We start from the raw sequence: 115,343 nt of genomic DNA on the forward strand, positions 1-115,343 counted from the left end.
TGCGGGCAGACACGGCCGCAGACGGCGGGCAGCGCACTGGACTGGGCAATCACGTTGTAGGCGGCCTCAAAGTCGCCCTCAGCGACGTGCTTGATGAAGCCGGGGATGTCAATTTCAACGGGGCAGCCGGAGCGGCAGGGGTGGTTTTTGCACTGCAGGCAGCGCTTAGCCTCGTTCACGGCCATCTCCTCGGTGTAGCCGAGGGCGACCTCTTTAAAGTTTTTGTTGCGGACGTTCGGCTCCTGGCTGGGCATGGGGCACTTTTTCGGATCCATGTTCGGCATAATTACTGCACCTCCTGCTTCAGCAAATTGCACTCGGCCTCGCGGGCGTGGGCCTCAAAGGGCTTGTACATCGTGCCGCGGTGCATAGCCTCGTCAAAATCGACCTCAAAGCCGTCAAAGTCGGGGCCGTCCACGCAGGCAAACTTCGTCTGGCCGCCCACGGTCAGGCGGCAGCCGCCACACATACCGGTGCCATCGACCATGATGGGGTTCATCGAGACGACAGTCTTGACGCCATGGGGCTTCGTCGTCTTGACGACGAATTTCATCATGATCAGGGGGCCGATGGTGATGACCTCGTCAAAGTTCGCACCCTCGACGATTTTCTTCTCCAGCGGGGCGGTGACAACGCCCTTCTCGCCGTAGGAGCCGTCATCGGTCATAATGATAAACTCATCGCAGCAGGCGCGGAACTCGTCCTCGAGAATGACAAGATCCTTGTTGCGGAAGCCGACAATGCCGGTGACCTTGGTGCCCTGCTCGTGCAGTGCCTGTGCAATGGGCAGCGCAATGGCGCAGCCCACGCCGCCGCCGACAACGCAGACGTTTTTCAGGCCCTCGATCTCGGTGGCCTTGCCCAAGGGACCCACAAAGTCATGCACAGCTTCGCCCTCTTTGAGGGAGTTGAGCTGCATGGTACCTGCGCCGACGACCTGGAAAATGATGGAAACGGTGCCGGCTTCGCGGTCAAAGCCTGCGATGGTCAGGGGGATACGCTCAGAATCTTCCTTCGCGCGGACGATGATGAACTGGCCGGCCTTTGCCTTCTTGGCAATGAGCGGCGCATGGATCCAGAGTTCGGTCACGGTGGGGTTCAGCTCCCGCCGTTTGATGATAGTAAACAAAGCGATCTCTCCTTCTCTTTGTTTTTATATTTATACATTTATATTGTAGCGTATTTCCGCGAAAATGTAAAGATGAAATATCTGTTAGAATGAGAAGAGAAAAAGCAGGAATGTGCAGGTGGGGAAAGGGGGCTTTCCGCTGTAAAAACAAAAAAACGAGACGGCCACTGCCCCGTCTCGTTTTTTTTAAAAAGAAGGAGAAAAACAGAACGTCTCGCCGGCGCCTGAATGCGAACGGAACCACCCCTCTACAAGTGATACCCTCCCTACGGATTCGGCAGGGCGCTCTGGTATTCTTCCTCTTCACTTTTCGCTCGGAAGCTCTCGCTTTCGATGCTCTTATAGTACACCTTTTTTGTCGAATTTGCAAGATGCGTACTTGTACAATGTGCTGTAAAGCGCGGTAGTTGTTTTGTGCATATTGCACAATCGTTCATAGAAATGTCATAGAAAAAGCGCTTGCGGCATCGTAAACCGCAAGCGCAAGAAAGTTTCTTTAATTTGTTTCTGAATATGGATTATTCGACCGGAACGATCCAGCCCTTGGTGTCAGGCAGCTTGCCCCACTGGATGCCGGTCAGGGTGTCGTACAGTTTCTGGGTCAGCTCGCCGATCTTGCCGCCGCTGATGTGGGCAACCTTGCCCTCCCAGTCCAGTTCCTTGACAGGGGAAACGACCGCGGCCGTGCCGGTGCCAAAGACCTCCTCCAGCTTGCCCTCGTCGGCAGCCTTCATGATGTCAGCGATGGCGACGCGCTCCTCATGGACTTTGTAGCCCCAGTCTTTCAGCAGCTCGATGATGGAGCGGCGGGTGACGCCGGGCAGAACGGTACCCACGCAGGGAGCGGTGTAAATCTCGCCGTCGATCTTGAACATGATGTTCATGGAGCCGACTTCCTCGACGTACTTCTTCTCGACACCGTCCAGCCACAGGACCTGGGAGAAGCCGCGCTCCTCAGCCAGCTCACCAGCCTTGATGGAAGCAGCGTAGTTGCCGCCGCACTTGGTAAAGCCGGTCAGGCCCGGGGCGGCGCGGATGTACTCATCCTCGACATAGATGCGGACAGGGTCCAGACCCTCGGCGTAGTACGCACCGGAAGGTGCGCAGATGATGGCAAAGCGGTAATGCTTGGCGGCGTGGACGCCCAGGCCCACATCGGTAGCGATGCAGAAGGGGCGGATGTAGAGGGATGCACCGTCAGAATGGGGCACCCAGTCGCGGTCAACATCGACCAGTGCCTTGACAGCCTGGACGAAATCCTCCGGCGGGATGGGGGGCATGCCCAGACGGTCCGCAGAATCATTGAAACGGTTCGCGTTGCACTCGGGGCGGAACAGCTGGATCTTGCCCTCGGCGGTACGGTAGGCCTTCATGCCTTCAAAAATTTCCTGGGCATAGTGGAACACGGTGGTAGCCGGGTCCATCTCCCACGGGCCATAGGGGACGATGCGGGCGTCATGCCAGCCTTCGCCTGCGGTATAGTCCATCAGGAACATATGGTCGCTGAACTTTTTGCCAAAGCCGAGCTTGGACTCGTCCTGCGGTTTTTCTTTCGGATGGGTTGTTTTGGTGATTTTGATATCCAACATTTTTCGCACTCTCCCTTTATATTCAAGCGCACCGCCGCACAGCAGTGCGGGTGATGATTAAGCCTATTATAGCGCTGTAAAGCGGCAAGTGCAACCCCCTTATTTACATTTTGTGAATTTTATGTTGCGAAAAATGCAAGGACAGTTTTCCCCGGCTTTCCACCGTTTTCCACAGTGTGATGGTTGAAACTGTGGAAAGTAAACGGTTGATTATCGTGGATTTTTTAGGTTTTCCGCTTTTTAACGGCTGCGAGTGGAGTGATTTTCCACAGTTTCCACGTAGTTTTCAACATTTCCACGGTGGATAACCCCTATACGCGGTGGATAAGTTGTGGCAAATATACGGATTGTGAATAGGATGTGAACAGCAAAAAAAGGCGGCCTGCCCCTTCCGGGAAAGCCGCCCGCTAAAAACTATACGCTATCTCAATCCCTGCGCCGCAGGGCGAACATGACCAGACTGAACACCAGCATAAACGCTGCCAGCCCGCCGACGATCAGCAAAATCATCTGGAAAATCTTCACGTCAAACTTCGTCTGGAAGGTCTCCCGCGCGGTGGAAATGGCGTCCGAACCCGACGACACCGTCGACTCGGCATTGTTCGCCATGCTGTCCGCTGCGCTCAAAGCTGCCTGGGCTGCGTCGGTGTCGCCCAGGGCAGACAGCGCATCGGAGAGCGCCTGCCCGCCCATGGCAACCAGGCGGTCGTTCGTGTCGCTCTTGATCTTTTCGCCGTTGACCGCGCCGGACAGATACTCGGCAAACAGGTCGGTGATGCCGCGCACAGCGGGGGCATACTCGTCCTTGATGGCCCAGCCCTGCACCGACCACATATCGTTCATATAGAACAGCAGCTGCATACCGGAATCGTCCATCAGGGCGCGGTATACGGCGTCGGCAAAGTCACTGCTGGAGGTATCCACCGTGCCAAAACTCAGCGAGATAAACTCCCTGGCGCGGTCGTAATCGGTCAGGTTGGCGTAGTAGCTGCGCAGCGCGTCGGCCAGGTCAGTGTCCTTCGTCACCTTGGAGCCGACTACCACCGAGTCCATGTCGGCCCGCAGGTCCTGGTTGCCGAAATAACTCGTCGAGCCGTCGTCGTCAATATTAAAGGTGGCGCGCATGGCGCTGGCATAGCCCGCTGCGTCGCTGGCCTGGCCAGCGTAGGCCTTGGCCATTTCCTGGCAGTCGCCGCCCCAGCTGCCGGTGATGGGGATGCCATTGTAGACAAGGTTCATCGAGGCCAGCAGGTGCCCGAAGTCGATCTTCTCGCCGTTGGGCAGCGTGACGGTGTTTACAGACTGTAAAGCCACCAGGTCAGGGTCATTGCTGCTGACATAGCTCTCAAACTCCGGGTCGCGGGTACCGGCAGTCAGCTGCCAGATGGTAGTATTGTAGCTGCCGGTGCGGGTGTAGGCCAGCGTCAGCTCAATGGGGTCGGGCGTGTCGCTCTGGGATGCTGAAAAATCCTTTGCCAGCGCCTGCAGGCGGGAAAGGCGGTCGATGGTGGTATCGTAGTCGTCGGCGTGGACGGTCAGCGCCCCCGCACAAAATACCCCCAGCAGCAAAAACAGCATAGCCAACAGGCGGGGCATACGGTTCGTGATAGAATGCGTAGTCAAGCACCTCCGGTAGTACACGGCAAAGCCGGGGCACACCGCACTTGCATCTGTGCCCCAGTAGGAAAATCTTGTTTTAACCGATTTGTAATCTTTAGTATACCACAGGGGGCGGTGGTTTGTCACCACTTTTTTTGTGAAAGCTGTATGCACAAAAATCGCCCCCATCCGATTGCGGCTTCGGATGGGGGCTTGGGGTATCGGTTTGTGTGAGGAGGAATCATGTTCCAGGATCATCGGTTGCGGCTCCGTGACCCTGTGCTTATAAGATACAGGATAACTGCTAAAAAACTATGATATGGGTATGAACAATTTGTAAATTGTCGACCGCTTAAATCACGTTGTATTCCTTCAGCAGCTTCTCCACCTCGGTGCCTTCGATCTTCTTCAGCGCTTCCTTCATGGCGAGCTTGCCGACCAGCGGCATCTCCATGTCGGTGATCTTGCGGCCGTCGCGCAGCTTGACCGTCGCGTCCAGCAGGCAGCGGATGTCATAGACGCTGCCCCAGACTTCGGGCACGCCGCGGTCTACATCCAGCAGGGTATAGACAGCTTCCATGCCGGTGCGGATGGAGTACTCGGTCGTGAAGATCGTGTCGCGGGCGGTCTCGGCAAATTGGCCGAGGAACGCAAAGTTCACAGCGCCCTCGGGTACGATGTCGGGGCGGTCGCCGGCAGCGCGCGGCATAAAGAACGCGTCAATATACGGCATCATGCAGGGCACGGTGTTGGCGCTGTTGGTCGCCATATCCTCGATCTGGTCCTCGGGCACACCGATGTGGTACAGCCACTCCATGCAGATCTCCTTGCCGGTGCAGTCGCGCATCGGCTTCTTGATATAGTCGCCCGGCTTGTCGGTAAACAGGCCGTAGACCCAGACGCAGAGCTGATCCTTGGGCTGGTCGCGGAACTGCTGCTGGCGGTTCAGCGTCCAGCTGAGCAGCCAGTTGGAATCGGTGACCGTGACGATGCCGCCGGTGACGACCTTGCCGCTGAACGGGTCGCGCTTGCAGATCTTCTTGATATAGGGCACGATGCGCTGATCCAGCGTCGTGATGGTGGCGCTCATCCAGTTGGACAGCTCGGGGTCATAGCAGAACTTGTCGGGATGGCCGAAGCTCGGGTCCTGCGCGGCGATCTTGCGCCACAGGTCCCAGCCGCCGCCCTCCTTCAGCTCAGGCTTGAACTCGGCGGGGGTATCCTGGCTGCCGAGGGTCGAGTTCTCGACACAGCCGCCGTTTGTGATAAAGACGAGGTCGTTCTCGGTCAGGTCGATGGACTCTTCCTGCCCGTTGTGGAGGATGTCGATGCGGGTGGCCTGCTTTTTGCCGCCGGCACAGTCGAAGGCGATGTTCGTGACCTTGGTGTCGTAGTGGAACTGAACGCCGAAGCCCTCCAGGTACTTGACCATCGGCAGAATCATCGACTCATACTGGTTGTAGCGGGTGAAGCGCAGCGCCGTAAAGTCGGGCAGACCGCCGATGTGGTGGATGTAGCGCTGCAGATAGCGCTTCATCTCCAGCGCGCTGTGCCAGTTCTCAAAGGCGAACATCGTGCGCCAGTACATCCAGAAGTTGGAGTTCAGCACCTCATCGTCAAAGAAGTCGGTGATCTTCTTGTCGTACAGCTTCTCATCGGGGGACATGAACAGGTTCATGATCTCCATGGCGGCCTTGTCGCTCAGACCGAACTTGCCGTCGGTGTGGGCATCCTCGCCGCGGTTGCAGGTGGCGCGGCAGAGGCTGTAGTTGGGGTCAGCCTTGTTCAGCCAGTAGTACTCATCCAGAACGGTGTGGTTTTCGTCCTCGATGGAGGGGATGGAGCGGAACAGATCCCACATACACTCAAAGTGGTTGTCCATCTCACGGCCGCCGCGCATGACGTAGCCGATATCCTGATATTTGTAGCCGTCGCAGGCACCGCCGGGGATGGGGTCCTTCTCCAGAATATGGACATGCTCGCCCTTCATCTGGGCATCGCGCACCAGGTAGCAGGCCGCGGACAGTGCTGCCAGACCGGAGCCGACCAGATACGCGGACTTGCCGTCCACGCCGTCCGGCTTTTTGGGCGTTGCAAAGGCTTCATAGTTACCGCTGGAATAATACATAAGAGTACCTCCTGTGATGATAAGGCCGCGTGCTTGTTGGGGAGCGGCCTGTGATTTACTTGGTATGTCTGTAGTATACCCGGCGGGTGTAACGGTTACAATCAGCAAAAAATCCCCTTTGATAAGAATTTTATCAAAGGGGAGGGATTGTATAGATTTTGAAAAAAATGTTAAAACGCGGCTTTGTAGGGGGCGGCGTCCTCGACGCCCCGCGGAGGGGTCAACGCTTGGCGGCGCACAACGAGCGCCGCCAGTTCGCTTCGCGAACCCGCTCGTGCGGTTGTTTGCCCCGCAGGGGCAAACATTGCTCGCTCCCCAGTTTCGCTTCGCTCAACCGTGGCCCCGCGCTCGCAACCCCGCAACCCTTCCCTGCAAATCCATTGAAAAATGGGGATGCGGCCATAAACTTGCGGGCCGGGCATACCCGACCCCTACAAGGCGGCGGGTTTGAGGTGGCAATGAAAACTATTTATCGATTCTGCACGTTTCCAGGCTCTTGGTGATATCCCCGTGGATCAGCACAGACACCCGCTCCACCAGGGCGGCGGGGTCGTCCTTCATGCCGGTGCGGACCCATTCCAGCGTCAGGCCGACGAAGGCGTACTTGTAAAAGTTCGCAATGAACTCCTTGTCCTCGGGGCGCACGGTCATCCCGGCGGCTTTTTCCTCGACGACGCCGAACATTAAATCGTAGGTCAGGCGGTACAGGTAGTTTTCGATGTGCTCGCGGCTGATGGAGTGGTAGACTTTCGTAACGAACACTTTGTCCTTCTGCACGGCCTGCAAGATCTGCAAAAAGCCCTGCTGCCAGGTGTCGTAGGTTTTCTGCCCGGCCAGCGCACGGGTGGCGCTCTCGATGCAGGCCCACTCGACCAGGTCGTAGATATCCTTAAAATGGTAGTAGAAGGTCATGCGGTTGACGCCGCAGTGCTCGGTCAGGTCGGTGACGGTGATCTTGTCCAGCGGCTTCTCGGCCAGCAGGTCTTTCAGCGACGCAACGAGCGCGCGTTTGGTCATTTGGGACATGGGAGTCTCCTTTTATATAATGCGGTACGGCGGACGCGGGGCGTCGGGGACGCCGCCCCCTACAAATTTATATTCCCAGTATACAAAAACTTTATGAATTTTTAAACCCCGTTTGCGGTGGGGGCGGGAATGTGGTATAACGGTACTATATTATATAAGGATGTGACTTCCATGCCTGAAATGTTAGATATAGTCGATGAAGACGGCGTGCCCACCGGCCGCAGCGTGCCGCGCACCGTCGCCCATGCCGATGGGCTGCGCCACCGCACCAGCCATGTCTGGATCGTGCGGCGCAAAGCGGGCCGCGTGCAGGTGCTTTTGCAGATGCGCTGCGCGGCCAAGGATTCCTACCCAGGGTGCTACGATATCTCCTCGGCCGGGCATATCCCGGCGGGGGATGAGTTTGTCGGCTCGGCCCTGCGGGAACTGCGGGAGGAACTGGGCGTTGATGCCCGCGCTGAAGATTTGCACGAGTGCGGCCTGCGGCGGTTCCGTTTTGAGGCGGAGTTCCACGGCAAGCCGTTTAAGGACAACCAGGTCAGCAAGGTGTTCTGTTTGTGGCTGGATAAAGAGGCCGAGGATTTCAACGTGCAGAAGTCGGAGATCGACTATGTGAAGTGGTTCGATTTGGACGAGGCCATCCGCGCCGTGGACGAGGGGACGATACCGAACTGCATCTTTCCGGAGGAGCTGGGGATGGTGAAAGCGTTTGTCCAAAAGGCTTCTCCCCTGGGAGAAGCTGGCCGCGAAGCGGACTGATGAGGGGCGGCCTTGCCTGACTGCGTCTTTGCGGGACGGTTGACCGAACGCGCCCCTCATCCGGCCTGCGGGCCGCCTTCAGTCTACGCGCTAAGAGCCGCCTACGGCGGTTGCGCTCCGCCTTCCCCTGCGGGCGCAGCCCCGCAGGGGAAGGCGGGGGGACTTTTCCGTTGGCACCACCCGTGTTGCAAAACGCGCAATTTTGTGTTGCTTACCCGGGAAAACCATGCTATAATACCCCTAGCGGCGCTGCGTATACATACACGCTTGTATATTTTTGCAAGCATCCCCCTGCATAAATGTATAACTATTCGGCAACCTGCCTAAAACAAAGCTAAAAATAGAAAATCCTTTGGCGGGTTTGCCCCTTGCAAAATGTATAAAAGAGTGTATAATATACAGCAATGAATGAATAAATATTCAAGACACACAGCAAGCAACAGCACCCTGCGGGTCTTGACAAATACGGAGAGGGGAATTTCATCATGAAAAAGGATAAGAAAGATATTAAAAAGGTAGTTCTGGCATACTCCGGCGGTTTGGACACCTCCATCATCATTCCCTGGCTGAAGGAAAACTACAACAACTGCGAAGTCGTCGCTGTCTCCGGTGACGTCGGCCAGGGCACCGAGCTGGACGGCCTGGAAGAGAAGGCCATCAAGACCGGCGCTTCCAAGCTGTACGTCCTGGATCTCAAGAAGGACTACGTCGAAAACTACATCTGGCCCTGCCTGAAGGCTGACGCCAAGTATGAGGATTACCTGCTGGGTACCTCCCATGCGCGTCCCTGCATCGCCGCCGCCCTGGCGGAGATCGCCAAGAAGGAGAACGCCGACGCCATCTGCCACGGCTGCACCGGCAAGGGCAACGACCAGGTCCGTTTTGAGCTGACCCTCAAGGCCCTGGCCCCCGATATGGCCATCATCGCCCCTTGGCGTGAGTGGAGCATCAAGAGCCGTGACGAGGAGATCGACTACGCCGAGGCCCATAACATTCCCCTGAAAATCAACCGTGAGACGAACTATTCCAAGGATAAGAACCTGTGGCACCTGAGCCATGAGGGTCTTGACCTTGAAAAGCCGTCCCTGGAGCCGCAGTACAATAAGCCCGGCTTCCTGGAGCTGGGCGTTTCCCCCGAGCAGGCCCCCGATAAGCCGACCTACGTCAAGATCCACTTCGAGAAGGGCATCCCCACCGCCGTGGACGGCAAGGAGATGGAGAGCGTTGAGCTGGTCGAGTACCTGAACAAGCTGGGCGGCGCCAACGGCATCGGCCTGCTGGATATTGTCGAGAATCGTCTCGTAGGCATGAAGAGCCGCGGCGTCTATGAGACCCCCGGTGGTGCTATCCTGTACAAGGCCCATGATGTCCTCGAGACCATCACCCTGGATAAGGAGTCCATGCACTTCAAGGCACAGCTGGCCCAGAAGATGGGCGAGTTGGTCTACAACGGCCAGTGGTTCACCCCGCTGCGCGAGGCTATCAGCGCCTTCACCGACGACCTGCAGAAGACCGTCACCGGTGATGTGACCCTGAAGCTGTACAAGGGCAACATGATCAACGCCGGCGTCACCAGCCCGTACACCCTGTACGATGAGCAGACGGCCTCCTTCGGTGAGGATGATGATTACAACCAGGCAGACGCCAACGGCTTTATCAACCTGTTTGGCCTGCCCATCGCCGAGCGCGCCAAGCTGGCCAAGAACTGGCCCACCGAGGAATAAAAGTAAGTAAACAAACGCCTAATATGCAACCGCCAAGGGGCGTAGACACCCTTTGGCGGTTTTGGCGTTACTATTAAAAGATAAAAGATAATAAAAAATGTGGAGTTTTGGCCTGAGGCCAAAACAAAAAAACGTAGGGGCGGATTCCATATCCGCCCGTCAACAGGCAGACGACCTGCGGGCGCATATAGAATGCGCCCCTACGGAGGCAGAAAATTTTTGAGCGGTGCGCCGGCACCGCGAACCACCAATTTTATTATCTATTATCTAAAAAAATGGAGGTTCTACTTATGCCCCAACTTTGGCAGGGCCGGGCCAGCAAGGCCGTTGACAGCCGCGTAAACGATTTTAACTCTTCCATCCGCTTTGACGCGCGGATGATCGAGCAGGATATTCAGGGCAGCCTTGTCCACTCGGCCATGCTGGGCAGACAGGGTATCATCTCCCAACAGGATGTGGACGATATCCACAAAGGTCTGCACTCTATTTTGGAGGATCTGCACAGCGGCGCACTGGAGATCGACCCCAACGCCGAGGATGTGCATACCTTCGTCGAGCAGACGCTGACCGCCCGCGTCGGCGATGCGGGTAAGCGGCTGCACACCGGCCGCAGCCGCAACGACCAGGTGGCGCTGGATATCCGGCTGAACCTGCGTGCCGCCAGCGAGCATATCCAGGGCCAGATCAAAGAGCTTATCAACGTGCTTTGTGACCAGGCCGAGAAGGGTGCGGGCTACGTTATGCCCGGCTACACCCATTTGCAGCGCGCCCAGCCTGTGACCTTCGGCCACCAGCTGATGGCCTACGCCTGGATGCTGCTGCGCGATCTGGGCCGTTTGCAGGACGCCACCAAGCGCATGGACGCCGAGTGCCCCCTGGGCAGCGGCGCACTGGCGGGTACGACCTACCCGCTGGACCGCTTCTACACGGCGGAGCAGTTGGGTTTTGCAGCCCCCTGCGGCAACTCCATCGACGGCGTGTCCGACCGCGATTTCTGCATTGAGCTGTGCAGCGCCATGGCCACCTGCATGATGCACCTCTCCCGCCTGAGCGAGGAGATCATCCTGTGGTGCAGCTGGGAGTTCAAGTTCATTGAGCTGGACGATGCGTTTACGACCGGCTCGTCCATCATGCCGCAGAAGAAAAACCCCGATGTCACGGAACTGATCCGCGGCAAGACCGGGCGCGTCTACGGCGATTTGAACACGCTGCTGGTCATGATGAAGGGCATCCCCCTGGCCTATGACAAGGATATGCAGGAGGACAAAGAGGCAATTTTTGATGCGGTGGATACGCTGGAACTTTGCCTGCGCACCGTCACGCCGATGCTGGCTACCATGACCCCGCTGCCCGCCAATATGCGCCGCGCCGCCGCCAAGGGCTTTATCAACGCCACCGACTGCGCCGACTACCTGACCAAGAAGGGTATGCCCTTCCGCGATGCCTATAAGTGTACCGGTACGATGGTGGCCGCCTGCATCCGCGAGGGCAAGACGCTGGAAGAACTGACGCTGGACGAGTTCAAGCAGTACAGCGACCTGTTTGCGGAGGATGTGTATACCGCCATCGACCTGACCACCTGCTGCGAGGGCCGTACCAGCTACGGCGGCCCGACCAAGGCGAGCGTGCTGCGGCAGGTGAGCGATGTGAAGGGGAAGCTGGCATAAGATAAAAGATAATAGATAAAAGATAATAAAAAATGTGGAGTTTTGACCAAGGCCAAAACAAAAAACATACCGTAGGGGCGGATTCCATATCCGCCCGCGGCACCTGCCGTAAGCTGCACGGGCGCATATAGAATGCGCCCCTACGGAGGCAGAAAATTTTGAGCGGTGCGCAGCGCCGCGAACCACCAATTTTATTATCTAGTATCTTTTATCTATTATCTAATAATCAGGGGTGTAACAATGGGAAAGTACAAAATCTTCGTGGATGGTTCCTCCGGTACCACCGGCCTGCGCATTGCGGATCGGCTGGCGGAGCGGGACGAATTTGAAATTCTGAAAATCTCCGCGGCAGACCGCAAGGACGTCCACGCCCGGGCAGCGGTCATCAATGAGAGCGACCTCTCGTTCCTCTGCCTGCCGGACGATGCGGCCCGCGAGGTCGTACCGCTGCTGCGCGAGGATGTGCGCATTCTCGATACCAGCACAGCGCACCGCACAGCCCCCGGCTGGCTCTACGGCCTGCCCGAGCTCCATGGCACCCGCGAGGCGCTGAAAACCGCCACCCGTGTGGCTGTGCCGGGCTGCCACGCCACCGGGTTTATCACGCCGGTGGCCCCGCTGGTGGAGTTGGGGATCCTCCCCAAGACCGCCCATCTGAGTGTGACGAGTTTGACCGGCTACTCCGGCGGCGGCAAAAAGATGATTGCTGAATATGAGGGTGAGCGCACGAACGAAGCGCTGAACGCCCCGCGTCCCTACGGCTTGGCGCTGCACCATAAGCACCTGCCCGAAATGGCGGCCATCACCGGGCTGGAAACGGCCCCCAACTTTGTGCCGGTCGTGGCTGATTACTATGCGGGCATGGAGACGATGATCCCGCTGGATCTGACGGCACTGGGCGTTTCGGCCCCGCAGGCCGCCGCCGCGCTGGCCGAGTATTATGCCGGGCAGCCGATGATCAAAGTGCACCCCCTGTGCGAGGGCACGGACGGCGGCTTTTTGGCGGCCAACAAGCTGGCGGGCAAAGACACGCTGGAAATCTTCTGCCTGGCCAACCCGGCCGGGACCCAGATGCAGCTCATCAGCCTGTTTGACAACCTGGGCAAAGGCAGCTCGGGCGCGGCCGTGCAGTGCATGAACCTGATGCTGGGAATAGAGGAAACGAAAGGGCTGGCGCGATAAAGGCTCCCCCCCAAGGGGGAAGGCTTAGATGTAAAGAGAGAGGTACATATTATGAGCAACTTTAAATCCATCCCCGGCGGCATCTGTGCGCCGCTGGGATTTTCTGCGGCGGGCGTGCATTGCGGCATCCGCCATAACCATTCCAAGCTCGACCTGGCGCTTATCAAGGCGGATGTCCGCTGCGCGGGCGCAGGCTGCTACACTACCAACAAGGTTTACGGCGCTCCCATCACGGTGGATCGCGAGCATCTGAAGGACGGCTATGCCCAGGCGATCGTCGTCAATAGCGGCAACGCCAACACCTGCGCCCCGGGCGGCGTGCAGCTGGCGAAAGACACCTGCGATATCGTCGCGAAAGAGCTGGGCATCAGCGCCGACGACGTGCTCCCCTCCTCCACGGGCGTTATCGGCCAGGCCATGAGCATTGAGCCGTTTGCCAAGGGCATCCCCGAAGCTGCCGCCAAGCTGGCCGCCAGCGAGGCAGGCAGCCACGCCGCCGCCACCGCCATCATGACTACTGATACCCACCCGAAAGAAATCGCTTTGGAGTTTGAGGTCGGCGGCAAGACCGTTCGCATCGGTGCCATCGCCAAGGGCAGCGGCATGATCCACCCGAACATGGCGACGATGCTGCTGTTCATGACCACCGACGCCAAGGTCGAGCCTGCCGCCCTGCAGAAGGCGCTGTCCACCGTCGTGCCCGCTACCTTTAACCAGATTTCCGTGGACGGCGATACCTCCACCAACGATACCGTGCTGCTGCTGGCCTCCGGCCTGTCCGGCGCGGAAATCGTTGACGGTACGCCCGACTATGATACGTTTGTTGCTGCGCTGACCGAGGCCGCCGAGCACCTGAGCCGCGAGCTGGCCGGGGATGGCGAGGGCGCGACCAAGCTGCTGGAATGCACCGTGACCGGCGCACCCGACCTGGCGACCGCCCGCGCGGTGTCCAAGAGCGTCATCCATTCCACTCTGTTCAAGGCCGCCATGTTCGGTGCAGATGCTAACTGGGGCCGCGTGCTCTGCGCCATTGGCTACACGCCAGGGGACTTCGATATCAGCAAGACGTCGGTGCGCCTCAAGAGCAAGGCCGGCGAGGTGTTCGTCTGCGAGAACGCCGCCTACCACCCGTACAGCGAGGATGAGGCCGCCGTGGTGCTGAAGGAGGATGAGATCGATATCCTCGTTGACCTTGGCAGCGGCGACGCCACCGCCAAGGCCTGGGGCTGCGATCTGACCTATGATTATGTGAAAATTAATGGGGATTACAGAACCTGATGAAAAAGGCTTCTCCCGCGGGACTGCGCCCGCAGGCGCGTGTTGGAGCGCAACCGCCGAAGGCGGCTCTTAGCGCGTAGACTGAAGCTGTCGGCGAAGCCGACTGATGAGGGGCGGGCTTTCGGCGGCAGACCGGTAGACGGATGCTGCGGCAGGTGTGCCCCTCATCCGGCCTCGCAAGCTCGGCCACCTTCCCCCTTGGGGGAAGGCTTTAGAGGTAGGGGATGGAGGAAACGATGAAGAATGAACAAATGGCCCTGCTGTTCAGCGAGGCTACACCTTATATCCAAAAATACCACGGCAAAACGCTGGTTATCAAGTACGGCGGCAATGCCATGGTCAACGATGAACTGAAACTGGCCGTCATGAACGACCTGGTCACGCTGACGCTGCTGGGTGTGCGGGTCGTGCTGGTACACGGCGGCGGGCCTGCCATCAACCAGATGCTCAAGCGCGTGGGGAAGGAATCCAAATTTGTGAACGGTCTGCGCTACACCGATGAAGAAACCATGGGCATTGTCCAGCAGGTGCTGGCCGGGCAGGTCAACAAAGACCTGGTCGCGCTGCTCAAAGGCCGCGGCGTCGGCCTGTGCGGCATGGACGGCCACATGATCATGTGCAAGCGCAAATCGGATGTGGATTTGGGCTATGTCGGCGAAATTGAAAAGGTCAACACGACGCTGATCGACCACCTGCTGGCCGACAGCTTCATCCCGGTCATTGCCACCGTCGGCATGGACGACAACGGCATCCCCTACAACATCAACGCAGACACGGCCGCGGCTGAAATTGCCATTGCCCTGCACGCAGAAAAACTCGTCATCATGACGGATATCGTTGGTCTGCTCTACGATAAGGACGATGAATCCACGCTGATCCCTGAGGTCGAAGTCTCCGAAATCGAGGGCTACAAGGCCGCAGGCGTCATTGCGGGCGGTATGCTGCCCAAGATCGAGGGCATGGCCGACGCCATCTACCAGGGCGTCCACGAGGCCGTCATCATCGATGGCCGCGTGCCCCACTCGATTCTGCTGGAAATGTTCAGTGACAGAGGCGCAGGTACAATGTTCTATCGGCGGGGGAACCGCTGATTGAAAAGGCTTCCCCCTCGGGGGAAACTGTCGGCAAAGCCGACGGATGAGGGGCGGCCTGCCCGCTGCAATCTCTTTCCGGGCAGCAGCGGCACACGCGCCCCGCATCCGGCCTCGTAAACCCAGCCACCTTCCCCCGATGGGGGAAGACTCTTGCACATGATAAAGGGGGTACCCTAGATGAATACCGAAAAAGTGATTTCCCGGGACAACGACTATATTCTCCACACCTACGGCCGCAGCCAGGTCGTGCTGGCAGAGGGCAAGGGGATGACCGCCAGGGATGCCGACGGCAAGGAATATCTCGATTTTACGTCGGGTATCGGCGTCAACTCCCTGGGCTACTGCCACCCCGCCTGGGTCAAGGCCGTGGCAGACCAGGCCGCGACCTTGCAGCACACCTCCAACCTGTATTACACTGCCCCGGACGGCAAGCTGGCAAAAAAAATCTGCCGCCGCACCGGGCTGGATGCTGTATTCTTCGGCAACTCGGGTGCCGAAGCCAACGAGGGTGCCATCAAGTGCGCCCGCAAATACAGCGTAGACACGTATGGCGAGAGCCGCAGCAAGGTCATCACCCTTGTCAATTCCTTCCATGGCCGCACGCTGGCAACCCTGACCGCCACCGGCCAGGATGTGTTCCACCACGACTTTGGACCCTTCCCCGGCAACTTTGCCTATGTCCCGGCGGGCGATTTTGCCGCGCTGGAAAAGGCAGCCGATGCCTCTGCCTGCGCCGTCATGATGGAACTGGTACAGGGCGAGGGCGGCGTTGTCGCCCTGGATGCCGACTATGTTGCCAAGGTCGCGGCGTTCTGCAAGGAAAAAGACATTCTGCTCATCGTCGATGAGGTGCAGACCGGCGTGGGCCGCACCGGCAAGTTCCTGGCCTGCGAGCATTTTGACCTGCACCCCGATATCGTCACCCTGGCCAAGGGTCTGGGCGGCGGCCTGCCCATCGGCGCGGTGGTCATGAACAAAAAGGTTGCCGAGCATATGAAGCCTGGCAGCCACGGTTCGACCTTCGGCGGCAACCCGGTCTGCTGCGCCGGTGCGCTGGCCGTGCTGGATACGATGGACGAGGAGTTCCTCGCCAATGTCAACGAGCGTGCGGCCCAGCTGCGCGCCGGGCTTGCCAAACTGCCCCATGTGCAGCAGGTCAGCGGCCTGGGCCTGATGGTGGGCATCGCCTTTGACGACGGCATCAAGGCCGCCGATGTCCGCGCCGCCTGCGAGAAGCAGGGCCTGCTGGTGCTGACCGCCAAGACTCGTTTGCGCCTGCTGCCGCCGCTGATTTTGACGGCGGAGGATGTGAACGCCGCGCTGGATACCCTGCGCACCGTGCTGGAGAAATGCGTATGAAACATCTGCTGAAATTGGGCGGCCTGACGCCCGAGGAGATCACCCACATCCTGGATGTGGCCGACGAATATAAGCGACTGCACAGGGACGGCATCGACCCGAAGGACTTGCAGGGCAAGGCCGTGGCGCTGATTTTCGCCAAAAACTCCACCCGCACCCGCGCAAGCCTGGAAGTGGGCATCTACCAGATGGGCGGCCTGGGCACCTACCTGAGCGCCAATGATCTGCAGACTGCCCGCGGCGAGCCTGTGCAGGACACCGCCCGCGTGCTGGGGCGGTATTATGACGCCATCGTCTGCCGCACCTACAAGCAGACGACCCTGGACGCGCTGGCAAAATACAGCGGCATACCGGTGATTTCCGGCATGACTGACTACGCCCACCCCTTGCAGGTGCTGACGGACTTAATGACCGTGCGTGAGCGCAAGGGCACGCTGGCCGGGCTAAAGGCCGGGTTCATCGGCGACGGCTACAACATGGCGAACAGCGTGATTGTGGGCTGCCTTGCCATGGGTATGGCGGTCACGGTCGCCTGCCCGAAGCACTACCGCCCGGCAGCCGATGTGCTGATGCTGGCGCAGCGGTACGGCGATAAATTCACACTGACGAACGACCCCGACGAGGCCGCCCGCGATGCGGACGTGCTGTTTACCGATGTCTGGGTCAGCATGGGCATGGAGCGCGAGGCCGAGCAGCGCCGCCGGGATTTCACTGGCTTTACGCTGGATGCGGCCCGCATGGCGCTGGCCAAGCCGGACTGCATAGTGCAGCACCCGCTGCCCGCCCACCGCGGCGAGGAGATCGCCCCCGATGTGCTGGAAGGGCACATGGAGGAGATTTTTGACGAGGCCGAGAACCGGATTTACGTGGAAAAGGCCGTGCTGGCAGTTTTGCTGGCGGGGAAATAAAGTACAGGAAGCAGGGCAGAGTGCGGCCCTGCTTTTTTGTTGGGGCGAGAGGGTCTTTCACCGCCTTCCCTTGACAGGCTGTGTTATACTGGATATATCACTGTCCAAGGAGTGCCGCCATGTCAAAACAAACGCTGCAACAAAAAATCCAACGTGCACTGGCCCGGTTCACGCCGCGGCGCATTGCCATTATCATGCTGGGCACGGCGATACTCTCCTTCGGCATCCACAACATCCACCAGCGCACCGCCATCACGGAGGGCGGCATCATCGGACTGGTGCTGCTCATCAACCATTGGCTCGGCGTTCCGGCGTCGGTGGCGTCGCCCCTGTTGGATGTCATAAGTTACGCGCTGGCGTTTAAATTTTTGGGGTGGGATTTCCTGCTCTCGGCGGGTATCGCCAGCATCAGCCTGGCCGGGTTCTACCGCCTGTGGGAGTGTTTTCCCCCGATGCTGCCTGATCTGACGCCCTGGCCGCTGGCGGCGGCGCTGCTGGGCGGTGTGTTCGTCGGCGTGGGCGTCGGGCTGATCGTGCGGCAGGGCGGATCCAGCGGCGGCGACGACGCGCTGGCCCTCGTCATCCACAAGCTGACCGGGTGGCGACTCTCCCGCGCGTACCTTTTTACCGATTTAACGGTGCTTTTTGCGTCGCTGTCCTACATTCCGTTCCGGCGCATCGCCTATTCGCTGGTCACGGTCACGGTGTCGTCGCTGCTCATCGACTACATCAAGGATTTCCGCACAAAAACAAATGTGTAAAAACCGCCGGAACGCTTGTACACACGGGAATTTTGCGGTATAATAATCTGTGTATTTTTGCAGACATCACCCATTGGAGGTTCACGATATGAAACTTACCCGCAAGCTCGCGGCGCTGGCTATGGCCGTGCTGCTGGCAGTCAGCCTGACGGCCTGCTCCCCCAAAGAGTGGGCACAGAATGTTGTCGTCAATCTGGTCCACAAGCTGGGCCTGGTCGAGGAATCCGACGAGGAGGACACCGACACCACCACGAAAGCCCCCGCAGGCGGCAGCGTGGAGTTCCCCGCCGAGATGGATACCGACTCCGCCCGTGTGGTGACTTACCCGGTGGATGATACGCTGTATGTCTCCTTCAACGGCATTGCCAACCGCTCCACTGAGTATTTCGTCGCGGGCGGCGACAGCATGACCGTGACCGGCTATGCGTCTACCGAGGCCAGCAGCGAGAACTATATGTACTTCAAGATCGCGTTCTGGGAGCTTTCCGACGATAAGACGATGACAAGCTATGTGCCGGACTCGACGATCTACTTCCGCGCCGACGAGGCTGACTACCAGTACACCATTACCGGCCTGACCGCAGGCAAGCAGTACAAAATCACCATCAGCTATGACAACGGCAACAAATACTACGTTACCGGCGGCCTGAAGGTGGAGGGCCTGGGCAGCACCGAGCTGAACACCTACGGCGACGAGGAAACCACCAACAGTTAAAAACAGGCAACAATGCCGCCCGCGCCGCAGATGGCCGGGCGGCATTTTTGATGATACATCGTAGGGGCCGGTGCTTGCCATCGGCCCGCAGGAAAGTACAACACAGAGGGAAAAGGGGAAAATTATGGACAAAAAACAGCTGCGCAACACCTTATTGCTGGTGTGCGGCGCATTCATCTGGGGCACAGCTTTCGTCGCGCAGAGCGTCGGCAGCGACTACATGGGGCCGTACACGTTTTTGGCGGGCCGCAGCTGGCTGGCCTGCGTGTTCCTGCTGGGGCTGATGGCTGTGCTGCGCAAGATGGGCAGGACGAATACCGCCGCCGAGCCGGGGTTCTGGCAGAACAAAAAGGTGCTGGTCAAGGGCGGTATTTTCTGCGGTGCGGCGCTGTTTGCGGCGTCGGCGGCGCAGCAGATGGGCATTGGCACCACCAGCACGGCCAAGGCTGGGTTTATGACGGCGCTCTATGTGGTGCTGGTGCCGGTCACGAGCATCTTTTTTGGCAGCCGCCCCGGCGTCAAGCTGTGGGGCTGCGTGGTGGTCAGTGTGGTGGGGCTGTATCTGCTCTGCCTGGCGGGCCGCGATACCCTGAGCCTGACCGGCGGCGAGTGGCAGCTGCTGCTCTGCGCGGCGCTGTTCACGCTGCAAATTATGCTGGTCAACCATTTCAGCCCCCAGCTGGACGGCATCCAGCTGAGTTTTATGCAGTTCTTAGTGGTGTCGGTGCTGTCCACTGTGTTTATGTTTGCGTTTGAAACGCCGACCGTCGAGCAGTTCCGCGGCGCGGCGGTGTCCATTGCCTACTGCGGCATCATGTCCAGCGGCGTGGCCTACACGCTGCAGATCGTCGGCCAGAAGGAGTTGGATCCGACGATTGCCAGCCTTGCCATGTGCCTGGAGAGTGTGTTCAGCGCCCTGGCCGGTTGGCTGATTTTGGGCGAGACGCTGTCCGCCACCGAGTTGTGCGGCTGCGTTTTGATGTTTGGGGCCATTGTGGCGAGCCAGCTGCCGGAGAAAAAGCGCAGCTAAAAAGGCCCCCTTGTCAAAAGGGACTGTCCGAGCCGGCGAGGTCCGGGGCTTTGCAGCCTTCCCATCGTTACCCATTCCCTTCCCGCATAACGTCCCAAAGGAGGTCTCCTATGCAGGACCTGCGCATGATTTTTGGTTACGGTAAACCCTACCGCAAAGACCTGTTTGCGGCGGTGGGGCTTATCTTTGTTGAATGTATCTTTGAAATGGTCATCCCCGTGCTGATGTCTACCCTGGTGGACGACGGCGTGCCGGACCACAATATGGCCGTCATCTTCCGGCAGGGCGGGCTGATGATTCTCTGCGCGGTGCTGGCGCTCATTACCGGTCTGCTCTATGCCCGGTACGCCGCGCGGTTTGCCAACGGCTTTGCGTCGGAGCTGCGCCTGGCGGAGTATGCCGCCGTGCAGAAATTCGACTTCGCGAACCTTGACCGTTTCTCCAATGCGTCCCTCGTCACCCGCATGACCACCGACGTTACCGTCATGCTCAACGCTGTCAATACCGGCCTGCGGCCGTTGGTGCGCAGCCCGGTCATGCTGGGCATGGGCCTTGCTATGGCCTGCGTGCTCAGCCCGCGGCTGACGCTGGTTTTCCTCATCACAACGCCGATCCTTGCTGCCGTGCTGGCTTGGATCGTCTCGAAAGTCGGCCCGCTCTATGGCCGCCAGCAGAGCGCTGTGGACCACCTCAATGGCCGCATCCAGGAATCCCTCACCGCCATCCGCGCCATCAAGGCGTTCGTGCGCGGCGACTATGAGAACGATCAGTTCAACACCGTCAACGCCGAACTCAGCGACGCTTCGACCGAGACGTTCCGCTATGCCGTGCTCAACCTGCCCGCATTCCAGGCCGTCATGTACACGGCCATCGTCTGCATTCTCTGGTTCGGCGGCGGCTTTGTGCTGCATGGCACCATGAGCGTCGGCCAGCTGACTGCCTTTTTGAGCTACGTTTTGCAGGTGCTCAACTCGGTCATGATGTTCTCCGGCGTGTTTCTCCAGATGTCTCGTTCGCTGGCCAGCGCCCGCCGCATCCGCGAGGTGCTGACAGAGCAGCCCGATTTGGCCAACGCCGCCGCGCCGGTGGAGACGATCCCCGACGGCCGGATCGATTTTGACCACGTTAGCTTCAAATACAACGCAAAGGCGGAGAAAAACGCCCTGTCCGACATCACGCTGCACATCCCCGCCGGTGCGACGGTGGGCATTATCGGCGGCACTGGCGCGGCCAAAACGACGCTGGTGCAGCTGATCCCCCGCCTCTACGATGCCACCGAGGGCACCGTCAAGGTCGGCGGGCATGACGTGCGTGACTACGACCTGGCCGCTCTGCGGGATGCTGTGGGAATTGTGCTGCAAAAGAACCTGCTGTTCTCCGGGTCGATCCGCGACAACCTCAAATGGGGCAGCCCCGATGCCACCGACGACGACCTGTGGGCCGCCTGCCGCGCCGCCCACGCCGATGAATTTCTGAACCGTATGCCCCAGGGCCTTGACACCGACCTGGGCCAGGGCGGGTGCAATGTCTCCGGCGGGCAGAAGCAGCGTCTTTGCATTGCCCGCACGCTGCTCAAACACCCCAAGGTGCTGATTTTTGACGACTCCACCAGCGCCGTGGATACGGCCACCGAGTCCGGCATCCGCCGCGCGCTGGCCGAGCTGGGCGACGTGACCAAGCTCATCATTGCCCAGCGCATCTCGTCGGTCCAGAGCGCGGACATCATCGTGATTCTGGACGACGGCCGTTTGCACGCCGTTGGCACCCATGACGAACTGCTGAAAAAGGATACGATCTATCAGGAAATTTACAATTCCCAGATGAAAGGGGGCGACGCAGATGGCGAAAGCATTCGGCGGTAAGCGCCCGCAAAACCTGCGCCACACCCTGCGCCGCTTCGGTGATTACCTCGGCCACCACAAGCGCAAACTGGCACTGATCGGCGTGCTGACGTCCATCAGCGCCCTGGCCGCCCTGATTGGCACCTACATGATACGCCCGGCCGTCAACGGCATTCTGGAAAACGGCAGTCTTGCCTACCTGGCCGGGGTCGTGGCGTTCACGGCGTTCGTCTACCTCATCGGCGCGCTGTCCACCCTGGGCTACACCCAGCTCATGGTCCGCACGGCGCAGCGTATCACCCAGGAAATCCGCAGCGACCTGTTTGCCCACCTGCAGACGATGCCCCTGAACTTCTTTGACACGAACCGCAAGGGCGATTTGATGAGCCTGTTCACCAACGATGTGGACACGATTTCCGACGCGCTGAACAACAGCTTTGCGGTGGTCATTCAGATGTTTATACAGATCGCAGGCACGCTGTTTTTGCTGTTCGTGCTCAACTGGCGGCTCTCGCTGCTGGTCGTGGTGGGCTACATTGCCATGTTCTGGTACATCAACTACTCCACCAGGCGCAGCCGCGCCTACTACGCCAGCCAGCAGGCCAGCTTGGGCGAGCTGGACGCCTACATGGAGGAAATGATCGCGGGCCAGAAGGTGGTCAAGGTCTTTAACCACCAGCAGGCCGACATGGCCGCCTTTGCCGCCCGCAACGAAAAACTGCGCCAAGCCGGCACCGGTGCCCAGAGCTACGCCGCCACGATGATCCCCGCCGTCGTCAGTATCGGTTACATCAACTACGCCATCATTGCGGTGGTGGGCGGCCTGATGGTTATGTGGGGCTGGTCCGATTTGGGCAGCCTGGCAAGCTACCTGGTGTTTGTGCGCCAGACAACCCTGCCCATCAACCAGTTTACCCAGCAGGGCAACTTTTTGTTGGCGGCGCTGGCGGGCGCGGAGCGTATCTTTACGGTCATGGAAGAGCGCCCCGAGATCGACGAGGGCACGGTGGAGCTGGTCCGCGTGCGGGAAAACGCCGACGGCACCCTGACCGAATGCGCCGAAAAGACCGGCCGTTGGGCCTGGTGTGACCGCAGCCGCCCCGATGTGCCGCCCGAGCCGTTGACCGGCGATGTGCGGTTCCACGACGTCAGCTTTGGCTACACGCCCGAGCGGATGATTTTGCAAAACCTCTCGCTTTACGCCAAACCGGGCCAGAAAATCGCCTTCGTTGGCTCCACCGGCGCGGGCAAAACGACCATCACCAATTTGATAAACCGCTTCTATGAGGTGTCCGGCGGCTCCATCACCTACGATGGGATGGATGTGCGGCTTATCAAGAAAAATGATCTGCGCCGTTCGCTGGGTGTCGTCCTGCAGGATACACATTTGTTCACCGGCACCGTGGCGGACAACATCCGTTTCGGCAAGCTGGATGCCACGCAGGAGGAAATTGAGCGGGCGGCCAGGATCGCCAACGCGGACTCCTTCATCCGCCGCCTGCCCAGGGGGTATGACACGATGGTCACGGCTGACGGTGCGAATCTGAGCCAGGGACAACGGCAGCTGCTGGCCATTGCCCGCGCGGCGGTGGCTGACCCGCCGGTACTTATATTGGACGAAGCAACGTCGAGTATTGACACCCGCACCGAGGCGCTCATCCAAAAAGGCATGGACGGCCTGATGGAGGGCCGCACGGTGTTTGTCATCGCGCACCGGCTGTCCACCGTGCGCAACGCCGACGCCATCATTGTGCTGGAACACGGGCATATCATTGAGCGCGGCACCCATGAGGAACTGCTGGCAAAGCAGGGTGAATACTACCAGCTCTACCACGGTATGTTCGAGCTGTCGTGAGTCATATGCAGTCTTGTGTCCCTGCGTTACGCACAAATTTACAAAAACGTCGTCGAAACGGCGGCGAAACTTAATTTAATAAAGCTGTAACTGCTTTTTGGTATTGACTTTTACCGACGGTGTGCTATAATTATAAGTACGATACAGCAGAAACTATCAAGGGCGATAGCAGCATGGTCCCATGGCGCTATTGCCCTTTTTTGGTTCCTGCATCGGCCCGCCGCGCGGCGGCGGAAAAATTTGTGGAGTGGAAAGGAAAGTATCTCATGAAAAAACTGCTTGCATTCGGTGTGGCCTCCGTCATGGCCCTGTCTCTCGCTGCCTGCGGCGGTGCATCCTCCACGGCTGCTTCCTCGGAAGCCGCCGACACTGCCTCCTCTGAGGCTGCCACCACCGAGGCCACCGGCAAAAAGTGGACCATCGCTACCGACACGGTGTTCAAGCCCTTTGAGTACACCGACGCCTCCGGCAATTTTGTCGGCATCGACGTAGACATCCTGGCGGCCATCGCCGAGGACCAGGGCTTTGAGTATGAGCTCAAGAGCCTGGGCTGGGATGCTTCCATCGCGGCCTGCCAGGCCGGCCAGGCTGACGGCATGATCGCCGGCGCCTCCATCACCGATGAGCGCAAGGCGAGCGGCTGGACCTTCTCCGACGGCTACTATGACAGCACCCAGACCCTGACCGTGGGCGCGGATTCCACCATCGCCGGCTTCGCCGACCTGAGCGGCCAGACCATTGCCGTCAAGACCGGCACCCAGGGTGCTTCTTATGCTGAGAGCCTGAAGGACGAGTACGGCTTCAACATCACCTACTTTGAGGATTCCCCCACGATGTACCAGGCTGTCCTGGGCGGCCAGTGCGTTGGCTGCTTTGAGGATACCCCCATCATGAAGGCCTCCATCAAGGACGGCGACCTGGCCCTGAAGGTTTTGGATGACACCGCCAGCGACCCCGCCCCCTACGGCTTCGCCATCTTCAACGCTGACAACCAGGAGCTGCTGGATGCCTTCAACGCCGGTCTGGCTGACATCAAGGCCAACGGCAAGTATGATGAGATCCTGGCAAAGTACCTGGGCTAACAAGCGATAAAGCACGCGGGGACGCCTGTTTTTGCGGGCGGCCCCGCTTTTGCGGCCTCTGCGAAAATCCCTTGCCCTCCCCCGCGAGGGGGAGGGTGGCGCCGCAGCGCCGGGTGAGGGCCGAGTCTGCCGGGCCGCCTCATACAGGGGCAGCTGCGGGCAGGCCGCCCCTCATCAGGCCGCTTTGCGGCCACCTTCCCCCGAGGGGGGAAGCCTTGTATCCAACTACCCCGAAAGGAGTCTTGACCCTTGGCTAAAATTCTTGCAAACTACGGCGGGCTGCTGGCGGCCGCTATGGGCCAGACGCTGCTGCTGGCGCTGTGCGGGCTGTTCTTTGCCTGCATCATCGGCCTGGTCGTCGGCCTGATGAGTGTCGTCAAAAACCGAGCCTGCAACATCATCGCTACGATTTTTGTTGACGTCATCCGCGGCGTGCCCATGATCGTGCTTGCGTTCTACGTGTTCTTTGCGGTGCCGATGCTGCTCAACAACATCATGCACCTGAATACCATGCTAGGCATCAACACGCAGCTCACGCTGACCGCCCTGCAGGCAGGCACCATCTGCCTGGCGCTGAACTGCGGTGCATACATGGCGGAAATTATCCGCGCCGGTATCGAGAGCGTGGACAAGGGCCAGATGGAGGCCGCCCGCAGCCTGGGCCTGTCGTACTGGAAGGCCATGGCCAAGGTCGTGCTGCCCCAGGCCATCCGCACGATGATCCCCTCCATCATCAACCAGTTCATCATCACGCTGAAAGACACGTCCATCCTGTCGGTCATCGGCTTCCCCGAGCTGGTCAACACTGCCAAGAACGTCGTGGCCAACACGATGAGCGCGTTCCAGGTGTGGAGCATTGTCGCGCTGATGTACCTGATCGTCATTACACTGCTGTCCCGCCTTGCCAAGCGGGTGGAGAGGAGGCTCAACCGTGGGCGTCAATAAGCAGAATGTCAAAATTCACGTTGAGCATTTGAAAAAAAACTTCGGCAACCTCGAGGTCCTGCGCGATGTATCGACGGATATCTATGAGGGCGAGGTCGTTGTCATCCTAGGCCCCTCCGGCAGCGGCAAGTCGACTTTTCTGCGCTGCCTGAACCGCCTGGAAGAAATCACCGGCGGCACAGTCATTGTGGATGGCCACGACCTGACCGACAAGAAAACCGATTTGAACAAAGTGCGCGAGAATGTCGGCATGGTGTTCCAGCACTTCAACCTGTTCAATAACCTCAACGTCATGGGCAACATGACGTTGGCCCCGGTGGAGCTGAAAAAGGCCACGAAGGGCGAAGCCAAGGAGAAGGCTCTGCACCTGCTGAACCGCGTGGGTCTGTCCGACAAGGCCGAAGCCTACCCGGCGCAGCTGTCCGGCGGCCAGAAGCAGCGCGTGGCTATTGCCCGCGCCCTGGCCATGGACCCGGATATCATGCTGTTTGACGAGCCGACCAGTGCGCTGGACCCGGAAATGGTCGGTGAAGTCCTGCAAGTCATGAAGCAGCTTGCCGCCGAGGGTATGACGATGGTCGTTGTCACCCACGAGATCGGCTTTGCCCGCGAGGTCGCCAGCCGTGTGATCTTCATGGAGGGTGGGTATATCGTCGAGGAAGGTACCCCCGACGAGGTCATCAACCACCCGAAACAGAAGCGGACGATCGATTTCTTGAGTAAGGTGCTGTAAGCGGAAAACAGATAAAGCCTTCCCCTTGGGGGGAAGGTGGCCGCAGGCCGGATGAGGGGCGCGTTTGCCGCTGCTGCCCGTGAACGGGTGGTAACGGCAAACGCGCCCCTCATCAGTCTGCTTCGCAGACAGCTTCTCCCTCAGGAGAAGCCTTTTTATATCCCCCTCTTGAACTTAAAGTTAAAGTTTGCTACAATGTTCCCGGAGGCAACAACTTGTGAAAGGAGCATTTACAAGTGGAAAAAATCAAGAAAAATTTCGGGTTCGGCTGTATGCGTCTGCCGATGCAGGGCGAGGACGTCGACATTGAACAGACCAAGCAGATGGTCGATACCTTTTTGGCGCAGGGGTTCAACTATTTTGACACGGCCCACGGCTACATCCAGGGCAAAAGCGAGTTGGCCCTGAAAGAGTGCCTGACCAGCCGCCATAATCGGGAAGACTACATCCTGACCAATAAGCTGAGCGAGGGCTACTTCAAGACGCAGGCGGATATCCGTCCCTTCTTCCAGAGCCAGCTCGAGGCCTGCGGTGTCGATTACTTTGACTTCTACCTCATGCACTCCCAGGGGTCGACCAACTACCAGCATTTCAAGGACTGCCGCGCCTATGAGACGGCGTTCGAGCTGAAAGCCGAGGGCAAGGTGCGCCATGTGGGCATCTCTTTCCACGACCGCGCCGAGGTGCTGGACCAGATCTTGACCGAGTACCCGCAGGTTGAGGTCGTGCAGATCCAGTTCAACTACCTGGACTACGATGACATTGCCGTCCAAAGCCGCAAATGCTATGAGGTCTGCCGTAAGCGCGACAAGCCGGTACTGGTCATGGAGCCGGTCAAGGGCGGCAGCCTGGTCAACCTGCCCGATGACGCGAAGAAGATTTTCGACGACCTGCACGGCGGCAGCCCTGCCAGCTATGCCATCCGCTTTGCGGCTGGCTTCCCCGGCATGATGATGGTGCTGTCCGGCATGAGCAGCCTGGAACAGATGAAGGATAACCTCTCCTACATGAAGGATTTCCAGCCGCTGAATGACGCAGAAATGGCCGCTGTGCATCAGGTGGTGGAAGTGTTCCGCAAGATGAACCTGATCCCCTGCACAGTCTGCCGCTACTGCGTCGAGGGCTGCCCCCGACACATCGCCATACCGGATTTGTTCGCCATCATGAACACAAAGAGCATCCACCACGATTGGAATGCGGACTACTATTATGAGGATGTCCACACCAAGCCCGGCTCCCGCGCGTCGGACTGCATCCGCTGCGGCAAGTGCGAGCGCATCTGCCCGCAGCATCTGCCGATCCGGACGCTGCTGCAGGATGTGGCGAAAGAGTTTGAGAAGAAATAAAAAAGCCTTCCCCCACGGCAGCCAATTTCCCCTGCAAGCGTTATTCCAATACGGAACATGGCACCCAGCAGCACGAGTATGGTGAAAACAGCGTTTGCATCTACTGTGGTAAGCCAAGTATTGTCTACACCGTGACCATCCCCGCCACGGTCTTGACCGCTGATAGCAGCGAAACCAGAAAGTATAACAGCACCAGCCGTCACGCCCCTGTGACGGCTGGTGCTGTTTTATAGGCGCAACGGCAGCAGCGCCCGGGCTGCAGCTTTCAAGGGCGCTGACAAAAGAATGGCAAACGGGCTTTTCGCGCTTGAACTAACAAAACCTGGTTGCCGCAGTTGTTGTTCCACCCGGAAATGATGCCGCTTGTGTGGAAAATCGCGTCCGGTTGGTTGAAAATTGGTGTGGAATATGCTATAATCCCAATATATGTCTGCCGTTTGGAGGGGGACTTTATGCACTACAACAAATCGCCCATGCTGCGTTTTTTCAACGCGCTGTTTGAATTTATACTGCTGGTCGTCGTTTTTATCATTGCGGGCGCGCTGCGCTCCGTCAGCCCGATCGGCAGCCGCTTCTTTATGTGGGACGTCTGGGCGTTTTTGCCCATCGCGGGGCTGTATGCGCTGGTGAACGTGGCCTGCTATGTGGTGGAAGGCTGCTACCGCTCGCTGCACAGCCAGAACAAAATGCGCCAGCTGTTCCAGATCGGCGTAACGAACCTGGTGGGCCTGGCGATGATGGCGACGGTGTTCTACATCTTCCGCGTCAGTCAGCTTTCGCGTTTGCTGCTGGCCTACTATTATGTCTTGTCGGTGGTGGGCATCCTGGCCAAGCGGATGCTGTTCAGCGCCCTGGCGACCGCCTATGTGCGGCGGCATGACATTGTGCCCCGCACGCTGATCATCGGCAGCGGCGAGCTGGCTCACCGGTTCTACAACGAAGTTTTCCGGGAAAAGAAAACGATGGCCATGCGGTACAGCGGCTACCTGGCGGCGGCCCCCTGCGCCGACCTGCCCGACTACCGCGGCACGGTGGCCGACCTGTTTGAGGTCGTGCGCACCCAGAAAATTGAAATGCTGGTGCTGGCCCAGGATGTGCAGGACGCCGAGGAAGTGCGCCGTATCATGCTGCTGGCCGATAACTTCCACCTGCGGGTGGCGGCGGTGCCGGTGTACAACGACTTTGTGACCGCCCGCAGCGAACTGGACAGCATCGGCGGTATGCGGTACATGGACCTGCGGTTGATGAACACCTGCGACATCATGGGCGTGAACATCGTCGTGACCGATATGGACAAGACCCTGCGCCTCATCGAGGAAAAACTGGAAGATTGGCGCGGGAAATACATCTGCGTGGCAAACGTCCACACCACCGTGACAGCCCACGAGGACCCCGACTACCAGAAGGTGCAGAACGGCGCAGTCATGGCTCTGCCGGACGGCGGCCCGCTCTCCAAATACAGCCGCCAGCAGGGGTATGTGGACGCGGCCCGCGTGACCGGCCCCGACCTGATGAAGGAGTTGCTGAAGGAGAGCAAAACCAAGCATTACCGCCATTATTTCTACGGCTCCACGCAGAAAACGCTGGATGTGCTGCGGGAAAAAGTCACGGAGAATTATCCCGGAGCCGTCATTGCGGGAATGTACTCCCCGCCATTCCGCCCGCTGACGCCCGAGGAGGACGAGGACGTGGTGCGGATGATCAATGAGGCCAAGCCCGATTTTGTCTGGGTGGGCCTGGGCGCGCCGAAGCAGGAGCGCTGGATGGCCGTACACGAGGACCGCGTGCAGGCGCTGATGGTGGGCGTGGGCGCCGCCTTCGACTACGAGGCGGGCAATATCCGCCGTGCCCCGCAGTGGATGCAGAAGCACAACCTGGAATGGCTCTACCGCCTGATGCAGGACCCCAAGCGGCTGTTCAAGCGGTATTTTGTCACGAACACCAAGTATTTGTGGTGGACGTGGCGGCAGTGAAAAGCCTTCTCCAGGGGACTGCGCCCGCAGGCGCGTGTCGGAGCGCAACCGCCGAAGGCGGCTCTTAGCGCGTAGACTGAAGGTGGCCCGAAGGGCCGGATGAGGGGCAAGTTTGCCGCGATTGCCCGGTAAACGGGTTGCATCGGCAAACCTGCCCCTCATCAGTCGCCTTTGGCGACAGCTTCCCCCAAGGGGGAAGCCTTTACACAAGAGCATCGCAGTCTTTTATGGGCTGCGGTGCTCTTTTTTGTTTGTTTATACGTTGTTTTCGGGTTTCTGCGCTCTGCGGCAAAATGCGGCGGCGGGGCGTGGTATAGTGCAAAGCGTCCGGACATACACTGTATATTTGCGGAGGGAAACAACGATGGCTGTTTTGAGTGGGGAACGCTTACATACCAATATGGACAAGCTGCTGCCCGGTGCGCGCAGCGCGGCGCTGCTGTGGCAGGGCGCGGCGCTGGCGGGTGGGCTGGCGCTGGGGGCCGGGCAGGTCTACGGCGGGGCGGCCCCCTTTGGGCTGGCGCTGGTCATCAGCTGCCCGCCGGCCTACTGCCTGGCGGCAGCGGTGGGCACGCTGGCGGCGGGGATAGCGTTCCAGCCCGCCTTGCTGGGCATCAAACTGGGCGCGGCGGCGGTGGCTGCGGCCACGGTGCGGCGGCTTATCGATGAGCGCCCCAAGGCCGGGCTGCTGGCGGGCTGCCTGACCCTGGCGGCGGCGCAGCTGGTGCAAATCATTCTGCTGGGGGGCCTTGTAAATTTTTCCCAGACGGTCACGGTGGGGTGCACGGCCCTGCTTGCGGCGGGGCTGGGCTGTGCGTTCGCGCATTTTCCCGCGCGGGAGCCGCGGGGCGTCTGCCTGTGGCTGGCAGCGGTCACGGCCTGCTTACAGCGCTGTGCCGTCGGGCCTTTGGCTCCGGGCCTGGCGCTGGCGGCCGGGGCGGGGCTGTGCGCAGCCATCGGCGGCACGCTGGAACAAACGGCAGTTTTAAGCATTGCGCTGGCGGCGGCCATCACGGCGTCAGGGCCGACACTGGCTTTTGCGGCGCTGGCCGTGGCAATGGGCAGCCTGGCCGCGGCCTGCCTCTGCCCGGGTGAGCGTTGGCGCTGTGCCGGGGTGTTCACGGCGGGCTGCACGGTGGGGGCATTGGCCGCACCGGATGCCGCCGGTGCGCTGCCGCTGGCCGTCAGTGCCGGGGTGGGCATAGCGGCGGCCATGGCCGTGCCGGGCGGGGTCATGCGCAAAATTTTCCCGCCGCCCGCACCGCCGGTGCAGGCCCAGGGGTTGAGCGGCGCGGCCCGCAAGCTGGCCAGCGTGGCCGACACCTTAAGCGATATTGCCGACACGGTCAACGCGGTCTGCCAGCGGCAGATGCCGCCCAAGGGCGAGAGCTTTGATTTTGTGGTGGAGCAGGTGGCCCGCACCACCTGCCAGAGCTGCACCCGGCGCAATCGCTGCTGGGTGCGGGGCTACGCCACGGCCATGGATGGGCTGTACCATCTAAAGCCGATCCTGGAGGGCCAGGGCCGCGTGGAGGTGCAGGACCTGCCGGGGCAGCTGTCGGTCTGCATCCACCCGGCGGACCTGTGTACGGCGGCCAACCACGGCTACCGGCTGTGGCGCAGCCGCCGCCAGACCCGGGCGCGGGCGTCGATGCTGCGCACCGCCCTGACCGAGCAGTACAGCGCCCTGGCCGGGGCGCTGGCCCAGCTGGCAGGCAAACTGGGCCAGGCCGGGCTGCCGGACCCCCGGCGGGAGGCAAAAGTGGCCCAGCTGTTTGCGGACCTGGGGCTGGACGCGCTGGAATGCAGCGTGACCGCCGACCTGGCCGGGCGGCTGACCGCCAGCGTAACGATCTGCCGCACTCACTTTACCCAGGACGAGGTGCGCGGCCTGACCGACGAGATGAGCCGCATCTGCCGCCGCGATATGGACACGCCGGAGATCACCCACTGCCGCACCGTCACGATGCTGACCTTTGGGGAGCGGCCCTTGTTCACGGTGGAATTCGGCGCGGCGGCCCACGCGGCCAGCGGCCAGCCGGTCAGCGGCGACGCGCTGGACCAGTTCTGCGATACCGGCGGCCGGGCGCAGATGCTTTTGTGTGACGGCATGGGCACAGGCCGCGCCGCCGCCGTGGACGGCCAGATGGCCGCCAAACTGACAGCCCAGCTGCTGCGGGCGGGCTTTGCCGCTGAGAGCGCCGCGCGGCTTGTGAATGTGGCGCTGGGGCTGAAAGGGGCCGAGCAGGAGGCCGGGGCGACGCTGGACCTGCTGACGGTGGACCTGTACACCGGACGGGCCGGGCTGTTCAAGGCCGGAGCTGCGCCGAGCTTTCTGGTGCGGGGCGGCGTGCCCCGGATGCTGGACGGTGCCAGCCTGCCCATGGGCGTGCTGGACAGTTTGGTGGGCCGCTCCACGACCTTTGCGCTGGATGCGGGGGACTGGGTGGTGCTGGTCAGCGACGGTGCCCTGACAGATGGCAGCGATTGGCTGATGCAGCAGTTACAGCTCTGCGTCAAGCTGGGCCACACCCCCAAGCAGGCCGCCGAGACGGTAGCGGATGCCGCCGCCTGCCGCGCCGGGGAAAAGCGGGATGATATTACCGTGGCGGTGCTGGCGATGGGGAAGAGAGCGTAGGGGCGGGCGTGGCCCCGCCCGCAGGAACAGACAAGGGGGAAAGGCGTATAACAAAACCGCGCCCCATGCGTTGCTGGCATGGGGCGCGGTGCGCCTTAAAATAATTTTTGTTTCCGGGTGGGCTGGGGGTCGAAGGGGGTGCCCTCGTGGTGGCGTTTGATAAAGACCTGGCGGGTCTTTTCGGCTACGCTGCGGCCGTTGTGCTTGGACACCGAGTAGAACGTCCGGGTGATGTTGTAATACCCCAGCAGGTGCTGCACCAGATACTGCGCCACGGCGGGGAGGCAGTCGGTGTCGTCGATGTTCTCGTAATTGTAGTCGCCGTAGAGGAACTTGACCTCGTCGCTGCCAGCATAGAGCACGATGCCGGTCTCGTCGAGCAATATTTCCCGGATAACGCTCTGCTGCAACCCGGCGGTGCCGCACTCGGCGGCGCGTTTGGAGGCCAAGGGGCGCTGATCCAGCGGGACGCTCTGCGGGTCGAGCTTTTCAGTGCCGCGCTGGCTGATCTCAAGCAGAATATCGCGCATCATGCGGCTTTCCAGCAGCGGGCGGATGCGTTCCTTCGCGCGGGCTTGTTCGGTTTTTGTCTGGATGGTGTTGATCAGGCCCATAGGGCGCCTCCTTGCGAAAATGGACGATACACATACAGTATACCATGCTTCGCGCCCCAATGGCAACAGGCTGGATTGTAAAAATTACACGAGGAAAGCGACCAGCCCCGGCGTGGGGTTGCGGTAGAGGGTATAGCCGTCCGGGCAGGGGATGCCGCTGTGCTCCAGCGCGGTGGTGTCCACGGGTACGCCATCGGCTACCAGCAGCCAGTCGGCGGCGGTCAGATCGGTGTAGGGGCGGCCCGGGTACTCGGGACCAACGGCCTCGGCAGTCAGGTCCAGCACGCCGTCTGCCAGCTGGCCGGAGGCTTGCAGCGTCTCGTATTCCACAATGTAGAAATCGCGGGAAATGTAGGTTTCGATGAGCTGACTGTCCCGCTGGCGGATGCCGTTGGGAAGAAACAGCACAGTGCCGTCCAGAGATTGCAGCGCGTCGTTCAGGGCTGAGGCCCGGGCGGCAGTCTCGGCGGGGATGGCGTAGGTCCAGCGGTTGATGCGCCACTCGCCCGCATAGCACAGCACGCAGAGCGCCAACGCGGCCACGGCAAGCGGGTGCCGGTATTTGCGGCGCACCAGCAGCACGCCCAGCACGGCCGCGCCTGCAGCAATGACGACGCGCCAGACGGCCAGCCAGCCGTTCAGCCCCAGGGCGGGCAGGCGGTCGAGACGATCGGCGATGAAGTCAAACCACTGCAAAAGGGTGTTGTCCCCCGCGCCCGCACCGATGGCCCGGCAGACCAGCACGAAGCCGACGCCCCAGAGGGCGGTCAGCGCGGCCAGCACGCGGCGGCGCATTTGGGTCAGGGGTTCGTCCAGCGTGTCCAGCATCACGGCCAGCAGCGGGATGAGCAGCGGCTCCAAGTACCGCATATGCTGCCGGGGCGAGGGGGAGTGCAGGTCCTCCCGCACGGTGATGGACCAGGCGATGACCGCCACACCGATGGCAAGGGACAGCAACAGAAACAGCGGCAGCTGGGTACGGCGGGCGTCGCTGCCCTTGCGGGGGCGGTGCAGCCCGCAGATCGGCAGCAGCACCGGGAACACCCAGAACGCCAGCGCCATGAACAGCGCGTCGCAGGCGAGGGCAAAGGGCAGAAAACGCCACTGCTCGGCGTTCAGCCAGCTTGTCTGGTTGTAGGAGTTGCCCAGCCCCCGGAACAACGTGGCCTTCGCCAGCAAAAAGCAGGCGAGGAAACTGCCCAGCAGCGCGGCGGTGGCGGCAAGCTCAGCTTTCCAGCTGGCTTTGTCGTGCCACCAGACCCAGGCGCGGACGAGCACCCAGGCAATCAGGTAGTAGAGTGCCACTTCCTTGTTTAAGTAGAGCAGGTAGCAGAATGCGCCCGCTGCCGCGCACCAGCCAATGCGCGCCCGGGGCGCAGCCAGCATGGCCCGCAGGAAGAAATACACCTGCCACAGCGAGAGCGGCAGAAAGACCGTCTCGCTCATGAAGGTGGAGGCCGCGGACATCGTGGGAAGCACCGCCGTGACGCCCACCAGGAACACCGTGCGGTGGGGGTTCATCCGCATGGTTTTTGCCAGCGCATAGGCCGGGAAAACCGCGCTGGCCATGTAGGCGGCGTTCAGCCAGCCGATGGCCGTGATCTGCGCGGCGGTGGATTTGAGCAGCAGCGCAGGCAGGATGCAGAGCGGATAGAGAATTTTCTGGTAGTCGCTGGGCATATTGCGCACGCGCAGCCCGCGCCCGGCCAGCAGGCTGCGGGCTACGTCCAGATAGCGCAGCTCGTCGCTGTACACGGCCAGCTGCCGCGGGTAGCTGCTGAGCAGGCCGTACACGATGGTGCAGGCAAAGAACAGCAGCGCTACCAGGGCGAGTGGGGAGAGTTTTTTACGTGATGGCATGGAAAAATCCTTTGGTGAATTATTTTAACTTGATATAATACACCGGGCATCGGGTGGTGTCGGTCAATAGCTCGGCGTGGGCAATGGGGAGAGCGGATTCAGCCAGGGTCAGCAGGTCGTCGGCATTATAAATGTAGCCGTACAGCACAAAGCCGCCGGTCAGGTCGTGGGTGGCAGCGGCGTTTTGCAGGCTGGCCGCGTCATCCCGGCCGCCGGCCTGGTAGACGGCCTCCCGCTGGGCAAACTCGGTAATAAAGAGGTCGGGCGCGACCTCGTACCCGGCTTTGTTCAGCACCACGGCGGGCAGGCTAGCGGTCTCGGCCAGGGCTGGGGTGCGCGGGGCGTACTGCTCAAACAAATAGCCGTTGGGGTCGAGGAAATGCGCGGCCAGAATCGGGACAAGCGCCAGCGCCAGCGGTGCGCCTTTGTTGGCGGCCAGCTTTGCCAGCACGACGGAGACAGCCAGCACGACGGCAGCGTAGACGATGACATAGTAGCGGTCAGCCTCAAACGGCGCGGCCTTGTCAATAAGAATGATGTAGCCGCAGGATGCCATCAGCAGCCCAGCGGCAAACAGGCCGCTACCGCGCAGGCGCAGCCCACGCCGCCACAGCACCAGGGCGGCCGCACCCAGCACAATGGCCCAAAGCAGCAGCCCGCCGAACTGGGCGGCCAGCAGGCGAAACACCCGGCCCAGGCTGGCGGCCCAATCGGCCAGAGCGGAAAGGTCGAACACGCTGGAAAACGCCGCCTTACCGCGGGAGCCGGAGAAGATATGGGTTTTCATGGTAGGAAAGGCCAGGAACGCGGCCCCCAGCGCGGCAAACTCGGCCGCCGCATAGCACCCGGCTGCTTTGAACCGCCGCGTGACAAGCAGCCAAAGGCCGAACAGCCCGCAGAGGAAAAAGCAGAACACCAGGAAGAAATACTGGGTCAGCGCCCCGGCCAGCGTGGCGGCAAAAAGCCCCAGCCAGACGGCGCGGGACGGTTTGCGACCCTGCTGCAAAGCCTGCCACAGCACGACATGGCAATAGAGAAGTGCGATGCCTTCCAGCATCATCAGGCTGTACATCCGGGTAAAGACCGCCATGCCCTGCACGCCCACGCTGAGCAGCCAGCAAGCTGCCGCGCACCAGGCGGGCCAGAACCGCCCAGTCAGCCGACGAGCCGCCAGGTACAGCAGCACGCCGCCCGCCAGCAGGCAGACATAGTTAGGCAGAAGCCCCACCCATGGCAGCCCCAGATGCGGGAAAATCAGCTCGGCTGTGTAGATCAAGCAGTAGTAGAGTGGCGGGTGGACGTCGGCTTTTTGGTTGTTCCAGGGGATGCGGTAGTCTGCGGGGCTGCCCGCAGAGAGAACCCCGGCGTAAAAACTGCCGTCGTGCCAGGTGTCCATATAGCCATCGCTCAACGCATAGAAACTGCCGGGATAGTTCGTCAGCTCGTAGGTGTAGAGTTCGTCAACATGGTAGCCCTGTTTTTGGGCGGTGTAGAACAGCATCATTGCCAGGGCGGCGGCCAGCAGTGCCGCGACCGCAAGGAGATGTTTGGATTTGGTGTTGGTCATGGATGGTGGTCTTTCTTGTATGAGTGGGTTTGTGTAGGAGCGAGCATTGCCCGCCCGAGGCTTTCCCGGAAAAGCATTGCCGGGTCAAGCTGGCGGGCGAACAATGTTCGCCCCTGCATTCGATATAAGGCAAAAGGCCGAGTTTTGATAGGGATGTTTTATAGGATAGCATACCAAAAAAGCCTGCCGGTGGGGCAGGCCTTTTTTAGGGTTTACAGTTCTGCGTTTTCTGCTTTGTCGCGGATGAAGCGCCACAGTTCACCGATGGTGGCTTCGTCGCTCAGTTCGCTTTCGTCGATCTCTTCGCCGATGGCCTCGCCCAGCGCCCAGGCAAGCTCTACCATGTCCTCGTGGTCAGCGCCCAGGTCGGCCAGCGTCACGCCGCGGCCCAGCTCACCGGTATCACAGCTGAACTGCTCGGCCAGCAGGTCCTGCAATTCTTCAAAGGTCACGCTTGTTTCCCCCTCTCACTGGGATGTTTTGTGTTCTTATCATACAAGCCCACGGCAGTTCCGTCAAGGGGCAAACGGACAACAACTGCACAAAATTATTCAGCTGCTTTTGTGGAATTTGCCAAGGGAGCCGCCGGTAACTGCGGCTGTGCGTTCAAAATGCGCATGAACTCCTCGCCGGAAATCGTTTCTTTCTCGTACAAATACTGCGCAATCTCGTCCAGTTTGCGCTTGTTGTCGCTCAAAAGCTGGTAGGCTTTGCGGTGCTCGGCCTGCACGATCTCCACGACTTTGGCGTCGACTTTGGCTGCGGTCTGTTCGCTGCAGGCAAGGCTTGCGTCGCCGCCGAGGTAGGCGTTGTTCACGGTCTCCAGGGCGACCATGTCGAAGTCCTCGGTCATGCCGTAGCGGGTGACGAGGGCGCGGGCCAGCTTGGTGGCCTGCTCAATATCATTGGATGCACCGGTGGTGATGGAGTGGAAAATCAGTTCCTCGGCTGCGCGGCCGCCGGTCAGGGTGGCGATTTTGTTGAGGATTTCCTCTTTCGTCATCAGGGTATGGTCGCCGTCCTCCACCTGCATGGTGAAGCCCAGCGCACCCGACGTGCGCGGTACGATGGTGATTTTCTGCACCGGGGCGCTGTTGGTCTGCAAGGCGGCCACAAGGGCGTGGCCGACCTCGTGGTAGGAGACGATGCACTTTTCTTTGTTGTTGAGGATCTTATTTTTCTTCTGCGCACCGGCCAGGATCGTGTCCACGGCCTCCTGCAAGTCAAACTGGGTCACAGCCTTGCGGCGGTGGCGCACAGCGCAGAGGGCGGCCTCGTTCACGATGTTGGCCAGCTCGGCACCGGAGGCACCGGGGGTCATGCGGGCGACGACGCCGAAATCGCAGTCGGGGCCGAGCTTGACTTTTTTCGCGTGCAGGCGCAGGATGCTCTCGCGGCCCTTTAAATCGGGCAGCTCGACGGGCACGCGGCGGTCAAAACGGCCGGGGCGGGTCAGCGCAGGGTCGAGGGACTCCGGGCGGTTGGTGGCGGCCAGGATGACGACGCCCTTGGCGGCGTCGAAGCCGTCCATCTCGGTCAGCAGCTGATTCAGCGTTTGCTCGCGCTCGTCGTTGCCGCCGAGGTTCGCCCCGCCGTCACGCTTTTTGCCTATGGTATCGATCTCGTCGATAAAGACGATGCAGGGCGCTTTTTCGCCTGCCTGCTTGAACAGGTCGCGGACTTTCGACGCACCCATGCCGACGAACATCTCGACGAACTCACTGCCCGCGATGGAGAAGAACGGCACACCGGCCTCGCCGGCGACGGCGCGGGCCAACAGCGTTTTGCCGGTGCCCGGAGGGCCTACGAGCAGCACGCCCTTGGGCATTTTGGCACCGATATCCTCGTATTTTTTAGGGTTGTGCAGGAAGTCTACAATCTCCTGCAGGCTCTCCTTGGCTTCGTCCTCGCCCGCTACATCGTTGAATTTGATGCCGGTCTCGTCGTCCACGACGTACTGTTTTGCGCCGGATTTGCCGCCGCCGAACAACATGGCGTTGCCGCCTGCGCCGCCCATCTCCTGCATCTTTTTGGATGCCCAGCGGTTGACGAACCAGAACAGCAAAATCATCGGCAGGAAGGAAATGACGAGGTTCAGCAGCGAATCCCAGATGGTGGGGCTTTGATAGACTGTACCGAACTCAACACCCGCATCCTCCAGCCGGGCGACAAGGTTGTTATCCTGCGCGATGGCATTGGTCTTGTAGGAGTTTTCGTTTTTGTCCACAAAGTAAATTTGCTGATCCTCGATCTGGACGGTGGAAAGCTCCTTATCCTCCAGCATTTGCAGGAAGGTACTGTAATTTACGCTCTTGACGCTGGCCTGCATCAGGGCAGGGAAGAGGAAGATATTGCTTAAAATGACGATGGAAAGAATGACCGCGTAGCCGATCCAAAGTTTCTTCTTTGGGTCTTTCGGCGGCTGTGTCGTCTCTTTCATGGGGGTAGCCTCCTTTTCTTTTGTGACAAGTATAGCATGGACTGAAAAAATGAACAGCGTATGAAGCAACTTTGAACGAAACGCAAAAAATCCGCATAACGGTGGGGCTGGGACGGGTTTTCCGCGTTTTGCACAGGTTTTCGACAGGATTCCACTGTGGAAATGTGGAAAACTGTGTTGAAATGGTGGAAAACCCAGGGGAAAGGTGCAAAATAGTACGATGAGAGGGAAGTGTTGAAATGTGGAAAATGGGAGCGCAGAGAAATAAAAACTTCTAAAATTTAAACAGAATCTTTAAATTTGCCTTAAATTTCGCAAATCTTGTAACAAGTTGGAAACATCTGTCGTTATAATAGATGTGAGGAATCGCAAAAAGCTGTCCTGTTCGGAAGGAGGATATTCGTTATGAAAACCGCACAAGATGTCTTTTATAAAGATTTGGAAGTGAACCTAGCGGCGCACCGGGTCAGCCGCGCGGGGCACGAACTGTGCCTGACGCCCCGGGAATTTGCACTGCTGGCTGTGCTGCTGACCCACTGCGACAAGGCGCTGAGCCGCAGCCAGCTGTTGGAGGCCGCCTGGGGGTACGCTTACATCGGCGAGAGCCGCACCGTGGATGTACATATCAACCGCCTGCGCCGCAAGCTGGGACTGGAAAATGACATCCAGACCGTATATAAAGTGGGATATCGGCTGAATAGTGCAAGCTGAACCCTTGCATTTCCCGCGGGATTTGGTACAATAGGAGTAATAAGAAATCCTGAAATTGCAGTGGTGCCGTAGGCTTGCAGAGGGCGATGCTTGCATCCGCCCCTGCAATGGCCCCGCTGTAAACGCTGTAAGGAGGAAACGACCATGAAGCGTATCATTACCATCGGGCGCGAGTTTGGTGCGGGCGGCGGCGAGCTGGGCCGACGCCTGGCGCGGGAGATGAATATTGCCTACTATGACCGCGATATCATTTTAAAGACCGCCAAGGCCAGCGCCCACCTGACACCCGAGCAGGTGCGCCGCTGGGACGAGCGCGTACCCCACGAGTTCGGCTTTACCCAGAGCCTGTTCAACTTCTACAACCGCCCCTTGAGCGAGGAACTGTGGGACGCCCAGGTGCGGGCCATCCGGGAAATTGCGGATAAGGAGAGCTGTGTTATCGTCGGCCGCAATGCAGACTATATCCTGCGGGAGTTTGACCACTGCCTGCGGGTGTTTGTACACGCTGACCGCAACTGGCGTCTGCTGCATATGCGTAAGCTGATGCCGGACACGCCGTTTGACCAGCTGGAAGCGGATATGGACAGCGCTGACCGCGCCCGCCGCAACTACTGCAAGCAGCATACCGGCCAGGTCTATGGCGACAGCCGCAACTATGATCTGACGCTCTGCACCAGCAAGCTAGGGCTGGATAAGGCCCTGGAAGTGCTGCTGTGTGCGGCGAAGGAAATGTAAAGGGAGAAAGGGGCAGCCCCCATAAGCGTGCGGGCCGGGAATGCCCGGCCCCTACAAGATACTGAAAGATAAAAATAACCCTGCACCGTATTTTTGCGGTGCAGGGCGTTTTTTGTGCTTTTTATTTTAGGGGTGCGGTGTAGGTCTGGCCGTAGGGGTCGTGGGCCAGGTTGTTCAGGGGGTACAGGCTGCCGTAGACCTCGGGCTCCAGCATGACGGTCAGGCTGAAATCCTGCTGGTGGATGTGGTGCGACGTCACCCGCAGCACGCCGGAATCATGGGCGTAAATGTAGCGCTGGTAAGTCGGGTCGTCCTCGGGGGTCGTGGTCTGCTGCCACTGGCCGGGAATCGTGGTGTTCAGCTGGGCAATGAAATTTTGCGTCACGGTGTCCAGATCCTCCCCGGCGGGGTAGTTTTCGTCGTGGATGGACAGGTCCACAATCGGGCCGTTGTCGGGCAGGTAGTCGATGACGAGGTAAGTTTCGGTGTCCATGACGCAGGCGGTGCCGCCGCTCTCGGTTTCGTGTACATCCCTGGGGATAAAGTAGTCAAAGTAGACCTGTGTCAGGTCACCGGTAAACTTTACCATGCCGTAGGTGACGTTGGGCTCGCCCTCGGTAAGGCTTTGCTGGAAAGGGTTGGTGTCCGCGCCCGCGTCCAGCTGGGCCAGCAGATAGGTAAGCTGGTCGTTGGTCAGCAGACTGCGGGCAGCGGCTTGCCGCAGCTTGCCGCGGAGGACCGTGAACACGTCCTTGGTGATATCGTAGCTCTGCGGAGTGCTGGAGCCGCCCTGCACGCCGTAGCGGTAGAGTGCCCCGGCCAGCGGGTCGAGCCGAACCTCGTCGCTCATGACGCCGGGCACCTGCGGGCGGGGCTGGGGCGCGGCGTAGTAAAGCGCCTGCCCCTGCACGGCCAGCGCGGGCACCGCCAGCAGTGCCAGACAGAACAGCGATGTGGTGATGAATTTTGCGTTAAGAGACAGCTTTTTCATGGCGGGGGCCTCCTTTCGGCAGGGTGAGGGAGACGGTCGTGCCTGCGCCGACCTCGCTGGCAAAGTTGAGCTTCGTGCCAAAGGCTGCGGCGATTTCGGCGCAGAGGGCCAGGCCGATGCCGCTGCCGCCGTCGGCCCGGGCGCGGGCTTTGTCAACGCGGTAAAACGGCTCCGTCAGGTGGGGGACGGCCTCGGCCGGGATGCCGCAGCCGGTGTCAATGACGGCCAGCCGCCAGCCGTTCCCGGCGTCGGTGCAGATCAGGCGCACGGTATTGCCGGGGGTGCTGGCGTGCAGGGCGTTCACGGCCAGGTTGCGCAACAGGTCCGCCAACAGAACCCGGTCGGCCTGTACCGTGGCCCCGGCGGGGGCATCAAGGGTGAGCGGTGCATTGGGCAGGCTGCGGGCAACGTCGTGGAACACGGCGGCGACGTCAACGGCTTGCAGCGCTATACCGTTCTTTTGCAGCCCTTGCAGGGCCAATAGCTGCTGGCTCAGGCTCTCGAGCCGGGTGGACTCGTGGTAGATAGCGTCGGCGGCTGTGCGTCGGCGGGCGTCATCTAACGTGCCGCTGCGCAAAAGGTCCGCATAGCCAATCATGCTGGTCAGCGGGGTTTTCAGCTCGTGGGTCAGGTCAGCCACAAAGCGGCTTTGGCGGGCGTTCAGCTCTTGCACTTTGCCGTAATGCCAGCCCGCTGCCAGGGCGGCCATCGTCACAAGCGCCTGCACGGCCAGCCAGCTGAGGAGCAGCTGGTCGCGGGCTGTGTAGGCTTCGGCGGCGTCGACAGCAGAGACAAGAATGATGTTCTGGTTCGTGTTCAGTACGCTGGCCAACAGCAGCTGGCGGTCGCGCAGCAGGATCGTGTCGGTGTCCGCAGCGGCCTGTTGGAGCGCGGCGCCGGACAGGCCGGTGTTGGAGTATTCGACTGTGCCGTCACGCAGAAGTGCAAAGGCGGGCGTGCTGGCGCCGAGGATGAGCTGCTGAGCGCGGGTGTAGCTGTCGCCGATGCGGGCAGGGGTGGTGAAGTTGTCGGTAGAGGCGGCTGCGCGGGCAGCGGCGCAGGCGGTGGTGAAGTCGCTTTCCACGCCACAGACGGTGCGCTGGTGTTGGAGCATGGCCTGGGTTTCCAGTGCGTCGAGCTGGTCGCGGAAGGTGCGGCAGGCCAGCGCACTGCCCGTGAGGGTGAGAGCAAGGGAGAAAAGGACAAGGGCGAGACGGATGGAGCGGGACATGGGGAACCTCCTTTCGGGGTGGGCGTGCAGGGGCCGGGCATGCCCGGCCCCTACGGAGAAACGTCATTTTATTAAGCGATACCCGATTTTGGGTACGGTGACGATCTTATCGGCCCAGTTTAGTTTTTTGCGCAGGCGGTGGATGTGCAGGTCGAGGGCGCGGGGCGTCGGCTCGGCGTCAAGGCCCCAGACCCGCTCGTAAAGCGTCTCGCGGTAAAGCGCCTGCCCCTGGGCGCGGACGAGGGCCAGCAGAAGGTCAAACTCCCGCGGGGTCAGCTCCACCGGCTGGCCGTGCTGGGTCACGGTGCGGTCGTCGGGGTCGATGACCGCGTCGAACACGTTCAGCGTGGCCGCGCGGCGGCCGGTATGGCGCAAAAGCCCCTCCACCCGGGCCAGCAGTTCCGGCGGAGCAAAGGGCTTGACGATGTAGTCATATGCGCCCAGTTTCAGCCCACGCACCCGGTCGGCCACGGCGTTTTTGGCTGTTAAAAATACGACCGGCGTGCCGGTGGGCGCGATGTAATCCATCAGCGCAAAACCGTCGACGCCCGGCAGCATGACATCGAGGATGATCAGGTCAAATTTTTGCGTTTCCAGCAGATCGGCGGCGCGTTCACCGTCGTGCGCAATGATGAGCGACTGGCCCAGCGGTTCCAGCGTCATGGCAATCAGCTGGGCAATGCTCGGCTCGTCGTCGACGATCAGAATTGGCAGCATGGGGAATACCTCCTTCCGGTGGGTGTGAGGACAGTATAGCAGGGGGAGTTTTCTGAAAGTTTTCCGTTTATGAAAAAGTAGGGGCCGGGCATGCCCGGCCCGCAGCCATCCCATCAACGCCATTTTGTGGGTACGCTGCGGGCGGAGGCATGCCTCGCCCCTACATTCTGCTGATTTATTCTTCCAAAAACTCTCGTATTTCTTTCTCCACCGCCCGGACTTCTTCCTCAAAGGCGCGGGCGGAGACGCGGAGGGCACCGTGGCCCATGACGATGATCTGCTCGGCACCGTCGCTGCTGACGACGCGGGTGCGGTGCTCCTTCGCCAGCTCGTGGGTGGCGCGTTCGATGTACATATCGGCGGTCTCGGCCTCGCGGGTGTAGACGACATACAGATTATGGTACTGCTCGACCTCCCGTGTGCCGCCCCGCACCTTGTAGGCGTCGAACACCAGAATCGGCACGCAGCGCTTGTAGCCCGCATAGTTGCACAAAATGTCCATCAGGCGGCGGCGGGCGGCGTCCAGATTGCCGTCGGCCAGCCTGCGCAGGTCGTCCCAGGCAAAAATCACGTTGTAGCCGTCCACCAGCAGGTAATCCGGGCCGGTGGGTACTGGTTTGGCGGGGACGCTGGCCGCAGCGGGGGCGGTGTGCAGGGCGGCGCAGGCTGCCTTTTTGGCGTCTCCGGTCTCGCCACGACGGCGTATCTTGCCGTAGGTGCGCTCAAAAATCGCCAGCAGCTCCTTGTCTTGTTCCAGCGTGCCCCGGTAGGCGGCGGCCCGGCGGCGACGATCGTTGGCGTCAGCCTGCCCGGCAGCGTCCTCGTCGGCGGCGGGGGTGCCGTTTAAGCGGCGTTCCAGCCCGCTGGACACATGGGCGCGGGCGGGGACCTCATCCCACTTGACGAGATACCCGGCCCCATGTGCGCAAAACACAGAGTCAGCTGGGTTCTCGGTGTCGGCGTCTGGGTCATAGCCCACGGCGGCAAGCACCTCGTCGGCGTTGTGGCAGGTGTCGTACCCGGCAGGCAGCACGGCCCAGCGGCCCAGGCCGTGGGTGTAGGCCGCGACCTCCCGCGCATAGCCCCGCGCGGTGGCCACCGGCAGGCGGCCTGTCAGCCGCACGGTGTTTTCGGATTTCGGCAGCGTCTCGGGCGCTTCAAAGCTGCCGCACATCCGCTGCACATCGGCCATGGCGCGGCCCAGCGCGTCGGCGGGCAGTTCCAGCGTGAAGTCATACCACGGTTCCAGCAGCGTTACGCCGTTCTTGGCTGCGGCCATCCGCAGGCCCTGGCGCACAGCGCGGTAGGTGGCCTGGCGGAAGTCGCCGCCCTCGGTGTGCTTCTGGTGGGCGCGGCCCGCCGCCAGCGTGATCTTTACGTCGGTCAGCGGCGCACCGATCAGCACGCCGGGGTGGGTGCGCTCGGCAAGGTGGGTCAAAATCAGCCGCTGCCAGTTTTCGGCCAGTGTGTCGGGCGGGCAGTCTGCCGCCAGCTGTACGCCGCTGCCCCGCGCACCGGGTTCCAGCAGCAGGTGGACCTCGGCATAATGGCGCAGCGGCTCATAGTGGCCGATGCCCTCCACAGCGGTGGTCAGGGTTTCTTTGTAGAGGATACCGCCCTCGCTGAAAGTGACGTCCAGCCCGAAGCGGTCCTGTAAAATATTCTGCAAAATTTCCAGCTGCACCTCGCCCATCAGCTGGACGTGTACCTCGCCCAGGTCGTCGCGCCAGTTGACGTGGAGCTGCGGGTCCTCGTCCTCGAGGGTCTGCAGGGCTTTTAAAACGGTGTGGGCGTCGGCGTCACAGTCGACGCGGTAGTTGAGCACGGGCTCCAAAAGCGGCGTCTCCGCGTCGGATTCTGCGCCAAGGCCCCGCCCGGGGCGGGTGGCTGCCGGGCCTGCCACTGCCACGACCATGCCGGGAAACGCCTCACTGACCAGGCGGAACTTGCCGCCATTGTACAGCCGCAGGGCGTCTGCCTTTTCGCCGCCGGGGAGCACGTCTTTTACGTGCAGCACGCCGCCGGTGACTTTCAGCCAGGTCAGGCGGGTGCCTGCGTCCTCACTGATTTTGAACACGCGTGCGCCAAATTCCGGCCACTGGGGTGGGGTGCGGGTCAGCGTTTGCAAGCCGCGCAGTAAGCTGTCCAGGCCGTCCAGACGCAGCGCCGCGCCGAAAAACACCGGAAAGACCTGCCGCCGCGCAATGGCCGTGATGACGGTTTCGGGCGCGGGGGTGCCGGTGTCGAGGACTTCGTTCATCAGCGGCTCACTGCACAGGGCCAGGGCCTCGGGGTCGGGCGCGGCGGAAAAATCCACACAGCCGTCGCCGAAGCGGCCCCGCAGCTCCCGCAGACGGACAGCAGCGTCCGCGCCGGGCAGATCCATTTTGTTGACAAAAACAAACGTAGGAACGCGGTAGCGGGCAAGCAGCTTCCACAGTGTCTCGGTGTGGGCCTGCACGCCGTCGGTGCCGGAGACGACGAGGACGGCGTAGTCCAGCACTTGTAAGGCGCGCTCGGCCTCGGCGGAGAAATCCACGTGGCCGGGGGTGTCCAGCAGGGTCAGCGCGGTCTCGCCGCAGCCGTCGGCGGTGGGCAGCGTCAGCACCGCCTGTTTGGCAAAAATCGTGATGCCCCGCGCCCGCTCCTGACTGTCCGTGTCCAGAAAGGCGTCACGGTGGTCGACGCGGCCCAGCTTGCGCAGCACGCCGGCGCGGTAGAGCAGCCCTTCGGCCAGTGTGGTTTTGCCGCTGTCAACATGGGCCAGCAGGCCGATGACGAGACGTTTCATAGATGTTTCCCCCGAGCTTTTCAAAGTTGCTTCTATTGTACAATTTTTCTTGCAATTTGGCAAACGGTGTGGTATAGTAAAGCCAAATTTACCGGGAAGGAGAGCACACGTATGCGTTGGCAGTTCGGTGTGGTGTTCCAGAAAAAAGGAAACCCCTGACGAGTTGACGCTGTAAGTGTGCCCTTTTTTAGGCATTGCCTAAGGCAATACCGCACAATTCCCGCCTGACGGCTTAAGCACCGCTCCGGCGGCTGCGGCACGGCATCTGCGTTGCCAAAATGCTCGATAATACACAAAGTATTATCTGCGCTTTTGGCTTAGCAGCTGCCGCACCTCGCTCGCCGTATCGGCACTTAGAATTATGCGGTATTGCCCTAAGTTCCGGTAAAGCTATAAGTGTGTGCATTTTTGCGCCCTGCGGCTTTGCTGCGGGGCGCTTTTTGTGTGCAAAAAAGGGCACGTTTTCGTGATTTTTGAGCGAAAGGGTGTTCCCGATGAATTTACAAAAACAACTGCGCTGCGTGTATCTGCACGCATTTTTCTCGACACTGCGGTTTACCGATGCCGTCTGGGTGGCGCTGCTGGCGGCGCGGGGCTTCTCGCTGGCGGAAATCGGCCTGGCCGAAGGGGTGTTCCATCTGACGAGCCTGCTGTGCGAGGTGCCCAGCGGCATGGCTGCGGATCTGCTGGGGCGGCGGCGCACGCTGATTTTCGGCGGTGTGTTGGGCGTTTTCTCGGCGCTGGCCATGGCGTCTGCACCGGGGCTGGGGCTGATCTGCACGGCCATGGCGCTGAAGGCGCTGGGCTACAATATGCTTTCCGGCACGGACGAAGCCCTGATCTACGACAGCCTGAAAATGGCCGGGCGGGAGAAAGACTATATAAAAGTGGACGCCAATGCGTCGATTTGCATGAAAATTGCAACGGCGTTCGGCTCGCTGGCAAGCCTGCTGGCAGGGGTGTTGCGCTACGCCGGGTACTACTTGGCGGACGCCGTGTCGGCGCTGCTCTCGGCACTGGCGGCGGCCCGGCTGGAAGAACCCATCGTCACCGATGAGCAGGCCGCCCGGGAGCGGCACACCCTGCTGGAACTGCCCGCCCGGCTGCGTGTGCATATTTTGGACAGCGCCGACTGCCTGCGCGGCAGTGCGCTGGCACGGCGGCTGATTGCGGCGGACGCGGTGATTTCGCTGCCAAGCTACTTGACGTCGATGTTTGTGCAGCAGCGGCTGACGGAACAGGGTGGGGCCATGGAATGGCTGTTCCTGCCGGGGTTGCTGGCCGGGGCTGCAGGTATGGCGGGCACGGCACTGGGGCGGCGGCTGCACCCTAAGACCCTGCGCGGCCTGTATTTAGCCTGTGCGCTGACCATTGGCGCGGGGGCACTGCTGGCCGGGGCGGCCCCGGCGTGGGCCTGTGCCGTCGGGCCGATGCTGGTGCAGGGGGCACTGGCTGCGTGGTTCTTGCACAGTATGCAGCGGATGAACGAGTCAATTTCCAGCGACCGCCGCGCGACGCTTATCAGCGTGGACAGCATGACGTACAGTTTGCTGATGATCCCGGCAAGCCCGATGCTGGGCTGGCTGGGGGATGCTGCCGGGTCCGCAGGGGTCGGGCTGTGTCTGCTGGGTGCAATGGTGGCAGCCAGCGGTCTTGCAGTCGCGGCCAAAACACGGTATAATAGGCGCGGAGCATAATTTCCTTGATTTTTTGTGGGGCTGATGGGATGCGTCGGCCTGCCAACGGAGGCAAAATTGCTATGACCTATACAGAAGTTTTGCAGGCGGCGAAGGGCCAGATGGGCTTTTGCCATGCCTGCCCGGTGTGCAATGGCCGCGCCTGCGGTGGCACCATCCCCGGCCCGGGGGCCAAGGGCAGCGGCACGGTGGCGATCCGCAACTTTGACGCGTGGCGGAATGTGCGGCTGAACATGGATACGATCCACGAGAATTTTGAGCCGGATACGAGCCTGGAGCTCTTTGGACGCAAGTTCAAATACCCGTTTTTTGCGGGGCCGGTGGGCGCAATGACGCTGCACTACGGCGATAAATACAACGACTTGCAGTACAATGAAATTTTGGTCGCTGCCTGCGCGGCGGCGGGCATTGCGGCGTTCACCGGAGACGGCACGAACCCCAAGGTCATGGAGGGGGCAACGGCGGCCATTGCGGCCAGCGGCGGCGCGGGCATCCCCACTGTGAAGCCGTGGGACAACGCCACAGTGGCGGAAAAAATGACGATGGCGCGGCAGTCCGGCTGCTTTGCCATGGCGATGGACATTGACGCAGCGGGCCTGCCGTTTTTGCAGCACCTGGATCCGCCCGCCGGCAGCAAGACCGTGGAGCAGCTGCAAGAAATCGCCCAGGCGGCGGGCGTGCCGTTTATCTTAAAGGGCATCATGACGGTGCGCGGCGCGGAAAAGGCCATCGAGGCCGGGGCCGCGGGCATCGTCGTCTCGAACCACGGCGGCCGCGTGCTGGACGACTGCCCCGCCACCGAGGAAGTGCTGGCGGACATTGTGGCGGCCGTGGATGGCCGCGCGAAAATTCTGGTGGACGGCGGCATCCGCAGCGGCAACGATGTGTTCAAGGCGCTGGCCCTGGGCGCGGACGGCGTGTTGGTTGCCCGCCCCTTTGTGACAGCTGTGTACGGCGGCGGTGCCGACGGCGTGGCTGCCTATGTGGAAAAGCTGGGTGCCGAGTTGGCCGATACGATGCGCCTGTGCGGCGCGGCGAGCCTGGCGGACATCAGCCGGGATATGGTCAGGGTCGTAAAGTAAAATAAAAAATACCATGTTCCGCAGCTGCAAAAACTGCCGAGACATGGTATTCTTTTTATGCCGCAGTATGCGGCGGGGCGGGCGTAAAACTGCATAAATATACTTCTTGCCTCTTTTTTTGCAAAAGGTCTTGCAGAAAAAGAGGTTTTGCATTACTATTAAAGAATGCTACCGCTTTAGAGCGGTGGTGTGAGGGTTTGTGTAAAGTGTATACAAGGAGGAAGTCATCATGAAAAAGCTGATCAGCACCGTTCTGGCATTGGGTATGGCGGCCAGCCTGGCAGCCTGCGGCAGCAGCGCATCCACGGCGGCGTCCACGGCCGAGAGCACTGTGGAATCTACCGCAGCAGCCGGGGACAGTGACCTGGACTACATCAAGGGCAAGGGCAAAATGACCATCGGCTACACGGTATATGAGCCGATGAACTACACCGACGCCGACGGCAATTTCACCGGTTTTGACACCGAGCTGGCGACCGCTGTGTGTGAGAAGCTGGGCGTGGAGCCGGAATTTGTGGAAATCAACTGGGACACCAAAATTGTTGAGCTGGATGCCAAGAGCATTGACTGCATCTGGAACGGCATGACGCTGACGGATGATATCCAGGCCAACACCGCCTGCACCAAGGCCTACGCCAAGAACGCGCAGGTCGTCGTGATGAAGGCTGACGCCGACTATTCCTCCACTGCGGACCTCGTCGGTAAGACCGTGGTCGCAGAGGCCAGTTCCGCCGGTGAGAGCGCCATCAACGACGACGAGAGCCTGTCCCAGGCCGATTACGTCAGCAAATCCGTCCAGACCGATTGTCTGATGGAAGTGGCCGCCGGTACGGCGGACGCCGCTGTGCTGGACCTGACGCTGGCCTCCGCCATGATCGGCGACGGCACCGACTACGCGGATTTGGCTATTAAAGACGAGCTGAACGCCGAGGAGTACGGCGTGGCCTTCCGCAAGGGCAGCGATGCCGCCGACGCCGTGAACGCTGCCTTTGACGAACTGAAGGCCGACGGCACGATGCAGGCTTTGGCCGACAAGTACAGCCTGACGCTGGCCGACTGATGGGCGAGGCGGCTGTCATCTGGGGCCGCCTGACCGAGGCATTCTGGCTCAACTGCCAGCTGTTCGGTCTGACGCTGTTGTTCGCACTGCCGCTGGGGCTGGTGGTGTCGTTTGGCTCCATGAGCAAGTTTGCCCCGCTGCGCGGCGTGGTCAAGACCTTTGTCTGGATCATCCGCGGCACGCCGCTGATGCTGCAAATTCTGGTCATCTACTTAGGGCCGGGCCTGATGGGCTTTACCAGCCCCTGGCCGTCGGGCGGCAGCGGCCGCCTGGTGGCGGCGGTGGTGGCATTTGCCATCAACTACGCCTGCTATTTTTCGGAAATTTACCGCGGCGGTATCGAGGCAGTCCCCAAAGGCCAGACCGAGGCCGGGCAGGTGCTGGGCATGACCAAGGCGCAGATCTTCTTCCGCGTGACGCTTTTGCAGGTCATCAAGCGCATTCTGCCGCCGATGGGCAATGAGATCATCACGCTGGTCAAGGATACCTCGCTGGCAAATGTCATTGCCAACAAAGACATCATTATGATGGCGAAAGAGTACAGTGCCAAAGGACTGATCTGGCCGCTGTTTTCCACGGCGGTGTTCTTCCTTGTGTTCGTGGGTGCGCTGACGCTGCTGTTCGGTTGGCTGGAAAAGCGGCTGGACTATTTCAAGTAAGGGGGCGCGGCTATGGCATTGTTGGAAGTAAACGGCATCGGCAAGAGCTTTGGCACCACAAAGGTGCTGCGCGATATCTCGTTTGAGCTGGCCGAGGGCGAGGCCCTGGCCATCATCGGGTCGTCCGGCTCCGGCAAAACGACGCTGCTGCGCTGCTTGAACTTTTTGGAGACAGCGGACACAGGCAGCATTACGGTGGCGGGCGAGACGCTGTGGAGCGCCGCCGATACCCGCACCCAGAGCGAGGAGGCCATCCGCAAAAAGCGGCTGCATTTCGGGCTGGTGTTCCAGAATTTCAACCTGTTCCCGCAGTACACGGCGCTGCAAAACGTGATGCTGGCGGGCCAGCTTTTGGCGAAGGAACGCCCGGACTACAAGCAGAACAAAAAGCAGATCCTGGCCGATATCGAGACGCAGGCGCGGCAGCTGCTGGCGCAGATGGGTCTTTCTGACCGCGAAGGGCACTACCCGCACCAGCTTTCGGGCGGGCAGCAGCAGCGGGTGGCGATCGCCCGCGCCTTGGCGCTGCACCCGGATATTTTGTGCTTTGACGAGCCGACGAGTGCGCTGGACCCCGAGCTGACCGGCGAGGTGCTGCGGGTGCTGCGCGAGCTGGCCGAGCACAAGACCACGATGATCATTGTGACCCATGAGATGAAGTTTGCCCGCGACGTGGCCGACCGCATCCTGTTTATGGACGGCGGCGTGGTCGTGGAGCAGGGTGATGCGAAAGAGGTCATCGACCACCCCAAAGAGGAGCGGACGAGACAGTTTTTGGCGAGTTATGGGAAATAAAAAACGGCAGACCGTTGGATGGCGGTCTGCCGTTTTTTTAAAAGTGGGCAATTACCGTACCGCGATGCACTCGATCTCGACGAGGGCGTTCTTGGGCAGGGCGGCGATTTGGACGCAGCTGCGGGCGGGGAAGCCGCCGTGGAAGTAGGTGCCGTAAATCTCGTTCACGGTGCCGAAATCGGCCAGATCCTGCACGAAAACCGTCGTTTTGACGACGTTGTCGAGGCTCAGGCCGGCCTCGTTCAGGACGGCCTGCAGATTTTTGAGGGCCTGGTGGGTCTGGGCTTGCACGCCATCGGCCAGATTGCCGGTGGCGGGATCCAGGCCGAGCTGGCCGATGCAATAGACGGTGGAGCCGGTGTCAACGGCCTGAGAATAGGGGCCGAGGGCGGCGGGGGCGTTCGGGGTGGAAACGTGGGTCATAGTGATGCACTCCTCTATGTTTGATTTTTTTAGAAAAACGGGGGTAACAGAGCGGACGATATGCGGGGCGTCGAGGACGCTGCCCCCTACAAATGAGAGGAGCGGCGAGGGGACTGACCGCCCTACGGGGCGTTTGCCGAAAGGTTGAGGGCCGGGTATGCCCGGCCCCTACGGGGTGGCAATGCGGTTATCGCGCGTCGTCGGAGGCTTCCTTCGGCCAGGCGAAGTGGCGGCGGGTGAGGCAGTCTTGCAGGAAGTCGGTGCATTCTTTCGTGTAGGCGGTGTTGTCGTGGTAGTAGCTGACGGCGTGCTCGGCACCGTGCACCGTCAAAAAGCGCTTGCCCTTGGCGCGGCAGACCTCGTAGTTGCGGCGGCCCATCTCGTAGGGAACAAAGCCGTCGGCATCGCCGTGGACGAAGAAGATCGGCACTTTGCTGTGGGCCGCGGCATCGGTGCAGTCGGCATCCTCAGGGTCAAAATGGCCGAACAGGATGGCCCCCAGCCGCCCGATGGCGTAGGTGGGGCCGAGAGGGAAGCCGGGGAGGTACTCCGGCAGACATTTGCGGGTGATCTCGCGCGGGCTGGTGTAGCCGCAGTCGGCTACGATGCCGCAGACGTTGTCCGGCAGATTCAGCCCGGCGGCCAGCAGCACGGTGGCTGCGCCCATCGAGACGCCCATCAAAAAGATGGGAACTTCCGGGCCGAAGTGGCTGCGTGCCCAGACAGCCCAGTCCCGGGCGTCGTAGCGCTCCTTCACGCCCATGGTAATGGTGTGGCCGCCGCTGTACCCGTGGGCGCGCTGGTCGGGCAGCAGAACATTATAGCCCAGCTTGGTGCAGAGGGTGTAGCCGCCCAGGCCGTCCCGCACGGCATAGCCCCGGTAGCCGTGGAAGATGATAGCCAGCGGGGCACCGTCGTTGTGGTGGTAGTATCGCGCGGCCAGCGGTGTGCCGTCCTGCGCGGTGATATGTACCGGCGTGAAGGTGTCCCGCGCCAGCGCATCGGCGTCGGGGCACATGGCCTTGCGGTAGACCTCCCGCGTGGGCATATCGGCGGGGGAGGGCACGGCGGTGGTGGGCTTTTGGTAAAAGGCGACGCGGTAGATGCCGTAGGCTGCGCCGAGCACGGCAGTACCGGCTGCGGCGGCCGCAGTAAGCAACGGATGTTTTTTCATGCAGGACACCTCACTTTGGCGGGAATTTGTGTTTATTATAGCAAATGTGCCACAAAACCGCAATGATTCCCCAAAAAAGTTTACACTTGCCACAAAAGTGTTTTCGCGGTATAGTATCTGTGGATAGAAGAAAATGCTTTCCGGGTAGAAGTGCAGGGACAGGGCGATGACGAGCATCGACCCCTGCCATACACGGATTGACGATGCAACAAAAAGGACCCACCTATGACTGAACTGATCCAAAGCCTGAAGGCGGCGGTGGCGCGGTATCCGGGCACGATGGCGGAACTGGCGCGCCGGGCGGCCATCGACCGCTCTACTTTATATAAGATACTCGGCGGGCAGCGCACGCCTCGGCGCGAACAGCTGGAGCGCCTGACCGACGCACTGGAATTGACCGAGGAAGAAAAAACCACCCTGCTGGTGCAGTACAAGCAGCGTGGCCGCGGCACGGACCCCAAGATGCGCGCTGCGTTGAACCAACTGCTGGAAGCGGCGTTCCGGGTCGAGGATTACACCCGGCGCGAGGGAAACATCACCAACGAGGCCGCGCGGCAGATGAGCGTTGCAGGACAGTATGTGGAGGGTACCCGCGCGGTGACGGCTGCCGCAGCGGCGCTGGTGGCCGAGCATATGCTATCCGGTGATACGCGGCCGCTGCTGCTCTCGCCATTCACGAATCCGGTGCTGGACCGGGTGCTGGTGAACCGCTTTTCTGCGCCAGACGGGCAGACGGCGTCGCTGTCCCAGCTGCTGATTTTTGTCGAGGAAAGCGATATCCCCCGGGAGAAAGCCGGGAATATCGCCACGCTGACCCGCGCGTTGCCGCTCTTGTTTCTGCCCAAGCTCAACTACGATGCCCGCGTTGTACGGTGTGTGACGAGCGAACCCAGCCCCGGTACGCTGATGCCGGTGTATCTGCTGCTGCCCACGGCCGCCTTGATGATGGACCGCTTGGGGCAGAAAGGATATATCATCACCGACCGGGAGGTCGTGGAAAATCTGCGCCTGTCGTTCAGCCGAAAGTACATCGACGCAGTGCCGGTGCTGAAACTGGCGACCGGGACCCACGGTTTTATGGAGTCCATGCAGTTGTACAGCAAGCTGTTTGCCGAGACGCGCAAGTGCTGCATGGTGCGCTACCAGCCGCCGTTCAGCCTGTTTGCCGATGAAAAGATCGCGCTGCGGGTCGTGCGGCAGGACGCAGCCGTGCAGCCCTACCTGCCCGCGCTGCTGGATTACCTGAACACCTGGAACCAGCAGACGCCGGATCTGTATTTCTGCGAGGAAGGACTTTTGCAGTTTGTGCGCACCGGGCAGATGTTTGACCTGCCCTCGGCTCTGTACGAACCGCCGGACGTCGAGACGCGCCGGGAGCTGCTGCTGCGGCTGCGCCGGGCGGCGGCCTCCGACAAGCAGACGCTGCGCATTGTGGAATCGGCCCAGCTGCCGCTGACACCGTCGATGAGCGTGAACGCTTTCCGCGGGCGCGGGGTGGTGTTCTGCCAGGCTGTGCTGGAACCGGGCAAAATGTACTGCCGCGAATATCTGATGGAGGATCCCCAGATGACCGAGGCAGTGCTGAATTATCTGGAGGAGGGCAAAACCGGCGACCGGGTGCGCAGCCAAAAATATACGGTGGATTTTATTGATTATTGCCTGCGGTTGTTGTAAGATTAGTAAAAGTGCAAAAAAGGAGACAAGCCATGGCACATACAGAGACTATGCTGGAAAGCAAGGAGATATTCAATGGCCGGGTCATCCGCGTGACGGTGGATAAGGTGCAGCTGGAGGACGGCACCACCAGCACCCGAGAGATCGTCCATCACCACGGCGGGGCGTGCATCCTGCCGGTGGATGCAGATGGAAACGTGACGATGGTGCGCCAGTTCCGCTACGCCTTTGGCGAGGAAATCTGGGAACTGCCCGCCGGCAAACTGGAAGCGGGCGAGGACCCCTTTGAGGCCGCCAAGCGCGAACTGAGTGAGGAGTGCGGCCTGACGGCGGACAACTTCATCGACCTGGGCGTCGTCTACGCCACTGTGGGCTATGACAGCGAAAAAATCTACCTGTGGGCTGCCACCGGCCTGCACGAGGTCAAGCAGCACCTGGACGCCGGGGAGTTCTTGGATGTGGTGAAGATGCCGTTTGACAAGGCCCTGGGCCTGGTGATGGACGGTACCATCAAGGACAGCAAGACCCAGGTTGCCCTGCTGAAATACGCGCAGCTGCGCGATAAAGCGTAAATGGACGTTGAAATACTGGACAACGGCACCCGCGTACTGACCGCGCCGGGAGCCATGTTTGGCACCGACGCGCTGCTGCTGGGGCGGTTTGCCCAGCCCCGGCGGGACGAGCGGGCGCTGGACCTGTGCAGCGGGTGCGGCATTGTGGCGCTGCTGTGGCACGATGCCGGGCACCGGGGACCATGCACGGCGCTGGAATTTGACCCGGCGGCAAGCGCACTCTGCGGCCAGGCGGCTGCGGAGAACGGCGCTGAACATATCACGCCGGTCTGCGCGGATTTACGGCAGTTCTGCACGGCAGGGCCGGAACAGGGGCAGTATGATTTTGCAGCCTGCAACCCGCCCTACTTTGCGGCGGGGCCGCGCAGCCCCGACAAGCGCCGCGCCGAGGCCCGCCACACCGACAGCTGCACGACGGCAGACGCCGTGGACTGCGCCCGCCGCGCCCTGCGGGACGGGGGACGGTTCCTGCTGTGCCAGCGGCCCGAGCAGCTGGCCGAGGTATTGAGCACCCTGCGTGCTGCGCGGCTGGAACCCAAGCGGCTGGCCTTTGTGAAGAACCGCCCCGACGCCGCGCCCTGGCTGTTTTTGGTCGAGGCGCAGAAGGGCCGCAAGACCGGATTGCGCGTGGAGCCGGATGTGCTGATAACGAGCGGTGCGGCGATGTATGGGCCGCGAGAATAACACTAAAAAATTACAAAACTAGGAGAACACCGTCATGGGACTTTTTCATCAGAATTTTGACAAACCGGGGCCGGGCGTTTCGCCCGATGCACCGCGAAAAAAGGGCGCTGCCCGCTTCTTTGAGATTCTGGGCCGCGACTTTTCCACCATATGGATGGCGGGTCTGCTGGCGCTTATCAGCAGCCTGCCCTTCGCGCTGCTGCTGTGGCTCGCCGTGTCCACCCACTCCCTGATCCCGCTGCTGGCGGCGGGCATTCTGGGCGGCATGATCGCCGCACCGCAGATCGTCGGCCTGAACGACACGATTCTGCGCAGCCTGCGCGATGAGCCGGGCTTCTGGTGGGCGACCTACCGCCGCGCCTGGAAGCGCAACGTCAAGGCGTCGCTGCTGCCGGGCGCTGTCTGCGGGCTGCTGCTGGCGATGGAAATTTTCACGGCGTTCCACCTGGATACCTCCCAGAGCGTTGTGCCTGCGGTGGCCGTGCTGGTGGCGCTGATTCTGCTGGCGGGCATTGCACAGTACATCTATGCCCAGGTGGCGCTGGTCGAGGTCAGCTTTGGCGGCCTGCTGAAAAACGCGCTGATGCTGTTTTTGGGCTACCTGCCCCGCAGTGCGCTGGGTGTTCTGTGGCAGGGCATTTACTGGGCAGCGGTGGCGCTGTTCTGGCCTGTCAGCAGCTTTGCGGTGATCCTGTGCAGCCTGTGGCTGCCCTGCCTTTTGAACTTGATGGCGATTTACCCCGCGCTGGACAAGAGCTTTGATTTGGAGAAAACCATCAAGGCCATGCGGGATGCACAGCTGAACAGCGAGAATGAGGACAAATAAAAATTGCAAGGGGAACGCGGGGACGCGTTCCCCTTGCTTGTTTGTAGGGGCGGTTATGAGAAGGCTGGGGTCCGGGTGTGCCCGGCCCCTACATGGACGGCGGGCGGCGAAAGCAGCGGGAACATCTTGCACCTTCTTTATAAAAAGGGTATAATGACATAATAGGCTTATTATGCGGAAAAGGAGGCGACAGCGTGAAAATTCTGCTGGTACACTGCCATTACCGGCTGCCCGGCGGCGAGGATGCCGTTTTTGCGGCGGAGCGGGAATTGCTGGAACGCCACGGCCATACCGTGCTGGTGTATGAGCGCAGCAACGAGGAAGCCGCCCACGGCGCGGCCAAGGCGCTGCTGCCGCTGCACGCCGTCTGGAACCGTCGCGCTGCCCGCGAGGTGAAAGACCTGATAAAACGCGAGGGCGTCGAGGCCGTGCATATCCACAACACGCTCTTGCTGCTCAGCCCCGCTGTGGTGCGGGCCGCCAAAAGCTGCGGCGTGCCGGTGGTGCAGACGCTGCACAATTTCCGCCTGTTCTGCCCCAACGGGATTTTACTGCGGGACGGCCAGGTCTGCGAGGAGTGCCCCCACCACGGCCTGCACTGCGCTTTGAAGCACAGCTGCTACCGGGGCAGCAAGGCGCAGACGCTGGTGGTTGTGGCAGCCTACTGGCTGCACCGGGTCCTGGGGACCTGGCGCGGCGTGACAATGGCCGCCCCCACCGAGTTCGACCGCGAAAAGCTGCTGGAATTCAACAAAATCTACCCGATGTTCGACGCAAACCGCCTGGTCGTCAAGCCGAACCCGGTCTGCGTGCCGAACGGCCCGGTGACGCCCTGGGACGAGCGCAAACGGCAGTTTGTGTTTGCCGGGCGGCTGGAAGAATTGAAGGGCATCCGCACCGTTATCGAAGCGTGGCGTATCCTCGATAAAAACGCGCCGGAACTGCTGGTGGCGGGCAACGGCCCGCTGGCCGACTGGGCGAAAGCGCAGAAGCTGCCGAAGGTGCGTTTTCTGGGCCAGCTGCCCCGGGACGAGCTGCACCGCATCATCGGCGAGAGCCGCGCTGTGGTGGGTGCCAGCTTGTGCTATGAGAGCTTTGCCCTGGTGCCCGCCGAGGCCCACGCCCTGGGTACGCCGGTGCTGGCAAGCGGCATCGGCAATATGGGGGCGTCGGTGCGGCCCGGGTTTGACGGCCTGTGTTTTGCGCCGGGGGATGCCACTGCGCTGGCCGGGGCCGTGCGGGCCATGAGTGCCATGCAGTTTGACTGCGCGGCCATCGCCGCCGCCACCCGCCGCCGCTTTGGCGAAGAAGAAAATTACAAGACGTTGATGAGATTGTACGGCCGCAGCGCCGCCGAGGAATGACATGAACCAGTTTTACCGCGCCCTGCATATGCCGCCGAAACGGCTGCTGCGCAAAGTGATGGGCGAAAAAGAAGTGTATACGATCGCAGTGCGCCCCCGCCCCACGGCCGAGGGCACCGAGCCGCTGCCCGCCCTGGGCGCCGGCCCCTACACGATGCTGCCCGGCCGCGAGGGCTGGTGGTTCGCCGACCCGCTGCTCTGCCACCGGGGCGGCAAGCGATGGCTGTTTGCCGAGGCGATGGACCTTTCCACCGGCAAGGGCCGGCTGGAAGTGTGCGAACTGCACGACGACGGCAGCATTGACGGCTGGCGCGTGGCACTGGAGGAGGATTTTCACCTTTCCTTCCCGATGGTGTTTGACTGGAACGGCGAGGTCTGGATGATTCCCGAGACCGGGCACGACCACAGCCTGCGGCTTTACCGCTGCCGGGTGTTCCCCACAAAATGGGAACTGGTCCAGCGGTTTGCCACCGATGAGGAACTGTGCGACGCGATTTTGGTGGATCGTCGAGCTGAGGCACTGACGATTTTGTGCAGCGAGACAAAGCCCGACAACCAGCTGTATGTGCGCTACCGCCGCTACACGCTGTGCCATGCCGTGCAGGAGACTGCCGCCCTGCCGCTGGCTGAGGCAGACACCCTGCCCGCTGCCGCGCCCGCAGGCCCCTTTGAACTTTTGCCCGACGAGACATACAATTTGCAACACCGAGATTTTGATTTTGTCAGCCGCAATGCGGGGCCGCTGTTTGTGCTGGGTGAGCAGGTCATCCACCCCACGCAGGTCAGCACCAGCGTGGACTACGGCGTTTACCTGCAATTTCTCGCGCGGCGCGGCAGCTCCGAGGTGCCGCTCTGCGCGGCGACGCCCCAGAATGTGGAGATCACCGGACTGAACGCGGCGGATGTCATCGGCGTGCACACCTATTGCCAGGATGATGTGCTGGAAGTCATCGATGCGCGGTATCTGACGCGCATCCCCAAGCCCGCAAAGCCGGAGGCAGAAGTGTAAATGAAAACCATCGTCATACCGCAGTTTTATCGCGGCCCCTCCGGCCAGAAAGGGCTGTACAACCGACAGGAGGTTGGCCTGGCCCGGGCGTTTGCCGCGCTGGGCTGCCGCGCCGTGGTGCTCTACCCCGAACCGGGTGCAAAAGCGCCCAAGGTGGAGACACCCGAGCCGAACGTGAAAATCTGCTACCTGCCCGCCGTGGCCTTCGGCACCCAGGCATTATACAAAAGCTGGCAGATCTTGCTGGACGAGCAGGCCGATGCCGTACACGTCATGGGGGATAACTCCCTGGGTGTACCGGGGCTGTACCGCTTTTGCGAGAAGCACGGCATCGTGTTTTACAGCCAGCTGGGGGCGCTGAAAAGTACCTCCAACCACGCTATTGTGCGCGGGGTGATGGACCTGCTGCTGCGCCGGAATTTAACGGTGTACCGCAAGACGCCCACCTATGCCAAGACCCCGGCTGTGGCCGCCGAACTGGAAAGCCTGGGCGTGCCCTGCTGCGGGCTGATGCCGGTGGGGCTGGACACGGCCATCATCCCGACGATACCGGGCAGCAAGGCCATGATACGCCGGGAGCTGAACATCAACGAGCAGGTCAAGGTGCTGGCCTTTGTGGGGCGGCTGGACGCCTACAAGCAGCCGCTCGACCTGGTACCGCTGCTGCAGGCCGCGCCCGACTGGTACGCAGTCATTATTGGGCAGGGGGCGCAGAGCGATGAGCTGGCCCGCCGCCTGACCGAGGCCGGGTTGATGGGCCGCTGCCGCCTGATCCCCCAGCTGCCCAACGCGCAGGTGCATATTTATTATCATGCCTGCAACGCTTTTGTGAACCTGAACGAAAACGAGATTTTCGGCATGAGCCTGTTGGAGGCTATGTACGCGGGCTGCCCGCCGGTGGCCCGCCATGCGCCGGGGCCGGATTTAATTATTGAAAACGGCGTCAGCGGGTATCTGTGTGATACTGTCGCTGAGATGGCCGCCGCGCTGGACAAGACGACCGACGCCATGGGCCATGCGGCGCAGAACCGCGTGAACGAACACTTTTTGTGGCAGAACAGCGCCGAACTGGCCCTGACCCTGCTGCCGAAAAAGGGGAAAACCAATGGATAACGACAACATTCTGCTGCAAAAGGCCGCCGACATTTACCGCGGTCTGCGGTTCAAGATGAAGTACCGCGGCGTGGATATCTTACCTGCCGGGGCCGGCAACGACCTGGCGCGGGAACTGCTGGAAAGCGGCCAGCCGTTTTTGTTTGGCCGCTGCGGCGCGACCGAAATGCGCACCGTGGCCGACTATTTGCAGAACGGCGGCAAAGATTTTGACGACCGCACGCGGGAGGATATCCGCAATTTGTCCGGCGTGTTCCCCACGGATGATGCGACACTGGAAAAATTCTGCCGTCTCTACGTCAAATGCGCCCAGAATGCGGAGCTGCTGGCCCTGTGGAACGTGGGGGCCGAGCGGGAGGTCATCCGCGGCTGCGATGCCACCCGCTTTACCGAACTGCGCGCACTGGAACCCTACTACCACGCCAAGCCGTGGAGCGCGGCGCTGGCGGGCAAGCGGGTGTTGGTGGTGCATCCCTTCCGCAAGACGATTTTAGCGCAGTATGCCCGGCGGGCGCAGCTGTTCCCCGGCAAGAATGTCCTGCCGGAGTTTGCGTCGCTGACCGTGGTGCAGGCCGTGCAGGGCCTGGGTGGGCAGGACACCGGCTATGCCAGCTGGTTTGATGCCCTGGCCGCCATGGAGCGCGAGATGGACGCCGCCGACTACGATGTGGCCATCGTCGGCGCGGGAGCCTACGGCCTGCCGCTGGCGGCCCACGCCCGGGACACCGGCCACGCCGCCATCCAAATGAGCGGTGCCACGCAGCTTTTGTTTGGCATCAAGGGCAAACGGTGGGACAGCCACCCCATCATTGGCAAGCTGTACAACGATGCCTGGGTGCGCCCCGACGAGACGGAGGGCATCACCCATAAAGAAAAGGTCGAAGGCGGGAGCTACTGGTAATCGGAGAACTTTATGCGTATCTTAATGATCAGCAACCATCTTGGGGTGCAGAGCGGGGTGCAGCGGTATGTGCAAAATCTGCTGCTGAACCTCGATACAGCGAAATACCATATCGACCTGTTCGTGGGGCAGTGCCCGGCGGACCAGGCCAGCACCGCCCCCGTGCTGGAAGCGCACGGCGTGCATATCATTGCGGTGCCGGACAATAAAAAGGACCGCATCCGGGCACTGGCGGCGCACCTGCGCACCCACAAGGACTACGATATCATCCACTACCACACGGCCAGCAAGATCGGCGCACCGGTCTGCGGCATGATGCGGCTGCTCTGCCCCCGGGCCAAGATCGTGGTACACAGCCACATTGTCTACCCACCGCTGACGCTGACCTGGCGGGCCGCCCACGGCGTCTACCAGCTGTTTGCGGATTATTTCCTCGGCTGCGGCGTGGCGGCGGGGCGATTTGTATTTGGCGACCATATCGACGAAAAACCAAACTTTTCCGTGGCCTGCAACGCCGTGGATGCCGGGCGGTTCCACCCGGACGCCGCCGCGCGGGCTGCCACGCGGGCCAACTACGGCATTGCCGACACCGACCGCCTAGCCGGGTTTGTGGGGCGGCTGAACCACCAGAAAAACCCGCTGTTTTTGATGGAGGTTTTTGCAGCTATGGCCGCGCAGGATGTGCGGTGGAAACTGCTGCTTGTCGGCACCGGCGAGAAAGAGCCGGAAATGCGCGCCGCCGCCGAGGCCCACGGCCTGACCGACCGCGTGATTTTTGCGGGCGTACAGAGCGATGTACCCGCCTTTATGAACGCTTTTGACCTGTTTTTGCTGCCCAGCAATTTTGAGGGCAGCCCGGTCACGCTGGTAGAGGCACAGGGCTGCGGCGTGCCGTGTCTGGCCTCCACCAATGTGCCGGATGAAGGCTCGGTGACGGAGCTGGTGCATTTTCTGCCGCTGGCCGCGCCCCTGACCGAGTGGGCGGCCAAGGCTGATGAAATTGCCGTGGGCGGTGACCATGCCGACCACTGGCAGACACTTGCCGCCGCCGGGTATGAGCTAAAGACCGCTGCCCGCCGCATGGAGCAGCTGTACGACAAACTGGGAGACCGAGCATGATTTACGCGGAGCTGGCCGGGGGCCTGGGCAATCAGATGTTTATTTACGCCTTTGCGCGGGCGCTGGGCCTGCGCTGCGGCGAGGGTGTGACCCTGCTGGACCGGCAGGACTGGCGCGACGGTGCGCCCGCCCACACGGTCTGCGCACTGGGGGCACTGAACATCAGCCCCGAGGTAGAAATTCTGGCCGACTCCGGCTTCGCCAAGGCCCATCTGCCCCGGCAGAACGCCGCCAAGGCCCTGATGATAAAGTATGAGCAGCGCCGCGGCCTGCTGGCCCGGGATTGGCACGGCTTTGAGGCCGCCGCCGCACCGCTGCTGAACGCGCTGGGCCTGCACTTTGCCACCGACGGCTACACGCCGGCGCGGCGGGGAAAAAGCAAAGATTTCCTCGCGTGGGGGTATTTCCAGAGTGAGAAATATTTTGACGATTTTGCTGATGTTGTAAAAACTGAGCTGCGCAGCAAAGCAGTCCCGGTGGGGGAGTGCGCCGACAGGATACGCGCCGCGGCCTGGCCGGTCTGCGTACATCTGCGGCGCGGTGACTACCAGAAGCCGGAGAACGCCATCTTGCAGGTCTGCACGCCCGCGTATTACGCCCGGGCAGCGGCGCAGGTGAAAGCGGCCCGCCCCGAGGCAGAGCTGTTCGTGTTCTCGGACGATATCGCCTGGGCGCAGGAGCATCTGGACACGGCGGGGCTGCCCGCGGTGTTTATGCCCCAGGGCGCGGCGGTGGACGACCTGGCGCTGATGCAGCTCTGCCATGGGTTTGTGGTGAGCAACTCTACATACAGCTGGTGGGCGCAATACCTGGCTGAGGCCCCGGATAAGCAGGTCTGGGCCCCGGACAGGTGGTACGCGCACACGAAGGATAGTGCGCTGTATCTGGATGGGTGGAAGCTTATAAAGGCTTCCTCTTTGGGGGAAGCTGGCCGCGAAGCGGACTGATGAGGGGCGCGTGAACCGCATTTGGCCGCTGTTGGGACAGTGCTGCGCGGGCCGATGTGAGCATCGGCCCCTACAACAAGGCAAGGGGGCTGCCGGGGCAAGGCTGCCCCTCATCCGGCCCTGCGGGGCCACCTTCCCCCGACGGGGGAAGGCATAGAGAAGGAGAACGTTATGCCGCGATTTTCTATTATTGTACCGGTGTATAATGTGCAGAATTACCTCGCGGCGTGTGTCAAGAGCGTGGCGGAGCAGACGGGGGAGCGCGATTGGGAGTGCATCCTTGTGGACGATGGATCCACCGATATGAGCGGGACAATGTGCGACGCGTTCGCCGCCGAGATCCCCGGCATGCAGGTCGTCCACCGGAAAAACGGCGGCCTGGCCGCTGCCCGCAACACCGGACTAAAGCACGCCCAGGGCGAGTGGGTGCTGTTTTTGGACAGCGACGACGCCATGGCCCCCGGGCTGCTGGCGGCGCTGCGCACCGAGCTGGCCGCCCACCCGGAGTACGATTGGTTCATCGGCAAGCATCTGGAATGGCAGCCCGACGGCAGCCTGACCGAACACGCGGGGCTGCATCTGGTGCCCGGGTTGTTTGACAGCAGCGACTACGCCGCCCGGCTGAAAGCGCTGTACGGCGCGGGGCACTGGTCGGTGTGGAAATACTGCATCCGGCGGTCGTTTTTGGCCGAAAGCGGCGTGAGGTTTTTGCCCGACTGCGTCTGGGCCGAGGACTGGCCTTTTGATTTGGAATTGCTGACAAAGTGCGAACGGCTGTATTTTTTGGATGTGGTGTTCACCCACTACCGCGTGGGGCGGCAGGGCAGCCTGCTGACTGACGCGAAAAACCTGCCCAAGCGGTTCAAGGGGCTGGCGGCGGCCCAGCGGCGGCTGGCGAAACTCTCGGCCAGCGGCGCGGTGGATGCCGAGACCTATGCCGTCATGGAGAACGCGGCGGCCGATGTGTTCTGGCCGCAGGCCCGCACAGCGGTGGTGAAGGATGCCGCCATCCGCAAGGCTTGCCTGCCCTACATCCAGCAGCTGCGGCCATTGTATGCCTGCGGCACCGAGGTAAAGACCCGCCGGGACTGGCGGCTTTTCCAAAAGCTGATGCAGACCTTCGGGCCGAAATTTACCCTGTGGGCGGCGAGCCGCCGCTAAAGGCTTCCCCCAAGGGGCTGCGCCCGCAGGCGCGTGTCGAAGCGTAACCGCCGTAGGCGGCTCTTGACGCGGAGACTGAAGCTGTCGCCGTAGGCGACTGATGAGGGCTAACCTCGCCATCACCGCCCATTAACGGCTTACAACTCATACTCTCCCCTCATCCGGCCCTCCGGGCCACCTTCCCCCTTGGGGGAAGGCTTTTGTGAAAGGAACTGCCTTGCGTACCAAACGTACCTTACTGAATATGGCTTACGCCCTTGGCTCCAGCCTGCTGCTGTTGCTGCTGGGGCTGGTCACACGGCGGCTGCTGGTCGATAACTTCGGCCCGCAGATCACCACGGCGTCCCAGGTCGTCAGCCAGCTGTTCAACTTTTTCTCGATCGCAGAGTTCGGCGTCGGCAGCGTTATCAGCTACCGGCTGTATGAGCAGATCGCCGCGAAAAATGAGGAAAAAATCAGCAAGTATATGTCGATGTACAAATGGGCGTACCGCGTCGTCGGCATGGTCATTGCGGGGCTGGCACTCATCGGCGCGGCTGTGCTGCGGTGGATCATGCCCGATGTGCCCGCCGCCACGGCCTACACCGTGTACGGGCTGAACGTGGTTTCGACGCTGTGCAGCTACTTTTTGATAACCCGCCGCCTGATGTACACCTGCACCCAGCAGGGCTACCGCTGCACCCAGATTGACTTTTGCTGCAACGTGGCGACGAGTCTGGCGAAAATTGCCGTCTCGCTGTGGTTCCCGAACTATGTGCTGTATTTCAGCGTGACGATCTTCTTTAACGTCATGGCAAACCTGATCATTGCGCGGCGGTTCAAAAAGGACTTCCCCTATGTGCATGACGTAAAAGTCACGGTCAACGACTTTAAAGAGCTGGGTATTTTCCACGATTTGCGGTATTTTTTGGTACACCGTCTCTCCAACACGATCTACGGCTCGTCGGATACCATCGTGACGTCCCGCATGGGCGGCTCGACCCAGACGACGTTTTTGGGCAACTACAATACCATTTCCACCTCCGCCACCGACCTGGGCAACAAGGTCATGGACAGCTTTGCGGCGGCCATCGGCAACATTGTCTACGACAAATCCGCCGCCGCCAACGACCACGACAAGCAGGTGTTCTGGGGCATGGATCTGTTCAGCTACCTGTTCGGCAGCTTTGTGGCAACTGCGTATTTCTGCCTGTTCCAGCCGTTTATGGGCGCGTGGATGGGCGAAAAATGGCTTCTGCCCCTGAGCTTTGTGCTGGTGTTCTGCCTGAATGAGTACGTCGGCTGGAACCACCGGATGCTGGGGTCCTACCGCGCGGTGCTTGGCCATTTTGAGGAGGATCAGTGGTTCATGGTGGCGTCGGCCACGGTGAACCTGGCGCTGAGCTTTATTCTGTTCCCGCTGTATGATATCACCGGCGCACTGATCGCCACGGTGGTGGCCCACTGCATCATGTGGGCCGGGCGCATCCGGGTCGTGTTCCGCCAGTATATGTGCGGCGGGCTGGGGCATTACCTGGCCGTACAGGCGCTGCATCTGGTCACGCTGGCAGCCTGCATGGGCGGCAGCTACGCGCTGTGCGCCAGAATGCCCGGCGGCTGGCTGGGCCTGGCGCCCCGGGTGCTGGTGGTGCTGGTGGTGCCCAACCTGCTGAACCTGGCCGTCTACAGCTGGGGCAAAGACGCCGCCTACCTGCGCCAGTACGGCGCGAAGGTGCTGCGCAAGCTGAAACGAAAGGGGGATGCCGCATGACAAAAATCGGGATGCTGTACATCTGTACCGGCAAGTACACGGTGTTCTGGCCGGAGTTTTACCGCAGCTTTGAGGAAAAGTTCCTGCCCGGGTGCGAGAAGGAATACTTTGTCTTTACGGATGCCCCCGCCATTGAGTATGAGGACGCGCCCCGCGTACACCGCATTTACCAGGAGGCCTACCCCTGGCCGTACAGCACACTGAAGCGGTTCTCCATCTTTCTGACGCAGGAGGACGCGCTGCGGGGGATGGATTATCTCTTTTTCTTTAATGCGAATCTTACCTGCAAAAAGACCGTTACAGCGGAGGAATTTCTGCCCCGGCCCGAGAAGGGCGAAAATCTGCTGCTCGTGCAGCAGCCGGGCTTCTGGAACAAAAAGCCACCGTTTTATACCTACGACCGCAACCCCAAGAGCACGGCCTACATCCCCTACAACTGCGGGAAGGACTACGTCTCCGGCGGGCTGAACGGTGGCACGGCGGAGGCGTTTCTGGTGCTGTGCCATGAGCTGGAACGCCGCACCGAGCAGGACTTGCAGAACGGTGTGATCGCCCTGTGGCATGACGAAAGCCAGCTGAACCGCTACGCGGCTGAGCGCAGCGATTACCGCCTGCTGACCCCGGCCTACTGGTATCCCGAGGGCTGGGATATGCCGTTTGAGGAAAAGATATCGGTGCGGGACAAGGCCCGCTACTTTGATGTGGCGGCGGTGAAAAACAAAGAAACGAAGCAGCGCGGATTTCTGGCGCGAAAATGGGGCGCCTTCTGCGAAAATTACCTGCCCTGCTGGTACTGCCTGCGGGATACCCTGCTGCACAAAACGCTGGGGGCCGGCCGATGACGGCGCAGAACGCGCGGCTGCGCCGGTGCGGTGCGGCCCTGCTCTGCCTGGTGTGTGCGGCGGTCATGGTGCGCAGCGCCTTTGTGGGGTTGGAAATCGACGAAGAGTACGCGCTGTCGCTGGGGTTCCGGCTCGTCAGCGGGGACAGGCTGTTCTACTCGATGTGGGAGCCGCACCAGCTTTCCAGCCTGCCGTCGGCGGCGCTGCTGGCGGCGTTTATGGCTGTGACCGGCGGCACGACCGGCGTGCTACTGTTTTTCCGGCTTGTGGTGCTGGTGTGCAAGGCCGCGATGAGCTATGCGTTTTACAGGGAGTTCCGCCGGGATCTAGGCGGGCGCGGGGCGCTGCTGGCGGCGCTGGTGCTGTTTGCCTTTGTGCCCAAGTGGTTTTTGGGGCCGGATTACACCGGCCAGCAGTTCCATTGGACTGTGGCGGCGTTTTTGTGCCTGCACCATTATGTGAGCCGCGGGTTTCAAAAACCGTGGCTCGTGGCGGTGGGAGCGGTCTGCGCCTGCTTCGGCTATCTGGCGTTCCCCCAGAGTATTGCGGCGTTTGCGGTGCTGTGGGTGGGGCTGTTTGTGCTGGGGCGGCGCGGCGGCGAGCGCTGCCGCTGGGGCATTCCCCGCGGCGTCTGGCTGCTGACCGGCAGCTGTGCCGGGTGCGGCGCGGCATTTTTGCTCTATGCGCTGTGGGGCGTTGGGTTTGACCCGGCGCTGCTAGCGGCGCGTTTGCAGCTGATTTTACACGACCCGCAGTATGATTTTACCACCGGTGCGCGGCTGGCGGCGCTGGCCGCCCAGGCGTGGAGCGTGGCAAAATCGCTGGTGTGGCCGTTGGCGGCAGCGGCACTCGTCTGTGCTTTGATGTGGGCGCTCCGTTTGCGGGGCGTCGGGGACGCCGCCCTCTATGACAAAGGGGATGCTTTGTGCCGGGTGCTGAGCCTGTGGGCGGCACTGGCGGCGTTGCAATGTCTGGTGCGTGCGGTGGCGGACCGCAGCCTTGACGAACGACAGTTTGTGCCGGTGCTGGTGCTGGCGGGCGCGGCAGCGTTCCGGAAAGGCCGCGGCACGCCGGGCGGCGCGGCGCTGTTCTGGCTGGGTTACCTGCCCGGGTTGGCGGCCTACGCAATGATCCTGCGCTCGACGCTGCTGGGCCTGGCCCCGACCTTTATGTACCTGATGTGGCCCGCTGTCTGCGGTGCGCTGGCAATGCTGAACGCGAGAGATAAGCGCGGCGCGGCCCGCCGTGCGCAGGGGGCTATTTGCCTGGCGGCGGCACTGGCATTTTTGCTGGTCTGCCGCGTCTGGTGCGTGGAGGTGACCGGCTGGAAGCCCGCCAGCGTGGTCGACACGCCGCTGGTGCGCATTGAGAGCGGCCCCGCAAAGGGCATTTACGCCGACGAGAAGGCCGCCGATATGCAGGAGTGCCTGGTTGAGGCGCTGGAACCCTACGCTGGGCAGGCCGTATTGCAGGCCATCGGCGAGCAGCACGGCCTGGGCTTTTTGATGGCGGACGGCACGCTGACCGTGGCGCAGGCGTCGGTCATTTCCGGCACCGACAGCGACCCGCGGTTTGAACAGTATTACACCGAACTGCCCGATAAACAGCCCGATGTCATTTTGTACGATGACGCCGAGGTGCGGGATATGACGGAGTTCCACGAGTGGATCGAAACGAATTTTACCATCACACAGCGCTATGCCGTGCAGCATGGCACCGCGAGTTTGCAGGTGCTGGTCTGCGGGTGATGGGTTGTAGTTGTGCCCGGTGTGATGTATAATAATGCAGAGCGGTATGCCCGCCCCGATAATGATGCAAAGGAGCAGAACATGGAAAAACTGCTGGTATTTATCCCTGCCTACAACTGCGAAAAGCAGGTCACGCGTGTGCTTTCCCAGCTGTTGGATAAGCGCATTGCCCCCTGGGTGGGGGAGTGCATCGTGGTGAACAACCGCGCCACCGACGGCACCGAGAGCGCCGTGCAGGACTGGATGGCCCGCCACCCTGACGCCCCGGTGCGTTTGCTGCGCAACGACCAAAACTACGGCCTGGGCGGCAGCCATAAGGTGGCCTTCGGCTATGCGGCGGCCCATGGGTATGAGCATCTGGTGGTGCTGCACGGCGACGACCAGGGGGCCATTGCGGACCTGCTCCCGATTCTGGAAGATGGCACATACAAAAACTACGACTGCTGCCTCGGCTCCCGCTTTATGAAGGGCAGCAAGATCGGCGGGTACAGCGCCTTGCGCGTCGTGGGCAACCACGGCTTCAACTGGCTGTTCAGTGTAGTGGCCCGCAAGAAAATTACCGATCTGGGCAGCGGGCTGAACCTGTACGCAGTCGAGCCGCTGAAAACCGAGTACTACAAAAAGTTCCCGGATACGCTGTATTTTAACGACTGCATGATCCTGGCGCTCTGCCAGATGAAACAGCGGGTGCTGTTCTTCCCCATCAGCTGGCGCGAGGAGGATCAGGTCAGCAACAATAAGCTGACCAGCTTCGGCGTCAGCCTGCTCAAGCTCTGCGGGAAGTATCTGGCAGGGCCGAAGGCGTTTGTTGCGCGCGAGTGGCGCGACAACATTATTGAGGATTACAGCTACGAGGTCGTAGCGTCCAACCTGTAAGGAGGTTTTTGCAATGAAGGTTCTGGTAACGGGTGCAGCCGGGTTTATCGGCGGTCAGCTCTGGCACAAGCTGTGGCAGCGCGGCGATGAGGTCGTGGGTATCGACAACTTTTCCTACGGCAATCTGGACAACCTGAAGTTTGACGACCATGATTTCGGTGCCGAGGTGCGGAAGATGGATATCCGCGACAAGGCCGGGATGCTCCAGCTGTTTGAGGAAGAAAAGTTCGAGGTCGTGTACAACATTGCGGGCATTGCCCCCCTGCCGGACTGCCAGAGCGACCCTGTGCAGGCCATCGAGGTCAATACGCTGGGCCTTGTGAACCTGCTGGAGGCAGGCCGCCGTACCGGCATCCGGCAGCTGGTGCAGGCCTCCACCAACGCTATGTATGAGAACGAGACTGAGTTCCCGACCGTGGAGTCGAAGTTCAACCCGCCGACGCTGATCTACCCCAACACGAAGTACTGCGGCGAGCGGTTTGCCCAGAGCTTTGCCGACACCTACGGCATGACCGTGACCTGCCTGCGCTTTGCCAATGTCTACGGCCCCCACATCGACTGCCTGCGCAAGCAGCCGCCGTTTGTGGGCTACATGATCCGCGAGCTGTACTATGACCGCACGCCGGAGTTCCACTCTGACGGCAACCAGCGCCGCGATTATATCTATGTCGATGACCTGATCGCGCTGGCGCTGCGCGTGGTGGAGCAGCCCCAGAAGGGCTTTGACGCGGTGAATGTCTCCAGCAACCGCAGCTATTCCGTTAAGGAGCTGTATGCCATTGCCAGCCGCCTGATGGACAAGAGCATCGAGGCCAAGTACTGCCCGAGCAGCCATTATTGGGCCAAATATCCCGAGCTGTACGGCGGGGCCTACGGCATCAAGCCGGAGATCCTTGACCATGAGGTGAACAAGTTCAGCCAGTGCGACAACACCCACGCCCGCGAGGCCTACGGCTGGCAGCCGCAGGTGGACATCGAGACAGGCCTGAGCCGGGTCATCGAGGCAGAAACGAAGATGCTGGCGGAAAAAGATAAGAAATAATAGATAAAAGATAATAAAAGATGGGGAGTTTTGACCTGAAGGTCAAAACAAAATTGTAGGGGAGGATTCCATATCCGCCCGCGGCGTTGCCCAAAGCAGAATGGGCGCATATGGAATGCGCCCTTACGGTCGTAGAGAAATTTTGAAGCGGTGCGCCAGCACCGCGAACCACCATTTTTATTATCTATTATCTTTTATCTATTATTTAAAAAGGAGCTTCTTATGAGTAAGCTGCATTTGATTTTACCCATGGCCGGTCGGGGGAGCCGCTTTTTTGAAAACGGATTTGTCTGCCCGAAGCCATTGATTGAAATTAACGGAAAGCCGTTCTTTTACTGGGCGGCGCGCAGTATTGAGAAATATGTGGACTGCGCCGACATCACCTTTGTTGTGCTGCAGGAGCATATCCGCGACTTTGCGATTGACGAAAAGATCCGGACATACTGGCCTGAGGCGCGCATCATTGCCCTGCCGGAGGTGACCGAGGGGGCGGCTGTCACGGCACTGAAGGGCTGCGAGGGCCTGCCCGACGGTGAGCCGATCCTTTTCAATGATTGCGACCACCTGTTTATCTGCAGCGCGTTCAATGCGTTCTGCGAAAAGGGCCGCTTTGCCGATGGCCCTGCGGGGGCGCTGCTGACCTTTGAGAGCGATTCCCCGGCCTACAGCTACCTGCAGTACGGCGCGGACGGCAATGTCTGCCATACGGTGGAAAAGCAGGTCGTCAGCCATGACGCCATCTGCGGCGCGTATTATTTTAAGGATAAGCGCACCTACGCCGACGCCTGCGCCGAGTACCTAAAAAACTGCGAATACAAGGAGTTTTTTGTCTCCGGCATCTACAATGTGCTGGCGGCGCAGGGCGCAAAAATCGCGAGCTTTGCCTGCGACCTGCACCTGCCTTTCGGCACGCCGGACGAGTACCGCACCGCCGAAGCGCCTGAAAATCGCGCCGGGTTTGACGAGCTGGGGTGACAATGAAAGTCTGCTGTCCGGTTGTGATCCTGCCTGCGGCGGGGATCATCTATGCGGTGATGAAAGATAAAAAGAAGCGGGAGAGGGTCACGGACTGATGATCGGACTATATTTTGTGTTGGCACTGGCGCTGGTGCTGGTGGGCCATACCTTCCGTCTGCTGCGGTGGGAGCAGTTCATCCGCATTTATGAGCGGCCGATGCGTGGGCGGATGCTGCGCGGTATGGCGGGCGGCTATGCGCTGAACTTTGTGCTGCCGTTCCATCTGGGCGATGTGTTCCGCGCGGTGTTCACCGGGCGGAGGATGAAGAGCGGCATCGGGTTCAGCCTGGCTACCGTCATTATGGACCGTTTTTTGGATGTGTGGTTCGTGGCGCTGGGGTTCATTGGTTTCTGGGCTGCTGGGTTTGGCGGCGAGGTCGTACACCGCGCGGCGCGGTATTACTTGGTGTTCTCGCTGGTGCTGGCCGTGGGGCTGGTGCTGGTGGTGCTGCTGCGCGACTGGCTGAAAAAAATCTGCCTGGCGTTCTGCGGTATCTTCAACGATACGCTGAAATTGGATGGCATGATGTTCTTTTGGAGCCTCATCAACACCTTCAAGGACCTGGGCCGCGTCAAGATCGGGCGGCTTGTGGTGAACACACTGGTCATGTGGGCGGCGTACCTGGGTTCCTATGGGGCGCTGGCGGCGGCGCTGACGGCGGCGGGTCAGCCGATGCAGCTGGTGGATGTGTTTGACCTGCTGTTTGGCCGCAACGCGGCGGATTTGGCGGCGCTGCTGCCCGGCGGGATGCTGGGCGGTGCGGCCCCGATGGTGCGCGGCCTGTTGGTGCTGTGGTCGGTACTGCCGCTGGTCATCATGTGGGCGGCGACGCTGCTGCCCGAAACGGTGCGCGGCGCAGTGAACCACGCTACCCAGGCGGCCCCGGTGGGGGAAAATTACTTAAATCTGCTGCCCCAGGCCGACGAGCACGACCGCGCGGCGTTTTTGAGCAAGTATTTCGGCCTGGAAAACAAGGATTATGTCAAGCGGTTCTTGCAGATGAACCGGGATATCACGATTTTGCAGGACTATTCGGCGGGATCCAACGCCACGACGATGCTCTGCATGGACAAGGAAACGACGTTCTACCGCAAATATGCCTTTGGCAAGGACGGCGACAAGCTGGCTGAGCAGCTGGATTGGCTGCGGGCGCAGCAGAGCCGCCTGCCGCTGTGTGATATCCTGCGCAGCGGCGAGGACAACGGTTATTGCTGGTATGACATGACATACAGCCCGCAGGCGGTGGGTATGTTCCGCTACCTGCACTCCAACCCCGTGGCGAACAGCCAGCGCATTTTGCGGGAAGTACTGGATACGCTGGAAGAAAAGCTCTACAAGCCCACGGCCTGCCCGGCAGATGCGGAAAAAATTGAGCGGTACATCGAAACAAAAGTGGACGGAAACCTGAAAAAACTGCACGACGATCGCGCCCTGCGGGAATTGATGGGGTATAGCACGCTGCGCATCAACGGCACGACCTACCGCAACCTGAACCAGCTGGGGTGGATGTTCGACCATGAGCGGCTGCGCAAGCTGTTTGCGGGGGACCCGGTGGGCACCATCCACGGCGATTTGACCATTGAAAACATCATCTGCCGCACTGACACGGACGGATGGTACCTCATCGACCCGAACACTGGCAACTTGCACGAAAGTCCGTTCCTGGATTATGGCAAACTGCTGCAAAGCCTGCACGGCAGCTATGAGTTCATGATGAAAACACCCCGGGTGACGGTGCAGGATGACCGCATCGACTTCCAGCTGACGCGGTCGGCGGCCTATGACGCGCTGCTGACGGCCATGCTGGACGACCTGAAAGCCCGCTACCCGCGGGAGCAGGTGGAGAGCATCCTGATGCACGAGGTTGTCCACTGGCTGCGGCTGATGCCCTACAAGCTGGCGAAGGACCGCAAACGCGCGCCGATGTTCTACGCCGGGCTGGTGATGGTGGCCAACGATGTGGCCGATTTTGTACAGGGAGAGGGAAAACTATGCTGATCTGTGTGGACCTGGACGGCACGCTGCTGGACACCGTACCCGCCAACGCGGCGTCCTACCGCGCGGCACTGGAAGAGCTGGGCTTTACCGTGACCGATGAATACTACGCCGAGCGCTGCAACGGCGGGCACTACACGCGTTTTTTGCCGCCGCTGATGGGTGGTACACCCAGCACCGCCGATGTAGAGCGGGTACACGACCGCAAAAAGGCGCTGTACAGTGACTTTTTGGACGTGGTGCGGCCTAATACGGCGTTGATGGAGATACTGCGCACGATGCAGGCCGCCGGGCATGACCTGGCCTGTGTGACCACCGGAAGCAAGCAGAACGCCACCGAGGTGCTGGAGCATTTCGGTGTGCGGGAACTGTTTGGGCTGATCGTGACCGGCGAGGACGTGGAAAAGCAGAAACCCGACCCTGAAGGATATTGCAAGGCGATGGCACATTTCCGCGTGACACCTGCCGAGACGATGATTTTTGAGGATTCGGGCATTGGGCTGGAAGCAGCCAAGGCCAGCGGAGCGACCGTATTTAGGGTGGAGCAGTTCTAAGGCAACACCGCACAATTCCCGCCTTGCGGCTTAAGCACCGCTCCGGCGGCTGCGGAAAGGCCCGGCAAAGCCCCTCCGCTTTCGCTCGGTACCTCCCCTGGGGGGCGTCAAGGACGCCGCCACCTACAACAAAAAACAGCCCTTGAGGAACTTATCCTCAAGGGCTGTTGGGTTATTTGGGGAAATTACTTGTTTTCGGGGCGGACCATCTCGCGGATGACGTTGACGATGTTCTCGGCGGAGAGGCCGTAGTCACGCAGGACCTCGTTCGCGGGGCCGGAGTGGCCGAACTGATCCTGGACGCCGATGCGGCGCACGACGCAGGGCAGCTTCTCGCTGACAACAGCGCAGACAGCCTCGCCCAGGCCGCCGATGACGCTGTGCTCCTCGACGGTGATGATGCGGCCGCACTCGCGGGCGGCGGTCAGGATGATCTCCTCATCGATGGGCTTGATGGTGGGCATATTGATGACGCGGACGTTCATGCCCTGGCGCTTGGCCAGCACGGCGGCGCGCAGTGCCTCGTTGGTCATCAGGCCGGTGGAAATGACGGCGATGTCGTAACCGTCGGTCAGCTTCTCGCCCTTGCCGATCTCGAACTCGTAGGTCTCCGGGTCATGGAAAACCGGCGTGGCCAGGCGGGAAAAGCGCAGGTAGACAGGGCCCTGGTAGTTGTAGGCGGCGATGACGGCGGCGCGGGCCTCGACATCGTCGGCCGGGCTGATGACGACCATTCCGGGGATGGAGCGCATCAGGGCGATATCCTCGCAGCACTGGTGGGAGGCGCCGTCCTCACCGACAGACAGGCCGGCGTGGGTGGCGGCAATCTTCACGTTCAGGTGCGGGTAGCCGATGGAGTTGCGAATCTGCTCAAAGCCGCGGCCCGCCACGAACATGGCGAAGCTGGAAACAAAGGGCACATAGCCCATCGTGGACATACCGGCGGCGACGCCCACCATGTTCTGCTCGGCAATGCCGCAGTCAAAGTGGCGCTCGGGGTAAGCCTTGCGGAAAATCTCGGTCTTGGTGGCGGCGGCCAGGTCGGCGTCAAAAACCACCAGATTGTCAGCGCCCTGCTGGGCCAGCTCTACCAGCGTATTGCCGTAGCTGACGCGGGTAGCAATTTTCTTGATATCAGCCATTGTTGAACTCGATCTCCTTTTCCAGCGAAGCGTGAGCGGCGCGCAGCTCAGTCATTGCCTGTGCATATTCCTCGTCGTTGGGGGCTTTACCGTGCCAGTCAACGGCATTCTCCATGTAGCTGACGCCCAGACCTTTGGTGGTGCGCAGCAGGAAGCAGGTGGGTTTGCCGCTGCCGTGGGACAGGTCAAACATCTTAAAAGCCTGCTCCAAATCGGAAAAGGAATTGCCGTTGCAGACGATGGTGTTGAAGCCGAAGGCATCCATCTTCTTGTCCAGCGGCTCAGAGTTCATGACGTCGCGGGTCGCGCCGTCGATCTGCAGGCCGTTGACATCGACCATGATGCACAGGTTATCCAGCTTGTAGTGGTTGGCAAACATGAAAGCCTCCCAGCACTCGCCTTCCTCGATCTCGCCGTCACCCAGCAGGGTGTAGACGTTGATGTCGGAGCCGCTCTGCTTGGCGGCCAGCGCCATGCCGCAGGCGGCGGAAACGCCCTGGCCCAGGCTGCCGGTGCTCATATCGACGCCGGGCACGGTGTTCATGTTGGGGTGGCCCTGCAGATAGCTGTTGGAATGGCGCAGCGTGGGCAGGTCGGCGACCGGGAAGAAGCCGCGCTCCGCCAGCGTGGCATACAGGCCGGGGGCGCAGTGGCCCTTGCTCAGCACAAAACGATCCCGGTTGGGATCCTGGGGCTGTTCGGGGTCAATGCGCATTTCACGGAAATACAGGTAAGTAAGGACGTCCGCCGCGGACAGGCTGCCGCCCGGATGACCGCACCCGGCACCGTGGGTGGCTTCGATCACACCCATGCGCACGCGGGTCGCAGTCAGTTTCAACTGCAGCGTTTCCAGTTTTGTCATAGCTAAGCTCCTCCGGTCACTAATGCTGAAATTGGGCAGTATTGAGAGATACTGCTACACAATATACTACTATATATTATACACGTTTCGTAAAATCTCGCAACATTTTTTTACAAATTTCATGGAAAATCAGCCCCTTTGCATCCAAAGTGCAAAAAGTGAGGGACAGCAAAGCCTTTTGTTATGCGGCCTTTGTGCGTTGTGCCAAAAAATGGGGCGAATCGTACATAAACTACGGCGAAAAATACCTTGCGCCCGGCCGGATTTTATGGCATAATTGGGGTACAGCCGCGGTGCGGGACGCCATGATGTGGCACATCCGCCCGGCCCACACTACTATATCTGGGAGGGAAAGAGCGTGCCCAATGGAATTTATATCCAGACTGAGTACCACGGCAAACTTATCCGCAAAATCGTCTGTAATGGGGACGAGCGCTGGTTTATCGGCTCCAACTGCGCCGTGACGTTTCTGTCTATGACAGACTGCATGGCTGCCATTGACCGTCTGTAAGAAATTCTGAATGCAAGGCCGCACGCCGTCCCCCTGTGGGATGGGTGCGGTCTTTTTTGCTATTGAGGTGTGCTTATGAAAAAACGGAATTGGCGGCTGATGCTGCGCAGGGTGCTGAACCTGGTGTTCAGCCGCCTGGTCATCACGGTAACACTGGTGCTGCTGCAAGTGTTCTGGCTGTTCTCGGTGTTCCACTGGCTCGACGCCTATTCGACTTGGCTCAACGGCGTGGGGCTGGCGCTCAGCGTCATTATGTGCCTGGCGCTTATCCGGCAGGATTCCACCGCGCCGGAGTTTAAAATCAGCTGGATGATCATTTTTATGCTTATGCCGGTACAGGGCGGGCTGCTCTACCTGCTGTGGGGCAACAAGCGCCCGGCGCTGGGCCTGCGCCACCGGCTGGAACGCGCCGAAACCGCCATGGCCCACACCCGGCGCGAGGACCCTGCCGCTGTGGCTGCCCTGCGGAAGCAGAACCCCCGCGCGGCCGAGACAGCGCGCTATCTGCACGACTACGCCCCCGCGCCGTTGTGCGGGGACACGGCGGTGAAATACTACCCCGATGGCCAGAGTATGTTTGCCGATATGCTGCCCGCGCTGCAAAGTGCCGAGCACAGCATCTATGTGGAGAGCTTTATCATCGGCATGGGCGAGATGTGGGGGCAAATTCACGAGATCCTGCGCCAGAAAGCCGCCGCAGGGCTGGACGTGCGGGTCATCTACGACGATGCGGGCTGCCTGAGCCTGCTGCCCCACAACTACGCTGAAATGATGCGGGCCGACGGCATCCGGGCGTTCAGCTTCAACCGCTGCGTGCCGCTGCTGAATTTGGTCATGAACAACCGCGACCACCGAAAGATCATGGTCATTGACGGCAAAATCGGCTTTACCGGCGGCGTGAACCTGGCGGACGAGTATATCAACAAATTGGAGCGGTTCGGCTACTGGAAGGACAGCGGCGTGCGGCTGAAAGGCCCCGGTGCGACTGCGCTGGCGAACATCTTTTTGACGTTCTGGAAAGCGCAGTACCCCGACGAGGAAATCGACATGGACCGCGACCTGCCGCTGGCCGCGCCGGTCAAAACGGACTGCCTGGTGCAGCCTTTCGCTGACAGCCCGGTGGACCGCGAGGCCGTGGCGAAAAACGTCTACCTGGAACTTATCAACCAGGCGCAGCGGCGGCTGTACATCTGCACGCCGTACCTGATACTGGATAACGACCTGCTGACCTGCCTGCGGCTGGCAGCCAAGCGCGGCGTGGATGTGCGCATCTACACGCCCGGCGTGCCCGACAAGCCGACAATTTATCAGCTGACGCGGAGTTATTTCCCGCATCTTTTGCGGGCGGGGGTGAAGATTTACAGCTACACGCCGGGCTTTTTGCACGCCAAAACCTGGCTGGTGGACGACCGCATTGCGGCAGTGGGTACCGTGAACCTGGATTATCGCAGTTTGTATTTACACTTTGAGAACAGTGTGCTGATCTACGGCGGGGCTGTGCTGGAAGATGTGCGGAAAGATTTGGCGGAAATTGAGCGGGAGAGCAAAGAATTGACGCTGGGGGATTGCCGCACCGGGTTTGTGGGGACAATGTATAGTGCGGTGCTGAGGTTGGTGGCACCGTTGTGCTGAGGAAGAACGCTTTGCAGGGGCGAACAATGTTCGCCCCTGCAATTTTTTACGTGTATCGGTTTTCTACGGCTTCTATAAATTTTACGGGGTCGATCATGCGGGCACCGTCGGCGGTTGGGGCTGCGGTGGAGACAAGCAGGGCAAGCATTTCCTCATTGGTGAGGGCGGGGGCGACCTGCCAGCCCAGCGCCATTACTCCGACGCAGTAGGGGATGCCCCAGCTCAAGCCGCCCTGCACGTCATATCGGTAGCCGCACTGCTCGGAAATGTATTCCTCGGCTACGGTGCGGTAGGCGCAGGGCACGCCCACATAGTTTGGATTTTTCCTGGCGAGGGGGGTGATAAGGAAAGCCCCGGGCTGGCCCATCCGGCAGGCTGCGGGGGTATCCCGCTGGGCTGGGTCGAAGGCGGCAAGACCCGGCACGAGACGCGCAGAGCCTGCGCTTGCGCCTTGCACGGTCAGTACCAGAAGGCCCGCGTCCTCGGCGTCGGAAAGAGCCGCCTGCCAGAGGCCGGCGTTTTCAAAAAAACTGGCATCCCCCGGATTGGCAGACACCGACACGGCACGAATTTTTTCGCTTTCCGGCAGGGTATCATTTAAGGCAAGGATGTAATGAAGGGCGTCGGCGTAGGGGCGGCTGTCGGCTGTGCCGGGCGTGACCGCGTAATAGATATGTGCGCCCGGCGCAACGCCGATCGTTTTTCCCGCCAGAATGCTGGCCACGGCGGGGCCGTGCATGGTGCCCTCGTCCGTATAGCCGCCTGCGTCGTAATAGTCAACGATGGCGTCGGAAATTTCGGGATGGTCCGTCAGCAGTGGCTGGTCGATGATGGCAACATTGACGCCCTGCCCGGTGATGCTGCGGGCCTGCAGCGACCGCACACCGAGGCCGGGGTCTCTGCCCGCTTCCAGTAATGCGGCGGTTTCCTCCTCGGCCCCGGCAAGGACGGTGCGGTCATTGAAAGAGTAGGTGTTGAGGCTGAGGCGATCGTATTCGCCAGGTTGGTAGGTCTGCTTTTGATGCGCGGCGTCCCAAGACAGTTCCGGCAGGTAGGATAGGTCGCTGTACGGGGCCGGGACGGAGAAGGGCACCGTGGTGGGAGTCGCTGCGGGTGCTTCTGTCGGCGCAGGGGCAGAAGTCGGCGCAGGCGAGGCCGCAGGGACGGAGGTTTGCGCGGCCGTGCAGGCGGTCAGCACCAGCAGACAGGTGGTGAGGAGGAAAAAGTGTTTCATGGAGAGATCCCTCGCTATAAAAAGGTCAGGAGCCGCTGGGGCCGCGGGAACTGACGCTTGCAGGCGGGGCGGCGGTGTAAAAGACGGTGCCGTTTACGGTGCTCTGTGTCATGCCGACGAGGTCGAGCAGCTGGTTTTCCGTGTAGGGGGCAGCGTCCAGCTTAGGGGACGTGCAGCGGTAGACGCCGTCGGAGATCGAGAGGATACCACGCTTTGTCAGGCGGGCCAGCGATTTTTCCAGCATCTGTGAGTCGCAGGGATAGCCCTTTTCGGTGAGAGCCGCCGCGAGCTGAGCGGCGGTGCGCGGCTTATCCCTGAGCAGGAGGGCCAGGGCGAGCTGCTGCCCCCGGAGGCGGTATGGGAGCAGACCGCAGCGGAGCCAAATACCTTTTGCACACTTCATGTTGGAACACTCCTTTTTCTCGTAGTATCGTCATCGTAGCATGGATAGGAGAGGGTGTCAAGCACGGGAAATGAAACATGGAGTGGAAGTCCTTTTTTTGGTACTGCCAAAAAGAAAATGCGGGAAAGCTATTGACAACGGATAGTTGTTGATATAGGATGGAGATAACCAACAAAGCCTGACAGGGAAGCGAAACGTGCAAATAAGGGAGGACGGACAATGACATACCAAGAAAAGATGAAGTGGTTGGGGCGGTATCAGGCGGCGCTGAGCTACCAGCATATGCTGGAGGATGAGATCGAGGTCCTGCGCAGTGATGCCGAGCGTGTGACTACCTGCATGAGCGGGATGCCCGGGCGCGGCGGGCCTAACGTCGACCGGCTGCCGCGGGCGGTGGAACGCATCGAAAAGGCGCAGAAAAAGCTGGCGCAGCAGCTGGACAGCTGCCTGGAAACGCGGATGGAAGTCATGCACAGCATCATGGCCCTGGGCGATACCGCCGAGCAGGAAGTACTGCGCCGCCGCTATGTGATGGGCCAGAGCTACACCGATATTGCCAATGCGATGGGAGTAGTGCAGCGCCGGGTCTACCAGCTGCACAAGGCGGGTGTGGAGAAGGTGGAACTGCGGAGCTGAAAACATTTCAGTAAATTTCGCAAAGGTTTCGCGGAATTTCATTGCATTTCACAACTAACGGTGGTAACATGGTAGCATCGAAACTCGTGAGAGGAACCAAATCCTCCCGCGAGTTTTTTTATACCCAAAAGGAGGGATGCCGTTGTGCGAAATCAATGAAGAGCACGTCCTGGACGAGCTGGCGGAGATCGCCTTTGCCACCCCCGGCGAGGAGGGCGGCCTGCCGGTCAAGGTGGCCGACAAGCTGCGGGCGCTGGAGATGCTGTACAAGCATCTGGGTCTGGGCGACGGCGCGAAGGATGAGGGGGTGGTCATTGTGGATGAGTAAAGACAGAAGAAAGAAAAGAGAGGGGGCGCGGGGGTGAAGATCCGGCTGAAAGAGAAGATACCGGCGGTGTTCTGGCCGGTGCATCAGGCGATACGACGCGGCGAGGTGACGGAGGTCGTGGCCAAGGGTGGGCGCGGGTCGGGCAAGTCAAGCTATCTTTCGATGGAGCTGGTCTGGCAGCTGCTGCGCCACCCGGACTGCCACGCCGTGGTGCTGCGCAAAGTGGGCGGCACACTGCGCAACAGCGTGTACAACCAGATCGTATGGGCCATCGGTGAGCTGGGCTGCGCGGGGTATTTCCGCTGTACGGTCAGTCCGATGGAGTGTACCTACCTGCCCACCGGGCAGAAGATTTTGTTCTTCGGGTTGGATGACCCTGGCAAGCTCAAAAGTCTCAAGCTGCCGTTTGGCGCTGTCGGGCTTTGTTGGTTTGAGGAGCTTGACCAGTTCGACGGTCCCGAGGAAGTGCGCAACGTCGAGCAGACTGTCCTGCGCGGCGGCAGCTGGACCCTGACGCTGAAAAGCTTCAATCCGCCTGCCATGGCCCGGAACTGGGCCAACCGCTACGCGCTGGAGCAGCGCCCCGGCAAGCTGGTCCACCACTCCACCTACCGCGATCTGCCGCAGGAAATGCTTGGCGCACGGTTCTGGGCCGACGCCGAGCACCTGCAAAGTACGAACCCGGCGGCCTATCGCCACGAGTACGGCGGCGAGGTCGTGGGCAGCGGCGCGGCGGTGTTTGAGAACTTGCAGCTGCGGGCCGTGACGGATGCCGAGATCGAGCGGTTCGACCGGGTGTACCACGGCGTGGACTGGGGCTGGTACCCCGACCCCTGGGCCTACAATGCGGTGTATTATGACGCCGCGCGGCGCACGCTGGTGATTTTTGACGAACTGACGCGGAACCGCACGCCCAACCGCGAGACGGCCCAGCTGCTGGTGGAGCGCGGCCTGACCGACCCGGACAGCGGCACACTGACGGCGGACGCCGCCGAGCCGAAATCCTGCGCCGACTACCGCGCCGCCGGACTGCCCTGCCGTGCGGCCCAGAAAGGCCCCGGCAGTGTGCGGCAAAGCATGAAGTGGCTGCAAGGGCTGGCGGCTATCGTCATTGACCCGGTGCGCTGCCCGGCCACGGCGGCGGAGTTCAGCGAGTACGAGTACGACCGCGACCCCCACACCGGCGAGGTGCTGGCGGGCTACCCGGATGTGAACAACCACCACATTGACGCGGTGCGGTACGCAGTGGAGGGGGTGTGGAGGCGGAGAGGGGCGTGAAAAGGCGCGGAGAATGTAGGGGCCGCCTATGTGCGGCCCGCAAATGTAAGGCAGACGACCGCTTATGGGAAAGCGGAGGGCCGGACATGCCCGACCCCTACGAAGCAGGGAAGGGGAGGCAAAGAGATTTGAAAGGAGAGGATGAATTGCAATCGTATCTGGAACAAGCGTTTGGAAAAAGCGATGTTACATCGGTGAAGATGCGGGCGGCACTGCGGGAGTGGCTGGACTTGTACTACGGCACGCCCCGCGCAGGCGAGGACGCTGCGCCCCGGCTGGCGGCGCTGATCGTGGGCAAATTATGCCGCACCGTTTTTGCCGAGTACGAGACCCGGCTGCCCGAAAACGCCGGGCAGCCCATGCGGTGCAGCCTGGCTGCACTGAACGCCATCGCAAAGCCCGCCATGCAGTACGCACTGGTGGGCGGTGAATGCCTGCTGAAACCTGTACCGAAGGACGGCGCATTCGACTTTGTACCCATCCGGCGCGACTGCTATGTGCCACTGGCGCGGGATGCCCACGGGCGCATTCTGGCTGTGGGTACGATGGAGCGCCACAGCTGCGACGGCCGCCAATATGCGCTTCTGGAACGCCGCACGGCCGGGGCTGAGGGACTGACCATCGAGACGCGGCTGTTTGAGCTGAACGGTCAGGCGCTGGGCCGCTGCGTGCCGCTGGCCACACTGCCCGCCTGTGCCGACCTGGTCCCTCAGCTGATGCTGCCCGGCGTGCAGGGCGTGGGGCTGGCTGTGCTGCGCACCCCGCTGATGAACTGTGTGGACGGCAGCGCCGACGCGGTGAGTATCTACGCCCCGGCGGCGGGCCTGCTGCACGCCCTGGCCCGCTGCGAGGAACAGCTGAACACCGAGTTCGCCAACGGCGCGTCCCGGGTGTTTGCGTCGGAGGATCTGCTGCGGCCCGATGCCCAGGGGCGGCGCGCGCTGCGAGATGATCTGTTCGTCGGCCTGCCGGACGACCCGGCCAATGTGGGCGTGACCGTGTACAGCCCCGCCCTGCGGGAGCAAAGCTACCTGGCCCGCAAGCAGGACCTTTTGCGCGGGTGTGAGAGTCTGCTGGGGCTGCGGCGCGGTATTTTGAGCGAGACCGAAGCCAACGCCGACCCGCGCACGGCCACCGAAATTGCCGCAACGTCGGTGGACTACGATTTGACCATCCGCGATTTGCAGGGCGCGTGGGGCGCTGCGGTGCAGGACGCCATGGTGCTGTGCGGCACGCTGGGAGCCCTGTATGGGCTGGAATTTCATACCGACGCCGTTGTCCCGGCTATCGACTGGGGCGACGGCGTTTTGTATGACCGGGCGCGCATCTGGGCCGAACAGCGGGAGATGGTGGACGCCGGACTTTTGCGCCCCGAGCTGGCGCTGGCCTGGTATTTTGACCTGCCCTGCGGCAGCGAGGCAGAGCTGAAGGAGGTGAGGGAGAAGTTTATGCCGAAGTGAGAGAAGAGAGAAGAAAGAAGAGGGAGGTGAGACAAGATGGACGAGCAGAGCAGGCAGACCCCCGCGCCCTATGCGGCAGGCACCGGCAGTGTGCCGGTAGCCCCCGACCGTGCCGCGTTTGACCGGATGGGATACCGCGAGCGCTTGGCACTGAAGCGGGAAAACCCGGAGGTGTATCAGGAATTGAAGAAGTAGGGGGCCATCCCCCTGCCGCGGAGGGGTCAAGACCCCCCCTACAATGCGACCGAAAATGAGGCAGCTATCAAAAAGTTGAGGGCCGGGCATGCCCGGCCCCTGCCATGTGATTATCAAAAAGGAGAAAATTTTATGTCTGATTTTATTACCAAACTGTCCGATATGATCGACCCGGAAGTCATGGGGGATATGGTGTCCGCGCGCATCCCGAAGAAGCTGCGCGTCGCACCCTTTGCTAAAATTGACGATACGTTGGCGGGCGTGCCCGGCGATACCATCACCGTGCCCGCCTACACCTACATCGGCGACGCTGCCGACGTGGCCGAGGGCGGCGAGGTCGCCATCGAGAAGATGACGACCTCCACCCGCAAGGCTACCATCAAGAAGGCCATGAAGGGCATCGGTCTGACCGACGAGGCGGTGCTGTCCGGCTATGGCAACCCGGTGGGCGAGGCCAATACCCAGCTGGCGCTGGCCATCGCTGCGAAAATCGACAGCGACTGCATGGACGCTTTGCAGACCGCGAGCCTTGTCTACGACGGCAGCAAGGAGAACATCAGCTACAACGCCATTGTGGACGCCGTGGATCTGTTTGAGGAGGAGATGGGCTGTTCCGACAAGGTGCTGTTCATCCACCCCAAGCAGGTGACTCAGCTGCGCAAGAATCCCGACTTTTTGAGCGCCGACAAGTACACCCCGGGCGTCAGCCTGACCGGCGAGATCGGCATGATTGCAGGCTGCCGCCTGGTGCCCAGCAAGAAGGTCCCGCTCACCGGCGGCGTCTACGCCTGCCCCATCGTCAAGCTGGAGGCCGACCCCGAGGTCGATGACGAGATTCCGGCCCTGACCATCTACCGCAAGCGTGAAGTCAACATCGAAACCGAGCGCAAGCCCAAGACCCGCACCACCGAGATCACGGCTGATGAATTCTACGTCGCTGTGCTCTCCAACGAGGCCAAGGTGGTGCTGGCAAAGTTCAAGGCGTAAGGGGGCGGGAGCGTGCCGGATTACACCTATTACACCGAGAAATACCTGGGCGAGGATATCCCTGAGGCTGCCTTCCCGCGGTTCGCCCGCCGTGCGGCGGAAGAACTGGCCCGAATGCAGAACATCTACCCCATGGCCCCGTGCAAGGGCATCGAGCCGGACACGGCCTACGCCATGGCGGTGTGCAGCATCGCGGATGCGATGTATGAGTTCGCGCAGGAGGACGAGGCCCGGGGCCTGGCGAAGGTCAGCGTGGGCAGCGTGAGCGAGACCTACACCGCACCGCCCCAGCTGTGCGCCGCCACGCTGGCCCTGCGGGCGGGCCACTACCGTCACGAGGCAGGCTATTACTACGAGATCGGACGGTGGCTGCCCCATGCGTAAAAACCGGCTCTGCGGCGAGACCGTGACGCTCTACCACCCGGATCCGGCGGCGCAGACCGTTTGCCGCCGGGTGCTGCGGGGCGTGAGCTGGCAGCAGGGCCGGCGCGAAAAGCCCGATGCTGCCGGGACAAAGCAAGGCACGGCGCTGCTGCTGGTCATCCCCGAAGCGGCGGGGCAGTACGGCGCGGACTACACGCTGGACCCCGGCGATCGGGTACTTTTGGGCGAGGGGCCGGGCGTGGCCTGGGCCGATTGGCCCGGCTTTGTGCCCGCTGCTGTGGCGGGGCTGGCGGTTGTGGCCTATGTGCTGCCGCTGCGCCTGCGCGGGCGGGTGCATCATGTGGAGGCCGGTGCCTGGTGGAACGCCAGCGGCACCGGGGCCCACAGCTTGACGAGGTGAAAAAACCTTTGGCTTCTCCCTCGGGGGAGAAACTGCCGCCCGCAGGCGGCTGATGAGGGGCGAGCCGGCCGCTGCTGCACGGGAAAGGGACGCCGGGTGGCAGGCTGCCCCTCATCCGGGCCTGCGGGGCCACCTTCCCCAAAAGGGGGGAAGGCTTAGAGATAGGAGGACTACCATGCTGCAAAAACTCTACGCATTTCTGGCCCGGGCACCGGCCCTGGCCGGGATCACGCTGGCGGTGGGGGATGCAGGTCCCGCGCCAGGCACGGCGGGGCTGTGGTGCAAGGGCGTCACGGTGCTGGAACAGAGGGAAAACCTGCTGGGCACCGTGAGCCAGCGCTGCCGCGCCGAGTTCACGCTGCGCCTCTGCCTGCCGCTGCCGCCCGGGGACAGTGCCACCGCTGCCGAAAACGCCGCCCACCTGCTGGCTTTGCAGACCTGGGTGGCCGCCGAGTGTGCGGCGGGCCGTGCCCCGGTCTTTGGCAATGCCGACCCGGCCCGGGAGACCCTGCGGGCCGAGCAGGGCAAACTGGAACGCGCCGACGCAGGCGGCACCGCCGTGTACAGCCTGCGCATCCGCGCCGAATACACACAACTTTATACGGAGGAAACCCCATGAAAATTGAACGAAAATACATGGCCCACTACCTGAACGCCGCCTTTGGCAAGGGCGAGGCCGACTACACCCGCCTGGGGCAGGACCTGGAAGAGTACGCCCCCGAACTGACTGCCAACGTTGAGAAAAAGTCCAACATCCTGGGCCAGACGTCGGTGGTCATCGACGGCTACCAGAAGCAGGGTGAGGTCAGCCCCTACTACGCCGAGGAGGGCGACCCGCTGTTTGAAAAATTGCAGGGGATCATCGACGGCGACCTGGTACTGGACGACCTGAAAACCGACATCGTCGAGGTCAAGCTCTGGAGCAAGGACACGGCCGGGGCCTACCCCGCCGTGCGCGAGGAATGCTACATCGAGATTGTCAGCTACGGCGGCGATACCACCGGCTACCAGATCCCCTTCAACATCCACTACACCGGCGTCAAGACCAAGGGTACGTTTGACCCGGCAAGCAAGAAATTTACGGAGGCATGATGAATGAAAAAGCTGAACATTGACACCGGCGTGGAGGAATTTTCCGTCAATGGGCAGGGCGTACTGCGGTTCAACCCGGCTGACCCGAACCTCTACCACCGCTTTTTTGCGGCGGGCCGGACGCTGAACGACTACGATGCCGCCCTGACGAAGGCCTTGCAGACTGTCGAGGGCGACGAGCAGGCCTGCGCCGCGGCGGGGCTGCGCCTGCTGAACGAGTACGACGGCAAAATCAAGGCGCTGCTGACCGGCATCTTTGGCCCCGAGAACGACTTTGACGCGATTCTGGGCGGTGTGAACCTGGCGGGCGTGGGGGCCAATGGCAAGCGCGTGGTGCAAAACCTGCTGGAAGCCCTGACGCCGATTCTGCGTGAGGGGGCTGAGCGCCGCCTGAAAGCCGCCGCCGACACTGCAGAACGTGAGGCCGCTGCCGCCCGCGCGGCCCGGGGCGCGGTATGACAGGCCCCTGGACGCTGCCGACGCAGGCCGCGCTGGGCGGCGGGGCATATGCCATCCGCACCGACTACCGGGACATTTTGGAATTGCTGCGCTGGCTGGGCGGCCAGGCCGACCCGGCGCTGGATCAGGCCGAGCGGTGGTACGTGGCGATGGGACTGTTCTACCCGGAATTTGACGCCATGACGCAGGATGTTTGGCCGGAGGCAACGCGCTTTTTAGCGGAGTTCCTGGCGGCGGGCCGCAGAGAGGAAACCCGCCCCGGCCCCGCGCTGATGGACTGGCAGCAGGACGCGCCGCTGATTGCGGCCGGCATTGGCCGGGCGGCGGGGCAGGATGTGCGCACGCTGCCCTACCTGCACTGGTGGAGCTTCCTTGCGCTGTTTGACGCCATCGGCGAGGGGAGCTTTGCCACGGTGGTGGCCATCCGGGACAAGCTGCGGCGCGGCAGACGGCTGGAAAACTGGGAGCTGGATTTTTACCGCACCCACCGCACCATGGTGGAATTGCGCCCGGCAGCCACCGCAGAGGAGCAGGCTGAGAAGCAGCGGCTGTTGGCAATGTTGGGGTGAAAGGAGTGAACAAAACGACAAACATAATTTTTGACGAACTATCGACGCTGCGGCTGCCGTCCGGCAGCTTGCAGACGGCGCTGGATAAGGTGGCCGCGGCGCTGGGCAGCGTGGGGGATGCCGGGCAGCAGGCGCGGCAGGTAGTGGACGAGCTGCGGGCATCCTTGCAGGCAGCCGCCGTGCAGGGCGTGAAGTCCGCCCGCAGCCTTGCCAAATTTGATGAGATCAACCGTCTGTCCGCCCCGGCAGCGGAAAAGACCGCCGCTTCCACCAAAGAAAAACAGGCGGCCCAAGCCGCCGCCAAAGCGGCAAAATCCACCGCCGGCACCGCGGCGGGCAGCACCCGCCGCAGCGGTAAGGCTGGGACGGATGCAGCCGAGTTTTCCGCCGTGTGGCAGCAGGTACTCACCCAGCTGCGCGGCATCTGGGCAGATTTTTGGGCCTACCTGCAAGGTTTTTTCGCGCCGTTCGTCACAGCCTGGCAGACGGTGTGGGCGGGCCTTGGCGCGGCGGTGAGCAGCGTTTGGGAGCCGCTCTGGGCAGAGCTTTCCACCGTGGTCACGCCTGCGGTGGAACTGCTGGACACAGTCTGGCAGGGGCTTTGGCAGGGAGTGCAAAACGCCTGGGCCGTTTACGGTCAGCCGATTTTGGAGGGGCTGGCCCAGGGGTGGCAGAACGTGGTGAGCATCCTCTCGGCGCTGTGGGGCGGCGTGGTGCAGCCTGTATTTTTGCAGCTGTTTGACCTGCTGGCGGCGCTCTGGTCGGCGCATCTGCAGCCTCTTTGGAACGAGCTGACCGCTTGCCTGGGTGCGGTGGCAGCGCTGCTGCTGACGGTCTGGAACACGATCCTGGCCCCGCTGGTGCAGTGGCTTATTGCCACGCTGGCCCCGGTGGCCGTGCAGGTGTTCACGGCGGTGGGCATTGCCGTGACCGGTGCGGCGGGTATCATTGCCGATGCCATCACCCTTGCGCTGGCGGTGCTGCGCGGCCTGGCCGACTTTTTGACCGCTGTGCTGCGGGGCGAGTGGGACGCTGCCTGGAACGCCATGGCCGCGACCGTCTCGACCGTGTGGGGACGCATCGTCTCCATCGTGCAGACGGCGGTCTCCACGGTGCTGGGCGTCGTGCGCAGCATGGTCAGCGCCATTGCGGCGGCTATCAATGGGCTGCTGTCGGCCATCGGGCGCGCCAAGTCGATGGCGGGCAGTGTGCTCAGCGGTGCGGGGCAGCTGCTTACGGCGCAGGCGGCATTGCCCGGGCTGGGGTATGCTGCGTCGATGCCCATCCCGGCGCTGGCGCAGGGCGCAGTCATCCCGCCCAACCGCCGCTTTCTCGCTATGCTGGGCGACCAGACCGGCGGCACGAACGTCGAAGCGCCGCTGTCCACCATCAAGCAGGCCGTGGCGGAAACGCTGGCCGGGTGGCAGGGCGGCGACGGCCAGCCCATCAACATCTATATTGGCGAGGAGCTGCTGGACAGCGTCATCGCCAACAGCCAGAACCGCCGTGCCCTGCGCAGCGGTGGGAGGTAACTCATGGATATTCTGGTCATTGACGGCGTGGCGCTGCCCACGCCCAACGAGTACAAGGTGCAGCTCTCCGACCTGGACAGCAGCGGCACCGGCCGCACCGAAGATGGAATTTTGGTGCGCGAGCGGGTGCGCGGCGGCGTGGCGAAAATCAGCGTCAGCTGGGCCGCATTGAGCACGGCGGACTGCGCCAGGGTGCTGAACGCCACCGCCCCGGACAGTATGCAGGTGGCCTACTTTTTTGGCGGGACGCGCACCGCCAAGATGTACGCGGGCGACCGCACCGCCGACCTGAAGGCCGCCCGTGAGGGCCGGGCCGTGTGGGAGGTGGCGGTGAATCTGATCGAATACTGATTTTGCAGGGGCGGATGCAAGCATCCGCCCCTGCAACCAAACGGGAGGTGAACCATCATGTACCCTGTATCGGAACGATACAAAACCGCCATCCGGGCGCGGGCGCGGACGGACCGGGTGGTCGGCACGCTGACCCTGACCGACGGCACGGTGCTGGCGCTGGGCGTGCAGGACTTCATGAGCGGATCGCTCACGCTGGATAACCAGTGCGTCACCGGGGAGGAACTGGCCTTCGGCTGCGTCTACCTGGGGCAGGCGGCGTTCAGCCTGCGCACGAGTTTGAGCCGTTACGCCTTTTACGGTGCCAAGATTGTGCTGCGGTACGAATTGCAGCTGCCCGGAGGCAGCTGGGAGGCCGTCCCTCTGGGCGTTTACACGGTGGCCGAGGCCGAACGCAGGGCGCTGTATGTGAGCATCAAGGCGTATGACAACATCCTGCCGCTGCAAAGCCGCTGGGACGGCACGGCCATCCAGGGCAATGCCTATGAGATGCTGGCGCAGATCGCCGACGGCTGCGGGCTGGAACTGGGCCAGACGGCGGAGGAAATCGCCGCGCTGAACCCCAACGCTGCCCTGGCCTGCCAGTTGAGCGCCGCCGACGGCCTGACGACCTGGCGGGACTGCGTGGCGGCCATCGCCCAGCTGTTGGGCGGCTTTGGCACGGTGGACCGCGCCGGGCGGCTCGTTATCCGGCAGTTTGCCAAGACAAGCTGCGTTTCGCTGGGGGCTGATGCCCGCAGCGAGGCGGGCGTGTCGGACTTCCGCTGCCACTATGCGGCGCTGACCGTGGCAACGCAGAGCGGCAGTTACGCCGCAGGCGGTGGGCAGGACACCGGCCTGACGATGGCGATTGCCGATATGCCGCTGGCCGAGAAGGGCCTGCCCGACACGCGGCAGGGCATCACCGACAACCTGTTTGCCGAGCTGCGGCAGCTGGACTACACCCCGGCCACCGTGACGATGCCCGGCGACCCGGCGCTGGAACCGGGCGACCGGGTGGCGCTGCCCCAGGCTGACGGTACGGCCCCCGAAATGCTGGTGACGCATTTTGTCTGGCACTACCATGGCCGCCAGACACTGAAAAGCGTGGGGCGCAACCCTTACTTGGCCAACAACAGCGATGGTACGACGGAGAAGCTGCTGCGCAAAGTGCAGAACAGCGCCGAGAGCAAACGGCTGGTGTATTACAGTTTTACGAATACGGCGGCGCTGACCGTACGCACAGCGGAGACTCCGGCTGTGTCCATCGCCTTTGCGGCGGTGGAGGACACGAGCGCCATGTTCCTGGCCCAGCTGCTGCTGACCGCCGAGCCGGAGGGCGGCGACCCGCTGACACTGGAAGTGCGGTACTATGTAAATGAAGTGCGGGTGGAAAACTTTACCCCGCAGCAGCGGCTTTTGGCGGGGGCGCACACGCTGGCGCTGTTTTACCCCTTCGCCAGTGTTGAAGCCAATGCGGCCAAGCGGCTTTCGGTGCGGCTGGTCTGCACCGGCGGCACGGTAAAAATTGCGCCCTACAGCATCAAGGCCACCGTGACCGGCCAGGGCATGGCCAGCGAGCTGCCCTGGGACGGCACGCTGCAATTTGAGGAGCTGCTGATGCCGCTGCAACTGACAGAAAGAAAGGTGATTTTGGAATGAAACTGCACGGCCACGCCCGCCTGGAACTGACGGATGTGCACACCGGGGAAGTAGAGGTGGTGGAGAGCGACAACCTCATCACGAACGCGGTGAGCGATATTTTCAACGGCTACGGCGGCAGCCTGAACAAGGCCATGCTGCTGTGGCGCGGCGATACCGGCTACACCGGCGCACCGAAGGATTTGATCTCGATGTTTTACGGCGGGCTGCTTTTGTACGATACCGCGCTGGGGGCCGAGCCGGGCACCCTGTTTGCCCCGGCGGCTGCAGGCGTGGTGGGCACGGCGCGGTGCAATGTCGTCAACACCACCAAAAACACGACCCGCGGCAGTGCCAACCTGACCGAGACGAACATCGACCCGGCGGGCGGCGTGGTGAGCTACGTCTATGAGTTTGCCACGAACCAGGCCAACGGCATCATCCGCTCGGTCTGCCTGACCCACCCGATGGGAGCGCTCTACTCCGAGATGACGGAGGCCCCCGACGCCAGCCCGACGAACATTGATCGGCTGGCCTTCGGCGGGGCACTGGGCGGCGACCAGCTGCTGACCGGGCTGCTGGCGACCGATTGCTATCCCACGAACGAGAAGGGGGTGCTGCTCTACGTGGACCCGGCGGCAGATGAGGCCGTGGCGGGCCGGGTGGATGTGGAGAACGCTGCGCTGGAACTGCGCCACCACTGCCTGGGGCTGCATACCCTGGACCTCTTCCGCCGCGATACGGCGGGCACCTGGGACAGCCTGCTGCGCACCGAGACGCTGGATATCACCGACTTTTTGCAGGATGTTTCGGCCAACGCCGGGCGGTACTGCCGTCTTTGCTTTGACGCCGAGGCCGACAAGCTGTATCTTGTCTCCATCCCGGCGGGCAGCAGCATTGCGGTGGGGGCCAGTATCAAAGTGCGGGAGTACGACCGAAAGACGCTGGCCGCCAAGGACTATACCGTGCCCAACAACACCGGCGGCACGCTGCGCGGCCTGGTCAGCGAGAGCCGGGCCACGCCGCTGAACGGTACGGTCTACGGCGGCAGCCTGTACATGACGGATCCGGCGACCTACCAGATCTACCGCTTCCCGCTTAGCGATCCCACCGACGTGCAGGCCGTCACGATGCACAGCGATTATATGCAGCCGCTGTGCGACGCCCACGACGGGCGGCTCTACTGTTACTACCGCACCCGCGGCGTCGTGCTGAACACCGAGAAGAACGAGCTGTTCTCCTGCGAGGCGGCGGGGTATGACACGGCCAGTTCGGGGTTCTCGACCACCGTGCCGGTGCTGGGGGAGCCTGCCGTACCGCTGCGCCGCTATTTGAGCGACAACCGCATCCGCACGGAACGGGTGCTGCGGGCCAACTACCTGGCCACCATCAACGACCTGCCCAAGGCGGTGGAGAAAACCGCCGATAAGACGATGAAAGTAATCTACACCCTGCGGAAAGGAGAAGACGCATGAAACTGATCGAAGAAACCTGGAAAACCGGCACCGCCTATGAGGTGCTGCTGGTGGCCGACAAGGCCCCGGCAGCACTGCCCGCCAGCGGCAAGGACGTGGACGGTATGAACGACGCCCACACCTTTGCACCGATGTCGGTTTTGTATGTGGTGGACCCGGCGGCAGCGCATAAGTTCTACGTGGCCGACGAGTCCGGCCGGTTTGTGGGCCAATAAAGCCCGAAAAAGGAGTGTGTAACATGGATTTGAAAGCGATACAGGCCGCGCTGCTGTTTGGCGGCCAAAGCGGCCCGGGCGGCGACTGGGCCGAGGCTGTCTGCGCGCCGTTCATCGCCAGCGGCGGGACGGTCGTTTGCAGCCCACTGGCAGGGCGTGCCCTGACCGTGGCGGCGGCGGGCGCGACGACCCAGGCGGGCGGGGGCACCGCCGCCCCCGGGAACATCCGCGCGTTGGGCGGCGTGGGGGAGAACGGCAGCCTGACCCTGACCGCCGCAGGCGGCGAGACGCGGGAAGTGGAAATCCCGCTGACCGGACCGCTGTACACCGGGGACATGGTGGCGCTGGCGGCAGACGGCAGCGTGACCGAGACGCACCGCGCAGTAAAATTGACCGTGGACGGCAGCGAGAACTGGATCTCCTGGACGAACCCGCGGGACACGGCGGATATCACCGTGCCCGGCACCATCGGCAGCCTGGGGGACATCCTGTGCAGCCATTACAGCCCGCTGGCGGGCACGCTGTCCTCGGACGCGGGGCTGTACACGGTCAGCACCAACACAACCGCCGAGCCTGGCAAAACGCGGATCATCCTGCGCCACGGCTTCAAGACGCTGGCGCTGTTCAAAGAATACCTGAAAGCCCAGGCCGACGCGGGCACGCCGGTGACGTTTGTGTACAAGCTGACGCCCGCCACCGAAACGCCGACGGTGACAAAACGCACCGCCGAACCGCTGTGCGCCGTACCGGATGCCGACGGCCTGTGTACCGTGCAGGGCGGGGGCACCCTGACCGTGACCGGGTATGAGGATCCCCGCGCCACCCGCCGCGCCCTGGAAAAGCGCATTGCCGCTTTGGAGGCGAAGGCGTGAGGCAGACCGGTATTTTTGCGGGCCGCGCCCAGGTGGTGTACCCCTATGGCCGCTACGGCTGGACCCGGGGCGGCGGCAAAGTCTGGCACGGCGGGCTGGACCTGGTGGGGCTGGACGACACCACCGTGCGGATGCCCTATTATAAGGGTAAGCGCATCACCGGCCGCGTGGTGCGGGCGCGCATTGTGACCGACCGCCGCGACAAAACCTGGGAGTGGGGCTGGTATGTCTGCGTGCAGCTGGACAGCGCCCAGACGCCCGACGCCGTGAACTTTTTGTACTTTGCCCACTGTGAAAAACTGCTGGTGCAGGCGGGCCAAACGGTCACCAGCGGCGACGCGCTGGCCGTGATGGGCAATACCGGCAACGCGGCAGGCGGCTACAAGCACTGCCATCTGGAGGTGCGGGCCACAGCGGGCGGCACCGGGCTGGACCCCACGGCCTACGCCGGGTGTGAGAACGCGGTGGGAATCTACGGCGCGGCGGCAAAGCTGCAAACCATCACGATCGGCCCCGTCAGCCAGGGTGACGCCGACGCGGTGAAAGCCCTGTGCGACGCCCGGGGTCTGACGGCGGCGGGGCTGTACACAAGCAAGTGGGCGTAACGCCCGGAAAGGAGCAAGGAGTGGAAGAACGCAATGTGTTTTTGTGGGGCAGGGCGGCGGTCTGCGCCGCCTGCGGGGCGTTTACGGCGGCCTTCGGCTGGCTGGGGTGGCTCATCGCAGCGTGGGCGGCCTGCATGGCGCTGGATTGGCTCAGCGGCAGTGCCGCTGCGGCCAGCCGGGGGCAGTGGTCCAGCGCAGCGGCGCGGGCGGGCATCTGGCACAAGGCCGGAATGCTGGTGGTCGTGCTGGTCAGCGCGTTGACCGATGCGGTGCTGGGCATGGCCGCCGCTAACCTGCCGGGGCTGGAACTGCCCTTTGACGGCGTTGTGCTGCCGGTAGTGCTGGTGTGGTATATTTTTACCGAGCTAGGCTCCATTGCCGAGAACGCCGCCGCCATGGGCGCCCCGGTGCCAGGCTGCCTGGTAAAGATCTTGGCGGAAGGGAAGGGGAAAGTGGAGAAATAAAACAAAAAGGGGTATCTGTCGAATCGGCAGATACCCTTTTTTCGGTTGCTATTACAAATAATTCCGCAGATCGCTCTTGTCTGTCGCGCAGCGCTCGGCGGTTTCGCGGGTGATGCGGCCCAGGCTGACCAGGCGGGCCAGGTCAGCGTTCAGGCTGTGCATACCCAGCGCCGCGCCGGATTGCAAAACGCTCGGGATCTGGTAGCACTTGCCCTCGCGGATCAGGTTCGCCACGGCGTCGGTGCCCACAAGAATTTCCGTGGCGGCGCAACGGCCCTGGCCGCTTGCCAGCGGCAGCAGCTGCTGGGTGATAACGCCCCGCAGCACGGCGGCCAGCTGACCGCGAATCTGGTTCTGTGCCCCGGCCGGGCAGACGTCGATGATACGGTCGATGGTCTGCGCCGCGCCGATGGTGTGCAGTGTGCTCATGACCAGGTGGCCGGTCTCGGCGGCGGTAACGGCGGCGGAGATCGTCTCATAGTCGCGCATCTCGCCGACCAGAATGACGTCCGGGTCCTCACGCAGAGCGCTGCGCAGGGCGGCGGCAAAGCTGGACACATCCTGCCCGACTTCGCGCTGGTGGATGAGCGCCTGCTTGCCCTGATAGACATACTCGATGGGGTTCTCGATCGTGATGATGTGGTCGCTGCGCGTCTCGTTGATGTGGTCGATCATGGCGGCCAGCGTCGTGGATTTGCCGCTGCCGGTGGGGCCTGTGACGAGGATCAACCCGCGCGGCTCGTCGGCCAGTTTCGTCAGCACCGGAGGCATCGAAAGCTCGGCCAGTGTCGGGATGCTGTTGTTCAAAAGACGCAGGGTCGCGGCGGCCTTGTTCTGCTGGTAGAACACGTTCACACGGCTGCGGGTGCCGTCGGGCGCGACGAGGGCAAAGTCCGCGTCGATGCGCTCGGTGATGACAGCCTCGCGGTGGGCCTCATCCATCAGGCCCAGAATCAGCGAGCGGGTCTCGTCGGCGCTCATCTGCACCGGCGCGTTGACCAGGCGGCCATCAATGCGAAACATCAGGGGAAGCCCCTCGGAAATATGGATATCGCTGGCCTTCATCTGCCGCGCCAGCGCGGTGAGCTCGTGGATTTGCATCATTTATTCCTCATAGAACGTAATTTTCAGCAATTCTTCCGGGGTGGTCTCGCCCTCACGCACCAGCTGCAGGGCGGCTTCGCGCAGGCTCGTCATGCCCTGGTTGCGGCGGGCGGCGGCGGTCAGTTCCTCCTGCGTGGCCCCGGCGGATATCATCTCCCGCAGCTCACGGTTGATGATGACCAGCTCGTGGATCGCTACACGGCCGCGGTAGCCCGTGCCGTTGCACTGGGTACAGCCGGTGCCGCGCCGCACAAACGGGATAGCAGGTCCCAGGTAGGCGCGTTCTTCCTCGGTGACGGGCATCTGCCTGGCGCAGTGCGGGCAGACGCGGCGCATCAGACGCTGGGCGACGAGGCCCGCGACGGAGTTCGCTATCATGTAGCGCTCCACGCCCATATCCTCCAGACGGACAATGGACGATAGTGCGTCATTTGTGTGCAGGGTCGAGAACACCATGTGGCCCGTGATAGCCGCGCGGACCGAGATGGACGCCGTCTCGGCATCGCGGGTCTCGCCCACCATGATAACGTCGGGGTCCTGGCGCAGCAGGGCGCGCAGACCGCTCTCAAAGGTCAGGCCCGCAATGTTGTTGACCTGCGTCTGGTTGATACGGGCCAGGTTGCGTTCCACGGGGTCCTCAATCGTCGAGATATTGACCTGCCGTTCGGCGATGGCCTGCAAGACCATGTACAGCGTCGTCGTTTTGCCGGAGCCTGTCGGTCCGGTCAGGTAGACGATGCCGTTGGGGCGGTTGAGCAGAGGCTGGAACCGCTTGTAGGTCGCGTCGTTCATGCCGAAGTGGTCGGCGTTTTTAATGTAGGTGTTCGACGACAAAATACGCAGCACAGCCTTTTCGCCAAAGACCGTCGGCAAAATCGAGACACGGACGTTGACGTCGGGGCCGGTCTCGAGACGTGCGCGGAAGTGGCCGTCCTGCGGGATGCGGTGCTCGGCAATGTCAAGATTCGACATGATCTTGATACGCGCGATGAGCGGCTGATGCAACGCGCGCTGTAACGTCACATAATCGATGATGACGCCGTCGATGCGCATACGAACCTTTGTTTCGCCCTCAAACGGCTCAATGTGGATATCCGATGCGGTCGTCGTGACGGCGCGCTGGACCAGGCTGTTCAGAAGGCGGATGATGGGGGCGTCCAAATCGCCGCCCTCGGCGGTCATATCGATGGCGAAATCCTCGGTTTGGGCGGCGGCCATGTCGCTGTCATTGGCGGTGCGGGCGGCCTTGCGGGCGCGGACCTCGGCGTAATAGTAGCGGATGGCGCGGCGCAGGGGCTCCAGCTCGGCCAGCACAATTTCCGGCTCCATGCCGGTCAGCTGGCGGATATCCTCGATGGCGTAGTAGTTCAGCGGGTCGTTGGCGGCCACGGTCAGGGTGCGGGCGCTCTGCGCAATGGGGAGCATATCGTACTTTTGCGCCAACTCCTGCGGGACCTTTTCCACGGCGGTCACATCGACGGTCGTGTGCTCAATGTCGATGAGCTGAATCTGCAAACGCTTGGCAAGGGCCTCCAGCACCTGGCGCTCGTTGACATAGCCCAGTTCCTGCAGGGCCTGGCCGACGCGCAGGTCGCGGTGCTCCTTCTGGTAGGCCAGGGCGGCGGTCAGCTGATCGGGCGTGATGTAGCCCAGCTCGATCAGCAGATCGCCCAGTCGGATGTTCTTCACGGCTGCACCCCTCCTTTGTCGCAGAGAATCACATTCAGGGAAACGGTATACACAGAGCCTTCCTCCGACGTGCCGTCGGGATTGGCGTAGCTACGGGTGGAAATGGTAAAGGTCTGCAGCTGGACCGAAGGATACCCTGCGGCCAGATCGTCCAGCATGGCGATGAAATCCGTATCGCTGCCGGTGCAGCTGAAGGTCACGGCTGCCGTCTTAAAGTAGCCGGGCTGGTCATAGTCAGGGATGAGGTCCGCCGCCAGGAACTGCTGCAAAATGGCGTTGCCCTCGGCGGTGGTGCCCACATCGTCCGCCGTCACAGCGGCGGTGGTGCCGGCACTCGGCGCGGCGCCCTGGCCCGCGCTCTCGCTGGCAATGTACCAGCTCAAATTCTGGGTGGCGGGCTGGCCGATGTTCAAGGAGGTCGGCTGCAAGCTGTGGTTCAGTTCCAGGCCTGTCACCAGCGTGTCCAGCTCGTCGCTGGTCAGGATGCTGTAATACAGGGCATTGGCGGATTGCAGTTCGCCCCAGTTGGTGTTTTTGGTGTTGGCGTTGAACCCGGCCTTCATGATGGTATCCTGCATGGCGATCTGGGCATCCTGCGCCTCGGTCAAATCAGCAGCGGCCTGCTGGTGGTTCTCGATGCCAGGGATCAGCAAAAACCGCACAAACAGCACGATAAAGGCGAACATCGACACGACATACAGTAAAATTTTGTCGCGCTTTGTCATCGGTGCAATTTCCATGGCGCGCCCCTCCTTACTGCGGTGCTGCCAGAATGCAGCGCAGGTCGATGGAATAGCCGTTGTCATCGGCGGTGTAGCCGGTGTAGCTCACGGTGGAAAAGACCCCGCAGTTTTGCAGGGAGCGGATGTAGGTCGGGATGTCAATGACCTGGCTGGAATTGGCGTTGAACAGCAGCTCGCCGGTGGAAGCATTGTAGCTGGTGAACTGGATGGAGATGGACGCGCCGCCCGCCGCCTCGATGCGGTGGAGCAGCGTGCTGGTCACGTCGGGGTAGCTGTTCAGCAGGTTGGTCATGCCAGTGGCGTAGTCCGTCAGGCTGCGGAACTCCGCGGCCTCCTCAGCGTCCAGGGTCGAGGAAAGGTAGGTGGCGGAGTTGTCGGCGCACCAGTTCAGAATATTCTGCCGCCGGCTTTTCAGCATCGAGGTGTGCAGTACCATCACGCCCCAGCCCGCCATGCAGACCGCCACCACGGCGATGCCGGGCACAACGGCGCGCAGATCCTTGCTGCGGCTTTCCGTCTTGGCGGCACCGGCAGCTTTTTGCCAGCGCAGATAAAAGTTGTTTTGTTTCATTGCCATAATCGATAAATCCCCAAGGCTATTTATATAAGGTATCAGCGGGCGATGAGATTGCCGGCGGCGTACAGCACGTCGGCCAGGTGGGTGCCGCTTGGCAGCTTGACAGCGGGCGAATCCGGGAAAATCTCCACCGCCAGGCCCAGGGCCTCACACCCGGGGCGGCAGACGGCAAAGTCCTCCGCTGTGGAACCGGCAAAGTAGACCGTGCCGATCTGGTGCTCGCTCTTGTTGGCGATGTGGAACTGCAGAATACCCGAGAGCTTCTGGGCAATCTCGGTGCCGGATTCGGCCGAGCCGCACGGGTTGAACAGGCGGCTGCGGGTGGAGTAGCTGTATTGCCCCCGCACAAACAGGGTCGCAGAGATCGTATCATCGTCAAATTGCAGCAGAACAAAGGTCTTTTGCTGCAAATCGGGAATCGTGCGCACGGCTTTGATGGGTGCGGCCAGCCCCAGATCAATGCAGGTCAGCTTGAAGCCCGCCGCCTTGGCAAGGGCATCGTACCCGGCAATGACGCTCTGCTCCACGCGGGCGGCCAGCACGATATCGGTGCGGGTCTTGGCATCGCGGGAGAGCAGCATATAATCATCCAGCGGGGCTTTTGTCTCGGCACCGCCGGTGGAAAGCTCGTGGGAAAGCACGGCCATTCGCTTTTTTTCGCTCATGGCGGGCAGCGACAGGATGCGGTGCATAAACTGGCTGCCGCCCGCAATCAGCGCCACGCGGCTTGCAGGCAGTTTGTTCTGGGCGAAAAACGCCTTCAGCGCGTCGGCCAGGTCAGCCTCGTTGGTGATAACGCCGTTGATCAGGCAGCCCTCGGGCAGCTGCATCTGCGCGGCGGCGGTAATGCGCGCGCCGCCCGCCGTAGGACTGCCCACCGCCGCATACACCGTGCGGCTGCAAAGATACAAAGAGGTAAGTGTTGCCATGTAGACCTCCGAAAAAATTAGTTTAAATCGCCCCGGACGAGCCGCCGATGGTGCCGTAGGACTGGTAGATAGGCACGATAACGGCCGCCACAACGCCGCCGACCACAATGCCCATGATCACGATCATCACAGGCTCCAGCAGCGTGACCAGGCGCTTGGTTGCCATTTCGGCCTCATAGTCCAGCGTCTCACTGATGGTCGCCAGCAGGCTGTCCAGCCTGCCGGTCTCTTCGCCGACGGCGATGGACGACGAGAGCTTTGTCTCAAAGCCGTCAATGCCTGCAATCGCCTGGGACAAGCTGTGGCCCGCACGGATGCTGTCCAGCGCGTCGCCGAACTGGCTCTCAATCCAGCGGTTGCCGATGGCGTCCCGCGCCGCGCCCAACGTTGTAATGATGGGGACGCCGCTGCCGTAAAGATTCGACAAAGTGCTGGCAAAACGGGCCGTGCAGATCTTGCGGTTCAGCACACCCACGACCGGCGCGTGCAGGATAAAGCGGTCCCACTGGCGGCGGACCTTCGGCTGGGCCAGCAAAATGCGGCCGCCCAAAATCAGCAGCAGCACGACCACGATAAGCACCGGCCAGTTCGCACCCACAAAGTCTCTGATGTCAAACAGCAGCTGGGTCAAAAACGGCAGCGTCTCCATCTGGTCAAACATCGGCTTGAACTGCGGCAGCACAAATGTCATCAAAATCGCAATAACTGCCACGATAAGCACGCCCAAAATGATGGGGTACATCAGGCTGTTGCCTACCTGCTGGTTCATCTTGTGCTCGCGCTCGTAGTAGGTCGCCATACGCATACAGGCGTGGTCGATGCTGCCGGTGCCCTCGGCGCTGCGGATCATCGCCAGCAGCAGGTTCGGGAACGCCGGGGCGCAGGACTCCATCGCGTCGGACAGCGGGACGCCCTTGCGCAGCTCGCCCAAAATCGCCTCATACAGGGCTTTTTGGCAGGCGTCGATGTTGCGCTCATCCGCCATGATACGGATAGCGCGTACCAGCGGCACACCGGCGGCCAGCAGCGTGCCCAGGTTGCGGCAGAAATCCGCCAGCATGGCAGTTTTCAGCGGGCGGAAGGCGGAGTGGCTTTTCTGGGTCTCCTGCGCGTCGGTCATGTACAGGCCGTCGTCGCGCAGTTTGGTGTACAGCGCCTCCTCGCTGGGGGCGTCGGTCACGCCGCGGACGGTCTTGCCCTGGGCATTGGCGGCAGTATAGCGGAAACGTGGCATAGGGGAGAAACCTCCGAAGGATAGAGTGGCAGGGGGCGGCGTCCTCGACGCCCTGCCCCTGCGCTGCATTACAAAAATTGACAATACCACCCCAGCACCGGCTCACCAAACAGCATGGCAAGCACGATGCCGGCGCAGAGAAACGGGCCGAAGGCGAAATGGTCTTTTTTATCGGCTTTTTTGGCGGCCAGCAGGTACATACCGTACACGCCGCCGCCCAGGATGCCGAAAAACATCGCCAGCAGGGTATTTTGCCAGCCCAAAAACAGCCCGGCGGCTGCCATCAGTTTGATATCGCCGCCGCCGAACGCACCGTCAATGGCAAGGCAGAGCAAAAACATCGGCACGCTGACGCAGACTGCACCGATGATATGCCCCCGCCACCCGGCGGGGGAGAGCGCCGTGCCTGCCACGCCGCAGATCGCCAGCGCGAAATTCAGCCGATCGGGGATGGTCTGCGTCTCGGCATCGATGAGCGCAATGCTTAAAAGAATGCCGCAGACCGCCAGCGCCAGCAGCGCCGCCCAGCTCATGCCGAACAGTCCGTCGGGCAGACCAAGGGCCGCGCCGTACTGCCGGGTACACCCCAGCGCCAGCACGCCGCCCAAAACTTCCACCAGCAGATACCGCGCTGGAATATGTGCGCCGCAGTGGCGGCACCGCCCGCGCAGGAACAGCCAGCTGAACACCGGGACCAGATCCGGCGCGTCCAGCGTGCGGCCGCACCGGGGGCAGATGCTGCGGCCTTTCAGCGGGTCCATGTTCCGGGGCAGCCGCCAGGCCACAACATTCATAAAGCTGAACAGCGCCGCGCCCAGCAGAAACCGGATCAGACCCAGCAGGCACTCAAGAAGCAGCATGGCCGACCTCCGCGCTGTATTGCAGCCGATCCTCCGCGCGGAACACGCGGTAGCCCTCGGCGGCGTCGTAGATGGCGTACATACCGTTTTCGCAGTAGAGCAGTTTTTCCACCGCGTAGCCGTTGCCGCCGATCTGCAAAAGCGTCACGGTACCGGGCAGTGCGCCCAGTGTCTCAATGGCATCGGCCACACCGTCGGCAAAGCCGTCAGGGCTGGTCTGGTCGGCATAGGGGCGGCCTGTGGCGTAATACTGGGCCGATACGGCCCCTGCCGCCAGCCGAGCCGCCTTGACCTGGGCCAGCGCCTCCCGGGCACGGGCCTGGTAGCGCAGCTCTGCCGCGCCGGTGACGACCGTATAGATAACCGCCGCCAATGCCAGCGCAACAGCCAGTTTTTCCGAGAAGGCGGCCTTGGCCCACCGTTCCCCGGTTTTGCGCAGCCATGCGCCCAGTCGTGCTGCCAGCATCGTTTCACCCCTGTACTTTATATATAATAACGCACTATTCAGTATACCGTGGAAGGACACTGTTTGCAAGAAAATCCGCAAAATTTCCTCATTTTTGTTGCAAAGTAACGCTAGATGGGCCGAATCCATGCGGATATTGCCGCAAACCACAATATTTAGTGTGATTTTTTGAAATATCGCACTTCCTTGTTGCGAAAACGTCACAGGCTTAGTATAATAACATCATATATAGTCTGTTATTGTGTCTATCTGTCAGGATTTTTTTAGATATGCAGGGAGCATCTATGCTGCATCAACGCAAAAACAAAAAGCGCACCGGCGGTTTTACGATGGTAGAGCTTATGGTCGTGCTGGCCATTATGGGCATATTGGCTGCGCTGGTGGGCGGCGGCCTTATCGCCTACACTCGCCTGGCCCGGTTTGAGAAAAACGAGGCCAACGCCCGCACGCTGTTCCAGGCGGCGCAAATCTCGCTGACCCGCATGGATACTGCGGGCGAGCTGGATGCGTTCTGCGCCGATGTCGAGGATCAGGGCAAGGCGGGCACGCACTTTACCGATGATGTTGTCATCACCGATGCCGCCGGGAATGAGGTGCGCCGCCGCACGGCCAGTGAGCTGAACAACGGCATCTACGCGCTGTACTACGATAAGACCGACGGCACGGGCCAGAACGAGCTGGTCCAGCGGCTGCTGGACGATTATATCTACGATGATTCGATGTTTAGCGCCGCCATCTGCGTGGAGATCGACCGGGCCAGCGGGCAGGTGTACTCGGTGTTCTATGACACGAACTCCGACAAGCTGCGCTTTGCCGCGGACGGCGTGGCCGACGCAACCGATATCACCGACCGCAGCTACGACCACCGCCGCAATGACAGCCTGGTGGGTTACTACTCGGCCGAGGACCGCGTCAACGTGGTGGAATTGCAGCAGACGAAGCTGAAAGTCAAGAACCCGCGCCTGTCCAACGGCGAGACGCTGACCCTGAACTGGGGCGGCAACTCCAACCTGGCCGACATGGACACTGTCTACACGGCAGTGGCCTACCGGGCCGAGAAAAACGGCCTGACCGGCTACAAAATTGCCGATGAATCGAAGCCGCTGTTCTCCATCGAGATCAAGCGCCCCAACACCGAACAGCAGGTGCTGGCAGAATTGGAAACCACCGTCTGCACCTACGGCGCCGACGGCACAAGGACCGAGACCAAGCGCACCCTGCGCTATCCGCTGAGCTACAACAAGGGCAACTTTGTCCTGACGCTGGACGCCATGGCCGATGCCTCGCTGCTGCGCACTTGTGAGAAAGATACAAACACCGCCGACAACGACCTGTATAGCATCACTCGCTTGCTGGCCGAGCCGGAGAATATCATCATCCGTTTGCAGGCTGCCCCGCGGGACGAGTATGCCGACAGCTACACCGCCAGCAAGAGCGAGGACTCCAACGCCGAGAACACGCTGTTTGCCATCGACGGCACCAAAACCGACGCAGAGCTGAAATATTTCCGCCACCTCTACAATGTCCGCTGGACCAAAAACTGGGGCGATGCGAAAGCCACCTACACCCTGAAAGCCCAGGGCATGGGCGCCAACGGCCTGAACTGGACCGGCGGCGTCACCGTCTACACGGCGGCGGGTGTGGGCAAAAACCCCGAGGCCAAGGTCCCCAGCCAGACCGACCCGGTGGCCTGGCCCACCATCCCCGCGCTGGGGGAAAATATCACCCTGCAAAGCGAAACGACTGTGGCCGGCACGGCCCGCGTGCCGATTCTCAACTTGCAGCTGCGCGGCAATTCGGTCGCGGCAGTTGACAAGACGAATGAGAATCCGCTGGACCGCTATGTGGGTCTGGTGGGCGAGAACAACGGCACGATCTCCCACATTACGCTGCGCGACGCCGACGTGCAGGTCAACACCGAAATCAAGGCGCTGACCACCGGGCAGAACGTGCCCGAGGGCGGTATCCGCCTGACGAACACGACCTACTTGGCCGAACTGCCGGAAGGCGACACCGCCCGCCGCGACGGTGTGCGCGCCGTGGGTGCGCTGTGCGGCGTCAACACCGGCACACTGCAGGACTGCACGCTGCTCCACGGCACCAACAACGCCTACAAGGCGCAGGTGCTGGCCACGCTGCATTTTGACGACGATACGACCGAAAAGACCCGCATCCCTGACGCTGCGAACACATACTACGAGCACGAGCCGCAGGGCATTGGCGGCCTCGTGGGCGTTGCCATACCCAAAAACGATGCAGGCACCAAGCTGGAAAACCTGACCGTGGGCGAGAACGTTACGGTGGCGGGCCTGCTGGTGGACGACGATACCACTGACACCACCGACGAACCCGGCGAAGCAGGGGAAAAGGCCCGCTATACCGCCGCGGCTGCCGACACGGACGACACGAAAACGCCCACCCGCTGGCGCAGTGTCGGCGTGGGCGGCGTGTTCGGCACGCTGGACGCGGCTAACCTGAAAACCGACGATAAAACGGTCATTGCCAACGCGGCCAATGTCACCGGCAGCGGCTTTGTGGGCGGCATTGCGGGCAACCTGTACAGCACCGATACCGCCGCCGACGGCACGATAAAGACAATCGTAAACAGGCTCGCCAGCACCGGCACGGTCAGCGCGGGCGTGAACTATCAGGGCGACAACACTAAGACCGAGCACAGCCTGGTGCTGGGCCAGTTCTTCGGCGGCATTGCGGGCTACACCCAGGATGTCGTGCTGGCCAACTGCACCGGCACTGCCCGCGGTACGATGACCGAGACCGACCTGCGCAGTCAGGTGGATGCAGGCTACGCCAGCGACGGCACGCTGAACGACAACAGCCCCCTCAAGGGCGATTTCGTCGGCGGCCTTGTGGGCTTTGGCAAAAATATCCTGCTGCAGAACAGCCGCACCGAGAAAGGCTATGTCCTGGGCAGCCGCTTTGTCGGCGGCCTGGCGGGCGGCTTCACCGGCAGCACGCTCCACGCAGACAGCGCCGCCAACACCAGTGATGTGTTCGGCAACCGCTATGTGGGCGGCATCGTGTCGGTCAACGGAAGCGGCAGCATCATCCAGACCAGCACCAACAGCGGCCTCGTTGCGGGCCTGGGCAAAAATGCAGCCTACGTCGGCGGCATCGTCGGTGTCAACGACGCCACCTGGGGCGCGGACGGCGCCGCCCAGGCCGAAAAAGCGCAACTTATCAACTGCACCAACAGTATGTCCGGCGACAATGCCACCGACAGCCGCCGCATCCGCCTTTTGCAGGCATTGAGCACCCACGCGGGCATCACCGAGTATGCCAATTATGTGGGCGGCCTGGTGGGCTATAACGGCACCAAGGGCAGCGTGACCTGGGACCGGTACGGCACCCCGACGCTGGGCGCGATCTTGTACGGCGACACCTTCGTCGGCGGCCTGGCGGGCTACAACGATGTGAACGCTGCCATCACCAACACCAGCGGCAAGCCCCTGACTATCCGCGGCCAGATCGTGGCCGACGGTGACGCCGTGGGCGGCATGATCGGCCTGAACACCGCACCCGTCCTGCCCACCGCCACCGTGGAGGCTACCCGCGTCGAGGGCGCCCACTTTGTCGGCGGCGTCATCGGCGCAAATATGCCGGTGGGCAGCTTCACCGTGCAGGACACCCTCGGCAAGGCGGGCGCACTGACCACCACGGTCACGGCGGGCCGTGTCCGCGCGGACGGCGTGGCGGGCGGCATCATCGGCTACAACCGCCTGCTGGCAGCCCTGCCGCAGAGCGTGACCTATGCGGCCATGCTGCCCACCTTCAGCGACGACAATGTGCTGACCGACAGCACGGCCGTGACCAGCAGCGGCGCAGCGGTCTGCCTTGAAAACTTCACCAATACCTTCAACCTCGAGGCCAACGCCTACGTCGGCGGCATCCTTGGCTATAACGATGCAGCGACGAATCTGACCATCCGCAATGCCGTCAACGGCAGCAGCAGCAACGCGCTGGCCGTCGGCGGTCTGAGCATGGGCACCGACGACACAGCCCACCGGCTGTACCAGGGCGTCAAGCTGCTGAGCCTGAACCAGAACTACGAGTTCGGCGAGACGCGCGGCTACCTGGCGGGCGGCATCATCGGCTTTGCCGCCAAAAATACCACGCTGGAAAACTGTACGAGCTACGGCAACATTGCCCACGCCTGCGCGGCGGGCGGCCTGACCGGCTGGAACGACGGCACGATCAGCGGCGGCATGACCTGCGCTTCGCTGGGCAGCCAGCAGGCGGGCTACCTGTACCTGGGCGGCATCGCGGGCGTCAACACCCGCAGCATCGCCAACGCGGCTCCGGATCAGGGCGTTGTGCTGCGCGGCAATCAGGTCATCGGCGGTATCGCGGGCATCAACATGAGCGGCGCGGCGGTCACGTATGACCAGGCCGCTACCCCCGCCGCATCGGTGGTCGCTACCTACTGCGCGGGCGGTGTGGCAGGTGTCAACTGCGGCACCATCACGCTGGGCAGCACTACCCAGCTGAACTTCACCGTCACGGCTACGACCTACGCAGGCGGCATCGCGGGCAGCAACAACGCCCGGGGCAGCACGCGGGGCCTTATCACCGGCGGCGTGCCGATGGCCCAGGTCACGGCTGCGACCTACGCGGGCGGTGCTGCGGGCATCAACTATGCCGATATCCGCAATGTCAACAACCAGGCCCCGGTGCGCGCCAACGATACGCTGGCGGGCGGCATTGCGGGCCAGAACGCGGCGGGCGGCGTCATTGACGGCTGCCGGGATACGAACCGCGAAGTCTACGCCACCAACGGCGTGGCGGGCGGCATCGCGGGCACCAACGCGGCGGGTGCGGCCATCCGCAATGCGGAAATTACGGCGGGGGCCACCGTCACCGCCGCCAACGGCGCGGCGGGCGGCTTTGCATCGGAGAACAGCGGCCTGATCGAGAACGGCACGGTCCGCGGCGGTACCATCAACTTTACCAGCGGCACCATCGGCGCGGTGGCGACCTACAACCGCAAGGGCGGCATCATCCGCGGCACGGCGGTGGCGCAGGACGCCAAGGTGCACCTCAACGGCCCGGCCACCATCGTGGGCGGCATTGCGGGCCGCAATGAGCCGGGCGAGAGCGCGACCGACGCGGCATGGATTGAAAACGCCGCCGTCAACGCGGGAGCACTGGACTTAAACGGCCTGACCGTCAACGCAAACCTCGTCACCCTGGGCGGCGCAGTGGGCAGCAACGCGGGCAAGGTCAAGGGCACTAACGTCACCCTCAGCGTGACCGAGGGCGACAAACTGGAACGATATCAGAATTTGGGCGGCGTCGCAGGCCAAAACGACGGTACCCTGGATACGTGTACCTATCAGGGCACGCTGGGCCTGGCCGGCGCCAAGGCTGACGGCGATTTTGCCTGGGGCGCGGCCAGCAGGAACGGCAACACCATCGGCGGCATTGCGGGTGTCAACAACGGCACGGTGCAGAGCTGCGCGGTCCCGGCCATCGTATTGCAGGCGCGCGGCTCCAACAACGTAAGCTCTTTGCAGACCGACGCGCAGAAGCTGGACAATGCCACCCACGTGGGCGGCATTGCGGGCCGCAACAACGGCACCATCAGCGCCAGCTATGTGGCGACCGACGCAAACGGCAAGAGCATCATTGCGGCGAGGTACGGCTTTGTGGGCGGCGTGGCAGGCTCCAACAGCGGCAGCATCACAAACAGCGGCAGCCAGCAGGCGCAGGCGCTTGTCAGCAAGGTCAACAACGAGTGGCTCCCCCTGAACACCGACGACGCCAACACAGGCATCAACGCCATGGTGGCCGAACTGACAAAGACGGACGGTACTTACACCGGCTTTAAAGGTGTGGATACCGTGGGCGCTCATGATTACGGCTATGGCAGTGTGTACCTGACCGAGAACAAAACGACCACCTCCGGCGGCCGGTGGGGGACGACGACCACCACCAAGGCGGGCCTGGCTGCCAACGACCTGACCGTCGTGCTGCGCGGCAATAATAATGTGGATAACAATGACAGCCAGCGCGGCAGCGGCTACCTGGGCGGCATCACCGGCTATAACTCAGTGACGGGGGCAATCACCGACAGCGCTACCGGCCGTTGGTTTGTCTACGGCGATAACATCAGCAAGACATCCACCATCGGCGGCATTGTCGGCACCAATATTTCCAGCAAAGACCTGACCACGCTGGTCAACTGCGCGGCGGTGCGCCGGTATACACGGCTCAGCTCCCAAAAAAATGATGATAACACGACAAATGAATATACTAGCGCTAAGGCCACGCGCATTGAGGTCCATGTCGGCGGCATCATCGGCCACCAGGGTAACGACCGCGACGACCTGTGGGCGCTGAGCAAGTGCGTCAACTACGGCACGGTCTACAACAGCCGTTCCAACAACATCGGCGGCATCGTCTCCTACTGGACGGACTATGGCGGCACGATCGAGTACAGCTTCAACTTCGGCGACCTGCTGACAAATATGAATGATAATTGGGACAGCTGCGGCACCATGGGCGGTATCGCGGGCTACTTTGATGCGCCTGTCAAGAATACCTCCGCCAATATCCTGCACTGCCAGAACCATGGCTCAATGAAGGGAACGAATAATAAAAGTGCGAACGATATCGGCGGTATCTTTGGCAAGGTGCAGATGGCAGATAAGACCGACCCCATGACCATCAATGTATACGACTGTGTCAATGGCAGTACGGTTGAAATCAAAGCACAGTCTATGGCGGTTGGTATTTTCGGTTATCTGGGGCCGTGGGATACGCGCGGCTCTACAATCGATAATGTTATCGTCAATATTGACCGCTGCCGCAACTATTGTACGAATATGAGCGCCAGCGCCGGCTACATAGTCGGCATCGTCGGCAGCCGTGGCGGCGGCGGCAGAAGTACGCAGCCTACGACGCTGAACAACTGCTTCTCGCTGGTAGGCGGTGATAACTGGCACCCGCTGGCCTATGACAGTCCCGTTGGTGCCGTAGAGAACATCAAGGGTTCAAATAACTATTATATTGACGCATATAGTAAGGGTGGCAAGAGCGCTTGGAACGCGCAAGCCTGGAATGAACGCTGGTTGGGTCACACAAGTACCAATTTGATAAACTTTACATGGTCTGGTGCAGACAGCCGCTTTAAGGAAAGCGCGGAAACCAAAAACTGCGGCGGTCGGCGTTTGAACCTGGGCAAAGACACCACAGACGACAGCTATTTTGCCATGCTGGCGGTGCCAAACAATACGAATGATAACACAACGTATGACCTGTCCCGGGTTGTCTACAACACGGCTTATATCCATGTAACGGATACATGGAAGCGTACAGTGGAAACAAAAGATGGCGATGTGTTGGGCAATATCCTGCTCCGTTTTACCGAGACAAACGACAGTATCAAGGGCTCAAGCGGCCAGAACATCCCCAGCAATGGCGATATTACCGATGAAGTCATCCAAAATTATTATAAGTATGTGTTGGAGGCCAATGAACCGAACCAGATACCCGAATCCATCACGATCCAGCGCAGTGAGGAGACTAAGGACGGCACCGGTGCAGTGTATGGCCGCTATCTCGTAAGCTGGACTGCCCCCAAGCAGGACGCCGCCCACGGCCCGGCCATGTACTATAAGCTGGAGGTGTACAAGACCGACGCAAGCGGCAATGTGACCGATGCCACCCCCATACACACGGCCATGGTCTACGAGACGAAGTACACCTTTGATAACGACCCGGACCGCGACGGCTGGACCGGCAACTTTGTCGTGCGCATTACCCCCGTGAACAGCAAGGGCGGCGGTACATCCCGCGATTCTGCGGTGCAGACCTTCGCCCAGACACTGCCCAAGCCGGAAATTGAAGTACGGCTCAAGCGTACCGGCACGGGCAACATATACTATCAGACAGTTGTGCTGACAAACTATGACGAATATGTCAGAATCGCCAATGACCAGTGGAAAGTTGATTTTAATTATGTGGGCGGCAGCTCCGGCAGCTTTAGCAAAGGCAAGAGTGAGCAGACCATCACCGACGGCTTGGACAATATCAGAACCCTGACTGCTATTGCTAACCCGAGTACCAGCACAGCGCCGTTCATGCGGTCGGAACAGTTCAGCGAGCGTACCGCCATTGCAGGCCCCTTTACAAATCCGGATAAGAACAATGAGTGGAACACCGGCCTGGCGGCTAAGGGCAATGTGACCGTCACAAATCCGACTGTTACAGGAACGACGGTCAATGACCTGACTATCAGCCTGAATTTGTCCTATGCACCGTTTAAGCGGGATGATAACAAGATGCAGGAAGCCCAGCCCATCTACCGCGTCATGCTCGTCGGCAAATACGTCGGCGACAGTGAGACGACGGCCAGCGGCACAAGCCTGACAGGCCAGTATATCACGCTGGCCGCGCAGCAGACCCGCGTTGGGGCTGCGGCCACCACCGTGACCTTCCGCAATCTGCCGAAGGAAGCCTTCACCAGCGACTACGAGGATTTGAAAATCGTCGCGGCTCCTGTCGAAAGCGGCATCGGCCCCTCGTACAGCCGTTGGGCAGCTACCGAAGACGAAGTCACGGCAGCGATTGCCCAGCGCGGCACAGACCCGGTCGCCTACTATGACGGCCTGGAAATCGTGCGCAAGGCAGGCGGCGACGGCTACGAGTACGCCCATATGACCGCGCTGTACTTTGTAGGCAAGGCGTACAATACCAACGACAAAGACAAATCCTATAACGATGTCCTTGCCCCCAGTCAGGTCAAGACACTGCAGACCGGCGTAACCACCCTGCAAGCCCCGAAGCTGGACGAGCAGCTGACGAAGGAAGAAGTGCGTACCGCCGAAAACAAGCTGTACTATACCTTTAGCTGGACCCAGACCACCGACGGCACGATACCGGATACAACAGTGCAAAAGTACACCATCGAACTGTACGGCGTGCAGGCCGACGGCAAGCAGGAGACCATCCGCCTGGCAAGCGGCGTGGATTTGGCTGACAGAGTCAAGTTTGACAATGCAGGCCGCTACACGCTGGAGCTCTGCGTGGACGACGACCTGGCCGAGGGCAGCAAGAGCTGGAAGTACAATAACGTCATTCTCCATGTGGCCCGCGTGTCCGACACGAACGCGCAGATCGGCCTGGCGGACGAGCAGAGCTACGCCGTCAACACCCGGCTGGATGCCCCCGACGCCCCCGGCGGATTTACCCGCCTGTATGACGAAAACAGCGCCGATGCACTGACATACAGCATCAACTGGCCTGCGGTCGTGGGTGCGGATCATTACACCCTGTACGCCCAGCGCCAGAACGCCGATACCACCTGGGAAACCGTGGAGACCTGGGAGAATATCACAGGCACCCAGACCGAAATCGACATGGAGCAGTACCAGGGCCAGGAACTGCGCTTCTACGTTATTGCCAACCGTGCGGCGGGCGACACCACCGGCTTTGACAGCCCGGACGGTGCACTCTGCGACCCGCAGGCTGTGAAGTCCCGCGTGGCGGCCCCGACGGTGAGCAGTGCGGCCTTTGCCCCGGCTGCGCCCAGCCAGGCGGAGTTCCTGAATGGCGAAACGCTGCAAATGACGGTCAACGGCAGCACGGCCAGCAGCTACTTCTTTACCGGCTATCTGTTTAAAGAGAAGGCTAACTATCAGACGATTGCTGCATTGGCAAATGACTGGCAAACTACCGCTGCCTTGGGCAAGGATAAGGCAGACAAGCTGGCTGCATTGCAGACTGCGCTGGATGCCATGCTTAAAAACGGTGACGCCATCTGCATCATCCCCGAAAGTGACCGGCAGAGCGGCGGCGGCACGCCCGCCGACGGCAGCGGCAACAGCGCGGCCTACAACCTGAGTAACGGCTTTACCATGAAGCCCGAGTATTCCCGCTACTACCTGCTGCCCGCCCTGCGCGCTATGGCAGAGACCAGCAGCGGCATGGAATCCTCCAACTGGTACTACTATGTGGGCGACTATACGGGCAAGCCGGAAGATATGCAGCTGCCCGCCATTCAGTTGGACGCCCCGGATGCAGGCCTGACCGCGGTGGGGGTGGATTATACGGTCGATTTGTACGACAGTGATGCCTACACGAGCACTACCGGCAAAACTGACGAAATAACGCTAAACCGCTTTGCGGTACAATGGCAAGCGGCCAACCGTTATCCGTCCACAGGCACGTCGGACGATGGCAGGGTCAGCAACCTGACCGACTATTATAAGTTCACGGTGACACCGGTGAGTGGCACTGCCTACACGATTGAAATGTGGACCTATGATGCCGATACCGAGACGAAAGACGCTGACGGCAACACGACGCTACACTCGCGCGGCGAAATCAGGCAGGTAAAAAAGACTGTCACGATAAACAACACGGCGTACACGACCGAACTTACCCCGCAGAACGTGACTGACGCCGACGGCAATGTGACCCGCACCTGGTACGACCTGAGCGTGATGCCTGTGTTCCAAGAGGACACGACGGATGTTGACCACTGGGAAAGCAAGCCGGAATGGCTCCGTGGCTGTGTAACGCAGGACGACAACGCGAAACCGTACTATCAGGTCAGCGTTGTGGCCGAGCTGGAGGTCGTGGAAAACGACAACGGCGAACCCGCTTACCGCGTATTGCTGCCCGATATGGCCAATGTGCTCACCAGCGGCGATGCCCTGCAAAAGTTTACCACCAGCATCCAGGTCGAGACGATGGCTCACTCCAAGGCCGACGGCAAGACCGTGGGCACACCAGACGCCGAGGCTGTAAAAATCGGCGACTAGACCCAGACCGTCGAGCTGATTGCAGAAGAGCCGACGCCCGACGAAAACACCGAAACCACACAACCGACCGAAACGCCCGCAGAGCCGCAAAACGCGCCCCAGCCCGTGGAGCTGACCGACAAGGCCGGGTAAACTACAACAAAGGAGGTGGCATCATGCGCCGAAAAGCACGCGATATCCTGCGGGACCAGCAGGGCCTTTCGATGATTCTGGTGCTCTGCATCGGTGCCTTGTTTGTGGCCCTGTCTGCGGCACTGGTGTACGCGGCGTCCGTGTTGACGGCCAACGCCAACCGCCAGCTTTTGGAGCAGGAGGCCTACCAGCTGGCCACGAGTTTTTCCGACGTGCTGGAAGGGGAACTGAACACCCCCACAAGCTCCTTCGCCGCGTTCGTGAATGACAGCTTCATGACCTCCACGGCCTACGGCGGCGATATCTACGGCAGCCCCTCGCAGCCCTACTCCTACACATGGAAAGCGGCCGATGCCGACACGAGCGGTGCGGAGGAAATCACCGTCACGCTGCGCCGCCGCCCGGGCGAGGACGCTGAAAAGCTGAACCTGAGCGGCGTGGGCCAGTCCGTCAGCACCAAAAGCGGCTGGCGCGACCAACTGACCAGCTGGCAGAGCAACGACTACCTGCTGACCGATCTGCAGCTGGACGTGACCGTCACCGCCACCAAGGCGGGGGAGAGCTTCGCCTATACCGTGACCTATGACCGGCAGGTACACTACCCGGTGTCTGGCTACACATTTGACGATAGTACGACGGTTTACACATGGAGCAAGGGCACAAACACCTTTGCCAGCCCCGGTTTGTCGAGTATCAATATTAAACCGGAGGACGCAGAGCGAATCATTGTGCCCCACTTTGACACCACCAACCCGGATAAGTCCACCATCCACTACACCCGCGGTGCCCGCCAGAGCACCAGCACAGCACAGGAGTGAGCCGCCATGAAACACAAATTGCAAAATCAGCGCGGCGAGACTATTGTCGAGGTCATCGTCTCCTTTATGCTGCTGTTGATGTTCACAGCCATGTTTGTGGTGTCGCTGCGGTACGCCCGGGCCATGTCCCAAAAGGCCGAGACGCTGCGGGAGACGGCCTACGCTTTCTGCGCCGGGCTGTACCCGCAGGAAAAACAGACCCCCGCCTGGCAGACCGAAAAAACCGGGCAGAGCTTTACCTTCAGCGCGGGCGCGGGGGCCGGGGCGTTCACCGTGGACGGTGTGGAACTGGACCAGGTGGAGACCCAAGCCGAAGTGAGCGAGAACGGCGGCACGCCCACCACCGAGACGCACACCTTCCACCGTTACGCCAAGGAGGCAGGGGAGGCAACGCCATGAAGCAGCTGCAAAACAAGCGCGGCACCACGCTGGTGGAGCTGATCGTCTGTATGGTGCTGCTGTCCATCCTGACGCTGGCGGCGGTCACGCTGATACGCCCCAGCGCCCAGGCCTACCGGGATATCCAGCTGCAGACCCGCGCCCAGAATCTGGCCGATGCCCTCATCGAGACGATACGCGGCGAGGTGCTGGACGCCAACGGCTATATCCGCTTTACAAACGGCGCGACGGACAGCGCAAATCCGGACAGCGTGTTTGACGCCCAGACCAGTTACAGCGACGGCACGGCGCTGGAATTCAGCGTCTACCCGAACCATGTGGAGCTGATCGACAAGGACCTTGTACCCGCACTGAAAAACAGCAAGGGCAAGGACTTGTTGACCCAGGCCCAGGCCGAGGAACTGAACGGCTACCTGCATATGCGGTTTTACCAGCAGGAGCAGAGTGATTTCGCCCCCCTGCACAAGAAGGACGGCGAGAAGATCGCCTACGCCTACACCACCGCCTACCCGAAGGAATCCTACATGGGGCTGTACATCAGCGACCTGCACTTTTACGCCCGCAGCTGGGCACAGGAAAACGACACCGACACCCCGCGCATCACGGCGATGACGGTGGTCATCACAGTAGCCAAGCGGGACAGCAGCGGCAATGATGTCCCCCTGTGTACCCAAAAGGCCATTGTGCCGCTGCCCGGCGAACCGGTGATTTTGTACGCGCCCGGCACCTGGAACGGGAAGGCATCCTCAGAGCGATAAGAGATTTTTTGCCATATTATAACAAAATGTGACAAAGCACT

Annotated in this window: 99 protein-coding genes and 1 pseudogene; 71 read left to right on the forward strand and 29 right to left on the reverse strand. The window is 61.5% G+C overall.

Annotated elements, in window-relative coordinates; translation table 11 throughout:
• From GPK89_RS00280 to GPK89_RS00305, 6 genes and pseudogenes are all read right to left on the reverse strand, one after another.
• Positions 1–284 (reverse strand): annotated as a pseudogene (locus tag GPK89_RS00280) (dihydropyrimidine dehydrogenase); the annotation flags it as partial.
• A 2-nt stretch (positions 285–286) separates the two neighbouring features.
• Positions 287–1,129 (reverse strand): sulfide/dihydroorotate dehydrogenase-like FAD/NAD-binding protein, encoded by an 843-nt coding sequence (locus GPK89_RS00285; RefSeq protein ID WP_215690549.1) that lies wholly within the window; start codon positions 1,127–1,129, stop codon positions 287–289.
• A gap of 518 nt (positions 1,130–1,647) precedes the next feature.
• On the reverse strand, positions 1,648–2,718 hold the full coding sequence (locus GPK89_RS00290; protein WP_215690552.1) for a branched-chain amino acid aminotransferase: 1,071 nt from the start codon (positions 2,716–2,718) through the stop codon (positions 1,648–1,650).
• 426 nt (positions 2,719–3,144) lie between these two features.
• On the reverse strand, positions 3,145–4,341 hold the full coding sequence (locus GPK89_RS00295; protein WP_215690554.1) for a hypothetical protein: 1,197 nt from the start codon (positions 4,339–4,341) through the stop codon (positions 3,145–3,147).
• A 328-nt stretch (positions 4,342–4,669) separates the two neighbouring features.
• The gene (locus GPK89_RS00300; RefSeq protein WP_215690556.1) at positions 4,670–6,445 is read right to left on the reverse strand and encodes an oleate hydratase; all 1,776 of its coding nucleotides are present in this window, start codon (positions 6,443–6,445) and stop codon (positions 4,670–4,672) included.
• Between the two features lie 465 nt (positions 6,446–6,910).
• Entirely contained in the window at positions 6,911–7,471 is a 561-nt protein-coding gene (locus GPK89_RS00305) for a TetR/AcrR family transcriptional regulator (RefSeq protein ID WP_215690558.1), read from the reverse strand.
• Positions 7,472–7,642: 171 nt separating this feature from the next.
• Between GPK89_RS00305 and GPK89_RS00310 the strand changes: the two genes are divergently transcribed.
• From GPK89_RS00310 to GPK89_RS00400, 19 genes are all read left to right on the forward strand, one after another.
• On the forward strand, positions 7,643–8,230 hold the full coding sequence (locus GPK89_RS00310; protein ID WP_215690560.1) for an NUDIX hydrolase: 588 nt from the start codon (positions 7,643–7,645) through the stop codon (positions 8,228–8,230).
• A gap of 485 nt (positions 8,231–8,715) precedes the next feature.
• Complete coding sequence (locus GPK89_RS00315) at positions 8,716–9,954, forward strand: argininosuccinate synthase (protein ID WP_215690562.1); 1,239 nt, start codon at positions 8,716–8,718, stop codon at positions 9,952–9,954.
• Between the two features lie 290 nt (positions 9,955–10,244).
• A complete protein-coding gene (gene argH, locus GPK89_RS00320) occupies positions 10,245–11,621 on the forward strand; it encodes an argininosuccinate lyase (protein ID WP_252261384.1) in 1,377 nt (458 codons plus the stop codon).
• 240 nt (positions 11,622–11,861) lie between these two features.
• Positions 11,862–12,803 (forward strand): N-acetyl-gamma-glutamyl-phosphate reductase, encoded by a 942-nt coding sequence (argC, locus tag GPK89_RS00325; RefSeq protein ID WP_215690568.1) that lies wholly within the window; start codon positions 11,862–11,864, stop codon positions 12,801–12,803.
• A gap of 51 nt (positions 12,804–12,854) precedes the next feature.
• Positions 12,855–14,081 (forward strand): bifunctional glutamate N-acetyltransferase/amino-acid acetyltransferase ArgJ, encoded by a 1,227-nt coding sequence (argJ, locus tag GPK89_RS00330; protein ID WP_215690571.1) that lies wholly within the window; start codon positions 12,855–12,857, stop codon positions 14,079–14,081.
• A 236-nt stretch (positions 14,082–14,317) separates the two neighbouring features.
• The gene (gene argB / locus GPK89_RS00335; protein WP_215690579.1) at positions 14,318–15,172 is read left to right on the forward strand and encodes an acetylglutamate kinase; all 855 of its coding nucleotides are present in this window, start codon (positions 14,318–14,320) and stop codon (positions 15,170–15,172) included.
• A gap of 180 nt (positions 15,173–15,352) precedes the next feature.
• Positions 15,353–16,534 (forward strand): aspartate aminotransferase family protein, encoded by a 1,182-nt coding sequence (locus GPK89_RS00340; protein ID WP_215690581.1) that lies wholly within the window; start codon positions 15,353–15,355, stop codon positions 16,532–16,534.
• Complete coding sequence (gene argF, locus GPK89_RS00345; protein WP_215690583.1) at positions 16,531–17,442, forward strand: ornithine carbamoyltransferase; 912 nt, start codon at positions 16,531–16,533, stop codon at positions 17,440–17,442. Before GPK89_RS00340 ends, argF begins: the two co-directional genes overlap by 4 nt.
• Before the next feature lie 119 nt (positions 17,443–17,561).
• A complete protein-coding gene (locus GPK89_RS00350; protein ID WP_215690585.1) occupies positions 17,562–18,203 on the forward strand; it encodes a YitT family protein in 642 nt (213 codons plus the stop codon).
• 88 nt (positions 18,204–18,291) lie between these two features.
• Positions 18,292–18,918: a hypothetical protein gene (locus tag GPK89_RS00355; protein WP_215690588.1), complete on the forward strand. Its 627-nt coding sequence runs from the start codon at positions 18,292–18,294 to the stop codon at positions 18,916–18,918.
• Positions 18,919–19,042: 124 nt separating this feature from the next.
• Positions 19,043–19,948, forward strand: a complete 906-nt coding sequence (locus GPK89_RS00360) for a DMT family transporter (RefSeq protein WP_215690591.1) — start codon at positions 19,043–19,045, stop codon at positions 19,946–19,948.
• 110 nt (positions 19,949–20,058) lie between these two features.
• Positions 20,059–21,810, forward strand: coding sequence for an ABC transporter ATP-binding protein (locus tag GPK89_RS00365; protein WP_215690592.1), 1,752 nt, complete (start codon positions 20,059–20,061; stop codon positions 21,808–21,810).
• Positions 21,788–23,644: an ABC transporter ATP-binding protein gene (locus GPK89_RS00370; RefSeq protein WP_215690593.1), complete on the forward strand. Its 1,857-nt coding sequence runs from the start codon at positions 21,788–21,790 to the stop codon at positions 23,642–23,644. Before GPK89_RS00365 ends, GPK89_RS00370 begins: the two co-directional genes overlap by 23 nt.
• A gap of 266 nt (positions 23,645–23,910) precedes the next feature.
• Positions 23,911–24,726, forward strand: coding sequence for a transporter substrate-binding domain-containing protein (locus tag GPK89_RS00375; protein ID WP_215690594.1), 816 nt, complete (start codon positions 23,911–23,913; stop codon positions 24,724–24,726).
• Positions 24,727–24,975: 249 nt separating this feature from the next.
• A complete protein-coding gene (locus GPK89_RS00380) occupies positions 24,976–25,671 on the forward strand; it encodes an amino acid ABC transporter permease (protein WP_215690595.1) in 696 nt (231 codons plus the stop codon).
• Complete coding sequence (locus GPK89_RS00385) at positions 25,658–26,404, forward strand: amino acid ABC transporter ATP-binding protein (RefSeq protein ID WP_291210084.1); 747 nt, start codon at positions 25,658–25,660, stop codon at positions 26,402–26,404. Before GPK89_RS00380 ends, GPK89_RS00385 begins: the two co-directional genes overlap by 14 nt.
• A 236-nt stretch (positions 26,405–26,640) precedes the next feature.
• On the forward strand, positions 26,641–27,750 hold the full coding sequence (locus tag GPK89_RS00390; protein ID WP_302149413.1) for an aldo/keto reductase: 1,110 nt from the start codon (positions 26,641–26,643) through the stop codon (positions 27,748–27,750).
• Positions 27,751–28,202: 452 nt separating this feature from the next.
• Positions 28,203–29,723, forward strand: coding sequence for a WecB/TagA/CpsF family glycosyltransferase (locus GPK89_RS16570; protein WP_215690596.1), 1,521 nt, complete (start codon positions 28,203–28,205; stop codon positions 29,721–29,723).
• Positions 29,724–30,087: 364 nt separating this feature from the next.
• Positions 30,088–32,361 (forward strand): SpoIIE family protein phosphatase, encoded by a 2,274-nt coding sequence (locus GPK89_RS00400; RefSeq protein WP_215690597.1) that lies wholly within the window; start codon positions 30,088–30,090, stop codon positions 32,359–32,361.
• A gap of 95 nt (positions 32,362–32,456) precedes the next feature.
• On the opposite strand, the gene GPK89_RS00405 is transcribed toward GPK89_RS00400, so the two are convergent.
• The 5 genes from GPK89_RS00405 to ftsH all read right to left on the reverse strand — a co-directional run bounded on the left by GPK89_RS00405 (position 32,457) and on the right by ftsH (position 38,842).
• Positions 32,457–32,975, reverse strand: a complete 519-nt coding sequence (locus GPK89_RS00405; RefSeq protein ID WP_215690598.1) for a hypothetical protein — start codon at positions 32,973–32,975, stop codon at positions 32,457–32,459.
• An 84-nt stretch (positions 32,976–33,059) separates the two neighbouring features.
• Positions 33,060–34,835 (reverse strand): hypothetical protein, encoded by a 1,776-nt coding sequence (locus GPK89_RS00410; RefSeq protein WP_215690599.1) that lies wholly within the window; start codon positions 34,833–34,835, stop codon positions 33,060–33,062.
• A 19-nt stretch (positions 34,836–34,854) separates the two neighbouring features.
• Complete coding sequence (locus GPK89_RS00415; protein WP_215690600.1) at positions 34,855–36,402, reverse strand: glycosyltransferase family 39 protein; 1,548 nt, start codon at positions 36,400–36,402, stop codon at positions 34,855–34,857.
• Positions 36,403–36,614: 212 nt separating this feature from the next.
• Complete coding sequence (locus GPK89_RS00420; RefSeq protein ID WP_215690601.1) at positions 36,615–36,854, reverse strand: acyl carrier protein; 240 nt, start codon at positions 36,852–36,854, stop codon at positions 36,615–36,617.
• A gap of 95 nt (positions 36,855–36,949) precedes the next feature.
• Entirely contained in the window at positions 36,950–38,842 is a 1,893-nt protein-coding gene (gene ftsH, locus GPK89_RS00425; protein WP_215690609.1) for an ATP-dependent zinc metalloprotease FtsH, read from the reverse strand.
• A 405-nt stretch (positions 38,843–39,247) separates the two neighbouring features.
• Between ftsH and GPK89_RS00430 the strand changes: the two genes are divergently transcribed.
• Both GPK89_RS00430 and GPK89_RS00435 read left to right on the forward strand, forming a co-directional pair.
• Positions 39,248–39,553 (forward strand): winged helix-turn-helix domain-containing protein, encoded by a 306-nt coding sequence (locus tag GPK89_RS00430; protein WP_215690612.1) that lies wholly within the window; start codon positions 39,248–39,250, stop codon positions 39,551–39,553.
• Positions 39,554–39,697: 144 nt separating this feature from the next.
• Positions 39,698–40,288 carry an AAA family ATPase gene (locus GPK89_RS00435; protein ID WP_215690615.1) on the forward strand — a complete coding sequence of 197 codons (591 nt, stop codon included), beginning with the start codon at positions 39,698–39,700 and terminating at the stop codon, positions 40,286–40,288.
• Between the two features lie 121 nt (positions 40,289–40,409).
• On the opposite strand, the gene GPK89_RS00440 is transcribed toward GPK89_RS00435, so the two are convergent.
• From GPK89_RS00440 to GPK89_RS00455, 4 genes are all read right to left on the reverse strand, one after another.
• The gene (locus GPK89_RS00440) at positions 40,410–41,279 is read right to left on the reverse strand and encodes a hypothetical protein (protein WP_215690617.1); all 870 of its coding nucleotides are present in this window, start codon (positions 41,277–41,279) and stop codon (positions 40,410–40,412) included.
• On the reverse strand, positions 41,260–42,510 hold the full coding sequence (locus GPK89_RS00445) for a sensor histidine kinase (RefSeq protein WP_215690619.1): 1,251 nt from the start codon (positions 42,508–42,510) through the stop codon (positions 41,260–41,262). The genes GPK89_RS00440 and GPK89_RS00445 overlap by 20 nt, the downstream gene beginning before the upstream one ends.
• A 63-nt stretch (positions 42,511–42,573) precedes the next feature.
• Positions 42,574–43,227 carry a response regulator transcription factor gene (locus GPK89_RS00450; RefSeq protein ID WP_215690621.1) on the reverse strand — a complete coding sequence of 218 codons (654 nt, stop codon included), beginning with the start codon at positions 43,225–43,227 and terminating at the stop codon, positions 42,574–42,576.
• A 175-nt stretch (positions 43,228–43,402) separates the two neighbouring features.
• Positions 43,403–46,018, reverse strand: coding sequence for a translation factor GTPase family protein (locus GPK89_RS00455; protein WP_215690625.1), 2,616 nt, complete (start codon positions 46,016–46,018; stop codon positions 43,403–43,405).
• A gap of 494 nt (positions 46,019–46,512) precedes the next feature.
• Between GPK89_RS00455 and GPK89_RS00460 the strand changes: the two genes are divergently transcribed.
• The 5 genes from GPK89_RS00460 to GPK89_RS00480 all read left to right on the forward strand — a co-directional run bounded on the left by GPK89_RS00460 (position 46,513) and on the right by GPK89_RS00480 (position 51,311).
• Positions 46,513–47,715, forward strand: coding sequence for an MFS transporter (locus GPK89_RS00460; RefSeq protein ID WP_215690627.1), 1,203 nt, complete (start codon positions 46,513–46,515; stop codon positions 47,713–47,715).
• Between the two features lie 62 nt (positions 47,716–47,777).
• Positions 47,778–48,797: an alpha-hydroxy-acid oxidizing protein gene (locus tag GPK89_RS00465; RefSeq protein WP_215690630.1), complete on the forward strand. Its 1,020-nt coding sequence runs from the start codon at positions 47,778–47,780 to the stop codon at positions 48,795–48,797.
• A 229-nt stretch (positions 48,798–49,026) separates the two neighbouring features.
• On the forward strand, positions 49,027–49,857 hold the full coding sequence (locus tag GPK89_RS00470) for a transporter substrate-binding domain-containing protein (protein WP_215690633.1): 831 nt from the start codon (positions 49,027–49,029) through the stop codon (positions 49,855–49,857).
• Positions 49,857–50,516, forward strand: coding sequence for an amino acid ABC transporter permease (locus tag GPK89_RS00475; RefSeq protein ID WP_215690636.1), 660 nt, complete (start codon positions 49,857–49,859; stop codon positions 50,514–50,516). Before GPK89_RS00470 ends, GPK89_RS00475 begins: the two co-directional genes overlap by 1 nt.
• Before the next feature lie 12 nt (positions 50,517–50,528).
• Positions 50,529–51,311, forward strand: a complete 783-nt coding sequence (locus GPK89_RS00480; protein WP_275951414.1) for an amino acid ABC transporter ATP-binding protein — start codon at positions 50,529–50,531, stop codon at positions 51,309–51,311.
• A gap of 51 nt (positions 51,312–51,362) precedes the next feature.
• On the opposite strand, the gene GPK89_RS00485 is transcribed toward GPK89_RS00480, so the two are convergent.
• Positions 51,363–51,734 carry a RidA family protein gene (locus tag GPK89_RS00485; RefSeq protein ID WP_215690639.1) on the reverse strand — a complete coding sequence of 124 codons (372 nt, stop codon included), beginning with the start codon at positions 51,732–51,734 and terminating at the stop codon, positions 51,363–51,365.
• 187 nt (positions 51,735–51,921) lie between these two features.
• Complete coding sequence (locus GPK89_RS00490) at positions 51,922–52,908, reverse strand: alpha/beta hydrolase (RefSeq protein WP_215690640.1); 987 nt, start codon at positions 52,906–52,908, stop codon at positions 51,922–51,924.
• Between the two features lie 225 nt (positions 52,909–53,133).
• Between GPK89_RS00490 and GPK89_RS00495 the strand changes: the two genes are divergently transcribed.
• The 19 genes from GPK89_RS00495 to GPK89_RS00585 all read left to right on the forward strand — a co-directional run bounded on the left by GPK89_RS00495 (position 53,134) and on the right by GPK89_RS00585 (position 74,103).
• Positions 53,134–54,582 carry a helix-turn-helix domain-containing protein gene (locus tag GPK89_RS00495; protein ID WP_215690641.1) on the forward strand — a complete coding sequence of 483 codons (1,449 nt, stop codon included), beginning with the start codon at positions 53,134–53,136 and terminating at the stop codon, positions 54,580–54,582.
• Between the two features lie 32 nt (positions 54,583–54,614).
• A complete protein-coding gene (locus tag GPK89_RS00500) occupies positions 54,615–55,154 on the forward strand; it encodes an NUDIX domain-containing protein (protein ID WP_215690645.1) in 540 nt (179 codons plus the stop codon).
• Complete coding sequence (locus GPK89_RS00505; RefSeq protein WP_215690648.1) at positions 55,155–55,838, forward strand: tRNA1(Val) (adenine(37)-N6)-methyltransferase; 684 nt, start codon at positions 55,155–55,157, stop codon at positions 55,836–55,838. It abuts the gene before it with no gap.
• A gap of 34 nt (positions 55,839–55,872) precedes the next feature.
• Positions 55,873–56,664, forward strand: a complete 792-nt coding sequence (locus tag GPK89_RS00510) for a hypothetical protein (protein ID WP_215690651.1) — start codon at positions 55,873–55,875, stop codon at positions 56,662–56,664.
• Between the two features lie 194 nt (positions 56,665–56,858).
• Positions 56,859–58,028, forward strand: coding sequence for a glycosyltransferase (locus GPK89_RS00515; protein WP_215690654.1), 1,170 nt, complete (start codon positions 56,859–56,861; stop codon positions 58,026–58,028).
• A gap of 1 nt (position 58,029) precedes the next feature.
• Positions 58,030–59,037, forward strand: coding sequence for a glucosamine inositolphosphorylceramide transferase family protein (locus tag GPK89_RS00520; RefSeq protein ID WP_215690655.1), 1,008 nt, complete (start codon positions 58,030–58,032; stop codon positions 59,035–59,037).
• Positions 59,038–60,150 carry a glycosyltransferase family 4 protein gene (locus tag GPK89_RS00525; protein WP_215690656.1) on the forward strand — a complete coding sequence of 371 codons (1,113 nt, stop codon included), beginning with the start codon at positions 59,038–59,040 and terminating at the stop codon, positions 60,148–60,150.
• A complete protein-coding gene (locus GPK89_RS00530) occupies positions 60,143–61,051 on the forward strand; it encodes a hypothetical protein (RefSeq protein ID WP_215690657.1) in 909 nt (302 codons plus the stop codon). Before GPK89_RS00525 ends, GPK89_RS00530 begins: the two co-directional genes overlap by 8 nt.
• Positions 61,052–61,063: 12 nt before the next feature.
• Positions 61,064–62,170 (forward strand): glycosyltransferase, encoded by a 1,107-nt coding sequence (locus GPK89_RS00535; protein ID WP_215690660.1) that lies wholly within the window; start codon positions 61,064–61,066, stop codon positions 62,168–62,170.
• Positions 62,167–63,117 carry an alpha-1,2-fucosyltransferase gene (locus tag GPK89_RS00540; protein WP_215690662.1) on the forward strand — a complete coding sequence of 317 codons (951 nt, stop codon included), beginning with the start codon at positions 62,167–62,169 and terminating at the stop codon, positions 63,115–63,117. Before GPK89_RS00535 ends, GPK89_RS00540 begins: the two co-directional genes overlap by 4 nt.
• A 171-nt stretch (positions 63,118–63,288) precedes the next feature.
• Entirely contained in the window at positions 63,289–64,278 is a 990-nt protein-coding gene (locus GPK89_RS00545; protein ID WP_215690664.1) for a glycosyltransferase family 2 protein, read from the forward strand.
• Between the two features lie 217 nt (positions 64,279–64,495).
• Positions 64,496–66,028, forward strand: coding sequence for a polysaccharide biosynthesis C-terminal domain-containing protein (locus tag GPK89_RS00550; protein WP_215690665.1), 1,533 nt, complete (start codon positions 64,496–64,498; stop codon positions 66,026–66,028).
• Positions 66,025–66,870: a family 6 glucosyltransferase gene (locus tag GPK89_RS00555; RefSeq protein ID WP_215690667.1), complete on the forward strand. Its 846-nt coding sequence runs from the start codon at positions 66,025–66,027 to the stop codon at positions 66,868–66,870. The genes GPK89_RS00550 and GPK89_RS00555 overlap by 4 nt, the downstream gene beginning before the upstream one ends.
• On the forward strand, positions 66,867–68,618 hold the full coding sequence (locus tag GPK89_RS00560) for a hypothetical protein (protein WP_215690669.1): 1,752 nt from the start codon (positions 66,867–66,869) through the stop codon (positions 68,616–68,618). Before GPK89_RS00555 ends, GPK89_RS00560 begins: the two co-directional genes overlap by 4 nt.
• A gap of 81 nt (positions 68,619–68,699) precedes the next feature.
• Positions 68,700–69,494 (forward strand): glycosyltransferase family 2 protein, encoded by a 795-nt coding sequence (locus tag GPK89_RS00565; protein ID WP_215690670.1) that lies wholly within the window; start codon positions 68,700–68,702, stop codon positions 69,492–69,494.
• Positions 69,495–69,507: 13 nt separating this feature from the next.
• A complete protein-coding gene (locus tag GPK89_RS00570) occupies positions 69,508–70,536 on the forward strand; it encodes an NAD-dependent epimerase/dehydratase family protein (RefSeq protein ID WP_215690671.1) in 1,029 nt (342 codons plus the stop codon).
• Positions 70,537–70,758: 222 nt separating this feature from the next.
• Positions 70,759–71,511 carry an NTP transferase domain-containing protein gene (locus GPK89_RS00575; protein ID WP_215690672.1) on the forward strand — a complete coding sequence of 251 codons (753 nt, stop codon included), beginning with the start codon at positions 70,759–70,761 and terminating at the stop codon, positions 71,509–71,511.
• Positions 71,512–71,608: 97 nt separating this feature from the next.
• Positions 71,609–73,552 carry a lysylphosphatidylglycerol synthase transmembrane domain-containing protein gene (locus tag GPK89_RS00580; protein WP_215690674.1) on the forward strand — a complete coding sequence of 648 codons (1,944 nt, stop codon included), beginning with the start codon at positions 71,609–71,611 and terminating at the stop codon, positions 73,550–73,552.
• Complete coding sequence (locus tag GPK89_RS00585; protein WP_215690675.1) at positions 73,546–74,103, forward strand: HAD family hydrolase; 558 nt, start codon at positions 73,546–73,548, stop codon at positions 74,101–74,103. The genes GPK89_RS00580 and GPK89_RS00585 overlap by 7 nt, the downstream gene beginning before the upstream one ends.
• A gap of 185 nt (positions 74,104–74,288) precedes the next feature.
• On the opposite strand, the gene GPK89_RS00590 is transcribed toward GPK89_RS00585, so the two are convergent.
• Both GPK89_RS00590 and GPK89_RS00595 read right to left on the reverse strand, forming a co-directional pair.
• Positions 74,289–75,245, reverse strand: a complete 957-nt coding sequence (locus GPK89_RS00590) for a transketolase family protein (protein ID WP_215690676.1) — start codon at positions 75,243–75,245, stop codon at positions 74,289–74,291.
• Positions 75,238–76,107 carry a transketolase gene (locus GPK89_RS00595; RefSeq protein ID WP_215690685.1) on the reverse strand — a complete coding sequence of 290 codons (870 nt, stop codon included), beginning with the start codon at positions 76,105–76,107 and terminating at the stop codon, positions 75,238–75,240. The genes GPK89_RS00590 and GPK89_RS00595 overlap by 8 nt, the downstream gene beginning before the upstream one ends.
• Before the next feature lie 358 nt (positions 76,108–76,465).
• Here GPK89_RS00595 and GPK89_RS00600 point away from each other — a divergent pair, with 358 nt between their 5' ends.
• The gene (locus GPK89_RS00600; RefSeq protein WP_215690688.1) at positions 76,466–76,618 is read left to right on the forward strand and encodes a hypothetical protein; all 153 of its coding nucleotides are present in this window, start codon (positions 76,466–76,468) and stop codon (positions 76,616–76,618) included.
• Positions 76,619–76,693: 75 nt separating this feature from the next.
• Positions 76,694–78,250: a cardiolipin synthase gene (cls, locus tag GPK89_RS00605; protein ID WP_252261386.1), complete on the forward strand. Its 1,557-nt coding sequence runs from the start codon at positions 76,694–76,696 to the stop codon at positions 78,248–78,250.
• A gap of 46 nt (positions 78,251–78,296) precedes the next feature.
• Here the strand turns inward: cls and GPK89_RS00610 are convergent, their stop codons facing one another.
• A complete protein-coding gene (locus GPK89_RS00610; protein WP_215690690.1) occupies positions 78,297–79,484 on the reverse strand; it encodes a S8 family serine peptidase in 1,188 nt (395 codons plus the stop codon).
• A 25-nt stretch (positions 79,485–79,509) separates the two neighbouring features.
• The gene (locus GPK89_RS00615) at positions 79,510–79,887 is read right to left on the reverse strand and encodes a hypothetical protein (protein ID WP_215690693.1); all 378 of its coding nucleotides are present in this window, start codon (positions 79,885–79,887) and stop codon (positions 79,510–79,512) included.
• A 219-nt stretch (positions 79,888–80,106) separates the two neighbouring features.
• On the opposite strand from GPK89_RS00615, the gene GPK89_RS00620 reads away from it, so the two are divergent.
• The 20 genes from GPK89_RS00620 to GPK89_RS00715 all read left to right on the forward strand — a co-directional run bounded on the left by GPK89_RS00620 (position 80,107) and on the right by GPK89_RS00715 (position 94,809).
• Positions 80,107–80,523 (forward strand): sigma factor-like helix-turn-helix DNA-binding protein, encoded by a 417-nt coding sequence (locus GPK89_RS00620; protein WP_215690696.1) that lies wholly within the window; start codon positions 80,107–80,109, stop codon positions 80,521–80,523.
• A 142-nt stretch (positions 80,524–80,665) separates the two neighbouring features.
• Positions 80,666–80,851 (forward strand): terminase small subunit, encoded by a 186-nt coding sequence (locus GPK89_RS00625; protein WP_215690698.1) that lies wholly within the window; start codon positions 80,666–80,668, stop codon positions 80,849–80,851.
• Positions 80,852–80,884: 33 nt separating this feature from the next.
• A complete protein-coding gene (locus GPK89_RS00630; RefSeq protein WP_215690701.1) occupies positions 80,885–82,129 on the forward strand; it encodes a PBSX family phage terminase large subunit in 1,245 nt (414 codons plus the stop codon).
• 86 nt (positions 82,130–82,215) lie between these two features.
• The gene (locus tag GPK89_RS00635) at positions 82,216–83,589 is read left to right on the forward strand and encodes a hypothetical protein (RefSeq protein WP_215690705.1); all 1,374 of its coding nucleotides are present in this window, start codon (positions 82,216–82,218) and stop codon (positions 83,587–83,589) included.
• A 36-nt stretch (positions 83,590–83,625) separates the two neighbouring features.
• A complete protein-coding gene (locus GPK89_RS00640; RefSeq protein ID WP_215690708.1) occupies positions 83,626–83,784 on the forward strand; it encodes a hypothetical protein in 159 nt (52 codons plus the stop codon).
• A gap of 132 nt (positions 83,785–83,916) precedes the next feature.
• A complete protein-coding gene (locus GPK89_RS00645; protein ID WP_215690712.1) occupies positions 83,917–84,771 on the forward strand; it encodes a N4-gp56 family major capsid protein in 855 nt (284 codons plus the stop codon).
• Between the two features lie 12 nt (positions 84,772–84,783).
• Positions 84,784–85,155 carry a hypothetical protein gene (locus GPK89_RS00650; RefSeq protein WP_215690715.1) on the forward strand — a complete coding sequence of 124 codons (372 nt, stop codon included), beginning with the start codon at positions 84,784–84,786 and terminating at the stop codon, positions 85,153–85,155.
• Entirely contained in the window at positions 85,148–85,555 is a 408-nt protein-coding gene (locus GPK89_RS00655; RefSeq protein WP_215690718.1) for a hypothetical protein, read from the forward strand. Before GPK89_RS00650 ends, GPK89_RS00655 begins: the two co-directional genes overlap by 8 nt.
• A gap of 175 nt (positions 85,556–85,730) precedes the next feature.
• On the forward strand, positions 85,731–86,174 hold the full coding sequence (locus tag GPK89_RS00660; RefSeq protein ID WP_215690721.1) for a hypothetical protein: 444 nt from the start codon (positions 85,731–85,733) through the stop codon (positions 86,172–86,174).
• Positions 86,171–86,647: a hypothetical protein gene (locus tag GPK89_RS00665; protein ID WP_215690723.1), complete on the forward strand. Its 477-nt coding sequence runs from the start codon at positions 86,171–86,173 to the stop codon at positions 86,645–86,647. Before GPK89_RS00660 ends, GPK89_RS00665 begins: the two co-directional genes overlap by 4 nt.
• Before the next feature lie 3 nt (positions 86,648–86,650).
• Positions 86,651–87,106, forward strand: a complete 456-nt coding sequence (locus tag GPK89_RS00670; RefSeq protein WP_215690726.1) for a V-type proton ATPase subunit E — start codon at positions 86,651–86,653, stop codon at positions 87,104–87,106.
• Complete coding sequence (locus GPK89_RS00675; protein WP_215690727.1) at positions 87,103–87,675, forward strand: Gp15 family bacteriophage protein; 573 nt, start codon at positions 87,103–87,105, stop codon at positions 87,673–87,675. The genes GPK89_RS00670 and GPK89_RS00675 overlap by 4 nt, the downstream gene beginning before the upstream one ends.
• Positions 87,676–87,680: 5 nt before the next feature.
• Entirely contained in the window at positions 87,681–89,207 is a 1,527-nt protein-coding gene (locus tag GPK89_RS00680; protein ID WP_215690729.1) for a hypothetical protein, read from the forward strand.
• A gap of 3 nt (positions 89,208–89,210) precedes the next feature.
• Complete coding sequence (locus GPK89_RS00685; protein WP_215690730.1) at positions 89,211–89,558, forward strand: DUF6711 family protein; 348 nt, start codon at positions 89,211–89,213, stop codon at positions 89,556–89,558.
• Between the two features lie 57 nt (positions 89,559–89,615).
• Entirely contained in the window at positions 89,616–91,199 is a 1,584-nt protein-coding gene (locus tag GPK89_RS00690; RefSeq protein ID WP_215690731.1) for a hypothetical protein, read from the forward strand.
• The gene (locus tag GPK89_RS00695) at positions 91,196–92,653 is read left to right on the forward strand and encodes a hypothetical protein (protein WP_215690732.1); all 1,458 of its coding nucleotides are present in this window, start codon (positions 91,196–91,198) and stop codon (positions 92,651–92,653) included. Before GPK89_RS00690 ends, GPK89_RS00695 begins: the two co-directional genes overlap by 4 nt.
• Positions 92,650–92,868, forward strand: a complete 219-nt coding sequence (locus GPK89_RS00700) for a hypothetical protein (RefSeq protein WP_215690734.1) — start codon at positions 92,650–92,652, stop codon at positions 92,866–92,868. The genes GPK89_RS00695 and GPK89_RS00700 overlap by 4 nt, the downstream gene beginning before the upstream one ends.
• 23 nt (positions 92,869–92,891) lie before the next feature.
• Positions 92,892–93,740 (forward strand): hypothetical protein, encoded by an 849-nt coding sequence (locus tag GPK89_RS00705; protein WP_215690737.1) that lies wholly within the window; start codon positions 92,892–92,894, stop codon positions 93,738–93,740.
• Positions 93,737–94,345: a M23 family metallopeptidase gene (locus GPK89_RS00710; RefSeq protein ID WP_215690740.1), complete on the forward strand. Its 609-nt coding sequence runs from the start codon at positions 93,737–93,739 to the stop codon at positions 94,343–94,345. The genes GPK89_RS00705 and GPK89_RS00710 overlap by 4 nt, the downstream gene beginning before the upstream one ends.
• A 20-nt stretch (positions 94,346–94,365) precedes the next feature.
• A complete protein-coding gene (locus GPK89_RS00715) occupies positions 94,366–94,809 on the forward strand; it encodes a phage holin family protein (protein ID WP_215690741.1) in 444 nt (147 codons plus the stop codon).
• 51 nt (positions 94,810–94,860) lie between these two features.
• On the opposite strand, the gene GPK89_RS00720 is transcribed toward GPK89_RS00715, so the two are convergent.
• The 8 genes from GPK89_RS00720 to GPK89_RS00755 form a co-directional block, all read right to left on the reverse strand.
• Complete coding sequence (locus GPK89_RS00720; RefSeq protein ID WP_337556625.1) at positions 94,861–95,913, reverse strand: type IV pilus twitching motility protein PilT; 1,053 nt, start codon at positions 95,911–95,913, stop codon at positions 94,861–94,863.
• Positions 95,914–97,602: a GspE/PulE family protein gene (locus tag GPK89_RS00725; protein WP_215690745.1), complete on the reverse strand. Its 1,689-nt coding sequence runs from the start codon at positions 97,600–97,602 to the stop codon at positions 95,914–95,916. It abuts the gene before it with no gap.
• A complete protein-coding gene (locus tag GPK89_RS00730) occupies positions 97,599–98,342 on the reverse strand; it encodes a hypothetical protein (protein ID WP_215690748.1) in 744 nt (247 codons plus the stop codon). Before GPK89_RS00730 ends, GPK89_RS00725 begins: the two co-directional genes overlap by 4 nt.
• A gap of 13 nt (positions 98,343–98,355) precedes the next feature.
• A complete protein-coding gene (locus GPK89_RS00735; protein ID WP_215690751.1) occupies positions 98,356–98,922 on the reverse strand; it encodes a hypothetical protein in 567 nt (188 codons plus the stop codon).
• A gap of 35 nt (positions 98,923–98,957) precedes the next feature.
• On the reverse strand, positions 98,958–99,851 hold the full coding sequence (gene pilM / locus GPK89_RS00740) for a type IV pilus biogenesis protein PilM (RefSeq protein ID WP_215690754.1): 894 nt from the start codon (positions 99,849–99,851) through the stop codon (positions 98,958–98,960).
• Between the two features lie 22 nt (positions 99,852–99,873).
• The gene (locus GPK89_RS00745) at positions 99,874–101,085 is read right to left on the reverse strand and encodes a type II secretion system F family protein (RefSeq protein WP_215690757.1); all 1,212 of its coding nucleotides are present in this window, start codon (positions 101,083–101,085) and stop codon (positions 99,874–99,876) included.
• A 68-nt stretch (positions 101,086–101,153) separates the two neighbouring features.
• Positions 101,154–101,945, reverse strand: a complete 792-nt coding sequence (locus GPK89_RS00750; protein WP_215690759.1) for a prepilin peptidase — start codon at positions 101,943–101,945, stop codon at positions 101,154–101,156.
• Positions 101,932–102,411 (reverse strand): hypothetical protein, encoded by a 480-nt coding sequence (locus GPK89_RS00755; RefSeq protein WP_215690760.1) that lies wholly within the window; start codon positions 102,409–102,411, stop codon positions 101,932–101,934. Before GPK89_RS00755 ends, GPK89_RS00750 begins: the two co-directional genes overlap by 14 nt.
• A gap of 284 nt (positions 102,412–102,695) precedes the next feature.
• Between GPK89_RS00755 and GPK89_RS00760 the strand changes: the two genes are divergently transcribed.
• From GPK89_RS00760 to GPK89_RS00775, 4 genes are all read left to right on the forward strand, one after another.
• Positions 102,696–113,195 carry a type II secretion system protein gene (locus GPK89_RS00760; protein ID WP_215690767.1) on the forward strand — a complete coding sequence of 3,500 codons (10,500 nt, stop codon included), beginning with the start codon at positions 102,696–102,698 and terminating at the stop codon, positions 113,193–113,195.
• Between the two features lie 155 nt (positions 113,196–113,350).
• Complete coding sequence (locus tag GPK89_RS00765) at positions 113,351–114,145, forward strand: hypothetical protein (protein ID WP_215690770.1); 795 nt, start codon at positions 113,351–113,353, stop codon at positions 114,143–114,145.
• Between the two features lie 6 nt (positions 114,146–114,151).
• The gene (locus tag GPK89_RS00770) at positions 114,152–114,544 is read left to right on the forward strand and encodes a hypothetical protein (RefSeq protein ID WP_215690774.1); all 393 of its coding nucleotides are present in this window, start codon (positions 114,152–114,154) and stop codon (positions 114,542–114,544) included.
• Positions 114,541–115,302: a type IV pilus modification PilV family protein gene (locus GPK89_RS00775; protein ID WP_215690777.1), complete on the forward strand. Its 762-nt coding sequence runs from the start codon at positions 114,541–114,543 to the stop codon at positions 115,300–115,302. The genes GPK89_RS00770 and GPK89_RS00775 overlap by 4 nt, the downstream gene beginning before the upstream one ends.
• Positions 115,303–115,343: the final 41 nt, after the last annotated feature.

This window comes from Gemmiger formicilis (genome assembly GCF_018784445.1).
Classification (GTDB): domain Bacteria; phylum Bacillota; class Clostridia; order Oscillospirales; family Ruminococcaceae; genus Gemmiger.

Bases quoted from the DNA above. Each gene is read 5' to 3' on its own strand.
- GPK89_RS00290 (WP_215690552.1), bottom strand. From the start codon at position 2,718: ATGTTGGATATCAAAATCACCAAAACAACCCATCCGAAAGAAAAACCG.
- GPK89_RS00300 (WP_215690556.1), bottom strand. From the start codon at position 6,445: ATGTATTATTCCAGCGGTAACTATGAAGCCTTTGCAACGCCCAAAAAG.
- GPK89_RS00305 (WP_215690558.1), bottom strand. From the start codon at position 7,471: ATGTCCCAAATGACCAAACGCGCGCTCGTTGCGTCGCTGAAAGACCTG.
- GPK89_RS00310 (WP_215690560.1), top strand. From the start codon at position 7,643: ATGCCTGAAATGTTAGATATAGTCGATGAAGACGGCGTGCCCACCGGC.
- GPK89_RS00315 (WP_215690562.1), top strand. From the start codon at position 8,716: ATGAAAAAGGATAAGAAAGATATTAAAAAGGTAGTTCTGGCATACTCC.
- argH (WP_252261384.1), top strand. From the start codon at position 10,245: ATGCCCCAACTTTGGCAGGGCCGGGCCAGCAAGGCCGTTGACAGCCGC.
- argC (WP_215690568.1), top strand. From the start codon at position 11,862: ATGGGAAAGTACAAAATCTTCGTGGATGGTTCCTCCGGTACCACCGGC.
- argJ (WP_215690571.1), top strand. From the start codon at position 12,855: ATGAGCAACTTTAAATCCATCCCCGGCGGCATCTGTGCGCCGCTGGGA.
- argB (WP_215690579.1), top strand. From the start codon at position 14,318: ATGAAGAATGAACAAATGGCCCTGCTGTTCAGCGAGGCTACACCTTAT.
- GPK89_RS00340 (WP_215690581.1), top strand. From the start codon at position 15,353: ATGAATACCGAAAAAGTGATTTCCCGGGACAACGACTATATTCTCCAC.
- argF (WP_215690583.1), top strand. From the start codon at position 16,531: ATGAAACATCTGCTGAAATTGGGCGGCCTGACGCCCGAGGAGATCACC.
- GPK89_RS00350 (WP_215690585.1), top strand. From the start codon at position 17,562: ATGTCAAAACAAACGCTGCAACAAAAAATCCAACGTGCACTGGCCCGG.
- GPK89_RS00355 (WP_215690588.1), top strand. From the start codon at position 18,292: ATGAAACTTACCCGCAAGCTCGCGGCGCTGGCTATGGCCGTGCTGCTG.
- GPK89_RS00360 (WP_215690591.1), top strand. From the start codon at position 19,043: ATGGACAAAAAACAGCTGCGCAACACCTTATTGCTGGTGTGCGGCGCA.
- GPK89_RS00365 (WP_215690592.1), top strand. From the start codon at position 20,059: ATGCAGGACCTGCGCATGATTTTTGGTTACGGTAAACCCTACCGCAAA.
- GPK89_RS00370 (WP_215690593.1), top strand. From the start codon at position 21,788: ATGGCGAAAGCATTCGGCGGTAAGCGCCCGCAAAACCTGCGCCACACC.
- GPK89_RS00375 (WP_215690594.1), top strand. From the start codon at position 23,911: ATGAAAAAACTGCTTGCATTCGGTGTGGCCTCCGTCATGGCCCTGTCT.
- GPK89_RS16570 (WP_215690596.1), top strand. From the start codon at position 28,203: ATGCACTACAACAAATCGCCCATGCTGCGTTTTTTCAACGCGCTGTTT.
- GPK89_RS00400 (WP_215690597.1), top strand. From the start codon at position 30,088: ATGGCTGTTTTGAGTGGGGAACGCTTACATACCAATATGGACAAGCTG.
- GPK89_RS00405 (WP_215690598.1), bottom strand. From the start codon at position 32,975: ATGGGCCTGATCAACACCATCCAGACAAAAACCGAACAAGCCCGCGCG.
- GPK89_RS00410 (WP_215690599.1), bottom strand. From the start codon at position 34,835: ATGCCATCACGTAAAAAACTCTCCCCACTCGCCCTGGTAGCGCTGCTG.
- GPK89_RS00415 (WP_215690600.1), bottom strand. From the start codon at position 36,402: ATGACCAACACCAAATCCAAACATCTCCTTGCGGTCGCGGCACTGCTG.
- ftsH (WP_215690609.1), bottom strand. From the start codon at position 38,842: ATGAAAGAGACGACACAGCCGCCGAAAGACCCAAAGAAGAAACTTTGG.
- GPK89_RS00430 (WP_215690612.1), top strand. From the start codon at position 39,248: ATGAAAACCGCACAAGATGTCTTTTATAAAGATTTGGAAGTGAACCTA.
- GPK89_RS00435 (WP_215690615.1), top strand. From the start codon at position 39,698: ATGAAGCGTATCATTACCATCGGGCGCGAGTTTGGTGCGGGCGGCGGC.
- GPK89_RS00440 (WP_215690617.1), bottom strand. From the start codon at position 41,279: ATGAAAAAGCTGTCTCTTAACGCAAAATTCATCACCACATCGCTGTTC.
- GPK89_RS00445 (WP_215690619.1), bottom strand. From the start codon at position 42,510: ATGTCCCGCTCCATCCGTCTCGCCCTTGTCCTTTTCTCCCTTGCTCTC.
- GPK89_RS00450 (WP_215690621.1), bottom strand. From the start codon at position 43,227: ATGCTGCCAATTCTGATCGTCGACGACGAGCCGAGCATTGCCCAGCTG.
- GPK89_RS00455 (WP_215690625.1), bottom strand. From the start codon at position 46,018: ATGAAACGTCTCGTCATCGGCCTGCTGGCCCATGTTGACAGCGGCAAA.
- GPK89_RS00460 (WP_215690627.1), top strand. From the start codon at position 46,513: ATGAATTTACAAAAACAACTGCGCTGCGTGTATCTGCACGCATTTTTC.
- GPK89_RS00465 (WP_215690630.1), top strand. From the start codon at position 47,778: ATGACCTATACAGAAGTTTTGCAGGCGGCGAAGGGCCAGATGGGCTTT.
- GPK89_RS00470 (WP_215690633.1), top strand. From the start codon at position 49,027: ATGAAAAAGCTGATCAGCACCGTTCTGGCATTGGGTATGGCGGCCAGC.
- GPK89_RS00475 (WP_215690636.1), top strand. From the start codon at position 49,857: ATGGGCGAGGCGGCTGTCATCTGGGGCCGCCTGACCGAGGCATTCTGG.
- GPK89_RS00480 (WP_275951414.1), top strand. From the start codon at position 50,529: ATGGCATTGTTGGAAGTAAACGGCATCGGCAAGAGCTTTGGCACCACA.
- GPK89_RS00485 (WP_215690639.1), bottom strand. From the start codon at position 51,734: ATGACCCACGTTTCCACCCCGAACGCCCCCGCCGCCCTCGGCCCCTAT.
- GPK89_RS00490 (WP_215690640.1), bottom strand. From the start codon at position 52,908: ATGAAAAAACATCCGTTGCTTACTGCGGCCGCCGCAGCCGGTACTGCC.
- GPK89_RS00495 (WP_215690641.1), top strand. From the start codon at position 53,134: ATGACTGAACTGATCCAAAGCCTGAAGGCGGCGGTGGCGCGGTATCCG.
- GPK89_RS00500 (WP_215690645.1), top strand. From the start codon at position 54,615: ATGGCACATACAGAGACTATGCTGGAAAGCAAGGAGATATTCAATGGC.
- GPK89_RS00505 (WP_215690648.1), top strand. From the start codon at position 55,155: ATGGACGTTGAAATACTGGACAACGGCACCCGCGTACTGACCGCGCCG.
- GPK89_RS00510 (WP_215690651.1), top strand. From the start codon at position 55,873: ATGGGACTTTTTCATCAGAATTTTGACAAACCGGGGCCGGGCGTTTCG.
- GPK89_RS00520 (WP_215690655.1), top strand. From the start codon at position 58,030: ATGAACCAGTTTTACCGCGCCCTGCATATGCCGCCGAAACGGCTGCTG.
- GPK89_RS00525 (WP_215690656.1), top strand. From the start codon at position 59,038: ATGAAAACCATCGTCATACCGCAGTTTTATCGCGGCCCCTCCGGCCAG.
- GPK89_RS00530 (WP_215690657.1), top strand. From the start codon at position 60,143: ATGGATAACGACAACATTCTGCTGCAAAAGGCCGCCGACATTTACCGC.
- GPK89_RS00535 (WP_215690660.1), top strand. From the start codon at position 61,064: ATGCGTATCTTAATGATCAGCAACCATCTTGGGGTGCAGAGCGGGGTG.
- GPK89_RS00540 (WP_215690662.1), top strand. From the start codon at position 62,167: ATGATTTACGCGGAGCTGGCCGGGGGCCTGGGCAATCAGATGTTTATT.
- GPK89_RS00545 (WP_215690664.1), top strand. From the start codon at position 63,289: ATGCCGCGATTTTCTATTATTGTACCGGTGTATAATGTGCAGAATTAC.
- GPK89_RS00555 (WP_215690667.1), top strand. From the start codon at position 66,025: ATGACAAAAATCGGGATGCTGTACATCTGTACCGGCAAGTACACGGTG.
- GPK89_RS00560 (WP_215690669.1), top strand. From the start codon at position 66,867: ATGACGGCGCAGAACGCGCGGCTGCGCCGGTGCGGTGCGGCCCTGCTC.
- GPK89_RS00565 (WP_215690670.1), top strand. From the start codon at position 68,700: ATGGAAAAACTGCTGGTATTTATCCCTGCCTACAACTGCGAAAAGCAG.
- GPK89_RS00570 (WP_215690671.1), top strand. From the start codon at position 69,508: ATGAAGGTTCTGGTAACGGGTGCAGCCGGGTTTATCGGCGGTCAGCTC.
- GPK89_RS00575 (WP_215690672.1), top strand. From the start codon at position 70,759: ATGAGTAAGCTGCATTTGATTTTACCCATGGCCGGTCGGGGGAGCCGC.
- GPK89_RS00580 (WP_215690674.1), top strand. From the start codon at position 71,609: ATGATCGGACTATATTTTGTGTTGGCACTGGCGCTGGTGCTGGTGGGC.
- GPK89_RS00585 (WP_215690675.1), top strand. From the start codon at position 73,546: ATGCTGATCTGTGTGGACCTGGACGGCACGCTGCTGGACACCGTACCC.
- GPK89_RS00590 (WP_215690676.1), bottom strand. From the start codon at position 75,245: ATGGCTGATATCAAGAAAATTGCTACCCGCGTCAGCTACGGCAATACG.
- GPK89_RS00595 (WP_215690685.1), bottom strand. From the start codon at position 76,107: ATGACAAAACTGGAAACGCTGCAGTTGAAACTGACTGCGACCCGCGTG.
- cls (WP_252261386.1), top strand. From the start codon at position 76,694: ATGAAAAAACGGAATTGGCGGCTGATGCTGCGCAGGGTGCTGAACCTG.
- GPK89_RS00610 (WP_215690690.1), bottom strand. From the start codon at position 79,484: ATGAAACACTTTTTCCTCCTCACCACCTGTCTGCTGGTGCTGACCGCC.
- GPK89_RS00615 (WP_215690693.1), bottom strand. From the start codon at position 79,887: ATGAAGTGTGCAAAAGGTATTTGGCTCCGCTGCGGTCTGCTCCCATAC.
- GPK89_RS00620 (WP_215690696.1), top strand. From the start codon at position 80,107: ATGACATACCAAGAAAAGATGAAGTGGTTGGGGCGGTATCAGGCGGCG.
- GPK89_RS00635 (WP_215690705.1), top strand. From the start codon at position 82,216: ATGCCCGACCCCTACGAAGCAGGGAAGGGGAGGCAAAGAGATTTGAAA.
- GPK89_RS00640 (WP_215690708.1), top strand. From the start codon at position 83,626: ATGGACGAGCAGAGCAGGCAGACCCCCGCGCCCTATGCGGCAGGCACC.
- GPK89_RS00645 (WP_215690712.1), top strand. From the start codon at position 83,917: ATGTCTGATTTTATTACCAAACTGTCCGATATGATCGACCCGGAAGTC.
- GPK89_RS00655 (WP_215690718.1), top strand. From the start codon at position 85,148: ATGCGTAAAAACCGGCTCTGCGGCGAGACCGTGACGCTCTACCACCCG.
- GPK89_RS00660 (WP_215690721.1), top strand. From the start codon at position 85,731: ATGCTGCAAAAACTCTACGCATTTCTGGCCCGGGCACCGGCCCTGGCC.
- GPK89_RS00665 (WP_215690723.1), top strand. From the start codon at position 86,171: ATGAAAATTGAACGAAAATACATGGCCCACTACCTGAACGCCGCCTTT.
- GPK89_RS00670 (WP_215690726.1), top strand. From the start codon at position 86,651: ATGAAAAAGCTGAACATTGACACCGGCGTGGAGGAATTTTCCGTCAAT.
- GPK89_RS00675 (WP_215690727.1), top strand. From the start codon at position 87,103: ATGACAGGCCCCTGGACGCTGCCGACGCAGGCCGCGCTGGGCGGCGGG.
- GPK89_RS00685 (WP_215690730.1), top strand. From the start codon at position 89,211: ATGGATATTCTGGTCATTGACGGCGTGGCGCTGCCCACGCCCAACGAG.
- GPK89_RS00690 (WP_215690731.1), top strand. From the start codon at position 89,616: ATGTACCCTGTATCGGAACGATACAAAACCGCCATCCGGGCGCGGGCG.
- GPK89_RS00695 (WP_215690732.1), top strand. From the start codon at position 91,196: ATGAAACTGCACGGCCACGCCCGCCTGGAACTGACGGATGTGCACACC.
- GPK89_RS00700 (WP_215690734.1), top strand. From the start codon at position 92,650: ATGAAACTGATCGAAGAAACCTGGAAAACCGGCACCGCCTATGAGGTG.
- GPK89_RS00705 (WP_215690737.1), top strand. From the start codon at position 92,892: ATGGATTTGAAAGCGATACAGGCCGCGCTGCTGTTTGGCGGCCAAAGC.
- GPK89_RS00720 (WP_337556625.1), bottom strand. From the start codon at position 95,913: ATGATGCAAATCCACGAGCTCACCGCGCTGGCGCGGCAGATGAAGGCC.
- GPK89_RS00730 (WP_215690748.1), bottom strand. From the start codon at position 98,342: ATGGAAATTGCACCGATGACAAAGCGCGACAAAATTTTACTGTATGTC.
- GPK89_RS00735 (WP_215690751.1), bottom strand. From the start codon at position 98,922: ATGGCAATGAAACAAAACAACTTTTATCTGCGCTGGCAAAAAGCTGCC.
- pilM (WP_215690754.1), bottom strand. From the start codon at position 99,851: ATGGCAACACTTACCTCTTTGTATCTTTGCAGCCGCACGGTGTATGCG.
- GPK89_RS00745 (WP_215690757.1), bottom strand. From the start codon at position 101,085: ATGCCACGTTTCCGCTATACTGCCGCCAATGCCCAGGGCAAGACCGTC.
- GPK89_RS00750 (WP_215690759.1), bottom strand. From the start codon at position 101,945: ATGCTGCTTCTTGAGTGCCTGCTGGGTCTGATCCGGTTTCTGCTGGGC.
- GPK89_RS00755 (WP_215690760.1), bottom strand. From the start codon at position 102,411: ATGCTGGCAGCACGACTGGGCGCATGGCTGCGCAAAACCGGGGAACGG.
- GPK89_RS00760 (WP_215690767.1), top strand. From the start codon at position 102,696: ATGCTGCATCAACGCAAAAACAAAAAGCGCACCGGCGGTTTTACGATG.
- GPK89_RS00765 (WP_215690770.1), top strand. From the start codon at position 113,351: ATGCGCCGAAAAGCACGCGATATCCTGCGGGACCAGCAGGGCCTTTCG.
- GPK89_RS00770 (WP_215690774.1), top strand. From the start codon at position 114,152: ATGAAACACAAATTGCAAAATCAGCGCGGCGAGACTATTGTCGAGGTC.
- GPK89_RS00775 (WP_215690777.1), top strand. From the start codon at position 114,541: ATGAAGCAGCTGCAAAACAAGCGCGGCACCACGCTGGTGGAGCTGATC.